Source organism: Caproiciproducens sp. NJN-50 (assembly GCF_004103755.1).
Lineage (GTDB): Bacteria > Bacillota > Clostridia > Oscillospirales > Acutalibacteraceae > Caproicibacter.
Map to the genome: position 1 here is coordinate 2,002,652 of NZ_CP035283.1, position 115,343 is coordinate 2,117,994.

The following is a 115,343-nucleotide window of genomic DNA, read 5'->3' on the forward strand; positions in this document are numbered from 1 at the left end:
GCTGCCGGAAGAAAAGCTGAAGCTCATCTGCGGCATGTACGGCGACGGCGCCGATTTCTTCACCGCGAAAGGTATGGTGGAGGACCTTCTGGAAAAACTTAGTGTAACGGGCTGGGACATTGCCGCCTCATCGGACGAATTCAGCTACCATCCCGGCCGCTGCGCCGTATTATCCATCGGCGGCAGCCTGTTCGGCGTCATTGGGGAGCTTCATCCGAAAGCTGCGGAAAACTACGGCATGGACTGCAGGGTCATCAGCTTTACGCTTGACGTGGACACACTGTATCAATACGCCAAAATGGAAAAGATTTACCGCCCGCTTCCCAGGTTTCCCGCCGTCGAGAGGGACCTCGCCCTGATCTGCGACGACAGGATACCGGTCATGACTCTGGAGCGTGCGATCCGTTCCGGAATCGGTCCCCTGCTTGAGAAAATTGAGCTTTTCGACGTGTACCGCGGGGAACAGATTGAAAAAGGCAAAAAGAGCGCAGCATTCCGCGTCGTGCTCCGTTCCTCAAGCGGTACGCTGACGGAAGACCAGATTACGGCTGCGATGAAACGGGCCGTGAGAGAGCTTGAAAGCATCGGAGCCGTCCTTCGCTCTTAATTTGCATTTACTTCTTGCATTTCATTGCCCATTGTTGTATGATGAAAAATACTGGAGGTGTTTCTATGCTCGATAAAACGGTAACTTTTTCACTGGGAAGCGACCGGGAGGAAGGCATCAAGAAAATCCTCACAACTGTATACGACGCTCTGAAGGAAAAGGGCTACAATCCCATCAACCAGATTGTGGGATATATCCTTTCGGAGGACCCCACTTATATTACAACTCACAACAACGCGCGGAGCCTGATCCGCCGGATTGACCGGGATGAGCTGCTGCAGGTATTGGTAAAATCGTATCTGGGCGAATAATTCGGGTCCGAACGACATAAAAGAAGAGGAGGACGGCGAATGGCAGACAAACAAACAGACGGGGAACCGCAGTTTCCAACCTACAAGGGCAAACCACTGGTGCGCTGCGGCGATGTGATTTATTACGGAAGCATGAAAGACCGTTATGTCGTCAGGCTGGAAATTAAAAGCAAGAAAAAAGTAAAGGACATGGATGTGGCGGACCGGGTCAGCATTCAGCTGATGCTGACGGACCAGACCGTGCGCAATCGGAAACAAATCGTAAAAGCCAGTGAAAAAGACGGGCTTTACCGCGCGATGGATCTGGCGGATGTCTGGCTGAACAGGGCGTTGACTGAATAATTGCCCACAGAATAATTGATTAAAATCCGGGTTGAGTCCCATCCCGGGTATGAAAAAACCTCCGGCTGCAGAATGAACTGCATCCGGAGGTCCTTTTTATTTTTACGGCTTATTCCAAATTCAGTTTTTTGCTGAGCATCCAATTGGTGAAAAAGTAAAAGGCAACACCGAAAACCGCGGTGTAAAGGATCACGATCAGCAACGCAACCTCCGCGGGTTCGGCCGGGAACAGGCCCAGCGAGTAATGAAACGACTCGAAATAGATTTGAATCCGCGGGCCAAATCCTTTGAACAGCAGGGAGGAAATGATTTGCTCGACGATGCCAAAGCCGAGGAACGTGCCCACGCCCGCCAGCAGCTTGTGGCGTCCGGCCAGATTGCCCACTACAATCGACGCATAAATCTCCAGAATGCTGGACAGAAAAGCGACTACGATCAGGACGATGATCTCTATGGCAATCAGATGTGCGGATAATCCGTATTGCCGGTATAATTCTCCCAATTCCGCGCATCCGCGGCTGAACTGCGTCAGGGTCTGTTCGTCCGCCACCATAATGAAGACGGAGATGACCGAAACCAGAATGCTCAGCGCGGACCACAGCAGCGTGATGATCATTTTCGCGTCGATATGGCTGTGCGTTTTCACCGGCAGGGTAAAGGACAGATAGCCCTCGTCGCCCAGCAGGTTTTTATTAAAGCGCTGGACGGTCACCACCAGCGTGATGACGAATGCCGCGACAATCAGCATCACATAAACGCTCATCGAAACCATGCGCGGGATGTCAAAGTTCTGTACGTCGGCATTCCAGATCAGCTTGTTGACGATGGCGAGCAAAAGGATCAATCCGTAAATCGGAAGAAAAGTCCGCGCCGTCGCTTTCATTTCATATTTCAGAAGCTTGCCTAGCATTTGAACACCTCCCTGAAAAGTGCGTCGACACTCTTTCCTTCCCTCTCCCGTATCTCGTCGACGGTGGAAGTCAGGACGATGTTGCCCATATTGATGAAAATCACTTCGTCCAGGACCTTCTCCACATCCGTAATCAGATGCGTCGAAATCAGCACCGTGGCATTTTCACTGTAATTGCTGATAATGGTATCCAAAATGTAGTCCCTTGCGGCGGGATCGACGCCGCCGATCGGCTCGTCGAGGATGTACAGCTCCGCTTCGCGGCTCATCACGAGAATCAGCTGCACCTTCTCCTTGGTCCCCTTTGACATCGTCTTTAAACGGTCTCCGGGATTGATATGCAGCCTCTGCAGCATATCATAGGCTTTGGACTTGTTGAAGTTCGCATAAAAATCGCCGAAGAAATCAATCATCGTCTGGACGCTCATCCAGTCGTTCAGGTAAGTCCTCTCCGGCAAATAGGAAACGATTTTTTTCGTTTCAATGCCCGGTGCCATGCCACCGACCAGAATCTGCCCGGAGCTGGGCGTCAAAAGCCCGTTTGCAAGTTTAATCAATGTGCTTTTTCCGCTTCCGTTCGGTCCGAGCAGACCCACAATACGGCCTTTCGGCACGGAAATACTGACGGAATTGAGCGCAAGGCACCCCGGGAAATACTTCACCAGGCTGCGGCACTCGAGTATGCTGTCATCCATTCTGCCCTTCCTCCTTAATCATACGGTTCAGTAAGCTGACCGTCTGTTCCCTGTCGAATCCAAGCCGGTTCATCTTCTGAATAAAATCCTGTATTAAATCCGCCGCAAGATTGTTTTTCGTCTGCATGATTTTCTGTACATCCTCCGTGACATATCGTCCGCTTGTACGCTGAGAATATAAAAGTCCGTCGCTCTCCAGCCTGGAAAGCGCCCTCTGCATGGTATTCGGGTTGACCGAAGCCTCGGCGGCCATGTCGCGCACGGAGGGAAGCTTGCTTCCGGCTGCGTAGATTCCCGAAACGACCATCAGCTGGATCCGTTCAACCAGCTGGGAATAAATCGGTCTGTCGGATTTTAGATCCCATGCCATTTTCTCACCTCCGAATTGACCATTGTACTAATACATTAATACAGTTATACAATACTTTTCCCTTTCTGTCAAGTACTTCCGAAGCAGTTTCAGCAAATATCTTTTTTTCTGAAGAAAACGGCGCCAATCATGACAAAGAAAACGGCGGTGGCGGCAAAGACCGCGGCCGAAGCCGTCATCTGACCGGGAGTACCGGCGGCAATCAGATTGAACTGCGGCATAAGCAGAAAATATTTGCTCAGGCCCGACAGGTGGAACAGGTTCAGCAGAAGCTGTGGAAGATAGATCACCGCGTAAAAGGCGAATACAAACAGCGAATTTTTCTGAAGCATCATGGCGAGGAACGCGGCAATCGGAATGGCCGCCGCGTAACCGATGCAGCTCACGCCGACTCTGCGGAAAAAATCGGCCGCAAAGGCTCCCGTAAAGGAGGGGTCCTGTTTTAAGAGCAGCAGCGAGCTTCCACAGTAGGCCCCCAGGGCAACGGCGCCGACCAGGATGCCCAGAATGACCGACACCGTGACCTGGGAGCAATAAAGCTTTGTGCGGTTCAGGCCGAAGGAAACCGAGTTTTTGAGCGTATGCTCCTTGAACTCTTCCGCTCCGACCAGATCGACCAGCACCGGCATCAGAAGGACCGGCCAGGAAAGAAAATAGGCGAGCACCACCATCCATGAGTTATAAACGGTGTTTCCGGCCGAAAGCCTTGAAATGGAAAAGTTGACCAGCAGCGCAAGCGCGGACATGCCCGCAAGCAGAAAATAAAAGAACGGGCGGTGAAAGACCTTGTACAGATCGGCTCTAATCATTTTAAGCAATTTTTTTCCCTCCGATCAGATTGATAAAGTAATTTTCCAGGCTTTCGCCGGACCGATAAACCTGTGAAACCATCACGCCGGCTTCCACAAGACATTTCACGGCAAGCTCCGGCCGGTCGATCTCCTCGGAAACCTGAAGCCTGCTTTCGTCCAGAATCCGGACCTGTTGAAGCGACAGACGCTCCCTCAACACAGCGGCGGCTTTGGCGGAATCGTCCACTTCCATCTGCAGGGCGGCGCGGCATTTCTTTTCAAGCTCGTCCGCGGCGATGCATTCGACAAGCCTGCCGCCGCTGATGAAGCCGTAGCGGGTCGCAATTTGCGAGAGCTCCCCAAGAATATGGCTGGAGACCAGGATGGTCGTTCCTTTTTCATGGTTGAGTTTCAATAAGATCTCGCGGAACTCGCGGATTCCCATCGGGTCCAGGCCGTTGATCGGCTCGTCGAGGACCAGAAAGTCCGGATCGTTCAGGATCGCAAGCGCGAGGCCCAGCCGTTGTTTCATTCCCAGGGAAAAGCTTTTGAATTTTTTCTCTCCGGAGGCAAGGCCAACAAAATGCAGCGCTTCTTTCACGAGGTTTTTATCGTCGATTCCTCTCTGAATCCGGTAATACTCAAGATTCTGGCTTGCCGACAGGTACGGATAAAATCCGGGCGTCTCAATAATGCTGCCGATCCGTCCGCGCGCGCGTTCCAGTCCCCTCGCGCCGGAGCTTCCGAACAGCTCCAGCGAGCCGGAGGTCGGCGGAGTCAATCCGCAGATCATTTTCAGAAGGGTCGTCTTGCCTGCGCCGTTTTGGCCGACAAGAGCAAAAATATCGCCCTTTCGCAGATCCATGCTCAGGTCGTCGACCGCAGTAAAAGTTCCAAAACGCCGCACAAGCGACCGCGATTGAAAAACAGTCTCTTCCATCTTTTCTTATCTCCTTGTATTATTGTACTATTCATCTAATACAATAATACAATATATTTATATTTTGTCAATACTTTTTTTACTTTTTATGTTATAATAGAATCGTGAAACAGCATAAAAGTTATTAAAAAAACCGCCGAATCATCGGCGGATACGGAAGTTTTCCACAAAATTTTTTACATACGGCTCAACAGCCAGACAAAAATCAGAAAAAGGATCACCGCGCAGGCAACTGCGGCGGCACGGATTCCGGAAAAAATGTGAACGGTTCTCAGGCGCAGATACAAGTTGAAATCCTCTTTCGAAAAGCCGGAACGTTTCAGTCGATAGAATTCTCCGTTAACATCCCGAAACAAATCATCTTCCAAAGGCTGGCTGGCTTTTTGGCTTTTCCCAAGGGCGCGGTTTTCTTCCGGCGAACAGTAATCCCTGTGAAAAAGTCGAATTTTTCCAGCAGCCGGTTCAGCTTTTTTTCAGCAGCCGTCAATTGTCATCACTCTCCTCAGCGGCGGTGGACCGCAGAGGTTCCCTTTTCGCGGAGATATGTACTTTCCAGGTCCGACAAATGGAGCTTGACGGCGATCGGATACTTTTCGTATGCCTGGCTGATGGCAAAGCTGCCGCCCCTGGCCGAGTCGTCAAAACCTCCCATATGCCAGCGGATGGCAATGGCCTCCGATGTCTTCAGGCGCAGAAAGCGTTCGATCAGGAACACCGACTTTTCCCCGTGGCCATAGGGGTAACTGTCGTCAATGGTGTAATAAGGGCGCTTTTCCCAGGCTCCCGTCTCCTCGTTTTTTACATTCCGGGTCCCCTTTTTGTAAAACTGGGCCTTACATACGTCGTGGAGCAGGGCACAAATGGCAAAGCTCTCCTCACTGTCCGTCTCCGGATCAAAATGTTTTTCCATCATCACATGATATACGCTTACGCTGTGCTGCACAAGCCCGCCCAGACAGGCGCAATGGAATTTCGTGCTTGCGGGCGCCGTGAAAAAATCCGTGGAATTTAGCCAGGCAAGCAGCTCCGCCGCGCCGTTTCTTTTGATTTTCTCCAGATATATCTCTTCGAACTCTTCCTTATAGCCCAATTCAATTCCCTCCCGGAAGTTTCATGATTGATGAATCATGATTTAAGTATAGCATAGTTTCATTTGTTTTCACAGTGCAAACCAGTACCTGTAACCGTTTCTTTACCTTTTGCCCGCCGGCGGGAAAGAAACGAGGAAAAATGAATGGAGTTTGAGGCATGACAGATGAACATTATTTAAAATTACTTGCAAAGAAGTATCCGAATGCGGAGGCGGCCGCCTCCGAGATCATCAATCTCCGGGCGATCATGAGCCTCCCAAAAGGCACCGAATACTTCTTCAGCGATCTGCATGGAGAGCATGAGTCCTTTCTATTTCAGCTGAAAAGCGCATCCGGAGTCGTTCGCAAAAAAGTAGACGAACTGTTTGAGCAGTCCATCTCGGAAGAGGAACGCACAGCGCTCGCCAAGCTGATCTATTATCCGGAGCCGGAGCTTGCGCGGGCCGCGCGCCGCGAATCCGGCTTTGACGACTGGTGCCGCATCACCATCTACCGGCTGGTGGAGGTCTGCAAGGAGGCCGGGTCCAAGTACACGCGTTCCAAAGTCCGCAAAAAACTGCCGGAAAATTTCGCTTACATCATCGACGAGCTCCTGCACGCCGACGGCGGAAAAAACAAGCCGCATTATTACAGTGAAATTATCAAATCGATCGTGCAGACCGGCATGAGCGTCGAATTCATCACCGCCTTATGCCACCTGATCCAGAAACTTCTGATCGACAGGCTGCACATTATCGGCGACATTTACGACCGCGGTCCCAGGCCCGATTCCATTATGGACGCACTCAGCGATTTTCACGATATCGACATCCAGTGGGGAAACCATGACATCTCCTGGATGGGTGCCGCCTCCGGGAACAAGGCTCTGATGGCAAACGTCATCCGCATCGGAATCCGGTACAATACGTTCGACCTCCTGGAAGACGGATACGGAATCAACCTGCGTCCTCTTTCCGCCTTCGCCGAGCGGGTTTATGGGAATGATCCCTGCGAATTTTTCGCTCCGCACATTCTGGACGAAAATCTGTACGATCCGGTCGACCTGCAGCTTGCCTCAAAAATGCACAAGGCAATCGCAATCATCCAGTTCAAGCTGGAGGGGCAGCTGATTGAAAAGCATCCGGAATACAAAATGGACGATCTTGTCCTGCTGCGCCGCATTGATTTTGAAAAAGGCACCGTAACGGTCAGGGGAAAAGTTTATCCCATGCGGGACAAATTATTTCCCACGGTCGACCCAAAAAATCCTCTGGAGCTGAGCAAGGAGGAAAAAGAGCTGATGAAGGCGATCGCCTATTCCTTCCGCCACAGCGAACGGCTTCAGAAGCATATCCGCTTCCTGTATTCGCACGGCAGCATGTATCTCAGCATCAACTCCAATTTGCTGTATCACGGCTGCATTCCGCTGAAGGAGGACGGCGAATTCGACGAGGTGCATCTCGGCGGCCGGGGCCGGAAAGGCCGCGAGCTTCTGGAATATCTCGACTCCGTGGCGAGGGAGGCGTATTTCGCCCCGGAAAGCACCCCGGAGCGCGAAAAGGCGAGGGACATGATGCTGTATCTTTGGTGCGGCGCCAAATCTCCGCTGTTCGGCAAAGACAGGATAACCACTTTTGAGCGGTATTTCATCGAGGCGCCGGAAACCCATAAGGAGAAAATGAATCCGTATTATCATTATATCGAGCAGCGTGAGCCATGCGAAAAAATCCTGCGGGAATTCGGCATGGATCCGTCGAAATCCCATATCATCAACGGCCATGTTCCGGTCAAACTGAAAGAGGGCGAAAGCCCTGTGAAGGGCCGGGGGCTCCTGTTTATGATCGACGGCGGAATTTCGAAGTCCTATCAGAAGCAGACCGGCATCGGGGGCTATACCTTCATCGCAAATTCCCGCTATCTGGCGCTTGCCGAGCATCAGCCCCTCAAACCGGGCAGCCTGTACGGGGAAGACTCCCCGAAAGTTATGGTTGTTGAAGCAATCAAGCAGCGCGTCACGGTAGCGGACACCGACACGGGAAAAGAGCTGGATTCGCAGATTCAGGAGCTTTCCGCTCTGTTGCAGTCCTACCGCAACGGCGCCATCAAGGAAAAATAGAGCAAAAGAAAAACAGGGACAGCGCTTTTGCTGTCCCTGTTTTGGTCCTACTGTTTTTCCTGCCCGTTCCGGCCAGGCACATCCGGCGCGAGAGGGAGGCGCACGGTAAACGTGCTTCCCTTCCCCACCTGGCTTTCCACTCCGACCTCGCCGCCATACAGCGCCGTAAGATGTTTTACAATGGAAAGGCCAAGGCCCGTGCCGCCTATTTCTCTGGACCGGCTGGCGTCGACCCGGTAAAACCGCTCGAAAAGCCTTGCAAAATGTTCCGGGGCAATGCCGATACCGGTGTCCCTGACACGGATCACCGCCGTTTTTCTCTGCCGCACGCCGATAATGTCCACACGGCCGTCCCGTCGATTATATTTAATCGCGTTCTCAATCAGATTTCCGAGCAGCTGTTCCAGCCTGGTCGGCGAGCAGGACACAACCAGGGACGGGTCCACCTGCATCTGAATGGCTATTCCCGATTTTTCAGCAATCGGTTTCAGCCTCGCAACGCAGTTCTCCGCCGCGCGGGCTACCGCGCATGGCCTGGCCGACGGGTCTTCTTTCGCATTTTCAATCTGTGACAGAACCAGCATATCGTCAATCAGATGCTGGAGCCGTTCCGCTTCGATATCCAGAACATCGTAGAAATAGCGTCTGGTCTTCTCGTCCCGGTCCGTGCTTTTCAGCAGCTCGATGCTTCCGCGGATCGAAGTGAGCGGGGTTTTCAGTTCGTGCGTGACGTTCGCCACGAACTCGCTTCTCAAACGTTCCAGTTTGCGGATTCTGGTCTCATCCGTGATGACGGCCAGCGCGGCGGCATCTTTCTGCCTCGGGATCGCCGCCGTATAGAGCGAATACTGTTTGCCGTTCTCCGCTTCAAGATCCAGCTTTTCCGAGCGGTCTCCTCTCAAAGCGGTTTTCATCCACTCTGCAATCCTGTTGATCAGCAGGCTTCCCTCCAGCTTTTGTCCGGCGGAAAGCGACGGGCTGCCCAGCAGACGGCCGGCGCTTTGATTCAGGAACAGGATCGTGCCGTTCCCGGAAACGGCAAGCACGCCGTCGTTCATCCCCTGCAGCACGCCTTCAAGCTGCTTCTGCTGACTGGTCAGCTGAGCGACCGCATTTTCCGTGCTTTCCGCCATGCGATTAAAAGACAGGGCCAGCTCCCCCACCTCATCGCGGAAATTGCCTTCCACCCGGCAGGAATAGTCTCCCCCGGATATCTGTCTCGCCGCAGACGACAGCTTCTGAAGCGGCTCCGTTACGCGGTAAACCACGTAGCCCGTAAGCGCGCAGACGACCGCGATGCCGAACAGCATGCTGAGAAGCGCCGTCGTCCACAGGCGCCTCAGCGCGGCGTCAAGCTCCGCCGTCGGCAGCGCCGCGCGCAGATAGAAATCCCCCGGAAGATAAACCGCCTCATAGTAATACCTCTGCTGGACGCTCGCGCTCATCCGGGTATCGTATCCTTTTCCGCTGCGCAGCGCCTGCTGGATCTCCGGCCGGGTCAGATGATTTTGGTTAATCTCTTCCTTCGCGCTGTCACCAATCACTTTTCCGGACGGATCGACAATACTGATCCGTATTTGCTGCCCTGACCGGGAAAGCTGCTTTCCAACATCCTCCGCGACAGATTTTGGGTCCTGTAAAATGGCTTCCCTGCGGGTTTGAAGAATTGCAAGGGCGGTGTCCAGCCGGTTGGTGAACTCCGTGCGATACTGCTCCTGCATTTTCACCCCCGCAATGGCAAATGCTACCGTAAACCCAATAATGACGATGACCGCGTTGACGGCAATCAATCTTTTTTTCAAAGTGCGGCCTCCCCTTTGTCATTCTTCGGAAAAGCGGTATCCGACTCCCCGGACGGTCTGAATACAGACCGGCGCGTCCGGGTCCTCCTCGATTTTCTGGCGAAGATAGCGCACATGAACGTCGACCGTTCTTGTGTCGCCGAAATATTCCACTCCCCAGACCTTGTCAAGGAGGGTGTCGCGGGTCATGACCCTGCCGCGGTTTTTCATCAGCATGACCAGAAGGTCGAATTCCTTCGCGGTCAGGTCGATCGTTTTTCCGCCGCGGGTAACCTGATGGCGCATCACATCCACCACCAGCGAACCATGGCGGAAAATTTCACCGTCCGGTTCTTCCCGCCGGCCGGAACGCCTTAAGACCGCCTTGACGCGCGCACAGAGCTCCTTGATGCTGAACGGCTTGACAATGTAGTCGTCAGCCCCGATTTCCAGTCCGAGCACGCGGTCGATTTCCTCTCCCCTCGCCGTCAGCATCAGGATCGGGATGGAATGCGTGTCTTCGCTTTCCCTGAGTGAACGGCAGACGGTCAGCCCGTCCGGCTGCGGCATCATCCAGTCCAGAATGATCGCATCCGGGCGCTTCTTCTTCACTTCGCTCAGCAAAGAGGTCCCGTCTGGAAATTCTTCCGTGTCGTATCCGCTGTCCTGCAGACCGATAGACACAATATTCCTGATATTCGGTTCATCGTCCGCAATATAGATCAGAGCCATATTTTCCTCCCGTCACAGATCGCCCTCATTTAAATCGGGATGGACTCCGGTTTCCATGAAGATAACCCACTCGGCGATGTTGGTCGCGTGATCCCCCATGCGCTCCGCATATTTTGAGATAAACAAAAGGTCCACCTCGCGCATGACGCTCTGCGGGTTCTCCGTGATGATTCCGCAAACCTCCAGAATGATTTTGGAAAACATGGAGTCGACCTCGTCGTCGCTTTTGCAGATTGCCCTGGCCTCGTCAACCTCCCGGCTCAAAAAGACATCCATCGAGCGGCGGAACATTTCTCTCGCCGTCTCCAGCATCTGAACAACATGAGCGGCGGCAAGGCTGTTCGTGTTCAGTTCGCCGACGGTGAGAATTTCGCAGATATCCGCGCACTGGTCGGCCTCTCTTTCGATATCAGTCAAAATTTTAAGGCAGGCGGCGATGATGCGAAGATCGCCGGCAATCGGCTGCTGCAGCGCAATCAGATCCATGCAGTTCTTTTCTATGCTGTGTTCCATCCGGTCGATTTCATTGTCTGAGCCGGCCACTTCCGCGGCAAGCTCCAAATCCATTTTCTTCAGCGAAACAATCGTCTGTTCAATTTTCCGGTCAACCGCATTCCCCATTTCCGTCATTTTGGAGATCAGGTTATTCAGTTCCCGGTCAAAAATTTTTCTGGGCATGGTTTTTCCTCCTTACAGTATAGCTGAAACCCGCGCAAAAGCAAGTCAGCCGAAGCGGCCCGTAATGTAGCGTTCCGTCCGCTCATCCTTCGGCTGGTTGAACATCAGGACTGTATCGGTAAATTCCACGACCTCGCCCAGCAGGAAAAATGCGGTTTTATCCGCGATTCTGGCCGCCTGCTGCATGTTGTGAGTGACGATGATCACCGTGTACTGTTTTCTGAGGTCATCCATCAGGTCCTCGATTTTCAAAGTTGAGATCGGGTCCAGCGCGCTGGTCGGCTCATCCATCAGGATGACTTCCGGCTCCACCGCCAGGGCCCTGGCAATACACAGACGCTGCTGCTGCCCTCCGGACAGGCCCAGCGCGGATTTTTTCAGGCGGTCCTTCACCTCGTCCCACAGAGCCGCGCTCCGCAGAGAGCGCTCCACAATCTCATCGAGCTGCTTTTTTGACCGGATGCCGTGAATCCGGGGACCATAGGCGATGTTGTCGTACAATGTCATCGGAAAGGGATTCGGGGTCTGAAAGACCATTCCAACCCTCTTCCTCAGCAATGTCACATCCATGTGCGGACTGTAAATGTCTTCCCCGTCAATCGCAACCAATCCTTCAATCCTGCAGTTCTCCACCAGATCATTCATCCGATTGATTGTTTTCAGGCACGTGGACTTGCCGCACCCGGAAGGGCCGATAAACGCGGTGACCTGATTTTTGGGAATTTCAATCGAAATATTTTTCAGAGCCTGAAATTCCCCATAATACAGATTGAGGTTTTTTAAAACCAATTTTGTTTCCGTTTGCATATTAATGATGTACCCTTTCTCCGGATATTTATTCCGCATCATCTATTTGGGGTAAACCCGGGCATAAAAGTTCATTTTTATTGTATTGGAACGATGTTAAATCCACGTTAAATCCAGATTAGGGTGATTTTAAATCGGCAGGCAAAGAGCCCGGACGCAATGCGTCCGGGCTCTTTTTATCTATTGCTGTTCCGATTCAGCACATTTGTCAAACAGATGACAGGCCACATAATGCCCCGGCGAAATTTCTTTCAGCTCCGGCGTGTCCTTGCGGCAGACATCCATCACCCGGCTGCACCTCGTGCAGAACCGGCAGCCGGAGGGGGGATCGATCGGACTGGGGACTTCACCCTGCAAAATGATCCGTTCCTTTTTCCTGGTCGGGTCGATCAGCGGAATGGCGGACAGCAGCGCCTGCGTATAGGGATGGAGCGCATTGGAATACAGCTCCTTTTCCGGCGCGATTTCCATCATCTTGCCCAGATACATCACGCCGACACGGTCGCTGATATGCTTCACCACGTTAAGCCCGTGCGCGATAAACAAATACGTCAGCCCGAATTCATCCTTCAGATCGTCCAGCAGGTTCAGCACCTGTGCCTGAATGGAAACATCCAACGCGGAAACAGGTTCGTCGCAGACAATCAGCTTTGGATTCGCGGCAAGCGCGCGGGCAATCCCGACGCGCTGACGCTGGCCCCCGGAAAATTCATAGGGGTAGCGGTTGCGCTGATGCTGCGCGAGGCCGACGCAGTTGAGTAATTCAACGACACGGTCTTCCACCTTGTTCTCCGGCAGCAAATGATTGATTCGGATCGGCTCCGCGATGATGTCTCCGATCGTCATTCTCGGATTCAGGGAGGCGTAGGGGTCTTGAAAAATCAACTGAATATCCTTGCAGTACTTTCTTCGCTCTTTTTCACTCAGAGCGGTCAGGTCCGTTCCCTCATAAAATATTTTTCCGGAACTCGGCTGATAGAGGTTCACCAGCATTTTTCCGAGCGTGGTTTTCCCGCAGCCGGACTCCCCGACAAGGCCGAACGCTTCCCCCTTGTTGATGGAGAAGGAAACATCCTCGACCGCTTTCAGAACGGAGACCGGTTTCCCGAAGAAGTTCGTTTCGACTGTAAACCTTTTTGACAAATGCTGAATATCCACCAAAGTTTCACTCATCGGTCATCCGCCTCCCTTGTGTTTTCCCCGTCATAGAGAAAGCATCGGACTTTATGCCCATCCACCGTTTTCAGTTCCGGCATCTCGCGCGTGCACCGTTCCATGCAGCGGTCGCAGCGGTCGGAAAACGGACAGCCCACCGGCATGTGCAGCGGATTCGGCACCATGCCCTTGATCATATACAGGCGTTCCCCGCTCTCGTCGTCAATTTTCGGAATGGAATTGAGAAGCCCAAGCGTATAGGGATGCATCGGCCTTGCAAACAGGCTCTTGACATCCGCCTCCTCCATGATCCGGCCGCAGTACATGACGATGACGCGGTCTGCCGCCTCGGAGACAACGCCGAGGTCGTGCGTAATCAGCAGGACGGCCATATTGAATTTCTCTCTCAATGAATAGAGCAGTTCCAATATCTGCGCCTGGATCGTCACGTCGAGCGCGGTGGTCGGCTCATCCGCAATCAGCAGCTCCGGGTTGCAGGACAGCGCCATGGCGATCATGACACGCTGGCGCATTCCGCCGCTCATCTGATGAGGGTAATCGTTGATCCTTTGTTCCGGCGAAGGGATTCCGACCGTTCTCAGCATTTCAACCGTCCGCGCAAGCGCTTCTTTTTTGGAAAGTTTCAGGTGGGTCATAATGCTTTCCATAATCTGGTCCTTGACCCGGTAAACCGGGTTCAGGGACGTCATCGGTTCCTGAAAGATCATGGAAATCTGATCGCCCCGGATTTTCCGGAGTTCCTTTTCGCTCTTTTTCAGGAGGTCCTCGCCCTTATACAGGATTTCTCCGCCTACCACCCTGCCCGGTTCCTGCAGCAGTCCCATAATGGAAAGAGAGGTCACGCTTTTGCCGGAGCCGGATTCGCCGACGATCGCGAGAATTTCTCCTTTGTCAATTCCAAAGCTGACGTCGTCGACGGCGTGTACGATCCCTTTCTTTAGTTTAAAATCCGTCTTCAGATGTTTTACTTCAAGCAACATGATTTCGCACCGCCTTATCTTATTCTGGACTTTGGATCGAGCGCATCGCGAAGTCCGTCGCCGAACAGGTTAAAAGCCAGAACGGTGATGGTGATCGCCACACCGGGAAAGATCAGCGTGTAAGGAGCGGAAAAGATAAACCCGCGCGCCCTGCCCAGCATATCGCCCCATTCCGCATAGGGCGGCTGGACGCCGAGCCCCAGGAATCCAAGCGCGGCCGTGTCCAGAATGGCGGACGAGATCCCCAGCGTCGCACGAACCACGATGGAGGAGACGATGTTGGGAAGGATATGCTTAAAGATGATCCTGTAATCATTATTTCCGATGACGCGCGCCGCCTGCACATAATCGTTTTCCTTCGCCGAAAGGATGCTCCCGCGGATAATCCGCGCGTATTCAGGAATTGAAACGAGGCCGATCGCGATGATTGCCTTGTCAATCCCTTTGCCGAGAGCGGCCATAAAGGCAATGGCGAGCAGAATGGACGGAATCGCCAGCATCATATCCATGACGCGCATGATGATTGTATCCGTCTTTCCGCCCCGGTATCCGGCGATGGAGCCGAAAACAACCCCGATCGTCATGGAGATCGCCACCGCCGCGATTCCGACAAACAGTGAAATTTTCGTCCCGTCGAGCACCCTGCTGAAAATATCCCTGCCGAGCTGATCGGTTCCGAACCAGTGCTGGCCGTTCGGCGCGATAAAGCTCTGAGACATATCCGAGGAATTGGGATCATACGGAAGGATCTGCATCCCCATCAGCTCGCTGACCCAGACAACCAGCGCGACAATCGAAAGAAGCAGGATCAGATACATTCCGGCGACCGCCGCTTTATTGGCTCTCAAAGCCTCCCACATCGCTTTGACCTGCGATTCCGGCTTATCCGTATCCTTCGCAGCCTGTACTGTGTTTTTGACTTCTTCTACCTGGCTCATACAGGCTAGACCTCCCTTTTCGCGTATTTGATCCGGGGATCAAGGAACGCATAGATAATATCCACCGCAAGGTTGACCAGAACATAGACAACCGCGACCAGCAAAACCACGCCCTGAACGACAGGAAAATCGGATTTCAAGATGCAGTTGACGGTATAAGCCCCGATTCCCGGCCAGGAAAAAACGGTTTCCGTCAGCACGGCGCCGCCCAGAAGGCTGCCGAACTGAAGGCCGATCACGGTCACGATCGGAATCAGCGCATTGCGGAGCGCATGCTTGTGGATCACTTTCCGATTGGAAATTCCCTTCGCCCTGGCGGTCCGGATATAATCCTGATCCAGGCTTTCCAGCATGCTGGAGCGAGTCATCCTCGTGATGATAGCCATGGAGTACATGCCGAGCGCAAGCGCCGGCAAAACCAGATGGCGAAGCGAATCCGCCAACGCCTGCGTATTTCCGGAAGCAATTGAATCGATCAGATAAAAGCCCGTCATCGCGGGCGGCTGATAGAGAGGATTCAGCCTCCCCGTTGAAGGCAGCCAGTGCAGCGTGCCGGAAAACAGAATGATCAACAGGATGCCCAGCCAGAAAATCGGCATGGAAACGCCGATCAGAGCCAGGACTCTTCCTCCGTTGTCAAAAATAGAATTCTTTTTTACCGCGGAGACAACCCCAAGCAGGATTCCGATGACGGAAGCAAAAATAATCGCCGCAATCGCCAGTTCAATCGTTGCGGGGAAACGCGAGAAAATCTCCTGGGTAACCGGGGCCTTTGTATAATAGGAAGTTCCGAGATTCCCCGTCAGCGCATCCTTGATGTAATTGACATACTGCAGCCAAACCGGATCGTTCAGTCCGTTGGCCTGCCTCCAGGCCTGCATGGACTCCTGCGTTGCATGCTCCCCCAGGACAATCGGCGCAGGATCGGGAGAAAACACGCGCATAATCAGAAATACGATGATGGAAACGCCGATCAGAACCGGTATCAGCATCAATATCCTCTTGATGATATATTTGATCATTTGCATCAGCCTTTCCGCCTTAGGCACTCGATTTTAAACAGCAGCCCGCTGTTTAAAATCGAACGCCCTGCGGCTTTTGACAGAATCAATCTTTTTTTGCGCTAATAACAATCTTTGCCGGACACCGCCGCGCGGTGCCCGGCTTTTGACTGAATTGATTAATCTTTGGAGACGCCGGCCAGCGGAACGACACCGGTCACATGATAATAGAAGTCATGGACATCCGGACGGTAAGCGCAAAGATTCTGGGAATGGGAAATCGTCAGCCAGGGATTTTCTTCGGCCGCAATTTTTTCAAGCTGGGTGTAAATGGCATTTCGGGAATCGCCCTCCGGCGCGGCAAGGCCCTGTGCGATCAGTTTGTTGAACTCCGGATTCTTATAACGCGCCACATTCTGACTGGGATCGTCCACGGACAGCAGGCTCATGAAGTTGTCCGGGTCGCCGTTGTCTCCGGTCCAGCCGTAGAAGCAGATATCGTAGTCGCCTTCGGTCGCCTTCGACTTATAGGTGGTCCAGTCATAAGAATCGATCTTGCAGGTGACTCCGACCTTGGTGAGATATCCCTGAATCGCTTCCGCAAGCGCCTGGCCGTTCGCCGTGTTGTACGGTCTCGGGTTCGTATAGGTGATCATATGTACCTGAGTCAGTCCGGCAGCCTGCAGCGCCGCTTTCGCAGCATCCGGATCGTAAGAGGTCTGCGTAACGCTCTTGTCATAGCCATCGATAAAAGTCGGAAGGATCGAAGTGGCCGGGTCGGAATATCCCTGGTACAGGCTCTTGACCAGTTCCGGAACATTGACCGCCTGCGAGATCGCCTTGCGGAGCTTCGCGTCGTTGAACGGCGCCTTGCTGGTGTTGTAAGCCATATAGTTGGTCGTCATGCCTTTGGCCTGAAATAGCTTGTTGCCCGCGCTTTCAATCTGATTGACAACCGTCGCGTCAATCCCGTCGATCATGTCCGCTTCGCCGTTGTTCAGAGCCACGACGCGCGCGGAGTTGTCTGCAATGAATTTAAAGACAACGTTCTTGGTCTTCGCCTTGTCGCCCCAATAGCTGTCATCGCGGACCAAAACGACATCCTCGCCTTTATCCCAGCGGACAAACTTGTAGGGTCCCGTGCCGCAGGGAGCCTGGTTGACGTTATTGTTGTTGTCCTTCAGAGCCTTCGGGCTCACGACGGGGGCACCGAACACCATGGCCAGATTTTTCAGGAGCGGCGTGCAGGCGGCTTTCAGCGTGATTTTAACGGTGTTTTCATCTACCGCCTCGGCGCTTTTCACGGAACCGTAAACAAACGAAGCGTAAGACATGTCGCTTGTCACCTTCGGCGGAAGCTGGCGCTCGATGTTATAGACAACCGCATCCGCGTTAAAGTCGGTGCCGTCCTGGAACTTTACGCCCTCCTGCAGCTTGAAGGTGTAGGTAAGTCCGTCGCCGCTGACCTCCCAGCTTTTTGCAAGGCAAGGCTCTACCTTTGTGGAATCCTTGTCATATTTTAGCAAACCCTCGTAGATATTGCACGTAATTTTCGCCGATTCTCCATCGTCGACAAGCGCCGGGTCCAGGCCTCTCGGCTCAGCGCCCTGAGCATAGGTAAGAGTATCGCTCGCTTCGGATTTCTGACTGGAGGCAGCCCCCGACGCAGAACCGGACGCCGCGGAGCCGGAACCGGACCCATTTCCGGCGCATCCTGCAAGAGACGAGAATGCAATTGCACCGGCAAGCACAATTGGAATCCACTTGTTCATTTTCTTCAATTTCATAACACTCCCAACATTTTTCAAATTTTACTATGAACAGAAGGCGTTTGACCTATTTCCCTGTCAAACGCCTTCTTCCAATGAATTTTATTTTATCATGTTCCATTTATCCATTCAATAGTAAACATTTAAAAATCCTCAAAAATGGAGAAAAAATATTTTCCTCCTTCGTATGCTGCATTACAGAAAATAAATATTGCATCTCATGGTAAAACGGCGAATAAGAATCATATGAAAAAGCCGCAGGAAAAAAAGTTTAAAAATCGCTTGAATTTATCCAGAATAAGTTATAGCATAGTTTTGATGAATAATTGATATAATAAGTGATTATCACAAAAAAAGCATACAGTATTTATTGATTTATATAAAAGAATCTTTATTTTAAAAAGCTTTTTTGTTTTATATTGACAGTTTTGTACAAAACATGTAAAATGACTTCTTGGGAGTTTAAAACGATGACCCCCGATTCACTTTAATATTGATTACAAGAGTAGCATTGGACACATACTTCTTTTCACAAAATGGAAAACGCCTTCAGAAATCTGAAGGCGTTTTCCGTTTTTATTGTTATAAATCAAACGTCCAGAATTTTCAGGAATGATTTATTACTTTGGATTAATACTATTTATGGATGTTAGCACTTGCAAAAAATCCGCGAGACAGATTTTACTTGATAAAGCATTCTATTTAGAACAAATATTCGGTTGACATAATTTCCCTAAAGTGCTAAATTGAAATAGATAATTAGCACTCACCTATTGTTAACTGCTAAAATGCAGTTTATTCTTGTAAGCCATGGGGAGAGAAATAAGGAATTATGAGTAACTTTGAGACAAGGCTGAAAAACAACGACAACACGTACAAGGAGCTGTTTCTGCGCTATCCAAATAATCCGATTTTGACCGCGAAGGACTGGCCGTATGCGGTCAACAGCGTGTTCAACCCCGCGGCAACCGTATTCAACAACAAAATTCTGCTGCTCGCAAGAGTGGAGGACCGCAGGGGATTTTCCCATTTTACCAAAGCCGTCAGTGACGACGGCGTAACAAACTGGCAGATCGACAAATGCCCCACGCTGGAGGCAAATCCGGACTATCCGGAGGAGGCCTGGGGAATTGAGGACCCGCGCATCACCAGAATTGACGAGATGAACCGCTGGGCCGTGGTTTATACTTCCTTTTCGCGCTCCGGCCCGACGGTTTCCCTGGCCCTGACCAAAGATTTCGTCAACTTTGAAAAAACGGGCTCCATCATGCCTCCGGAAGATAAGGACGCCGCATTGTTTCCCAGAAAGTTCAAAAACAAATGGCTGTTGATTCACCGTCCGATCGGGACGCACATCGGAAGCGTCTCCAGGCTTGGGCCGGGCGCGCACATCTGGGTCTCGTGCTCCGGCGACCTGAAATATTGGGGCGACCACAGCATCCTGATCAACGCCCGAAACGGCGGCTGGTGGGATGCGAACAAAGTCGGCCTCTGCGCCCAGCCTCTGGAAACCTCGGAGGGCTGGCTGATCCTTTACCATGGAGTAAGGCGTACCGCCTCCGGTTCCATCTACCGGCTGGGCCTCGCCCTGCTCGACCTTGAAAATCCCTGGAAAGTGCTTCACCGGGGGGACGAATGGATTTTTGGGCCGGAGGAAAGCTACGAGCGCGAGGGCGACGTCCGCGATGTCGTCTTTCCGTGCGGCTGGGTAATGGATAAAGCATCCGGCAAAGTGAAGATGTATTACGGCTGCGCGGATACCTGCATCGCCCTTGCCAGCGCATCCATCAGCGATTTGCTGGAATATATCAGAAGCTGCCCGGAACCGAAAGAACTTGAGTGATCTGCGGCCGGGAAAAATAAAAACCTAACGAAGGAGGAATTTATATGAAAGCACTGTTTTTGGCGGGAGGAAAAGGCACGCGCCTCAGGCCCCTTACGGATCATCTTCCGAAGCCGATGGTGCCTGTCATGGGCCGTCCGCTGCTGGAGCGCAGCCTGGAGGACCTTCGGAAATGCGGAGTCAGCGAGGTTGTGTTCAGCACATGCTACCGTGCCGACGATATCCAAAAATATTTTTCCGCAAACGAGGGGCGCGGCATGACGATTAAATACGTCTGTGAGGATATCCCCTTGGGCACCGGCGGAGCAATCAAGAACTGCGCAGGCTATTTCGACGATACGTTCCTGATTTTCAACTCCGACATTGTAAGCAATCTCGACTTAGGGGCTCTGATCCGTTTCCATAAATCAAAACACGCGGATGTGACAATCGCCGTAACGCGGGTCCCGAACCCGTCCAGTTACGGGGTAATTGAATATGACGAATTCGGTTTTGCAACTTCATTTACGGAAAAACCGAAGCCGGGAGAAGAAAAATCCGATTTTATCAACGCCGGCATCTATGTTTTTGAGCCGAAAGTCCTGGATCTGATCCCTTCCAGGAGAGTCGTTTCCATCGAAAAGGAAATTTTCCCTGCCCTCTTGCAGAACGGCTATAAAATTGCGGTATACCGGGGAGGGACCTATTGGATCGACATTGGAACACCCGAAAAATATATGCAGGTCCATTCCGATATCTTCAGCGGCCTGTGCAGGGTCCCGGAAAATAACTTCAGGGCGAATAAAGTGTTTGGCCGCGGAAAAACTGAGATTCATGGAACCTCAAAAGTGATCGGCCCCGTATGGTTTGGAGAAAATGTGCGGATCGGAGCCAACGTAACCATAGGTCCGAACGTCGTGGTGGGCGACGGCTTTGAAAGCGGAAGGGGATGTGTGATCACCGACAGTATTCTCTGGAACGACGTATCGATCGGCAGCGGAGTCAGCATTTCCAAATCGGTCGTCACGGCCGGGTGTCATATTGGAAGCGGAATCCAGTGCGCGAACACCATCTATTCGCAGGAGAGCAAACGGCATCTGGTGATCTGAGCCGCCGTTACTCACAAAAGAAAGGATTGTACAAATTGAACCAAGAAAAGAAAATCAACATCCTGTTTCTAAGCACCTATCCGCCCAGAGCCTGCGGAATCGCCACTTTCACACAGGATTTGATCTGCGAACTGGAAAAAACCGGCCGCGTCAACGCCGCGGTGGCGGCGGTCAGCGATTCGGAATATTCCTATCCCCCAAAAGTGCGGTTTACAATTGAACAGCAGAATGAAGACGCTTATGCCGAAGCCGCGGAGAAAATCAACAGCTCCGGCTTCGATCTTTTAATGGTGGAACACGAATATGGGATCTTTGGGGGCAAATGGGGCAGTTACCTTCTGAATCTTACCAGCCGCCTGAAAATTCCTTATTTTGTCACGCTGCACACGGTGCTGCCCAGTCCAGGCGAACAGCAGCGGGAAATCATGAGGGATGTGGCTTCGGGAAGCCGGAAAATCATCACCATGGCGGGCAATACCGTAGATATCCTGAAAAGCGTCTATCAGATCGACCGGGCAAAAATCGAAGTGGTTCACCACGGGGTTCCTGAATATCCGGCCGCCGAACGGGATACTTTGAAAAAGGAACTGGGACTGACCGGCCGTTTTATCGTCAGCACCTTCGGTCTGATCAGCCCTGGAAAAGGGCTGGAATACGGGATTGAAGCAATTGCAAGAGTGGCAAAAAAGCACCCTGAGATCCTTTATCTGATTCTCGGCCAGACGCATCCTGTGATCAAGCGGAAGGACGGTGAAAAATACCGCGAGAAGCTGGAACGGACCGTGAAAAATTTCGGACTTGAGGAAAAAGTCCGTTTCGTCAACCGCTATTTGAAAATCGAAGAAATCATCCGGTATCTTCAGCTGTCGGACGTCTATATGACTCCCTACCTGGGCAAAGACCAGGCCGTCAGCGGAACTCTGGCCTACGCGGCCGGATATGGCCGCGTCATCATATCAACGCCTTACCTGTACGCCCAGGAAATGCTTTCCGGCGGCAGAGGGCTTCTGGCTGATTTCCGCAGTCCCGCGGCGCTGGCGGAGCAAATCGAAGAGGTGATGAACCACCCGGAGGAACAGGAGGAAATGGAAAAGCGCACGCTCGAACTCGGAAAAACAATGTATTGGGGGCAGGTTGCCCACAATTATCTCCGCATTTTTCAAACCGAACTGCAAAACGGAAAGGAACCGCAGGAATGAATGGAATGATCGACGACCGGCATGTATTCCGCATGACCGACGACACCGGTATGTTTCAGCACGCCGTATGCGGAGTACCTGACCCAACGGAAGGCTACACTCTGGACGACAACGCGCGCGCGCTGATTATGGCGGCCCTGCTCTATCAGAGATCACCGGAAAAAAAGTACGAAGACCTTCTTTACCGCTACACTTCTTTTCTTCTCTATGCCCAAAAGCGGGGCTGGTTCCGCAACTTCATGGGATATGACCGAAGATTTCTGGAAAAGCGCGGCTCGGAGGATTCCTTCGGCCGCTGCATCTGTTCTCTCGGATACGCCGCGGCCTGCGCGGAACTTCCCGATTCAATCGGCCAGACAGCCAAAAAGCTGCTGCTTAAAACGTACCAAAGCTGTTCCAGCCTGTCTTTTCTGAAGGGAAAAGCGTATGCGCTGACAGGGCTGCTGCTGTGGGGGGACCCCGCGGGGCTGCCGGGAACTGAAATGTTGACAGAATCCATCGTCGATACATATGCGCAGTGCCGCAGAGAGGATTGGCGATGGTTCGAGGAGCAGATGACGTACTGCAGCGGCATCCTCCCCCTTTCCCTGCTGTTTGCCTACCAAAGGACCCGCCGGAAGCAAACCCTCCGCGTCGCGCTGGAAAGTCTGGACTTTCTGCTGTCCGTTACCATCCGGGACGGCATTTTCCGCCCGATCGGATGCAAAGGCTGGTATCCCAAGGGAGGAACTCCCGCCGAATTCGACGGGCAGCCCGTGGAGGCCTGCTGCACGATGATGGCCTGCCTGGCCGCACACAGGTTGACGGGCAGCATAAAATACCGGGATTCCGCAGCCAATTGTTACCGCTGGTACCTGGGTGACAATTCCCTGCGATTGCCGATGATCGACCCCGAAACCGGGGGCTGCCGCGACGGGCTCACGAAGAATGGCGTCAACCGCAACGAAGGGGCGGAAAGTATCGTCTGCTGGCTGATTGCGGCACTGATGGCGGAGCGGGAAAAATTGACGGAAGAATCGTCCGAAGAGCCGTACTCAAAACAGGCGAAACTTATTACGGAATAGAATTTTGAAGAAAGGCCGGAAAAGAATCTTTCAGATCCCCTTCCGGTCTTTCTTTATGCCTTTGCTCCGCGCCGTCCCTTTTCACGGACAAAGATCAGACGGACATGGCCGTCTTTGCTGCGGCTGCATCGGATCTCAAACACTTTTAAAGAGTTGATAAACGGCGTCAGTTTTTTGAACCCGTAATTGCGCACGTCGAAATCCGGATAACGCTTGTTCAGGATATTGCCCACATCCCCAAGCGCGGCCCAGCCGTCATCGTCGGATGTTTCGTCCACGATGGTCCGTATGGTATTCCGTACCTCGTCCAGCGACGTGTGGTCCACTCCGCTGACTTCCGCCGGCACCACCGAAGTCTGGTCATCCGGCAGATTCGGCGCCTGCGCAAGGATCTCAAGATATTTGAATTTGTTGCATGCGGCAATAAAAGCGTTTGGGGTCTTCTTTTCTCCCATTCCGACCACATACATTCCCGATTCCCTTAATCTGGCAGCAAGGCGGGTAAAGTCGCTGTCGCTCGACACGATGCAGAAGCCCTCGATGTTGCCGGCGTATAAAAGATCCATCGCATCGATGATCATCGCCGAATCGGTGGCGTTTTTCCCCGTGGTGTACCCATACTGCTGGATCGGCGTGATGGAATTGTCCAGAAGGACATTTTTCCAGGAACTCATTGTCGGCTTGGTCCAATCCCCGTAAATCCTCTTAATGGTCGCAACTCCGTCGTTCGATATTTCATCCAAAATGAATTTAACATATTTCTCGGAGACATTGTCCGCGTCAATCAAAACCGCGAATCGCTTTTCTTCAGCCATATATTCACCTCAACTATCAGTTCTTTCTATTGTACCAAAATCCACGGGTTCCGTCCAGACCTTTCGCAAACGGGAGACGGGTCATTGGGCAAGAAGATCGGTCTTTTCGGCGTGCCCCGAATAGGTGGGAACCAACTCATGCACCAATTCCATCATTTTCAGATTGTCGGCTCCGGCCACCCGCCGAAGTTCCTCCAGCTGAGATAAAAAGGTATTTTCATCAAATGGAATCGGATTCCCGATATAAATGAGCTCGTGGGAAGTTTTCTGGCAGCCGCCCTCGCTGTCAAGCAACAGTTCCTCATACAATTTTTCCCCGGGCCGCAGACCCGTGTATTGAATTTTGATGTCCTCGTCCGGCCTCAGGCCGGAAAGGCGGATCAGATTCCTTGCGAGGTCGTCAATTTTTACCGGCTGGCCCATGTCCAGGACAAAAATCTCTCCGCCCCTGGCCATGCCCCCGGCCTGAATCACAAGCCGCGCCGCCTCCGGAATCGTCATGAAAAAGCGCACGATTTCTGGGTCCGTCACGGTGACGGGGCCGCCCTCCTCGATCTGGCGCATGAAAAGCGGGATCACGCTTCCGCTGCTGCCCAGAACGTTGCCGAACCGCACGGCGACAAACCCCGTCTTGCTGTGCCGGCTGAAATACTGCATGATCAGCTCGCAGATCCGTTTGGTCGCCCCCATGATGTTGGTCGGATTGACCGCCTTGTCCGTGGAAATCAGAACCATGCGCCTGACCTGGAATTCATCGCAGGTCTGAGCGACATTCAACGTGCCGAACACATTGTTTTTCACCGCTTCGCCCGGGCTCAGCTCCATCAGGGGAACGTGTTTATGGGCGGCCGCGTGGAACACAACATCCGGCCGATACGCGGAAAAGACGCTGCGCACGCGCGCCCTGTCGCGCACCGAACCGATCACCACGTCCATGTCCAGCTTTGGAAACCTGCGGTGCAGTTCATTTTGAAGATCATAAGCATTATTCTCATAAATATCGAATACAATCAGTTTTTTCGGATGAAAGAGTGCAATCTGGCGGCAAAGCTCGCTGCCGATGGAGCCGCCGCCTCCGGTGACGAGGATGGTGCGGTTTTTCAGATATCCGCTGATGCTCTCGACATCAAGCCGGATTTCGTCGCGGCCCAAAAGGTCGACGATATTCACATCGCGGACCTTGTGCGGGTCCGCGTTCCCCTCCAGGATTTCATACAGAGCCGGAACGGTTTTCAGCTTGCAGCCCGTCGCCGCGCAGATGCGCAGAATCTCCTGCTTGTCCCTGTTCGGCGCGGTCGCAATCGCCAGGATGATCTGATCGACGCGGTAACGGTCGACCAGTTTCCGGATGCTCTCCCGGCCGCCGGCGACCTTCACGCCGTTGATGCGGGTCCCGCGCTTCTTTCTGTCGTCGTCCACCGCAACGACGGGAGTTCCCTGCGACTGGGGAGAAGACTTCAGATCCTTGATAATCATGGAGCCCATCTCCCCCGCCCCGATCACCATAACCCTGCTGAACTGGTTGGAATCCCCGCGCAGAACTTTGTTCATCCGCCTGTGTGCCAGCCGGAAGCCAAAGCGTGAAGCGCCGATAAAGAACAGCGTCAAAACCCATCCCATCACATAAACGGTGATCGGAAAGCGCTGGATGGGGTCGCCGAAAGAATCCCTGAGAATGCGGGGAAACACGGTGTACCCCATCATCGTAACGATCAGGCATGCCGTCGTGGTCCCAAAAAAAATCTGCAGCAGCTCATCCAGACTTGCGAACTGCCACATTGTGCTGTAAAAGCGAAAAAGGGCAAAGACGGCAAGGCAGATCAAAGTCATCCAGGGAATGCACAGACGGAAAGAATCAATATAGAAAAACGGAACTCCTCCCTCGTCAAAAAAACGAAGTACAAAGGAAATCCAATAGCTGAAAAAGACGCAGATCGCGTCAATGATAATTTGCGGGATCAGCTTTTTGAACCCGTCCCTTTTACTGATCATCGAATTACTCCAATACTTAAGTTTTTAACCGGTTTAGTATAGCACAAACTCCCTATGAAATAAACAAACAATTTCTAAATTTTGAAGTGAGACATGGAGTATTTGTCCATTTTCAGTCTTTATTCGTTATTTTGTCCAAAATTTTAAGAGGGATTCCACTCAAAATGCAAATAACTTCTGAAAGCCGGTCCGCCTCCTCCCGGTCATGGGTGACGAGTATTTTGAGCTTTCCGGCCGTCGTTTTCTCAATCAAATCGGCGATTTTCCTTCTGCTGCGCGAATCCAGCCGCTGGAAAGGCTCGTCCAGCAGGAACAGGTCGCCGCCGAACGCAAGAGCCCGGGCAATCGCAACGCGGCGCCGCATCCCCCCGCTGAGCTGACAGGGGTATTGATCCTGTGCGCCGTCCAATCCCACGCGGCGCAGCCATTCCAACGCCTGCGGCATCCTGTTCCGTCCGGGCAGGACGGCGGCTATATTCTGTGCCGCGGTGCTCCAGGGCAGCAGCCTGTCCTCCTGAAACAGATACGAAATCCGAAGGTTCTCCGCTCCGGAGATCCATCCGGCGTCAAGTGTTTCCAGTCCGGCGATGCAATTCAGAAGCGTCGATTTGCCGCAGCCGGAAGGCCCGAACAGACAGACGGTGCCGGAGTCGGGAAAAGACAGGGACAGCCCGTCCAGGACTTTAACGCTCTTATACGACTTAAACGCGTTTCGAATTTCAATCCCCATTGCGTTCCTCCCCGGAATAAAATCCGTAGCGCCTCCCCGCATATTTTACCACGCGCAGCAACGCCTGTTCCAGCAATACGCTGAGAACGATGACAACCGCGGTCCACGAGAACAGGTCCGCTGTTTCCAGATAGATCTTTGAATTGTAGATCTCGCCGCCAAGAGACAGGGGAAGCGAGGAAAGGACCTCCGCTGCGACCCCGCCCTTCCAGGCCATCCCCATCCCCGTGGTGCAGGCGGCGGTGAAGTACGGCAGGACGGACGGCAGATAAACCCTGCGCACGGTTCCGATTCTTCCGAAACGATACAGCTCCGCCATCTGTAAAAGTCTTCGGTCCGTCTTCCTTATCCCTTCCGATACATTCGCCCACAGGATCGGAAGCACGATCAGCGCGGATGCAAAGGATGGAACCTGAGATGTTTTCATCCAGACCAGGGCAAGAATAATGAAAGAGGCAACCGGAGTCGCCTTCATGATGCCGATGACCGGCCGGAGCAGCGCATTTCCGACGGAGCTGGTCTCCGTCAGGACAGCGGCTCCGCATCCTAAAATCACTCCAAGAAAAAAGCCTTCCGTAATTCGGCACACGGAAAGAAGGACCGTCAGCCAAAAATTTCGCTGACGGACCAAATCGAGCAGCCGACACAGGACTTCCGCCGGGGAAGCGACCAGAATTTCCTGGCCTGCCGCCAGATAAGCCCATTGCCAAATGCCGATCCAAAATAAAGCGGAAAAGGCTCCGACGGCAACCCGCCGGAACCTTTTCTTATTTCTGATAATAGAAATCATCTGCCGGCAATTTTCCTCCCACCGATTTCGGGTTCTCCTGATACAGGACCTTTAGAAAATCAGGAATTTTTTCCTTCATTTCCGCTCCGTCCAGATAGACGATCGCGCAGTTCGGAATGGCTTTCTTCGCGACGGAACTGTCCATGATCCCGAAATCCTGGGACAGCTTCGCCGCCTGCTCCACATTGGAATTCGCATATTCCGCGGAAGCCTTGTAATCGTCCAGGAAAGCGTCGAACGCCGCCTTGTTTTCCTCCGCAAATTTTTTCCTGACGATGAGGCAGCCCATGGTAAGCACGCTCTTGTCCCCCGCCGCTTTCTTCCACTCCTGCGTCAGATCCAACGCGATTTTCGCGGAGCTGTCCTTTGCCAGTACCTGCGTGACGAAAGGCTCCGGCAGCACGGCGATTTTCGCCTTTCCGGCAATCATCAGGGAAGCCAGCTCCGCATGCTCCGATTTATATTCCACCTGAACATCCTTCCCCGGTTCCAGCCCGTTCTGGCGGAGAATATAGTTCAGCGCGTACTCCGGCGTGGCTCCCTGACCGGAGGCGTAGACCGTCTTTCCTTTCAGATCCGATATTTTGCCTACGGTTTCCCCTCCCTCGGTCAGAACATACAGGACGCCCAGCGTCGTCACGGCAGCAAGACGAACGCCGCCGTTCGTCTTATTGTACAGGGTCGCCGCAAGATTGGTCGGCGCCGCCGCCACATCGACTTCTCCGCTGCTGATCTTCGCCACGATTTCATCCGGGGAAGAAACCAGGGTGAACCGATCGTCCCCGGACGCGGCTCCAGCCTTGCTGTCGCTCATCAGCTTCACCATGCTCAGGCCCGTAGGCCCTTTCAGGCCGGCAATACGGATCACCGTTTTGGCAGCGGACATACTGCTTCCGGCTGAGGAAGCCGCCTCTGAGGAAGACGCGGAACCCGAAGATGCGGTTCCGTTTGCGGAACAGCCCGCCCCTGTCAGCAGCAGCGAGACCGCAAGTGCAAAAGCCGCGATCCGTTTCGATAATTTCATAAAAATACCCCTTTCGCAATTCAGGATTCCTGTCAGAAACCCACGTTTTTTAAACCCTCCGGATTTAAAATCTCAACCAGCCGGCCGGTGCGCCGGATCAGCCTTTTTTGCGTCAGCGCATTCAGGGCCCGGTACAGGGACGCACGGCCGACGCCGAGCGTGTCGGAAAGCTGTGTCAGGGAATATGGAAGTTTCACGGAACTCTTTTTGCCTTCCTCCAAAGTGACCAGGAACTGTGCAAGTCTGGTTTCGGCCGATCCTCCGGTGAAATGGTCAATACAGGTATTCAGATAACGGATCCTGCCGGAAAGAAAGGCGATATAATTTTCCGCGACGCGCGGCTCCCGATCAATCAGGTCCCTGAGCAGACTCTGAGGTAAAAACAAAACCCGGCTGCGGCGCGCGGCCACAATATCCGAAACATACCTGCCGGAGTCTCCGAACATTCCCGCCACCCCGAAAACACCGCCCCTTTCAAAGGTGTTCAGGACAATCCCCTGTCCATCCTCTTCCCCTTTGACCGCCCTGAGCCTGCCGGACAAAACTATGCCGATGCTTTTTCGGAAATCTGTTCTCGTGTAGACAGGTTCTCCCGTTTCAAACTCTGCGCACGTACAGGAAGGAGAGGCAAACGCTGATTCGGACAGCTCCGCACCGACTCCGCGGAACAGAAATATGCCGGAAAGGATTTGCCCGTCTTGTTTTGTTTTTTTCAGCTCTTTCATATTTCCTCCAAACTGTATCATTTGATACAGCCGTCCTTGCATAGTATAAAAGAAAACCCTAAATTAGTCAATGGAAGCCATAAAAATCGGCGCAGAAAGCCGGATAAAAAAAGCACCGCCGATGGCGGTGCCAAAAAATGCGAAAGAAGTAGTAATTTATTCGTCCTTGGTGCAGGATTCGCAGGTGCACTCGGCCTCCTGCGCCTCATCCAAATCAAATTCCAGCGTCTCGCCGCAGTTGGGGCAATCTATTTGCCCGTCGCGGGCCAGATCTTCCGACAGGCAAACCGTCTCATGGCAATTCGGACAGGTGACCTCATAGTAGCATTCGGCATCGCCGATGTCTTCCTCGTCATCATCGGCATCCTCATCGTCCTCAACGCCGTCCTCTTCATCCCCGTCGTCATAAAAATCGTCTTCAAGGGAACCAAGATCCTCATCAACGGCGTCCAGCTGATCCGCCATGTCGTTCATATTGTCTTCCATTTCCGTCATGGTCAGCGTCATGTCGTCCAGAAGATCAATGATCGCATTCAAAACTTTGACTTCCTTTTTGTTTTCATCGAGCTCCAGACCTTCCGCCAAACCCCTGATGTAGGATACCCGTTCTGTGTTTTTCATAACAGCGCCCCCTTCTATTATTTGTTCGGTTTCTTAAAGAATAGTATCAGTTAAGCACGTTCCATATATTCACCGGTTCTGGTGTCAATACGGATTTTTTCGCCTTCGTTGATAAACAGAGGCACTCTGATTTCGGCGCCGGTCTCCACTGTGGCCGGTTTGGTCGCATTGGTCGCAGTGTCCCCTTTAAAGCCCGGATCCGTTTTAACAATATCCAGCTCCACAAAATTCGGCGGTTCAACCCCGAAAACATTCCCTTTATAGGAAAGGATCTTGCAGTCCATATTTTCTTTCACGAATTTAAAGTTGTCGCCAAGGACCGAAGCGCTGATCGGAATCTGTTCGAAGGAATCCGGGTCCATAAAATAGTACAGATCCCCGTCGTTATAAAGGTACTGCATGTCCTTGCGTTCAATAAACGCGGTCGGGAATTTATCGTTCGGATTGAAGGTGCGTTCCGTCACCGCTCCGGAAATGACGTTGCGGATCTTGGTGCGTACAAAAGCCGCGCCCTTGCCGGGCTTAACGTGCTGAAATTCAATAATGGAATAAACGTTGCCGTCCATCTCAAACGTCGCGCCATTCCTGAAATCGCCTGCTGATATCATTGGTTTAATCCTCCGTTTATTTTTTCCTGTAAGATAGTTTATAATATTTAAGACGCTTTTTCAAGCGGATTTTAACAAAATTGCCCGCAAAAAGAAGGAAAAGAATTCGCTAAATCAGATCACAAAGCGCATCGAGCGCCAAAAGATAGCTGGTTTTTCCAAATCCGGCAATCTGCCCCGCGCAAACCGCAGAAATGACGCTTTTGTGACGGAATTCCTCTCTGGAGTAAATATTGCTCATATGAACCTCGACAAAAGGAATCCTGACGCTTGCAATCGCGTCGCGCAGCGCATAACTGTAATGCGTCAGCGCCCCCGCGTTGATGACGACCCCGTCGTACACCCCCCTCGCCGCATGGATCCGGTCAATCAGATCACCCTCATGGTTGGATTGAAAAATGTCGCAGTCAAAGCCCACGCTCTGAGCATGCTCCGTGATCTGACGGCTGACGCTTTCCGCGGTCTCGTCGCCGTAAACACCCTTTTCGCGGATGCCGACCATATTCATATTTGGCCCGAGAAGAACCAGGATTTTTTTACGGCCCAAAATGCGTCACTCCTTTTTCAGGTATTGACTTCCACAGCTTATTTCTCTGATCTTTTTTCTGATGGGCTGCTCCAAAGCGCGGCGCAGACGAAAAGAAAGAGTTTGCTCCGTGCCGACCGGAACCAGCAGAATCGATTTAAGGCCGGCCCAGTTGGCGCCAAAAACGTCCGTAAAAATCTGGTCGCCCACCACTACGGCCTCCTCCGGTTTGACGTTCAGCCGTTTTACGGCGCGGCGGTACGCAGCCGGAAACGGCTTCAGCGACAGGGAAAGGAACGGCAGCCCATATTGGGCCGCAAAGGGTTCCACGCGTTTTTTAAAATTGTTTGAAACCAAAACGAGGCGGATTCCCGCCCCCCGCATGTACTTTGCCCATTCGATCGTACCGGGAAAGGGCGTTTGGGAACCGTGAAGGGCAAGCGTGTTGTCCACATCCAAAAGAATTGCAGTTGCGTGCATCGCGTGGATCAGTTCCGGAGTGATATCCGTCGCTTTCTGAACGGAAACGGTCGGCAAAAGCATCGACAAAAAGACACCCCCCTTGTACGCATACTGTAACTCCGTTTAAAAAAGCGGGCATAAGCCCGCTTTTTCACTATCATTCGGCAACAAGCACTGCTTATTTAAACTTGCGTTTGCGTGCCGCTTCGGATTTTTTCTTCCGCCTGACAGAGGGCTTTTCATAAGCTTCCCTCTTGCGAACTTCCGCGATCACACCGGCTCTGGCGCACTGCTTTTTAAAACGCCTGAGGGCGCTGTCCAGAGACTCATTCTCTTTTACTCGGATTTCAGCCATTTATCTTCCCTCCCATCCGCCGAAAGGCAGGGGTTTTGTAAGTCATATTACATAGAATAATTATATAGGTATTGCCTGAATCTGTCAAGTCAAATATGGCAGATTCGCGGGCTGCCGAGGGATTTAGTCATGAGATTACGAAATAGTATACCTAAAAAATAAAATTTAATGAATTATAAAACACTCGCTTGACCACATTGTCCCCGGACACAGGCCGTCTGTTTTTAAAACGGGACCCGGCATCACTGAAATCTTCTTCTGCTCTTGACACGCACTGTGAAAAATGATAGAATAATTGTCACGCCATATAAAAATGTAAATAGGGGTATAGCTCAGTTGGTAGAGCAGTGGTCTCCAAAACCACGTGCCGAGGGTTCAAATCCTTCTGCCCCTGCCACTACAAAACCCGCATGGATACTGGTTTTCAGCGTTTATGCGGGCCTTTTCTATGTTGAATAAGAAAATATTATTCTAAAAATTAATGAAACGGATTGTTTTATCGCATTTGGGGAGTCATGCAACACAAAAAGCACAGCAAAATTTTTTATAACTCACTGATGAAACGGCGTTATTAACGACAAAAGGGATCGCTTCGCTTGGGAAGCTCTCCCTTTTGTCGTTGAAGCACTGGAAAAAAGCGCATTTCGGACGCATGTTAATCAAGAAATTTATTACTTGAACCGAACGCCCAAACTGTTTTCCATGCGCATTGCTCACGCGTTTTTCGCGCCTGCTCCGGTTTTGCCGCACTTGATCCATTTCAAAAACGAGTGCCTGCCACCTCGGCCATTGTCGGAATAGAATCGAAAGCCCCTTTTTTTGTTATGGACAGGGCGGACGCAGCCGCCGCGATGCGCAGCGCTTCCCGGGTATCGTTGTTCTCCAGCGCGGCAGCCAGGAAGTAACCGGTAAAAGTATCTCCCGCGGCAGTTGTATCCACCGGTTTTACGGACGGAAATGCATCCTGATAGAGGATCTCCCCATTTTGGACACAGTATACGCCATTTTTTCCCATGGTCATTACAACCGTCCCACGGGGGCATATTCTCTGGAGCTGGCCAAGGCAGGCTTTTTCCGTCGCCTCGCGGGCGATCTGTCTTGCTTCCACTTCGTTGACAAACAGCCAGGAGGCTGTCTCCAGCATTTTCTCCGTGATTCCTTCATTCATCGGAGACGGATTCAGCGCGATCCGCAGGCCGGCCCGGTCCGCCTGCCCGATCAGATAGGAAAGATTGCTGATTTCGTTTTGGACAATCAGGACGTCGCCGGGTCCGAAATGGGTCAAAGTCTCGTCGATCATTTTTCGCGATACCGCTTGATTTGCCCCTCCGAACAGCAAAATGCAGTTTTCGCCCCGCCGGTCGATCTGGATGACGGCGCTGCCCGTCGGCACGGAAAGAGTGCGGATATAAGTGGAATCCACTCCGATTTCCGCGCATTTCTCAAGGAATTCAGCTCCGTCGGTGCCGATGCACCCGGCCAGGCAGACTTTGCGCCCGGCCCTGGCCACCGCGACCGCCTGGTTAAAGCCTTTCCCCCCGCAGTGGTTTTCCACCGACAGCGCAGAACAGGTTTCTCCAGGGCTTACAAATCCACTGACATTGTAAATATGATCGAAATTCATCGAGCCAAAGCAAAGAATTTTCATTTTTCTAAATATGGAGTGATCCGGGCGTAAAGCTCTTTTTTCTCCGCCTCATCCAGATCGATCAGCGGCGCGCGCATGTGCCCGCCCGCAAGCCCCCTGAACTGCAGAACCGCTTTAAAGATTCCCATATCCGCTCCGCTCTGCATGATTTCACAGATTTCATTCGCAATCTTTTGCTCCTGTAAGGCTTTTTTCATATCGCCTTCCCGATAGGCCTTATAAATGTTGACAAAGTGTTCCGGCATCGGCCCGGAGCAGCCGGATACCGTGCCCTCGCATCCCATGGTAAGTGCCGGCAAAAACAGGCGGTCCGCCCCAAAAAGGACGGAAAAATTTCCGTTGTTCAGATTCAGGTAATCCTTCAGCCGGATCATATCCGAATAACTGTACTTAATCCCAACGATATTTGGGCAGGTCTCGATCAGTTCAGCCACCAGGCTCGGTTTGAGGTCGTTGGCCGCGCACTGGGGAATGGAATAAAGATATATGGGAAAGTTCTTCGACACGCTGGCCGAAACCTTCTGATAGTACTGCAGCATGGCTTTGTCTTTGACTCCAAAAAAGGCGGGCGTCACGACTCCGATCCCGTCGGCGCCTATTTTTTCGGCATGCCGCGCCAGCCGGACGGTCTCCTTCAGAGTCATCGCTCCCACATGGATAAAGACGGTCGCTCTTCCGGCCGCAGCGCGCAGCACGGTTTCAGCGGCCAGTTCCCGTTCCTCCGGCGTCATGTTGAACATTTCGCCGGTGGTTCCGCATGGGTAAAGGCAGTCCACGCCTTTGGAAATGTCGAATTCGACCTGTTCTTCCAGCGCTTTTACATCGACTTTGTCGTTCGCGTCGAACGGGGTTGTCATAGCCGTAATGACACCAAACATCTTTTTCATCTATTTTATCTTCCTTTCACCGGTTCAGCCAATTCTGTGGGTTTCCGCCGTTCAGGACGTCGATCACGGCCTGCGCGGTCATCATGCTGATCGCCTTGTAAGTCTCGGCGGTCTCCGCTCCCGTGTGCGGGGTGCATAAAATCCCCTCCGTATGCAGGACGGGATCATCCGGCGGCAGGGGTTCCTTTTCATAAACATCCAAAGCCGCCCCCCGCAAAACGCCCTCCTTGACCGCCCTGCACAGAGCTTCGGTGTCCACCAGGACTCCCCGCGCGGTATTGACCAGATAGGCTCCCCTTTTCATTTTAGCGATCAGTTCAGCGTTTACGATATGATAAGTGGAAGGGATGCTCGGCATATGTATGCTCAAAATGTCGCTCTGCAAAAGGATGGTATCCAGATCCGTCATGAGGACGCCGAGTTTCTCTGCCTTCGCAAAATCCGGCAGAGGATCATAGGCCAGAAGGCGCGCCTCAAAGCCGGAAAGCTTTTTCGCCACCTTGCCGCCGATATCGCCAAAGCCGAGAAGTCCGACGGTCTTTCCTTTCAGCTCATGACCGACCCTGCGCGCCCATTCTCCCCCGCTCAGTCTGCGGTTCAGATCAGGAATATTCCGCAGGGCGTTCAGGATCAGCGCGGCGGCCAGCTCCGCAACGGCGTTGGAATTCATCCCCCGCGCATTCACCACCTTAACGCCATGCTTTTTCGCGGCCTGAAGGTCGATGTTGTCTGTCCCAACGCCGAAGCGGGCCAGCACCTTCAGTTTCGGCGCGATGCCGAACACCTTTTCATCCCAGAGATCCATGCCGATAATGGCCGCGTCGATCACGGGCGCCCACTGTTTTAATTGTTCAAAAGAAAAATACGGGATATCGCTGTCGCCTAGAATCACCTCATGGCCGTTCTCTTTTAAAAGGTTCAGGGCATCCGCGCACAGGCTTTGGAAATGCGAAGCGGTAATCAAAACTTTCCCCATTTCTTCGCTCCTTTCTAAGCATCGTTCCGATTTAAACCATTTCTGATTTTTTCAACTTTTTCCTGATATTCACTTTGTTTCAGAAAGACCGGCCTCGGCTCGTCCGTCAGAAACATTTTTCCCCAATCTTTTCCGTCCTTGTATTTTGGAACGATGTGGACGTGCAGGTGTGTGCCGAGATCGCCGAGAATCAGATAATTGATCTTGTCCGGCGCATAAATCCCGTTCAGAACACAGGCGGCCCGATGGACGCTCCGCATAATCGCGCCGAATTCCTCGGGCGGCAGATCGGTCGCCCTTTTGACATGGCGCTCGGCGGCAAAAAGCAGTCTGCCGGGATGCGTCTGGTCCTTGTGAAAATACAGCGTTCCGCCCGGCATGGCGGCGATCCGAATCAAATCCGGACGCAGTTCGTCACCGCCGCAGAATTTACAGATTTCACTCATTTGTTCCGCCCCCGGCTTTGATTGCTTTTTTCCTGGCGGCCCTTTCTTTCACAAGCGGCAGCACGAAAGGATAAAACACGGAAAGGACGGAGAGCACGATGAAGATGCAGGAGATAGGGCGGGTGAAAAATGTGGTCCAGTCGCCGCCCGCAAGAACCAGCGAACGCCTGAAATTTTTCTCAAGAATATTCCCGAGGATCATGCCCAAAATGATCGGAGGCACGGAAAAATCCATTTTGATCAGGAAATAGCCTAAAATGCCGCATATGATCATGAGATAAACGTCGCCGATCGTGTGGTTCACGGCGAATGTGCCGACGAAGCAGAACACAAAAATCAGCGGATCCAAAATAACTTCGGGTACGCTTGAAATCTTGGTAAAGATCTTGATTCCGCCAAAACCGCAGATGGCCATGAAAATGTTCGCCGCGAACATGCCCAGAATAATCAGATAGACCTTCTCGGGATTCTCAGACATCAGCAGCGGGCCCGGCGTGATCCCCAACATCATCAGGCAGCCGAGCATGATGGCGGTGCAGGCGTCCCCCGGAATGCCGAGGGAAAGCAGCGGGATCAGAGCCCCTCCGGAAATGGCGTTGTTGGCGGCTTCCGGCCCGGCCACGCCGTCAATGGCGCCGTGCCCGAACTCCTCCGGGTGCTTTGACCAGCGCTTTGCCTCGTTATAGCCGACCCACGCCGCAATGTCTCCGCCGGTACCCGGGATGGCCCCGATGATCGTGCCGATTACGCTCGAACGGATCAAAGTCGGGAAAATGCGCCGGAGGTCGCTCCCGGAAGGCAGGATCCGCTCGAGCTTTTCCTGTACCTTGACGCGTTTCGTTTTAAAATTCTCTTCGATATTGATCAGTCCCTGAGAAAACGCGAAGAGACCGATCAGAACCGGAATATTGGAAATGCCGCCCGTCAGGTAGACCGTGCCGAACGTGAAACGGTAGACTCCCGTCGTGGAATCCACGCCGATCGTCGCGAGGAGCAGCCCGATCAAAGCTCCCATGATGCCCTTGACGATGTTCTGGCTGGAGATGCCGGCGACAATGCTGATTCCAAACAGAGCCAGCGCAAAGGATTCCTGCGCGCTGAAGGACAGGGCGAATTTGCACAGAACCGGCGAGGTCCATAACAGCATGAACGTGGAGAAGAGCCCGCCGAAAGTCGAAGCCGTGGTGGAAATGGAAATGGCGCGCCCCGCTTGATGTTTCAGCGCCAGAGGGTGACCGTCGAGGCAGGTCGCCGCAGAGTTCGCGGTGCCGGGCGTGTTGATCAGAATCGCGGTGATCGAACCGCCGTAAATGGCTCCGCAAAAGATGCCGAGCATCATCAGGATGCCGTAGTCGCCGCTCATGGTAAGCGCCACCGGCAGCATGATCGCCATGCCCATGACGGAGGACAGTCCCGGCATGACGCCGACAAAAATCCCGCACAGAACGCCACCCAGGATGGAAAGCAATCCGTAGGGCGTGAGGATCAGGGACAGACTTGAAGCAATTGCCAAATTCACAAGCGTAACCTCCTTAGAAAATGATGCCCTGCGGAAGAATGACTCCCATAAGAGTCGCAAACATCAGATAAATAGAGCCTGTAACGCAAACGGTCGTCAGACCGATCTTCAGCACTTTCCGCTCGCCCATGGCCAGCATAGTAGCCACGACAAAAAAGAGCGTCGCAGGAATAAAGCCGAAGAAGTAGAGCGCGACCGCATAGGCGACCATGATAGCGAAAATGATCAGGACGCAGTGTACCCCGGCGGATTTATAATCGATCAGGGGAGCTTCCTGCGAACCGGATTCCGGTTTCGCCAGCGCACTCTGCACAATCAGCCCAAGAGCGCACAAAATCAGGCCCACCAGCAGCATCCTCGGCCAGAACGCACCGCCCGGATCGTTGGCATTACTGGAAACAGTGTGAAACGTTGTGGTAATATAAAGGCCGGCCGAAGCGATAACAATAACGATCACGGACAGAATGTAATTATATTTTTTCACGGGTAAAAACTCCTTTGTGCCGGAAAAGGCGGGATCTGAGCACCGAAGACAGACCCCGCTCCGGTGTTCAAACACCCTGACGTCATAGTCCGTTTTAGGTAAGCCGAATCGCCGTTCTTTTTCCTGTTAGCTTTTCTTGGTCTTCGAGCAAAGCTTGGTGTAAAGCTTTTTCTGCTCGTCCAGGAACTGCTTCATCTCATCGACCGTCATGTTTGTGTCCTGCATATTCAACTTTTTCAAAGTATCGGAAAAGCTGGTGCTGTCAACCGCCGTCCGAAGCTGCTCCGAAAGATATTTCTGGATGTTCTGGTCAACCTTAGACGGGCAGGAGATAATGCAGAAACCCATCATTTCAAAATCGACCTGATCGGGAAACGTTTCTTTGAATGTGGGCGCATCCGGGTAGGTTTTCAGGCGGTCGTTCGCAAGGACCCCGATGATTTTGGCATTGCCGGCTTCGACCTGAGCCGACGCGTTGCAGGCCTGGGCAATGGTCGCGTCGATATGATTGCCCACCACAGCCGTCACGCAGTCCGCGCTTCCGTCGTAGGTGACGCTTTTGAGCTGAATCCCCAGAGCGTTCTGAATGGCCGTGACCGCCAGGGTCGGCGCTGCGCCGGTTCCGGTATCACCGATGCTCACCTCTCCGGGATGGTTTTTCGCATATTCCACAAATCCTTTCAGGTCGGAATATTTATCCGTTTTTCCAACAATCAGGACGAACGGATCCTTTAACGCACAGGCCAGAGGGGAGAAATCATCCAGAGTCAGCTCGGTATTTCCTAAAATACCGTTGATAACGAAGTCTGTGTTGACGACGCCCAGCGTATAGCCGTCCGCTTTGGAGTTGGATACCTGCGTCAGCCCGATCAGGCCGCCGTTACCGGCCACGTTGGAAACGGATAAATTGACGGGAAAATCCTTTACGCCGGACAAAACGCCGCGAACTGAAAGGTCCGTCCCGCCGCCTGCAGAGTACTGCACGATCACATTGACGTTCTGCTTGGGGTAATCCAGGGCCGCGCTGCCGGACCCGCTCGCGGCGGCGCTGCCCTCGCCAGCGGACGACTTGCTGCCGCAAGCACAGAGGGTGGTGACGGACAGGGTTGCTGCCAATAAAACTGCTAAAATCCTTTTCATTAGTTATCCTCCTTATAATTTGTCTATGTTAATTTACTAAGACAAGCTCTTAGAAAGTCGGCCGATTTTTTCATCCCGACGGAAGCGTCCGGAATATCGTCCGGGTGCCACCTTCTTTCGTATTCGAGGGAAAGCCAGCCGTTGTAGCCGAGATTCTTCAACTGCTGAAGGATCTCCGGCCAGGGCACAATCCCCTCGCCTACGATGCGTGTGAAAACATTTCGCTCCGACTCGGCGGGGCGGGACACACTCGAGGACAAGAATCTTGTATCTTCATTCCGAAACACAAAGTCCTTCACATGGACATATCTGATTTTTCCGAACTGAACCGGCAGCGCGATTTCAAACGGCTCATTTCCCGTAAAGGAAAGATTTGCCTGGTCGTATAGAATCCCGACCGAAGGGCAGTCGATCTCTTCCGAGACCGCGATGCTGTCCGCCGCCGAAACCGTCATGGTGTTAAAGTGGTTTTCAATGACAAGACAAACTCCGGCGGACTGCGCTTCAGCCCCCAAACATCTCATGTTTTTGATCAGGCAGTCTCTTTTTCTGCCGCCGTCGTCCTTCTCTTCCTGTGAAAAGTTTCCGCCGTAGATCCGAATATATTTCGCTCCCAAAAAGGCAGCATATTCCATGACGCGGCGGACGCCGTCGATTTCACGCTGACGGATGTCCTCCCGCAGATCGTTAAATCGGGAATAATACGGTGTCAGCGCAATAATTTTTACGCTCTCTGCCTCCGCAGTTCTGCGAAGCTCCTGCAGCTCCGACGCAGCGGCTTTTTCCGGGATCGCACAGCGATACCCATCCTGCACGACGATTTCGGCTCCATCAAGCCCGATTTTTTTAAAAAGCCGAATGGCATCAGGAAGCGAATATTCCGGCGTCCCCATCGTGTGCCCGGCGATCAAGAACAATTTCCCACCTCATTCCAGCCCGGGAAGACCTGCAGCCGTCAGGATCCGGTGCATGAGTTCCTGCGTCTTATATGCGTCGGCCCCGTTGGTCAGAGGCTGCCTGTTGTTTTTCAGGCAATCGAAAAAGTGGCCGTCCTCCTGAGTGAATCCCATTTTATCGGTCACCTTCGCCCAGCCGTATGCCAACGGCGTCATGGATGTCGTATGAAACTGCTCCTGATCCGTTATGGTTACGGTGTCCGGACAGGTGACCTGTATACTTTTGTTTTGGCCGTGCATTTCCAGCGTCTCCATCCATTGACCGGAGGCCCGGTCCGCTACAAGCATCGCCACGGAGCCGTTTTCAAACTGAAGCTGCGCCGTCGTCAGCGTTTCGTACATGGGATCCGTGAATTTCGAATAGGCCTCTACCCGGGTGCACTCACCGCAGAAGTACCGGAGAATGTCCACCATATGCACCGCGTTTTCCAAGGTGGCGCGGTATTCGCTGGCAGGGCGGTTCTTCTGGGCAACAAGGACATCCGGCGCCGACCGGCCCATCGCTTCCTTTGCCTTCCGATAAACCGGAGCGTATCTCCGGTTAAACCCGATCATCAGCTTTTTCCCGCTTTTTTCAGCGGCGTCCGCCATTGCCGCAGCTTCCTTCAGCGTCATCCCCATCGGCTTTTCGCAGAAAACGTCGATTCCCTCCTGAAGCAGGCGGACGACCTGTTCTGCATGGACATCCTTCGGAGACAGCACGAACGCGCAGTCCAAACCAAGATCAATCAGTTCGCCGATATCGTGCGCGGCGTGTTCGATGGCGTAACTTTTTTGGCATTCCTGAACGTCTTCGATCTCCTTCGCAATGGCACCGACCATTTCAACGTCGTCGCGCGCCGCCAAGATGGGCAGATGCGCGATGTGCGCAATGGACCCGACCCCGATCAGACCGACCCTAAACTTTTTTTCCATATAACCAAATCTCCTAAACGTTTGCTTCCCTGTTTCAGGATTTTGCCAAAAAACCTCCGTCCACCGCTATGGTAAAGCCGTTGACGTAGTCCGAGGCTTCGGAAGCCAGAAAAATTGCGGCTCCTGCAAGATCCTCTGGCTTCCCCCAGCGTTCCATCGGAATGCGGGTGTTGGTTTCCGCCATCCTTGCAGGCTCCGAGCGCATGGGGGCCGTCATATTCGTGACCATATATCCCGGAGCAATGCAGTTGATATGAATGCCGTAGCGGGCCCACTCGTTGCACATATGCATCGTGATATTGCGGACGGCCGCTTTGCTGGCCGTGTAAGGTATTACCTTGAAGCCCCCCTGATAGGAGGTCATTGACCCTATGTTGATAATTTTCCCTCCAGTGCCCTGTTTCACGAACTGACGGGCAACTCCCTGACAAATAAAGAAAGTAGCGGTCAGGTTTACATCCAGCACGTCTTGCCAGTCCTTTTTGCTGATATCAAGAGCCATAACCCGGCGGGTTATGCCGGCAGCGTTTACAAGAATATCAATCTTGCCGAACTTTTCCACTGTTTCCCGCACAATCTGGTCAGGGGCGTCTTCGGCGGCGACGTTCAATCTGAGGTTCAAATATTTTCTTCCCAGGCTTTGAACTTTATTTTTGGTTTCGCTGTCATCGCTGCGGCCGACACAGACAATATCCGCTCCCGCTTCCGCAAGACCGACCGCGATGCCTTGACCCAGGCCCCGCGTTGCGCCGGTTACGATGGCGGTCTTACCAGCCAAATTGAACTTTTCAAAAGATGTCAATGCTTACACTCCCTTTTAATAACGTTTTCAAATTTATAATGATTTAATTTACATGTTATGAAAACGTTATTTTTCGACTGTATTTTATCATTGTGGTTAGTAAATGTCAATGGCTTTTGTCGAATTATTGAAGTATTTTTATGAAAATCATAAAGATGCCGCTTCACTCCTCCGCGGGTAAACCTGCCCCGCACTCCTTTATTGGACAAAGTTTTGGGTTTTCCGTTTTCCTCCACGGAGCCAAAAAGTGCGTTTCCGTGATACGGAAACGCACTTTTGCGGCGTTCTATTCAATTCATCAGGGTCCCGATATGAAGCCGGATAAGCACGCCCTGCGGCAGCGTCCGCGCCGAAATCGAAACATGGAAATCCTCTATAAAGTTTCAAGCGATTCCGCAGAAGGAAAAGAAGCATAAACACCAACCGTCTGCATGCATAGGATCGCAGCCTTATGCGCCTTAATGGCCGCCTCCTGAACTGTCTTTCCCTTCACGATTTCGGCGGCCAGCACACCGACAAAAAAATCTATGGCTCCGGAGTAATCGACGATCTTCTGTTCCGGAACCGAATTCATGATAGAATATAAGCCATTGTCCGATACCAGAACGCCATTCGCATCCATTTGAACGATGACATTTTTCCTGACGATACTGGATAAAAGGCTGGCCGCAATCCGCCCGCTTCTAACGGTTTCATCATTCAGGCCGCATATAGAGGAAGCCTGGGAAAGATTCAATACCAGATAATCGACTTTTTCCAGAAATTGCTGCGGAATCTTAATGGACATGGAAGGACAAACCAATACTGGCACATGATATTCATTGGCCATATCAACCACATGATAGGCCACATCTATCATAGCGGGCCCCATATGGATCATCACCAGTTCCGCGGTTTGAATAACATGGCAACAAAGATCGATATCCTCTTTCGTCAGCTTATAATTGGCGCCGAGAAAATCAATAAATATATTCTCCTTTTGATTTTCGACCAATATTGTAGCCAACCCGCTGTGAACGCCCTGCATCTTGCTCAAGAATCTGCAGTCCACCTTTTCTTTTCGCAGCGTGGCCTCAATCTGCTGGCCAAAGGCGTCATCTCCGATTTTGCCGATTACAGCTGTAGAGATTCCGTCCCTGACTGCCGCAATGGCCTGCGAACTGCCGTGCCCGCCGGCATTGATGGAAATTTGCTTCCCGATGCGTTTTTTCCCAATCGTCTCATTGCCAAGCTCCATGACAAAATCTACGTTCAAGACACCGAACGACACAATTTTAGGCGATTCCATCCCCGGCATAGGTTGACCCCCTTATAATCAATCTCGTGTCCACTTCGCCGGGTTTATTGCCATTGCTCCCGCCTTCGCCGCAAATTTTTTCCAACAAATATTTTGTGCCTAAAACGCCCAATTGATAACCGTTCGGTCCGATGATGGTGATCTGCGGCGTTGTAAGCCGTGAAAGGACCGTATTCCCTATGCTCATCAGCGCGACGCTCTCTGGAACCTCTATTCTCTTTTCGCGGAAATAAGACAATGCGCCAATCGCTTGTGTATTGTACTGTGTTAAGACCGCGTTGTAACTGAAATTTTGCTTGACGGAGTAATTTTGCAGTTTTCTGAAAGCATCCTCCAAAGAGCGGCCGGCAACGCAAATTTCGCAGGCGCCGTTTTTTTTCATCAGGGTTTCCTGAAGGCCTGCAAAATAATCCATATCAATGCTCTTTAAACTGTCAATCATATACACTACTCTGTTTTTGCCCTCACGCTGCAGATAATCCGCCGCCTCTGAACCTATTTTTTTCCGGTCGATATCAATTTCAGATACCTGAGAGATACGTTTCGCATTATTTCCGGATAAAAACACCGTCCACGCCTTCTGGTAAAAAGCACCTGAAGTATCCGGTTCAAAACGATTGGGGCTGTAAATCAGAACTCCGGAAATACCTGCCGATTTAACCTTGGACAGCAGATCCAATTCATTGGTTTGTATCCCCTCGGTGCTGTAAGAAATCATAAGATAGCCATTGGAAGATAATACATCCGCGATTCCCTGATGCATTTGAGCGAAAAAAGGATCGGAAAAGTTCGGAAGCAGAACGGCGATGGCATTGAGCTTTTCCTGCCGTAAGCTCTTCGCCATAAGATTTGACGAATATCCCAATCTCTCAACAACTTCCAAAACCTTTTTTCGTGACTTGCTCGCCACTTTATCAGGGTTGTTCAGAACACGTGAGGCAGTTGCAATGCTGACACCAGCCTCTTTCGCAACATCTTTTAATGTCGCCATATCATCTACCTCCCATTTTCATAAAAAGCATATCATACTTTATAATATCAGTCAATAAATCCTTTCGATGCCAACCTCTTTGCATTCTGCGCCCACTCCCCGGCTGCGCAGCGCTCGTCTCCGAAAAAGAAGGAAAGGCTCACAAATGCCCATCGCTGTTCCCCGGCGGACTCCAAAGTTGACTGCTTTTTGGGGACATCCATCGGCACATTCGAAGCGGCTGATACATTCCGGCGGAAGCCGGCCATGGGTGCGCAACGGCAAGCATAAAAATGTTGAAATATAAGGAAAATTGAGTTATAGTAAAAGATATCGCAGCAACGAGGATTTTTCCATAAGGAGAAGGCCTCGTTGTTATCTTACCATGCCGATTGAGACGGGTCTTATCATCATCAAAAAGAAAATACACCGTTGTTCGGAACGGAACGCAGCATGCGCAATTACAATCGGTTTTCCAGCGCACAGACGAAATTTTTTGTTCCGATCGGAAAAGGAGAAACTGCCATGCAATACGATTTTACCTCAATCATGGACCGTCACGGAAAAGATGCGGTCGCGGTGGACGGTCCGGGTTCCTCGGACGGGTCCCCTGGCACGCCAAAAGAGGGATTCGACATTATCCCGATGTGGATTGCAGACATGAATTTCCCCACACTGCCGAATATCTCGGAGTCGATTATTAAGCGCGCCGGACATCCGGCTTTCGGATATTTTCAGCCAACAGACAAATATTACGACTCGATCATCCGGTGGCATGAGACCCGAAACGGCATCACCGGCCTGACAAAAGAATGCATCGGATATGAAAACGGAGTGCTGGGCGGGGTCATTTCCGCCTTGACCGCGTTTTCCGCGCCCGGCGACTCCGTTTTGCTGCATTCGCCGACTTACATCGGGTTTACTAAAAGCGTGGAGAATAATGGCCGAAAAATTGTCCACAGTCCTTTGAAGCTGGATGCAAACAACGTGTGGCGCATGGATTACGAGGATATGGATGCCAAACTGAAGGCCGGCAGGATCCACGTCGCGATTTTTTGCAGCCCCCACAACCCCTGCGGCCGCGTATGGGAAAAATGGGAAATTGAAAGAGCCATGGAAGTCTATCGGGCCAACGACTGTATCGTTATATCGGACGAAATCTGGTCGGATATCCTTCTGAACGGTCACCGGCACACGCCCACCCAGTCGGTCAGCGAGGATGCGCGCCGCCGCACCGTGGCGCTGTACGCGCCGAGCAAAACGTTTAATTTGGCGGGGCTCATCGGTTCCTACCACATCATCTACGACAGCTATCTGCGGGATCGCGTGCGCGCCCAGAGCAGCAAGCCGCACTACAACAGCATGAATGTCCTGAGCATGCACGCCCTGATCGGCGCATACTGCCCGGAAGGCTCCGAATGGGTCGACGAGCTGTGCGAGGTACTGAGCGGCAACATGAATTATGTCTGCGATTATATCGCGAAACATTTTCATGGCGTAAAATTTGCTAAGCCGGAGGGAACCTACATGCTGTTTCTGGACTGCACCGATTGGTGCAAAAAACACGGCAGGACCATCGACGAGCTGGAAAAGAGCGGATGGGACATCGGCGTGACCTGGCAGGACGGCCGCATGTTCCATGGGACCAATTCCATCCGCATGAACCTCGCGCTGCCGCTGAGCCGGGTGAAGGAAGCGATGGAACGTCTGGATCAATATGTATTCACCGCATAACCGCCGGTCTTTTGACGCCGCGCTTCATAGCCGGACATCTCTCACAAGAAAAGGGCGCCGGAAAGGAGAGTGCGGCTGCACAAGCCTATGCAAAATCTTTGCATAGAGCGGCAAAGCCGCACGGGAATTATGGGACTAGAACATCCATTAAAAAACGATATCTGTGAAAAGCCGCGGGGAAAGCGCAATTTAATTACCGACGTGCCTGGAGTGGCGGTGGGTCATGTCACACTGAACCGGGGCAATGAGAAAACCGGGGTAACCGCCATTCTCCCGCAGCCGGATCATCTGTTTTCACAAAAACTTCCCGCCGCCTCACAGGTGATCAACGGGTTCGGCAAAAGCATCGGGCTGGTTCAGATCGATGAACTGGGCACATTGGAAACGCCGATCCTCCTGACCAACACCTTTGCGGTGGGAACAGCCGGCACAGCGCTGGTCCGATATATGCTCGGGCAAAATCCCGACATCGGGGACACGACCGGCACGGTCAATCCGGTTGTGCTGGAGTGCAACGACGGATATCTGAATGATATCCGGGCAATGCCCGTCCTGGAACAGCACGCGCTGGAAGCGCTTCAGAACGCCGGGAGCGGCTTCGAGGAAGGAGCGGTCGGGGCCGGGACCGGCATGCGCTGCTACGGCCTGAAAGGCGGCATCGGTTCCTCTTCCCGGCTGATCGCGCTGAACAACGGAAAAACATACACGCTTGGCTGTCTCGTTCTCTCCAATTTCGGCGTGATGAGGGACCTGACCATCGGGGGGGACGCCGTCGGGCGCAGATTGTCGCGGGAACGGAAGCTCCCAGAGGAAAAGGGATCCATTATCGTTGTCCTGGCGACGGATCTGCCCCTGAGCGACCGGCAGCTCAAACGAATCTGCAGACGCGCCAGCGTGGGCATCACCCGGACAGGCTCTTTTATCGGCAACGGCAGCGGGGAAATCGCCGTGGCTTTCTCCACGGCGAACCGCGTCGCGCACTACGAAAAGCGGGATATCGTTCCCGTAACTCAGCTCAGCGAAAACCGGATCAACGACATTTTCCGCATGACCGCGTCGGTTGTGGAGGAATCCATTCTCAGCTCGCTGGTTCACGCAAAAACCACCGAGGGACGCGGCGGACGCGTTTGCCTGGACTTGAAAACCGCGTTAAAGCAGGCTGGCACAGCCATATTGAAGTAAACACCGCAAATGTCTGAAGAGACGGATCCCTTGGCACTGCTCCGCCCTCGCGATTTCGCGGGGCCTTTTCCGCCGGTCTGAACCAACCTGTAAATATGTGCAAAAAGATGCGCCCCGAAACGGCTTAAAAAGCCGGTCGGAGCGCATCTTCGCTTATTACAGCTTATGCGTAATTTGCCATCGTAAAGCCAGACTGCCTGCGCATCCGGCGGATCAGAAGCTGTGGATCAGGTCCGGCGTCAGCGCCTTTAAAAGACGGCACACAAGCTTCACCGCGTTCTGAAAATCCGAAAAAGCGGCGATCCCGTAATGGGTATGGATATAGCGGACCGGCAGCCCGACTACAATGACCGGCACGCCGCGGCCGGACAAATGGATGGGCGCCCCGTTTGTGGAGCCGCCGGTACGGACCGCTTCCTGGACCGGAATGCCTTCCCGGCGAGCAAGATCCAGCGCAAACCGCTGAAAGCGCGGATTGGTGATCATCTTCTTGTCAATGTGCCGGAGCATGGGCCCGCGGCGAATGGCCGTCTGGATCATAAAGGGTTCCGTGAACGTATCGTCCGCCGGACATCCTTCAAATACGATCGCGAGATCCGGCTTGATCGTATTGGCGGTGACGGCGGCCCCGCGCAGTCCCATTTCCTCCTGGACAGAGTAATCGCAGACGACATCCACGGCAAGCTCCTCGTTCCTCAGTCCGCGCAGGGTCTGAAGACTGGCCGCGCATCCCAGGCGGCAGTCGAACGCTTTGCCGTACATCAGCCCTTTTTCCGGCAGATATTCGAAATTCACATCCGGCACAATAGGCTCGCCGATGCGGACTTTAAAATCCTGAACCGCCTCCTCCAGGGAGGAAGCGCCGATATCAATCGCCATGGAAGAAATCTCCGCAGGGGCGTTTCTTTCCGCGGGCGTCATAAAATGCGGGGGCTTGGTGGCGACGATGCCCGGAATATAGTTTCCTTCCGCGTTGCGCACTCGAACCTTGTGGGCGGGTATATTGTTGGCCACCCACCCTCCCAGGGGAATAAAGCGCAGCATTCCGTTCGGCTGAACAGCCTGCACCATGAATCCCACTTCGTCGCTGTGCGCGTTGATCTGCACAACCGGCTTCCCGCCCCTGTTTTCCTTTCGGCGGAGATACAGATTCCGCATGCAGTCCTCGGAAAATCCCCCCAGTCCCTCTCCATATTGGCGCAGTGTCCTGGTGACCTCGTTTTCAAAGCCGGAAGCGCCGTTCACATTGGAAAGCGCCTCTATCATTTTGATCGCCTGTTGTTCCTCCATGCCGTTTTCTGTCCTTTCCTTTGGTTTTCTTTATTCCATTGAAGCCTTTCGAAATTCTAAATTCCTGCTCCGGTCCGTATTCAGGAAAAAACGGTCCCCGGACTCATCCGCCGCCAGATTCAGGTTGTCACGATTTTCACAAAGATAACAGTTCTCTCCTGTTTTTACAAATACCAGTTCCCCTGCGGAGGGATGAAAAAGCAGCAGCCTGTCCTTTTGGATGGACAATCGGTAAGCGGTCATCAGTTCCCGGCTGTAATACAGGCCGGAAATCCGCCTCGCCGCGAATTCGCCGAGAGGCTGTGAAAATACCCTGCGGTACCCGGTGTGCGTCCCTGCGGACCAAAGGGACAGCGTGCCCGCCGCTTCGCATGACAGAAAATTTCCGTTTTCCGCGGCATAACAGCCGCCCTCCGCCGCCCGTTCATACGTCCATGTCATGCCGTCCTGCTCCAGCAGCAGGTCCTTCCCCGCCTTTTCCAGCCGAAGCGAGTGATAATTTTCAGACACATACCACCCCGCCTGCGCGGGGACCTGCGGCTTTTCACAAACCGGCGTGGAGGAAAGCCCGCTGATTCCGTCCAGCAATTGATATGCCTTGACCATGGGAAATGAAAAGCGGTAGTTGGACAGCACCGCAATATCCAGTTTCAGAGAGGGAACCGTCAGCACTGCCGCGCGGTATCCGGCGTTCGCGCCGCTGTGCTGGTAAACGTCCAGTCCATGGTATTTCACGGCCTGAATCCCGCAGCCGTACGGAATTTCTTCCCCGGAGGCCAGGCTGAATCTTTGCAGCATTGCCTGCATGGTTTCCGGCCTGCATAGTCCGGGCCTGCGCAAATGTTCCAGCCATCTTACGCAGTCTTCGGCGGTTGTATTCAGGCCGGTTGAACCCGTGACGTCAAAAGTCATCGCCATTTCGGAATATCGGCCGCGCCGCCCGTCGTATCCATAGGAGGAAGCCCGCCCGGGCGTCACCTCGGCATGGTCGTCCCGAAAAAAGGTACGGCTCATCCCCAGCGGCTGAAAAATCCGTTCCGCCGCGAACTCACGCAGCGTTTTTCCCGTCACGGCGTGCAGGATCCAGGCTAAAACCGTAAATCCCGAATTGCAGTAAAGATAGCGGGTGCCGGGCTTAAAATTCAGGCCGCGCTGTCCGTATAAAAGATGCATCAGATTCCCCGGCGTGGCGAGGTCTTCCATGCTGTGCCCGGAAAGAGTAAACAGGTCCCACTGCTCCCTGAGGCCTCCGGCATGGTGCAGCAGCTGCCAAAGCGTCACGTCCGCGCCGAGATCCGGAAAATCCGGCAGATAGTCCCGGATGGTATCCTGCAGGGAAATTCTTCCGTCTTCCGCCAACAGCAAAATGCAGAACGCCGTAAACTGCTTGCTGACGGAAGCGGCGTGGAAAAGCGTTTCCGGCGTATTGGGGACGCCATAGGCCAGGCTGGCCATGCCGAACGCTTTGCGGTACCTTGTGCGGCCGTCCTGACGGACCGCGACGGAACACCCCGGCGTAGCACGCCCATATTGTGAAAACAGCGCATCCATTTCCACGCTTGTCACATTTGTCACCTCTTTGCCGTACAGTCGGTTTTATGCTTCAAACGTCCCTTTTTTTAAAATCTGCTTCTCCCGCATCATAAGGGTCCCGCCGGCGATCACCGTGTCGATGTCGTAATTCCGGTCCAGCAGCAAAAGGTCCGCGTCGCTGCCCTCCGCCAGGACGCCCTTTCTCGGATACAGGTCCAGCGCTTTCGCTACATTTTCCGTTACCGGACGAATGGCTTCCGGCACCGACGCCCCGCAATTCAGGATCATAGACTTTACCACTTCATGCATCGTGGTGATTTTTCCCACGCCAAGGCCGATCATTTCCTTGTGCTCATTCCATTTGGGAAGGCTTCCGTTGGAGTCGGTGCTCATGGTGATTCGGTCCTTCGGCGCCAGCTCCGCAGCCTTAACCAGCTTCTGCGCCGTTTGATCCACCTGCGCCCCGGAAGTGAAGTCGATATACCCGCCCATGTTGGCGAAACGTACCGCATCGTCGAAAATCTTCCCGACATGGGTGGGGCGGAACACGGAAATCGGGATGTTCTCGGTTTTCAGGATATCGAAAATCATGTCCAGCTTCTGCCTTCCGCTTCCCACATGCATATGTACAATCCCGGGCTTCCCGGAGAGGACTCCGCCCAGCCGCGCCTCGGACGCCAGCCGGATCATGTCTTCTTTGGAAAGGTTGGAGGAACGGTGGTCTGAAATCGCTATTTTCACACCGATGACTTCCTCAATAAATACGATATCCTTTTTTACGCTTCCGGTGATCGTCGGCGAGGGATACTCGTAGGAGCCGGTCAGGCAATAGGCTGTGAGGCCGTATTGTTTGAGCGCCTTCACCTTGGCGACCAGATTCTCCACGCTGCGGGTCGTTGCGTCCGTTCCCAGCAGGCCGACCAGCGTGGTTACGCCGCCGCGAATACAGTCCGAGGGGACCAGTTCCGGCACGCGGTTGGCATATCCGCCTTCTCCTCCGCCGCCCGTCACATGGACATGCTGGTCGATATAGCCCGGCACCGCGGTTTTGCCGGTCCCGTCCAGCACGCTGAGGTTTTTCCCTTTCACGTCCTGTCCCGGCCCTATTTCTTCCAATTTTCCACCGGCAATCAGCAAGTCGGTGACTTTCGGGGCGTTGTTTTCATAAATGGTGACATTTTTAATTAAAAGCATGGTTTCACTTAATTCCTTTCACATTTTCAGGGAACAAATCTCCCGTTTTTCTCATATCGCAGCATTTGCCTCCGCCGATTTTCTCCGGCCGTCCCCGTTCCACGGACCTCCATTTCAGACTTTTCTTTTCTTTATCGCTCTGCTATAATAACGAAAGAATTGTTCCAAGCGCAAAAACTTAACGCCACAGGAGGCCCTCCAATGGATTCCATTATAAAGATCCGCGACAGCTACGACAGACTGACCCATAAGCAGAAAAAGATCGCAGACTACCTACTGGCAAATCCCGAAGACATATGCTATATCTCCCTGAAGGACCTCAGTGAACAAACCGCCTCCTCAGAAGCAACCATTCTGCGTACGTGCAAACTTCTGGGATTCCGCAATTTTATTGAGCTGAAACAGTCTTTCCGGAAGCATACGCAGCAATTGGTGAAGAACCTGTCTTCTTCCCGTTTTTTCCTTGAGGAGCTTCCTCCCTTCGCGGAGGGCGACCAAAAGCTGCTGCTGCAAAGTATTTGCGACCATGAATCCGAAAAATGCAGCGATTTTTTCAGAAATATTGAAATGGACGAGGTTCTGAAAGCTGCGGGGCTGATTTTAAAGGCTCAAAACATCTTGCTGTTCGGTCAGGGAATTTCAAAAGTCCTCACACAGTTTTTTGAAAAGCGGCTCTCTCTTTTGGGGATTAACGCCTATGCCATCGATCCTGAAGAAATGGATAACGCGCAAACAAGGCTCGCCCGGCTGAAAAAGGGCGATGTTTGCATCGCAATTTCCTTTCCGCGGTACTACACTCCGATTCGGAATATTATCCAATACGTTGAGGAAAAGAAAATATCCGTTATCGTCATTACGGACAGTCCTAAATCCCCCCTTATTTTACAGAACAGTTTAAACTTTATCTGTCAGACTTCCACCACCATGTTTTTCAATTCGCTCTCGGTTCCGTTCGCCCTGATCAATTTGATCGCCTCCGGCGTCGTGTTGGAAATGGGGCCGCAATATGACAAGCTGGTGGCAACAACCCATGAGATCGCCCATTGCATCAACAAAATATCATATGATTAGCCGACCTGATTTTCCCGCCGTTTCCGGCAGAAAAACAGGGCGGCTTTTTCACTGATCTGTTTTCCGGCAAACAAAACAGCCTGCTTAGCCAGAACGGCGGTGGGATCGAAACATGGAATGCGCATCTGCGCCGGCTTCAAAATCAGCGGCAGCTCCGTGCATCCGAGGATGATCCCCTCCGCGCCCCCCGCCTCCAGCTTTTCCACAACAGGCCAAAGCTCGGAAGCGGGGACCTCCTTCCCCGCTTTGACGCGGTAAATCGCCTGCATCACCCGCTCCTGACCGCCTGGTTCCGGCGTCAGCGTCCGAATCCCCGCGGCGGTAAGGGCCTTTTCATAAAGGCCGCTTTTGCAGGTCCCGTCCGTCGCCAACAATCCGGCTGTTTTGATTTGATTCTCTCTCAATTCGTTCGCCGTGAGGGAGATCATGTTCAAAAAAGGAACAGTGACCGACCTTTCTAAGGAGCGAATGAAATAGTGAGCTGTGTTGCAGGGCATGATAATGACGTCCGCCCCCGCCGCTTCCAGCAATTTTGCGGATTTCATCATTTCCGGCAGCGGATCTTTCCCGTGGTGGAGAATCGCCTCCGTCCGGTCCGGAATATTTACGTTACTGTCAATGATAACCCGGATATGGTCGTTATCACTGTCGGCCTGCGTCATCAGGATGATTTTCCGGAAAAGGTCCGCCGTTGCCAGAGGACCCATTCCGCCCAGAACACCAATCGTCTTTCCTTCCATTATTATATTTCACCTTGCTTTGAGTTCCCGTCTTGGTACAGATGACAGCGAACCATGTGAGTTGGGGTAATCTCCACTTGTTTCGGCTCTTCTTTTTTGCAGATTTCCATACACTTCGGGCACCGGGTGTGAAACTTACAGCCGGCGGGCGGGTTCAGCGCGGAGGGAATGCTCCCCTGCAAAATGGCCCTGTCTTTCCGCGCGTGGGGGTCTGGGACCGGCACCGCGGAAAGCAGCGCCTGCGTGTACGGGTGGAGCGGATGGGAATACAGCCCCTCCTTGTCGCCGATCTCCACAAAATTCCCCAAATACATAACTCCCACCCGGTCGCTGATATGCTCCACCACGCTCAGGTCATGGGAAATGAAAAGATAAGTCAGGCCCATCTCTTCTTTGAGGTCGTTCATCAGGTTCAGCACCTGCGACTGGATGGAAACGTCCAGCGCAGAAACCGGTTCATCCGCGATTACCAGCTTAGGCTGCACAGCCAGCGCGCGGGCAATGCCGATTCTCTGCCGCTGCCCGCCGCTGAATTCATGCGGATAGCGGTTTGCATGGTAGTCGTCCAGCCCAACCCTGCGCAGCAGGGAGATCACCTGCCGATCGATCTCCTCTTTTGTATTCGCCAGCCTGTGGATTTTCAGCGGTTCGGCAATGATGTCCCGGACGGACATCCTGGGATTCAGCGAAGCATACGGATCCTGGAAAACCATCTGCATTTTCTTGCGCACCTCGCGCATCTGTCTGGGGGTATAGCCGGTGATGTCGTCCCCGTCAAAGCGGATCCGCCCGCCGGTCGGTTCCAGCAATTTGCTGATGGCTTGGCCAAGGGTGGATTTTCCGCAGCCGGATTCGCCCACGATGCCGAACACTTCCCCCTCTTTCACCTGGAAGCTGACACCGTCCACCGCTTTTACATATCCGACTTTCCCAAACATCCCTTTTCGGGTGGCATAATATTCCTGCAGGTCATTCACTTCAAGCAGTATGTTCTTCATGGCGCTTTTTCCGCCTCCTCATTGCCGTGCAGCCAGCACCTGCACTGATGCCCGACGCCTTCCAAGAGCGGCTCTTTTTCGCGGCATATTTCTTTCGCGTAGGGACACCTGGGTTCGAATTTGCAGCCTTTCGGCATCAGTCTGGGGTTTGGAACATTCCCCGGGATACAGTCCAGCCGGTCAACGCGCTGGCCCAGCTTCGGGATGGAATTCAGCAGCCCCTGGGTGTACGGGTGCATGGGGTTGTCAAAAATGCTTTCCACATCCCCGAACTCCACCACCCGGCCGCAGTACATCACGGCCACTTCGTCGCACAGCTCCGCCACGACTCCCAGGTTGTGCGTGATAAACATGATGGAGGTTCCGATCATATCCTTCAAATGTTCCATCAAATTCAGGATCTGCGCCTGTATCGTTACATCCAGCGCCGTGGTGGGCTCGTCTGCGATCAGTATTTTCGGGTTGCACACCAGCGCCATCGCGATCATCACCCGCTGTCTCTGGCCTCCGGAAAGCTGAAACGGATACTCGTTCATGATCTGTTCCGCGCGCGGAATGTCGGTGTTTTTCAACATCTCCAGCGCTTTTTCACGCGCCTGTTCCTTCGTCACATTCTGGTGGAGGAGGATGGATTCCATAATCTGTCTGCCAATCTTCATGACAGGGTTCAGGCTGGTCATGGGTTCCTGAAAGATCATGGCGACCTGGCTTCCCCGAAGCTTCCGTTTGGTTTCCATGCTGACGTTGACAATATCCTTGCCGTCCAGCAAAATCTTTCCGTCGACAATTTTTCCGCTGGTACCCATCAGCAGCCCCATAATGGAAAGGGCCGTGACGCTTTTTCCGCTGCCGGACTCCCCCACGATGCCGAGGGTCGTCCCTTCCTTCATCGTCAGATCCACACCGTCAACAGATTTTACGACTCCGTCATCGGTAAAGAAGTAGGTACACAGATTCTTCACTTCAAGAATGTTCTTCGATTTTGTTTCCTTCATTGTACTTACCTCTAATCGCTCAATTTGGGATCCAGCGCGTCCCGCAGTCCATCTCCCAGCAGGTTAAAGCTCAGCACCGTCAAAAAGATGGCAAGACCCGGGAACAGCGCAACATGCCACGCCGTCAGCATATAATTCCGGCCGTTGCTCAGCATCAGGCCCCACTCCGGCGTGGGAGGGGACGCACCCATCCCGAGAAAGCTGAGGCTGGACGCCGTCAGAATGGACGTGCCGATGGACATGGTATACTGCACGATGATGTTCGGCACCGAGGCGGGAAAAATATGTCCAAATAATATCCGCGCATCGGAGGCCCCCAGGTTCCTGGCCGCCTGCACATAAAGGCTCTTTTTCTGCTGAAGTGTAGTGCTCCGGACCAGCCGGGCAAAGGTCGGCGTGCCGAATACCGCCACCGCGATGACCACGTTGTACAGGCCCGGCCCCAAAATCGCCACGATCGCAATTGCCAGGATCAGGCCGGGAAATGCGAACAGCGTATCGCCGATCCGCATGATGACACTGTCGATCCACCCGCCGTAATAGCCGCCGACCATTCCTAAAATCGTACCGCAAATAGCGGCGGTGGTCACGGAAATGAACCCAACGGACAGCGATATCCGTGAACCGCACAAAACACGGCTGAAAATATCGCGTCCAAACTCGTCGGTCCCGAACCAGTGTTTCGCGCTCGGCCCTTTCAGAACGGAGCTGTAGTCGTACTGATTAATTCCATAAGGCGCTATTTGGTAGCTGATAATCGCGATAATGACCAGCAGCAAAATAAATGCCGCCGCCGCAATCGCTGTTTTTTGTTTTTTGATTTTTCGGATAAATTCGGAAAACGGCGTCCGGATTATTTCTTGATCAGATCGTTGTTTATTGCTTTTCATTCCGCTGTTTTCCTCCCTAGCTCAATTGGATTTCCGGATTCAGCACCGCATACAAAATGTCCACGATCAAGTTGATCAGGATAAAATGCAGCGAGAAAATCAGAATCAATGACTGAATCGTGGGGTAATCCCGGTAATTAATGGAATCCAACAAAAGGCTGCCAAGCCCCGGATAGGCGAATACGGATTCCACCACTACGGAACCGCCCAGCAGATGGCCGAACTGAAGCCCGGCGACCGTCACAACCGGAATCATGGCATTGCGGAACGCATGGGTCCAAACCACATGCTTTTCTTTCAGGCCCTTAGCCCTCGCAGTCCGAATATAATCTTCCTTCATAACTTCCAGAATAGAGGAACGGGTAAACCGCGCAATAATCGCGGCGATGCCGGTTCCCAATGTAAACGCCGGCAAAACCAGGCTTTTCCAGGAGGATGCTCCTGTCGTCGGAAGAATTTTAAAATTTACAGAAAAAATAATAATGACAATAAAACCAATCCAAAAGGATGGCAGCGAAATTCCGGAAACCGCCAGGGTCATGCCGGTGTAATCCTGCCATTTCGACTTGTTTCTACCTGACCAGATGCCAATCAGAACCCCAACAATACAACTCCAGGCAAGGCTGACTAAAGCAAGTGTCATGGTCTTCCAATACCGCTGTCCCACTTCAAAAGAAACGGGCCTTTTCGTTTTCAGCGAAGTGCCAAGGTCACCGTGCAGCAGCCCGCCCACATAATCCGCATATTGCGTTAAAATCGGCTTATTCAATCCAAGCTGTTCCCGGATTGTTTCAATCTGCTGTGCGGAAGCATCTTCTCCGGCAACCATTCTGGCCGGGTCCCCGGGAATCAGCCTGACAAACAAAAAAACAAAAAGGGTCACCAGAAACAGGGTGGGTATGACTTCCAATACCCGTTTGACGATATAATGCAGCATCCAGCTATTCCCCCAACCTTGCGATAATTTATTTAGTGAGGAATCCGACCCCAAGGTTACCAGGGTCGGATTCCTTGTCGATTGTATCGGTCTGATCATCCAGGTCCGATCGTCGATAGCTGAAGTACGGCCTTTACTTTACATAGACGCCGTCGCGCATGTAAATTCCGCCGTCCGGATACAGACTCAGATTCTGCACATGTTTGCCGCTGGCCCAGGTGTTAAAACTGTTGGCGACCGCAACGGCGGGAACCTTTTCCCAAAGAATTTTCTGCGCCTTTTCGTAAGCCTGCGCACGGACTGTTTTGTCCGCCGACGACAGACCGGCTTCAATTGCAGCTTCATAATCCGGGTCGTCAAAATAGGAATAGTTGGAACCGTTCGGCGGAACCATGGTCTTGCTGAACAGCGCGCGCAAAACCCAGTCGGCGTCGCCGGTGGACGGAGACCAGCCGCGCAGATACATGTCATAAACCGCGCTGGCGGGATCTCCCTTATAATCGTTGATCTCCTGCGACAGCGTGCCCTGTTCCGTCGGCTTCAGGTTGATCTTGATGCCGATCTGCGCCAGCTGCTGCTGAACAAATTCGCCCCATTTTACGGATTCGGAATTGTTCGGGGAATAAGCTGTCAAAGTCAGCCCGTTTGCGTAGCCCGCTTCGGAAAGCAAGGATTTGGCCTTCGTAGTATCGTAAGCAACGTCTCCCTGTGCCTGATAGAACTGCACCGCCGGCGCTTCAAAAGAAGTCGCGGGAGACGCCAATCCATTTTTCACCACTGAGCAGTAAGCGTTCCGGTCGATCGCCATATTGATCGCCTGCCTTACCTTCAGGTCGGAAAGCGCCTTCTTCTTCGTGTTCATATAGATGTAGTTTACGGTGATGCCCTCCGCTTTCTCGGCCTTTACATTGGAATCCGCGCTCAGCACGCTGAACGATTCCGACGGAACCGGAAAGATGAAGTCGGCATCGCCGGACTGGATCATGGAAACCCTTGTCGCCGCTTCCGTCACCGGTTTAAAGGTAATCGTCGAGAAACCGGCGTTTGAGGCAGCCAGAGGAGTTCCGCCGCTCAGGTCCGCATCGTAACCCCACCATTTGTCATTCAGCTTCAATTTTATATACTGGCCGACTTTCCAGTCGACAAATTCATATTGGCCTGTTCCGACCGGATGGGAAGAGCAGGCTTTTTCACCCGCTTTAATTTGCTTCGGGCTCATCATGACCCCCGCCGGATGAGCCAGCGTGTTGATAAAGGCGCCAAACGAATATTTCAGCGTGATCTTTATCGTATAATCGTCCACTGCATCCGTGTGATCAACCATTGCAAACAGGCCATTCCGCTTCAGTCCCAGGCTCTGGTCCGCAAGTTTGTCCAAATTGGCCTTCGCGGCATCCGCATTCCACGGCTCGCCGTCCGTAAAGGAAACGCCTTTTCTCAGCTTAATTGTAAATTCCGTCGCATTGTCGTTGGCCGTATAGTCCGTCGCCAGCATGTTGATGACTTTCATGTCTTTGTCAAAGCCAAACAGGCCGTCCATTACTAACCTTTGAATTCCGCCGTCCAGCGTGTTGGAGGTATCGGCCGGATCCATCGTAACGATATCCGAAGACATTGCCACGGTGATATCGGAGTCTGCCTCACGTTTTGTGGAAGCTGAAACCGAAGAAGCCCCCTGAGAGGAAGCTGAACTGGACGACCCGGCGCCCTGTGAGCCGCACCCGGTGAACAGGACTGCAGTCAACGCGAAAACCGCCAAAATTCTTCCTTTGAATTTTTTCATAATTTTCCTCCTTGCATTTTGGATATGTATTTCAAAAACGACTTACTTTCCCTTCACCTCCCCGATTTCTCTTATGACTGTTTCGTCGGTTGTAATAAAAAAGACAAAGCAACCATCTCTACAAGAACATATTACCTTGTAGCGCAATGACATCTTTGTCTTATAATGGGGGTACTATTTACTTTTTGAAAGGAGCTGATTTGCATAAAGTATAGCATCGATATGCTTGGATGTCAATAAATGCTTTCATTTTATTTAAAAAATAACTCAGTTACTGACATTTATTGATTGATACAGGGATATCGGGGAAATACCTTTTCGCCCCGTCCGGCACAGAGTTGGGGTCCTCGCAGATGCCGGGGCCAGGGCGGCACAGCATCTGCGGCCGATGCATAAGCAGAACCGAATAATTCATGTATTCGCACGGTGAAGCCAAAGGGCCTGCAAAAAATAAGACACGGCAATCATTGCCATGTCTTATAAAAGCGATACCGGCATATGAAGAGGATCCGGCCCCGCTTTATGCTTCGAAATGATCTTCCTTCCCCTCATCCAAGGGGCCGCCTGTCTTTTCCTTCACATTGATGAAATGAACCACTTCCTGTGAACGAAGAACCAGCTCGTCATATGCCGGCCCCATCTCAAGAACAACGCCGGAGGCAATCAGGTTGAGCAGTTCCATCGGAAGGGACAAAGAGTTATAAAACACCTTCGTCTTTGTGTCGCAATAAAAATTAAGGCTGTTTTCGGTGACAATGGGTGATGCTTTGCTGTCTGTAATCGCCGTCACCGTAGCGCCCGCATGCTCCGCATAAGTCACGACATTGCGCACGATCGAGCAGTAACGGGGAAAATCAATAACGATCACATTGTCCCCGCCGCACAGCTTCAGAAGGCTTGACTGTACGATATTCAGGTCTTCCAGCGGAACAATGAGCGCTTTCTCAATCATGGGGTCCAAACGGCGAAACAGGAATTCAGCCAGCACACCGGAAGTTCCCTGTCCGAAGATCAGGACGGTTTTTGCCTCCAGAATACGCCGGGCGGCCAGAAGAATGTTTTCCGAGCGGATCGAACTGTAAAATTTTTCACTTCGGTCGTGGGACTCGCGGCAGATGTCTCCCATGATGGCAACTTTGTTTCCCGGTTCGGAATTGGGAAGGATCATTGGAAAATTACTGGCCTTCAAAACGGTTTCCATCAGGCCTTCCATATGGATGCGGAACGCTTTTTTCAGTTCCGTAAAATTTTCGAACCCCAGGCGTTTGCAGACGCGCAGAATCGTCACCTGCGAGAAATTTGTCCGTCTGCTCAGCTCTTTCAGGGAAACGTAACACACGCTTTCCGGGCTTGCCAGGAACAGATCGACCAGCTCCTTTTGTTTTCGTGTCAAATTATGATAATTTTTTTGTATATTTTGAAAAGAATCACATTCCATTTTATTATCCGCCGTTGCCTTTCACTCTGTTATTTTTCAGTAACCGTTATTATATCAGAAAGCCGGAAAAAAGAAAAGACATCTCTCTTCGGCCGGAAACCTTTGCAAAAGAAGCACCGGCTGTGATAAAATAACTGCGTGAAAAATCATTTCCATCAATTTTGGATTAGGTAAGGAGCGGCACAAATGGATCAAAAGCGAATTGAAAATTATTTCAGCGAACATGAAAAGGAAATGCTCCGCGACATCTGCACGCTGGTTCGAATCCCAAGCGACAAAGGCGAAGCGAAAGAAGGCATGCCCTACGGCGAGGGCCCGGCAAAGGCAATGGAGGCCGCGGCAAAGCTCGCGGAAAGCCATCGTTTTTCCGTCGGCCGTCACGGAAACCGCGTGATCACGATAGACCTGAACGGCAAGCCCCGCCAGCTGGACATTCTCGCACATCTGGACGTCGTCCCGGGCGGGAACGGCTGGACCGTCACGCAGCCCTTCGAGCCTCTTCTGAAGGGCGGAAGGCTTTACGGCCGCGGTGCCGCGGATGACAAGGGCCCGGCTGTCGCGGCTCTTTATGCGATGATGGCCGTGCGCGACCTCGGCGTGCCGCTGACCAAAAACGCGCGTTTGGTGCTCGGTGGGGACGAGGAGTGCGGAAGCTCCGACATGGCCTATTATTATCAGCATGAGCCGGAAGCCCCCATGACTTTTTCTCCGGATGCGGCCTTCCCGGTCATCAATATTGAAAAGGGACGCTTCGGCACCTGGGTAAAAGCAGGTTGGGAAGAAGCCTTCTCCCTGCCGCGCATTGTTTCGGCACACGGCGGCGTCAAAAACAACGTGGTCCCGGACACCGCGGAAGCCGTGCTGGAGGGCATCGCGGCGGCGGAGGCCTCCGCGTGCGCGCGGCGGTCCGAGGAAAAAACCGGCGTGAAGTTCGAGCTTCGTGGACAAGGGGAAACGATCCGCGTTACGGCGCACGGCAGCTGTGCGCACGCTTCCACTCCGGGGGGCGGAAACAACGCGGTCACCGGGCTGATCACTTTTTTGACCGGCCTGCCTCTGCCGAAATCGGAAAGCCTGCGCGCCCTTCGCTCGCTGAACGCTCTGTTCCCGCACGGCGACTGGTCCGGCACAGCCGCGGGAGTTGCCATGCGGGACGAAATCTCAGGGGATCTGACTCTGGCCCTCGACCTGTTTGAATACGGTCCAACCGGATTGAAGGCTTATTTCGACGGCCGCACGCCGGTTTGCGCAACCAACGAAAATTTGCGCGACAAGTTTTTCGCGCGCGCCGCGGAACTCGGCCTGAACGTTGAAAAGACCGAAGTGTCGCCGGCCCATCACGTACCGGCGGATTCGCCGTTCGTCCGCACGCTGCTCCGCTGCTATGAGCAGTATTCCGGCCGGAAGGGAGAATGCGTCGCGATCGGCGGGGGAACCTACTGCCATCACTTGAAAAACGGGGTCGGCTTCGGCTGTTCGATGCCCGGAACAGAGAACCGTATGCACGGAGCGGATGAATTCGCCGTTGTGAAAGAGCTCCTGCTCGGCGCTGAGATTTTCGCACAGGCCATCATCGATCTTTGCTCATAAACAGACACTTCTTCCAAACATTCTTTCCAAACGACAGTTCGAGCCCCCGTTGTTGGATCGCGATAAAACGCCGCCTGGGATTACGCCCAAACGGCGTTTTGTCGCAATCGCGAAGAATTTTTCACGGCGAACAATATCGCTTTAAAACAAAAAGTAGTCTCTTTGATATACTTTTATAAGATTGATTTGCAGGTTTGATTAAAATATGAATCATTTTCACAGCAAAATGCTCTGAATTTAAAAGAAAAAATTAATAAATTAAATAAATCATCTTTTTCTTGTGCATTTCAAAATTATATAGTATAATGTTTGGTAAACTTACGAAAAAAGATTTTGGGTGTCGAAACGGGACATATTCCCACTGTCTTATCTCGTATCAAGGAGGTTATTTTTGTGAAAAAGGGATTGCAAGTATTGTTATCCGCAAGTTTGATCATCGGTCTGCTTGCGGGCTGTGGAAGCGGCGCGCAAACTGCTCCGGCTTCTTCGTCGGCAGGAGGATCGTCCACGGCTTCCGCCGGAACCAAAACCATCCGCATTGCGGCCGTGGATCCGCAGGTACCGCTTGATATGCAGCAGAATACATACAGCATTATCATGCGCCTAACGGATAATGTTGCCGAATCTCTCATTTCCTCTCAAAAAGACGGCTCGCTGGCCCCGCTTCTTCTAGACCAGATGCCTACGCTTTTCGAGGACAAGCTGACCTATTCCTTCACTCTGAAATCCGTGAAATTTCACGACGGAACGACGCTGGCCAGCAGCGATGTCAAGTACTCCCTGGAACGCCTGGTGAAGGAAGAGAAGATGGCCAGCCTGATGGCGTATGTCGCGGGTTACGATGCGATGGAAAGCGGCAAAGCTACCGAGCTTTCCGGCATCAAGGTCGTCGACGACACCCACTTTACCATCACGCTGTCAAAACCGTATTCGCCGTTCCTCTCGGTCCTGTCCACTCCCTACGCGGCGATTTACCCCAAAGCCGCCTGCGAAGCCGCCGGAGATACCTGGGGCCTCAAGACGCTGATCGGAACCGGCCCGTTCAAGCTGGACAGCTACACCGCCGGTTCCGGAGCCGAGTTCTCCAAATTCAGCGACTATCACGGCGGGGCGCCGAAAATCGATAAAATCAGCTACAAGTTTATCGAAGACCCCAACACCCAGGTTCTGGAATATCAGAAGGGCAACGTGGATTTTGTCGACCTTGACAACTCCCTCTACCCGGTGTACTCCAGCAACGCCGCTCTGAAAGATCAGATTCACAGCTTCCAGCAGGCCGGCGGTTATTATTTCAATTTTAATGTTAAGACGATCAAGGACCCGAAGGTCCGCGAGGCAATCTCTCTGGCCATCGACCGCAAATCCATTTGCGACAGCGTCCTTCACGGTACGGCATCGGTTCCCACGTCCTTCATTCCGGCCAGTCTGACCGGCCACGATTCCAGCGCGCAGGCTTTTGCCTACGACCCGGCGAAGGCAAAGTCCCTGCTGGCCAGCGCCGGCTATGCAAGCGGCTATAATCTGCGCGTAACGGTCAACACGAAAAGCAACCTCGGCAAATCCATCGCCACCGCATTCCAGCAGGAAGCCAAGGCGGCCGGCATCAATGTGACGGTCGAACCCGTGGATTCCGCCGCATGGTCCGACATGAAAAAGAACGGCGGCATGGACTGCAGCGTCAGCAACTGGTACGTGGACTATAACGACCCGGACAGCATGCTGTATCCGGTCAGCGACAACCGTGCCGATCTGGTTTCCAGCTTCTGGCACAACGCCCAGTTTAAACAGCTGATGGAAGACGGGGTTAAGACCGACGACAGCGCGGCAAGACAGAAAATTTACGTACAGGCCGAAAATATACTGACCCGCCAGGATTTTGCAATTGCGCCCCTGATTAACGAGACCAAGTTCTATCTGCTGAATCCGAAGGTAACCGGCTTTGAAATCAATTCCGACAACCGCATGGATTTCTCAAAAGCCGACATCGGCTGACAGGGAAAGCCGGTTTCTGAAATAGCAGGCAATTTCAATGGCTATGGCATTCCAATTGCGATGCCATAGCCAAATTCCGTTTGAAGGGGGAATTTCATGGTTTCCTACATATCCAAAAGAATCGTCCAGACCGCCGTGGTCCTGCTCGGAATCAGCCTGGTAACGTTTCTCCTTCTCCAGGTCGTGCCGGGCGATCCCGTTTCGCTGATGCTGGACCGCCGCGCCGACCCCGCGACCATCGCGTCGGTGAGGCATCAGCTCGGCCTGGATGTTTCGCTTCCGCAGCAGTACCTGAATTTTGTCAACGGTGTGATCCACATGGATCTTGGCAATTCCTACTTTACGAAGGAACCCGTCCTTTTCGCTCTGAACCGCGCGTTTCATGTCACGCTGAAGCTGGCGTCCCTTTCCTTTGTGTTTGCCGTCGTGATCGGCATTTCCTGCGGCATGATTGCCGCGCTTTATCGCGGCAAAGCGCTTGATTCCTCCCTGATGACGCTTTCGATCGTCGGCGTTTCGGCGCCCTCGTTCTGGATCGCCATTATTCTTCAGATTATTTTCGGACTGAAGCTGAACCTTCTGCCGATTTCCGGGTTCGACACCCCGGCGGCTTACATCCTGCCGAGCATCGCGCTGGGGACCCGCTACGCCGGGAGCATTGCGCGCATCACGCGCACCAGCATGCTGGACGTCATTAAGCAGGATTACATCCGCACGGCGCGCGCAAAGGGCGCCAAGCGGAAGGCTGTGATCATCCACCATGCGATGAAAAACGCGATGATCCCAATCATCACGCTGGTCGGGACCGAGCTTGGCAACATGCTGACGGGATCGATGCTGATCGAGAAGGTCTTTTCCATTCCCGGCATCGGCAAGCTTGCGGTCGATTCCATGAGCAACCGGGACCTTCCCCTGCTGGAGGGAACCGTCATGTATATTGCTCTGGTCTTTGTCGCGGTCAACCTCCTGGTCGATATTTCCTACGCATTCATCGATCCGAGAATCCGCTACGGGAAGGGGGCCGCGTGATGAAGAAATTCTTTTCCTTTTTCAGCAAACAGAAGAAGTTTGAAGAAGACGTCCTGAGCGGCAAAATGGAATATTCCAGCTATTATAAAGACAGCCTGAGGCGCTTTCGAAAGAATAAAGCGGCCATGCTGTGCCTTGCCGTCATCTTTCTTTTGATTCTGGTCGCGATTTTTGCGCGGGTCGTGGCCCCGTTCGATCCGGATTATCAGGATTACGCATCCGTCCTCGCCCGGCCAAGCTCAAAACACCTGCTCGGCGCCGACGAATACGGGCGCGACATCCTGTCGCGCATCATTTACGGCACAAGGGTCTCGCTCAGCATCGGGATCTTCGCGCAGCTTCTGGCTTCGGTGGTCGGCGTCACGCTCGGTGCCATCGCCGGATATTTCGGCGGAGTCGTGGACTCCATCATTTCCCGCGTGATGGAAATTTTCTCGGCGTTCCCCGACCTCATCTTTGCCATGGCCATCATGACTTTCATGGGCAAAAGCATTCTGAACCTTTACATCGCCCTCGGGCTGCTGACCTGGGTGCGCACGGCGCGCATGATCCGCGGCTCCGTGATTCAGCTGAAGGAAAAGGAATACGTGGAGGCCAGCCGGGCCAGCGGCGGCACCTCCTTCCGGATCATTGTGAAGCACCTGATTCCCAACTGCCTCTCCACCATTATCGTTCTGGTCACGCTGGGAATCCCGAATGCGATCATGTACGAGGCGTCCCTGAGCTTTCTGGGGCTTGGCATTCAGCCTCCCACGCCGAGCTGGGGAAACATGATCAGCGCGGCGCAGGCCGTAATCGGCTTCCTGCCCATTTACAGCATCATGCCGGGCGTCGCGATCATGATCACCGTTATCGCCTTCAACATTTTCGGCGACGGCCTGCGCGATGCGCTGGATCCCAAGCTTCGCACCTGAAAAGAGGGAGAAAAATGAAAAACGAAGCACTGCTGGAAGTGAAAAATCTGAGGACCTATTTCCATACGGACGCGGGGATCGTCAAATCCGTCGACGATGTCTCCTTCCGGGTCGAAAAGGGCAAAACCCTTGGCATCGTTGGGGAATCCGGGTGCGGAAAGAGCATCACTTCCCTCTCCGTCATGAGGCTGATCGAAACGCCTCCGGGGAAAATCGAAGGCGGAGAGATCTTATTTGAGGGAGAAAACCTTCTGGATAAAACGGAAGACGAGATGAGACAGATCCGCGGCAAGAAGATCGCGATGATTTTCCAGGAGCCGATGACTTCCCTCAACCCGGTTTACACCGTTGGCAAACAGATCACGGAGGCCCTGCTGCTGCATGAAAAGATCAGCAAGCGCGAGGCGAAAGCGCGCGCGGTTGAAATGCTGAAGCTAGTGCGGATTCCGCTGCCGGAAAAACGCTTTTACGAATACCCGCACCAGCTTTCGGGCGGCATGAGGCAGCGGGTGATGATTGCCATGGCCCTTTCCTGCAACCCGCAGCTTCTGATCTGCGACGAGCCGACAACCGCGCTGGACGTCACCATTCAGGCACAGATTCTGGAGTTGATCAATGAGCTGAAGGAAAAGACGGGTTCCTCCATCATTATGATCACGCATGACCTTGGGGTCATCTCCGAAGTGGCGGACGACGTCATGGTCATGTACGCCGGCAAGGTGGTGGAACAGGCCACCACGGACGAGATTTTCGAGAGGCCGCTTCATCCGTACACCATCGGGCTCATGGCCTGCATCCCCAAGCTGAACCAGGATGTCGAAACCCTGCGGACGATTCCGGGAATGGTGCCCGGTTTCGACGACATGCCCAGGGGCTGCGCTTTCTGCCCCCGCTGTTCCATGGCAAAAAAAATCTGCGGGGAAAAAATGCCCGGCCTGACCGACGTGGACGGACGGAAGGTCCGATGCTTCCGGTATACGAACGAATGGAAGGAGGAAGCATAATGGACCCGGAAAAAAAGAGTTCGGGCGAACCGATTCTGAAGGTATCCCATCTGAAAAAATGGTTTTCCGGCAAAAGCTCCCCGTTCTCCGGCAAAAAAGAATTCATAAAGGCGGTGGATGACGTCAGTTTCGAACTGAACGCCGGCGAGACGCTCGGCGTCGTCGGGGAATCGGGATGCGGCAAATCCACCATGGGGCGCTCCGCGCTTCGCCTGATTGAGCCTTCCGGCGGAGAAATTATCTTCGAGGGCCGGGACCTGATGCGGCTCAGGGGAAAAGAGCTTCGGAACGTGAGAAGCAAAATGCAGATCATCTTTCAGGACCCCTACGCTTCCCTGAATCCGCGCATGACCATCGGCGAGGTGATTGCGGAACCGCTGGAAATCCAGCTTCATCTGAACAGGGAAGAGACGAGGAACCGCGTCCTGGAGACGATGAAGAGGGTCGGCCTGAACACCAGGTATTACAACCGCTATCCGCACGAGTTTTCCGGCGGTCAGCGGCAGCGAATCGGGATTGCGCGCGCCATCGTCCTTCAGCCGGACGTCATCGTCTGCGACGAGCCGGTTTCGGCCCTGGACGTTTCCATCCAGGCGCAGGTGATCAACCTTTTAAAGGAACTGCAGAAAGAGATGGGGATGGCCTATTTGTTCATCTCCCACGACCTGAGCGTGATCAAGCATATTTCCGACCGGATTATCGTCATGTATTTGGGACACATTGTGGAATCGGCCCGAAAAGAGGATCTTTACGACCGCCCGCTTCACCCCTACACAACCGCGCTGCTTTCCGCCATACCGGTTCCGGACCGCAGGGAGAAACGGAAGAAAATCATCCTTGAAGGGGATCTGCCAAGCCCGGCCGATCCGCCGTCTGGCTGCGTGTTCCACACCCGCTGCTACCGGGCGCAGCCCATCTGCAGTGAAAAGGCGCCGGAATTTAAAGATTACGGCAATGGGCACTGCTGCGCGTGTCATTTCTGCAACCGTGAAAATGAGGAGGAAAAGACAAGATGAAAATTACCAACATAAAAGTACGGACGATGGAGGTTCCTCTGGCTGAACCGTTCCATATTTCACTCGGAGCGATCACTCACACGAAAAGCGCCATTGTTTCGGTGGAGACGGACGAAGGAAATGTCGGATACGGCGAAGGCTCCCCCGGAATCCTGATCACCGGCGAAAATCTGGCCGGCACGGCGCAGGGAATCGAACTCATGAAGGAAGACCTGATCGGGCTCGATCCGACCGATCTGGAAGTAATGCACAGCACGATGAACCGCTCTCAGGCACACGCCCCCAGCGTAAAGGCCGCCATCGACATCGCCTGCTACGATCTGCTGGGCCAGAAGGCGGGGCTTCCGGTGTACCGGCTTTTGGGCGGGTTCGGCAACTCCATCGAGACGGATATCACGATTGGAATCGACCGGCCCGAAACCATGGCGGCCAAGGCGAAAGGATGGGTGGAAAAGGGGTTTCGCACCATCAAAACCAAGGTGGGAACCGGGGCGGACGAAGACATTGCGCGCGTCGGGGCAATTCGCGAAGCAGTGGGTCCCGATGTAAAAATCCGCGTTGACGCAAACCAGGGCTGGTCCGCGAAAGAGGCGGTCCGCATCATTGAGCGTTTGAATCAGTATGATCTTGAGCTGGTGGAACAGCCGGTGCCCTATCACGACATCGCGGGTCTGGAATATGTTACGAAGCATACCGACGTGCTGATCATGGCGGACGAAAGCTGCTTTACGTCAGCCGACGCACTTCGCCTTGTCGAGCGCCGCGCGGTTGACGTAGTCAACATCAAGCTGATGAAATGCGGCGGCATCCGGGAAGCGCTGAAAATCAACGACATCTGCGAAGCCGCCGGAATTCCATGCATGCTCGGCTGCATGGTTGAAGAGACCAATGTCGGCGTGACCGCCGCGGCAAGCCTGGGAGCCGCCTTAAAGAACATCACCCGCGCGGACCTCGACTGCACGTTCAGCCTGAGCAGGCTTCCCCTCCGGGGCGGGATGCAGATCGAAAAAGCAAACCGCCTGGTTCTGCCGGAGAAGCCCGGATTTGGATTTCTGGGTCTTACAGAGGATTGATCTCATGAACCATATGCCAAATGATTTTCAGGACAAATTCGAGCGGCTGACGGCGCGGGTGCTGGACTCCGGCCGCGCCGTCGGGCTTGCGGCCGCGGTTGTCGGCAAGCATGGAGAGCCTCTTTACGAGGGCTTCTTCGGGTATCGCGACCGGGAAAAGATGCTGCCGGTGAACCGAGACACCATCTTCGGCCTGGCCTCGGTTACCAAGTCCTTTACAAGCCTTTCGATGCTTCAGTTGGCGGAAAAGGGAATCGTCCGTCCGGACGACCCCGTCAGCCGCTACATCCCCTCTTTTACCGGAAAAAATCGGACTGAGCCCGTCCGGTTGCGGCACCTCCTCTGCCACAGCGGCGGTTATTTCCCCCTTCCCCGCATCCTGATCGATCGGGTCGCTGAAAAGATCGGTGCCATAGAGGAACGGGACGGGGATTTTGCCTATCTCCGTTCCCTTGCCGACGAGGGGGTCCGGCTGGTGGCGGAACGTTTGGACGCGCAGACCGATTTCATCGGCAGGCCGGGAGAACGGTTCAGCTACTGCAACGACGGCTACGCCCTTCTTTCCGATATCATTCGGACGCAGGGGGACTGCGCATCCTTCGCCGAATACCTTGAGAAGCACATTCTGCAGCCTCTCGGCATGTCGCGGAGCGGCTGCAGTTTTGTCGGACCCGCGCGGGATGAAAACGCAAGCGTCCTTTACAGCTGGCAGGGCGACGGCTCGCTGCGGGCCGACCGCGACTACCATAACAACGCTTTTGTCCTGAACGGCGGCGGAGCGATGAAATCGACGATTGCGGATCTTTCCAAATACATCTGCATGTATCTGAACCACGGTACCGGTTTAAGCGGCGCAAAGATCGCGAGCCGGTACTCGATCCGTGAAATGTGCAAACCGCGTCAGTATGCATCGCCGGAGGCCTACTATTGCTATGGGCTGGAAGAAAGCAGAGTCGGGCCGTTCCTGGCGCATGGGCACGGCGGAAGCCTGCCGGGCGTTTCCTCGCATTTTCTGTGGTCGGACGACGGTGAAGTCGGGGTTGCCGTCCTCTGCAACACGATGGATGTCCCCGTCGGATATCTTGCAAAAGCAGCCCTGAGCATGTATTACGGGGAGGAGCCGGAAGAGCGGAGGATCGAATATCCCGTCCGCCCATGGTCCGGCGAGTGGATCGGAAAGGTCGGCGGGGATTACCGTTCCGGAGAAGGAGACACATTTACCCTTTATGAAAAAGACGGGAGCCTTGGAATGCGCCTGAACGGAAAGGAGCTTTCCGCCGTGCCGGTCAGCCCGGATAAGGCGCTGGTGAGGAAGCCTTTTGGCGATACTTTTCTTCAGATCTTTTCCGACGAAGAGCGCGGGGTCTGGGGCGCCCAATACGGGAGCCGCATTTTCCCCAAACGCGGCTGATCTTTGCCCCGCCGCCGAGAAAAATCGACGGCAAAGGAGGAATAAGCGTGTATTCTGATTTACAGTATCTGACCGTCCCCCTGCCGGAAGACATTCAGAAAATGAAAGGGCACGGGGATTTTGAGCTTTTACAAAAAATAATTGACCGGAGGCTGAAGACGGATCTTCCGCTCGCCCTGAGAAAGAGGCTTGAGTTGGAAAAGGAGATCCTTTTGCGCATCCCGGAGGACTATCCCTATTCCTGGGAGGAAGCGGAGGACATGCTGCGCCGGAACCTGAAAGATTTCCGGAATGGGGAGCTGGAAACCTTTTGGGAGGACAATGCGGCGGAATGGATTTATGTAAACGGCAAAGTCCGTTTCCACAGGCTTTTTCTGGACAATCTGTTTAAGACGCGCCCGGCCTTGGCGGGCCGCAATCTTTTCCCGGAAAGCCAGGCAGGGAGAACAAAAAACTTTCAGCTTCTGGATTCCGTCATCGCAAAAATGAAGAAAAACGGCCGGCTGAATTACTCTTTTCACATTCGAAGCACGATCCGGATCGCGGAAGAGGCACAGAGGATCGGGGAGAAAATCCAGGTTCATCTGCCGATTCCGGTCGAATACGCGCAGGTTGAAAACTTCCATCTCCTCTCCGCCTCTCCGGGCCCTGTGGAAATTGCGCCCAAAGAGTATCCGCAGCGGACCGTCTGCTTTGAAACCGTTCTGAAAAAGGGCATGGAATTTTCCGTCGAATACGAATTTGAAAACCACATGATCTACCGGGAGCTGGATTTCGGAAAAGTGCTGGACGCACAGCCGGCTTTTTACACGGAAGAACTTCTTCCGCACATTCATTTCACCCCTTATCTCCGCTCGCTTGCGGAAGAAATCGTCGGGGAGGAAAAGAATCCGCTGCTCAAAGCGCGTAAAATCTACAATTTTATCACTTCCCGCGTGATGTATTCCTTTGTCCGGAGCTACAGCACCATTGACGACCTTACTTCCTATGCCGCATCCGGGCTCAAGGGGGACTGCGGGATCCAGGCTCTGCTGTTCATCACCCTTTGCCGGATCTCCGGGATCCCGGCCCGTTGGCAGTCAGGCCTGTATGCGACGCCGTACGATGTGGGCAACCATGACTGGGCACAGTTTTATATCGCGCCCTACGGCTGGCTGTTCGCGGATTGCTCGTTCGGCGGGACCGCCTTCCGAAACGGGGCGCCGGAACGCCGTGAATTCTATTTTGGTCATCTGGACCCGTTCCGAATCCCCGCAGCCTCAGAATTTCAGCATGAGTTTTCCATGCCGACCGGACATTTTCGCAGCGACCCATACGATAATCAGGACGGCGAGGTCGCCTATGCCGGCGGGCACCTGCGCAGCGGGCAATTTACAACGGTCCACGAGGCATTGGAAATCAGAGAGATTCTCTAATCGCCGGTCAGATGTCCCGGTGAGCCGGAACATCTCCGCTTGTCGAAGGGCCCATCCGACGCGCAAGCAAAGGATGGGTCCCCTCTGAAACTTACAACTCCGGACTACTATGCCAGGCTGCAAAAAGCTTAAGCTATGGACAGAAAAAATCCTTCCTGTTTTTAAGGCTGCGGTCGACCAACCTCAGCCTTAAAACAGGAAGGATTTTTAGCATATTAGCATAAAAGAAAAAGACATCGAAACAAACATGCGGAATAAAAGCAAAAGCCGGAGCCCATCCGTGCTGGTAAGCATTTATTATGGCGCAGTTCTCCGAAAAATAAATTTATTACCGTAAAGAGGAAATAAGCGACTTTGATTATGGGCAGTAGCCCAGCAGGCAGGAGATTCTTCCCGCTGTTTTCTTGACCTCGGCGATCATCATTTCGCGTTCCTTTTTCATCCGGTAGTTAGGGCCGGCTATGCTGACCGCCGCAATAACCTTCTGGTCCAGGCCATAAACCGGCGCGCCGAAGCACATAAGGCCGGCCTCAATCTCGCCGTTGTCCATGGCATAACCGTCGAGTTTCGCGCGGATCAGCTGTTCGCGCAGCTGATTTGGGTCCGTAATGGTCTTCGGGGTCATAGGTTTGACCGCAGTAATCCAATCATAATATTCGTTGAGATATTCTTCACTCTGCGCGGCCAGCATAACCTTCCCGGAACTGGAAGCGTAAGCGGGCTCCCGGCTGCCGATCTTGGTGGTGCATGCCACGGAACGATGCGTTTCGACGATATCCAGATAGACGATATCATGACCTAAAAGAATGCTCAAGTTAATGGTTTCTTCCACTGTGGCAGAGAGACGCTCCAGTTCGGGGCGGGCAATGCTCCGCAGATCAGACTGTCCCAAAATGGCACTGGAGAGCAGGAGAAGCCTGGGGCCGACATGGTAGCTTTTTCGGACCGGGTCCTGCTCCAGATACTGGCGCTCCATCAGCGTGGAAATCTGGCGGAAAACGGTCGTTGTCGGCATATGCAATGTATCGACCAGAGCCTTGAGCGTCCACTCGGTTTTATTATCCATGAAACATTCCAAAACTTGCAGCGCACGTAAAATGCTGGATACTTTCTCTCTTGCCATAAGCAACAACCCTTCATTAGGATATTACAAAATTCTCAGGATGACGATATTTTACCGTTTGTATATGCTCGCAGTAAAGAACCAGTTCGCCTTTCTCCTTGAACACCTCGTAGCTTGCCCGGTATACACCCATGTCCTTATATTTCGGCGTTTTCTCAAGATCGGTTTTTATCGTATAGATAGTGTCGCCGATAAATACCGGTTTTATAAAACGCAGTTGGTCGTAACCATAGCTGAAAGCGTTCACGCAGTTGGTGGCCACCAGTCCCAGGCCAAGGCTGAACACCATGGCGCCCGCCACAAGCCGGCGGCCGAAGATGCCTTCGTTTTTTGCGAACAGTTCGTCAGCCACATACGGGTGGTAGTCCATGACCATACCATTGAAAAGCATGCATTCGCCTTCGCTGATGGTGCGGCGGATGGAACGGATCCGTCTGCCGATCTTTATGTCCTCAAAAAACCAGTTTTCCGCATTCCAGATCGGAATTTCCTTATGCTTCGACGCGTCCGGGTTTGGATTTTCCATATTCCTGTTTCTCCTTTTATTGTTTTGTCAGCCCGGTTCATTATGGCCATTCTATATGGAAAATTAGAATTCAAACGCTATTAAAGTTATCGTAGGTTTTCATTTCTTCAATAAAGAAATAATATCATATTTTTACATTATTGTTAAGATATCTTTCTCAGAACTTTAATAATTTTACTTTCGGGAATCATACTCATAAAAGCCTTTGCCGGTCTTTCTACCAAGTTCATTCGCATAGACCATCCTCCGCAGAAGGGGGCACGGGCGGTATTTGTCTTCCCCAAGCTCTTTCTGCAATACTTCCATAATAGAGAGACACACGTCCAACCCGATAATATCTCCTAGAGCCAATGGACCGATCGGATAGGAAGCTGCAAGTTTCAGCATGGAATCGATATTCTCACGTGTGGCGACACCCTCCATCAAAAGGTAAGCCGCCTCGTTGATCTGGGGGATCACCAGCCTGTTGAAAACGAACCCGGGCGCCTCCTGGACCTCAATGGCCGTCTTATGGATGGAAGTTACGATATCCTGGACCGTCCGGACCGTTTCCGGTGCTGTCTTTCGCGCCACGGCAATCTCAATGACCGGCATCATGGCCGGCGGATAAAAAAAGTGCATGCCGCACACGCGCTCCGGCGCAGCAATGGACGACGCGATTGCGCTGATGCTGATACTGGATGTGTTGGTGGCAAAAACCGTGTCTTTGCGGCAGATCCCTTCCAGCTTCCGCATCATCTCCTGTTTGACCGAAAGAGTTTCGGCAACGCTTTCCACGATCAGATCAACATCTTTCAGATCTTCGAGGTTTGTCGTGATCCGGATTCTGTCCAGCGTCTCGTTCCTTTTTTCTTCCGTCAGTTTTCCTTTTTTAACGAGGGATGCAAGAATACTGACAATATAGTCGTATCCTTCCCGAACACCGGCTTCCCGCCTTGCGTAAAACACGACGGAAAAACCGTTCTGAGCAAAAGCCTGCGCGATTCCGCGCCCCATTGTTCCGGCGCCCACCACGCCGATGGTTTGAACTGCCATCCTCTCTTCTCCTCTTTCCTTAGCGCATGGCTAAAGTTACGGTGCATTTCGCCGCCAGTTTTTCATCCAGGTAGAGTTCCGCATTACAGGAAACAACCGCTTTTTCAGCGTTCTCCCTTGCGACATTCACCTTGGCCGTCACATGACTGCCGGGGACGATTTTCTGATAAAATCTCGCCCCATCAACACCGGCAAGCAAAGGAGTCTTTCCCTTATATCTCTCCGCGGTCATCAGCATAATATCGGCTGCCTGAGCCATGCATTCCACGGACAGAACGCCCGGAAAGACCGGATTCCCCGGGAAATGGCCTTGAAAAATTTCCCATGCCGGGTCTATATACAGGGTTGCTTCAATGCTTTCCATCGGGGCGAGGGTCAATACTTCATTAATCATCAGCATGGGACTGCGATGAGGCAGCACGCTCATAACAGATTCCTGATTCATTACCGGATCTTTTTCCAGCATTTTTCCATCTTCTTTCCCTGAAACGGTTCGGGAAAACCGGCCCTCCAGTCTCGGCAGGGAGCCGGGTTCCCCTCATCGCCATTTCAATTATTTTTCTTCCGACAGCTTCACATAGGTTTCATAACGTTCTCTCGCGTCCGCCGCCGCTTTTTTGTAAAGTTCCCTTGCTCTTTCCGGGAAAGAATACTCAAGTGCCGCGAACCGTCTCTCTGAACGGAGGAATTCCAGGAAATCACCCGTAGGTGCTTTGGAGTCCATCGTAAACGGATTTTTTCCTTCTTCCTTCAACAGCGGATTGTAACGGTAAAGCTGCCAATATCCCGCTTCCACGGCGCGCTTCATTTCAATCTGGCTGTTAGACATCCCCTTGGGGATTCCATGAATGATGCAGGGGCAGTAACAAATCACCAGAGACGGGCCGGGATACGCCTCCGCTTCCCGAATCGCTTTCAAGGTCTGGGCCGGATCATAGCCCATCGCGACCTGCGCGACGTAGACATAGCCGTAGCTCATGGCGATTCTGCCCAGGTCCTTCTTTTTGACGCGTTTGCCGGAGGCCGCGAACTTCGCGATTGCCGCCGTGCTGGTGGACTTGGAAGACTGTCCGCCCGTATTGGAGTACACTTCCGTATCCATGACCAGCAGATTGATGTCGCGTCCGGAGGCCAGAACATGATCGACTCCTCCGAAACCGATGTCATACGCCCAGCCGTCGCCGCCGAAAGCCCAAACGCTTTTTTTCGTTAAAAATTCCCTATTGTTGAAAATATACTCCAGCGCCTGCTTCTGCGCGCCGTCCTGCGGCCGGCATTTTTCCAATGCCGCAGTCATCACATTGGAAACTTCTCTGGTCTTTGCGGAATCTTCTTTGTTTTCCAGATAATCTCCGCATTCCTTCACGGCAATACCGGCATCCATCAGCTCCGCCGCCTTCAGCGCCAGCTCCTGATGAACAGCTTCGTGTCCGTTCAGATAGCCGAACGCGAATTCCGCGTTATCCTCAAACAGGGACTGTTCCCATGCGGGGCCGCGGCCCTTTTGATCCGTGCAGTACGGCGTTGCCGGAAGGGCGCCGCCGTATGCCGAGGAGCAGCCGGAAGCGTTGGCCACATACATATGGTCGCCGAACAGTTGCGTAACAAGCTTGATGTATGGGGTTTCCGCACAGCCGGAGCAGGCGGCGGAAAACTCGAAGTACGGTTTGGCAAACTGGCTGGATTTTACGGTTCTGTCGTTGAACGCATCTTTTTTCAAAGACACCTTTTCGATGCCGAATTCCCAGTTTTCATGTTCCGGCAATTGGGATTCCGTCAGCTTCATCTCCAAAGCGCCCTTGGCGGGGCAGTTGTTCACACAGCTCGCGCAGCCCATGCAGTCGTAAGGAGAAACCTGCATACGGTACTGATATTGTTCGAGCCCCGCGCCCTTGGCCTGAACCGTGACAAAACCTTTGGGAGCGTTCTCCAGTTCTTCCGCCGTTGCAAGAACAGGCCGGATTGCCGCATGAGGACAAATGAAGGAGCAGCGGTTGCACTGAATGCAGGCCTCCGGATGCCATTCCACAACTTCCACGGCCGCGGCGCGCTTTTCCCATTGCGTCGTCCCATTGGGCCAGGTGCCATCGAAGCAGCCGAATTTTTTAAACGTGGAAAGCGGAAGCGAATCGCCTTCCTGACGGTTCATGGGAACCACGATTTCCCTGATAAAGTCCGGCATTGCGGGCTCCGCTTTCTTTTCTTCCTCCGCATGGAGCCATGCTTCCGGAATCGCAATCTGCTTGATGCGGACAATGCCCGCGTCCACCGCCGCACAGTTCATATCCACGACCTTCTGCCCGGCTTTCGCGTAATAGGTATTATGAATTCCCTTCTTCATATCCCTGACCGCGACATCAATGGGAATGATGTCGGCCAGTTTGAAAAAGGCTGCCTGCAGGACCGTATTGGTCCGGTTGGCCAATCCGATTTCCCTTGCGATTCCGGTCGCGTCAATGGTATAAAACCGGGCGTTTTTTTGGGCGAGTTCCCTCTTCATTTTCGCGGGAATGTGACTCTCCAACTGCTGTTCCTCCCACGGACAGTTCAAAAGGAAAACGCCGTTCGGCTTCAGGTCCTTGACGATTTCATATTTATTCAGATAGGAGGGATCATGCACCGCAACAAAATCCGCATGCCCGACAAGATATGGAGCGCGGATCGGCGTATCGCCGAAGCGCAGATGGGACTGCGTCAGGCCGCCGGACTTTTTGGCGTCATAGGCGAAATACGCCTGACTGTAAAGATCGGTGTTCATGCCGATGATTTTAATGGAGTTCTTGTTCGCTCCCACCGTGCCGTCGCCGCCGATTCCCCACAGCTTGCAGCTGGTCACGCCCTGCTGGTTCAGGTTGATTTCCTCGTAAGGAAGGGAGGTGAACGTAATATCGTCCTCAATGCCGATGGTGAAATTGTTTTTCGGTTCGTCCTTCGTCAGGTTATCGTACACCGCCACAATCTGGCCGGGAGTGGTGTCTTTCGAGGCGAGGCCGTAGCGGCCGCCCACGATTTCGATCCGGCGGTCCGAGTCCGCAAGCACGCCTTTCACGTCGAGGTACAGCGGCTCACCGTTCGCACCCGGTTCCTTTGTGCGGTCCAGAACGGCAATTTTGCGCACCGTAGCAGGCAGCGCTTTCAGAAAATGCTTTGCGGAGAACGGGCGGTACAGATGGACCGCGATCATGCCGGTTTTTCTGCCTTGCGCGTTCAGATAGTCCACCGTGTCCTTGATGGTATCCGTCACGGAACACATCGCGATGACGACTTCCGTCGCCTCCGGGTCGCCGTAATAGTCGAACAGGCCATAGCTGCGTCCGGTCAGGCGATTGATTTCATCCATGTAGCCCTGAACAGTGTCGGGGATCGCGTCATAATGCTCGTTGCAGCCTTCTCTGCACTGGAAAAAGATATCCTGGTTGGCGGAGGTCCCCCTGGTGGACGGATGCTCCGGATTCAGGGAGTTTTTGCGGAAAGCCTGCAGTTGATCGTAATCAACCAGAGGCCGCAGGTCCTCATAATCGAGAGCGTCGATTTTCTGCATTTCATGAGAAGTACGGAATCCGTCGAAGAAATGCAGAAAAGGATGCCGGGCCTTGATGGCGGACAGGTGAGCGACAGCGCCCATGTCCATCGCTTCCTGTGGGTTCGCGGAGGCAAGCATGGCAAACCCGATCATGCGGCAGGCCATTACGTCCGAATGATCGCCGAAGATGGAAAGCGCGTGCATGGAGATTGTTCTTGCGGAAACATGAAAGACGCCGGGAAGAAACTCGCCCGCTATTTTGAACATGGGAGGAATCATCAGCAGCAGACCCTGCGCCGCGGTATAAGTGGTCGTCAGGGCGCCGGACTGGAGAGAGCCGTGCGCCGTACCGGCTGCCCCCGCCTCGGACTGCATCTGGATGACGTTTACCGTGTTGCCAAACAGATTCTTTTTGCCGTTGGCTGCCCATTCATCAACAATTTCAGCCATTTGGGAGGAAGGAGTGATGGGATAAATACTGGCTACTTCCGTAAAAGCATACGAGACATACGCAGCCGCTGTATTTCCGTCCATCACGACAGTTTTTTTACTCATATTTTCACCTCAAATAAATTTCTTTCTCAGTTCACTTGGCGGCTTTAGCGGCGCGGACTGCTTCAATCAGCATCGGCGCGACCTGGAACAGGTCGCCGGAAATCCCGTAATCCGCCACTTCAAAGATAGGCGCGGAGGCATTTTGGTTGACGGCAATGATGCACTCGGAATCCTGCATGCCTGCTTTGTGCTGGATTGCGCCGGAGATGCCCAGCGCAACATAAACCTTCGGATGCACCGTTTTTCCCGTCTGCCCCACCTGATGGTCCTGGGACAGCCATCCGGAATCGACGGCCGCGCGGGACCCTCCTACTACTCCGCCCAGTTCGGCGGCAAGCTCCTCCGCCAGCTTGATTCCGCACGGAACATCTTTTGCGATGCCGCGACCCACGGAAACGACGTAATCCGCGCCGATCAGGTCCACCAGCTTTTTGGCGGCCTTTACAACCTCCAGGACCTCGGTATGAAGATCCTCCCTCTCGAGCTTTACCGCCGGTTTTACAATTTCACAGTGGTCCGCCCCGTTTTGATCGAATGGAGCTTTTTTCATGACTCCGGGACGGACCGTCGCCATGGCGGGACGGAAGCGCGGGCAGATAATGGTTGCCATCAGATGTCCGCCGAAGGCGGGGCGGGTCATCTTCAGGTTCCGGTCTTCGGCGTCCAGCTTCATGCCGTCCACATCCAGCGTGGAAGCAGACCGCAGAAAATCCAGATATTGAGAAACATCGACGTCCAAATGAGTACAGTCGGCGCACAAGCCGGTGTGAAGACGGGCGGAACAGCGCGGTGCCAGGTCGCGCCCGATGGTTGTGGCTCCAAAGAGCATGACCTCCGGCTTAAATTCCATTATCATATCGCAGATCACTTTGGAGTAACCGTCGGTGGTGTATTCTTTCAGGCAGGAAGATTCGCAGACGAACACCCGGTCGGCCCCATAGCCGCCCAGCTCACCGGCAATTCCCTCCACTTGATCCCCAAGCAGCAGTCCGCACAGTTGGACGCCCAATTCATCCGCCAGTTTACGGCCTTCGGAAATCAGCTCAAAATCAGTGGACATCAGCTTCCCCCGGCGCTGTTCGCAGAATACCCATACATCTTTGAAAGCGGCAAGATCGCTGCTTTGAAACGTAGACATGGTTGCTTTTCTCCCTTCCATCAGATGAAATGCCTGCTTGCAAGGATTCCGGCCAGTTTTTCGCAGCTCTTCCTGTCGGCGCCCTCCAACATGACGCCCGCGCTTCTTCGGGGCGGCGTAAAGGATTTAAAGATATTGGTGGGAGAGCCTTTGAGTCCGATGGTAGTCGGATCGATCAGGGGATCATCCTTCAGCGTTTCGTAATCATAAACCGACATCGGTTTACCGTACGCTTCAAAGATGCCGCGCGCGCTCAAATAGCGCGGTTCGTTCAGCTCTTTGATGCAGGTCAGGAGGCAGGGGGTCTGAACCCGGACCGTCATGTAACCGTCCTCCAGCATTCGCCGGCAGGTGACAGTACTGTCTGATTTATGAATTTCAGAGACATAGGTCACCTGAGGCAGATTCAGCTTTTCGGCAACCTGGGGTCCCACCTGCGCGGTATCACCGTCAATCGCCTGCCGGCCGCACAGGACGATATCATCCTTTTCCACCCCGAGGTGCTTTACCGCCGCAGCGAGAATCTGAGCCGTTGCGAAGGTGTCGGACCCCCCGAACTCACGGGATGAAACCAGTACTCCGTCGTCGGCGCCCATGGCCATAAGCTCCCGGAGCATTTCAGCCGCGGGCGGCGGCCCCATCGTGACGGCCGTTACCCGGCAGCCGGTTTCGTCCTTCAGCTTCAGGGCGGCCTCCATCGCGGTTTTGTCGTCCGGATTGATAATAGACTGCATGGAAGCGCGGTTCAGGGTTCCGTCCGGATTGACGGCCACTGCTCCGGAGGTATCCGGGACCTGCTTCACGCATACAATAATTTTCATCGTAGTATCCTTTCTGTCTTCTGCGGATCGGATCATCCTGTCCTGTTTTCGGAACACACGCCGGTTACAAAATAGCCGGCAGATCCCGCCTGTCTTTCTGCCCTTTGCTACGGTCAGGGTTTTTTCACGGCAGACGGCCTTCTTTTTCCTGATTGCCGAAAATCTGATCTTTCAGCAGTTTCTCCGCCTTTGTCAGCAGTTCAGACTCCCCCACACAGGGGCTCCCGTTCAGATAGTATCCTCGGATATGGACGGCCCTCGGGTCCATCGACTCATCCACGCATCCGGTCTCACACCCGTTGACGATCAGGGACGCCTGAGCGGGGGCCTGCCGATAAGGAATGACCTTCACCTGCAAATCCCGGGCAATTTTCCTGACCAGTTCTGAGGATTCAATGACCGGATTGCAGTTGCCGCACATTTTTACTTCCAACAGGAGGAACTGTTCCATTATTGCGCGGTCCAGCCCCCGTCCACCGAGTAAACAGAGCCTGTCACATAAGAAGCTTCGTCGGAAGCCAGGTAGAGCACCGTGCCCGCGACTTCCTTCGCTTCAGCGTATCGTCTCAGCGGAGTTTTGGCAAAAATCTTCTCCCGAATGACGTCCGTGTTCAGCATCTTGCCATTGAGAGCCGTAATCACGTAGCCGGGCGCAACGGCGTTTACCTGGATGTTGTACCTGGCCCATTCCAGCGCGAGACCCTTCGTCATTTGAAGGACTCCGCCTTTACTTGACAGATAGGGCAAAATCCCCTTGTCGCCCACCAGTCCGAACATTGATGCAACATTGATCACTTTGCCGGCCTTTCGCTCGATCATGGTTTTGCCGACCGCCTGACTCAGGAAGAATACGCCCTTTAAATTCGTATTCAGGACCTTATCCCAATCCTCTTCCGTCAGTTCGACCGCAGGCTTTGTTACGGCCACACCGGCATTGTTGACCAAAACGTCGATTCTTCCAAATTCTCTCACGGTGTCGGAAACCAGCGTTTCAATCGAAGAAAGCTTTGTGACGTCGCAGCTGTGAGCATAAGTCCGCACCCCGAACCTTTGGGATAAATCCGCGGAAACAGCTTCGCATTCCGCCTGATTTCTGCTGACAATCACAACATCCGCGCCGTTCTGCGCAAAGGCTTCCGCAATTCCAGCGCCGATCCCCTTGGTGGCGCCGGTCACCAATACGATTTTTCCTTTCGATTCAAACATCTTTTTTCTCCTTCTGTTCTTCCTCAATGCCGGCCAGACGCTGCGCCAGTTTTTTCTTCCGCTCCAAATTCGCCTGGCGGGTCAGCATCACGCGCTGTGCCTGCGGAGAGCCCGCTCCGTGCATGCTCTCGACCAAAGCCGTACCCCCGGTCATGTTTTCCAGCAAGCGAAGCATCCTGTAGCGGTCTTCCACGGAAACATCCTTCGCGGTCTTTAAGTACTTCTTTACGTAGGGTCCGAGTTTCGGATCGTTGAAATCAACCTCGCTGGGCATGGTCGCCAGAATTCCTCCCGCAATGTCGTGGGACAGCCGCGCAATCTCATAAATAAAGCGCGTCACGTTCTGCTTGCTCGTATTTGCCAGCAGCGGATTGACATAGTAGGAGCCGCAGGGCAGTTTGCTGCCGTCCGCCGAACAGGCCAGCGAGCAGGCGTAGAGAGTTTCCGTCAAGTGGATCATTTCCACTTCCTTGTCCCGGATGTGCGCGGCTTTGGCCGTTCCGCTGTAATCGGCCAGACTGGCCGCGGCGCCCACCATGATATCCGCCAGCCCGCCTTTGCAGCCGCCGTAATTCTGGCGATGGTAGGAAGCAAACCTCTCCACAAGGCTGCCTGAGAATTCCGTTTCACCGCACATGAACACGCGCTTCCACGGGACAAACACATCTTCCAGCACCGTCAGGCATTCTCCTCCGACCACACCGTAGTTGACATTTCCCTGGTCCATCACGTCAAATTTTCTGCCGTCGTTGGTCTGCCGCCCGAAAATGTGGAAAACGCCTTTCGCACCCACGGGAACCGCACAGGCGACCGCGTAGTCTTTTTCCTCCGGTTTTAATGAAACCGTGGGCATAATCAGCATTTCAAAGGAATTCACCATTCCGGTCATGTGCATTTTCGCCCCGCGGATGACGATTCCTTTGTCGTTCTTTTCCACAACATGGACATACATATCGGGATCATCCTGCTGGCTGGGCGAACGGCTGCGGTCCCCTTTCGGGTCCGTCATCGCACCGGCAATCATCAGGTCCTCTTTTTGAATGTACTTCAGAAACTCCCTGAAACGGGCATGGTAATCGGTCCCGCATTTCTGGTCAATATCGTATGTAACGGAATACGTCGCGTTCAAAGCGTCCATCCCGACGCAGCGCTGATAGCAGGAACCCGTCCGCTGCGAGATTGCACGCAGCATCTTGACTTTTTTAATCAGATCGTCCGTGCTCTGATGGATATGTGTAAACCGGTTGATTTTTTCGCCGGTCAAATGAGAGGTGGCGGTCAGCAGATCTTCATACTCCATTTCATGGGCCATGTCGTAAGTGGTCGCGGCAGCATTGATATGCGGCTGAACCAAAGGATGCCCTACCACGCAGTCGATTTTTTCTCCCTTAAAGTAGACGGTCGGATGGAGTTTTTTCAGAGCCTCCATATATTCGGCGCCTGTTTTCATAGTGCTTTATTCCTTTCTCTTCATTAGCCTTACCGGACGGTTTTTTTATAAAATATTATTCGAAATCACAATCCGCTGGATTTCGGAAGTTCCTTCGTAAATTTCAGTGATTTTCGCATCCCGCATCATGCGTTCAACGGGATAGTCCCTGGTGTAGCCGTAGCCGCCCAGCATCTGGACCGCCTGAGTCGTGACCTTCATCGCCGTTTCGGAGGCCGACAGTTTTGCCATCGCCGCCTCTTTGACATAGGGCAGGCCCTCCATTTTGTTCGCCGCGGCGTGATACATGAGAAGCCTTGCCGACGAGATGGCGACTTCCATATCGGCCAGCTTGAACTGCGTGTTCTGGAAATTGGAAATCGGCTTGCCGAACTGCGTCCTGACCTTCGTGTAGGCAACAGCTTCCGCCATCGCGGCCTCCGCGATGCCCAACGCCTGGGCGGCAATGCCGATTCGGCCCCCGTTCAGAGCCGTCATGGCAATTTTAAAGCCCTTTCCCAAAGATCCCAGCAGATTTTCCTTTGGAATCACACAGTCTGTAAAAACAATTTCCGCAGTGGGAGAGCCGTGCAGTCCCATCTTTTCTTCATGCTTCCCCACGGAGAAGCCCGGAAAATCTTTTTCGACGAGAAAAGCGGAAATTCCCTTTGTTCCCTTCGAAGGGTCCGTCATGGCGAATACCACAAAAAGATCCGCAACATAGCCGTTGGTAATAAAGACCTTGGAACCGTTCATCACCCAGTGGTCTCCATCCGGGAAACAGGTCGTGGTCCCTTTGGAGGCGTCCGATCCGGCGTTCGGCTCCGTCAGCGCAAACGCACCCAGATGTCCGGACGCCAGCATGGGAAGATATTTGGCTTTCTGCTCCCCGGTGCCAAACTGAATAATCGGTCCGCAGCACAACCCATTATGCGTTGCCATAATGTCGGCGGTGCTTGCACAGGCTTTTGCAACCTCTTCAATCGCCAGCGCGGAAGACAGATCGTCCGCCCCGGCTCCCCCGTACTCCTTCGGGATATTCAGACCCAAATAGCCGTAATGGAACAGCTTTTGAATCGTTTCAGCCGGGTATTCACAGGTTCGGTCCGTTTCGGCGGCGATGGGCTTGATTTCGTTTTCTGAAAATTCCCGAATCGCCTTCCGGAGCAGCGACTGCTCTTTGGTCAAGGTAAAATTCATTTGTAAACCTCCACAGCTTCGATGAGAGGGACCGGGCGCGGCATCACTGGTTTTTCATCTGGCAAAGCAGCAGATGATCCGCGACCAGGCACAGCTCTTTTTTCTGGTTGTAAACCTGAACATTCTCCACGACAAATCCCTTGTCCTGATGCTTGGGACTGGGGTATTTATTCTTTATCACCACTTTTGTTGTAAGGGTGTCGTTAATAAATACCGGACGGATAAAGCGCAGCTTATCATACCCATAAGAAAAAGCGACAGGATTGATGACGGAAGCGGTCAGGCCCACACCGATGCTGAACACAAGGGTTCCGTGCGCGATCCGCTGCCCGAATTCCGTTGTCTTGCACCATTCCGCGTCCATATGGTGCGGAAAAAAGTCTCCCGTCTGGCCCGCGTGAAGGACAATATCCGCCTCCGTGACCGTCCTGCCGGTTGTTTCTCTTTCCGCGCCAATCTTATAATCCTCATAATAGATTTCTTTTGTCATAAAAATCAGCCTCGATTCTTGATTATCTTTATCACCATATTTTTATTGACATCAGATCCAAAACGGATCAGGGTAAATCCGGATCATGTTCATCCAGCCTTGGCGAACCCTTGGAGCATTTGTATTTCTCTCCGTCGATTCGGATCGGGCAGCGCAGCGTTTCGATTTTCGTCCCGTTTGACCGGACTACCTCCTGTGTCATATCCAAAGTCTGAAACTCTTCCGTCTTCATCAAACGGTCCCAGTCCATCACATCGGAACACCAGATATCGGCCGGTTCCAGTACAGCCAACCACTCCTCCGTATTTCCGCTCAGAAGATGTTCGGCCAAAATCATCTTTATCTCGTCCCGTTTGCTGCTCCATTCCCTTTTATCCGTATACCCTTTGAGTTCATCGCACTTTAAAAGCTCTGCCAGGGTGGGAATGGAACCCATCGCCAAAGCCAGGTATCCGTTTTTGGTTCGATAGATTCCATAGGGAGCCGCAATAAACGGACTGGCGTTGTTGATCCCGCTCCGCACCGGCAGCTCATGCCCATCGTTCAGGAAGGTGGTCAGTCCTTCAAATTGAAGATCCAGCGCGGATTCCAGCAGACTGACCTCCACGTAAGCGCCGCGTCCCGTCACTCCCCTGCGGACCAGGCCGGCCATCACCCCCTGAATCAGATGTTCGCCCGCCAGGATATCCGCAACGCTGAGTCCCACCGGCAAAGGCGGCTGGTCCGCGTTCCCGTTCTGATACGCGATCCCGGACACCGCCTGAACCAGCAGATCCTGCCCCGGCCTTCCGACCCAGGGTCCTTTTTTCCCATATCCGGTCACTTCCCCGTATACCAAAGCGGGATTGATCTTTTTTACCGATTCATAATCGACTCCCAGGCGTTCCGCCACTCCGGGGCGAAAATTGATCAGCATGACATCGGCCCGGCTCAAGAGCTCATCCAGCCTGCCCCGGTCCGAGGGATCTTTCAGGTCGATCACCAGACTCTCTTTATTCCTGTTCTCCGTGTGAAACAAAGAATTCTCGCCGTCAAGATACAAATTGGAGAGCGCCATTTTGCGGCTGAGGTCGCCCCCGTTCGGATTTTCGATCTTGACCACCCTCGCGCCGAGATCCGCCAAACGGAGGCCTGCGTAAGGTCCCGCCAAAAGCTGGCTGAAATCCAGAACCAGCATTCCTTCCAGTGGTTTCAAATCCGCCTCTCCTCCTCACCTTTCAAGTGAAAATCCGAGATGATCTTCTCATTGTCCTCGCCCAGTTTCGGGGCCCATTTTTCTGACTTCAGCATCTTCCCGTCAACGCGGATCGGGCACCGGGTCGTCAGGAGTCCGGGCTGGCCGGGGCGGTGCACGTCCTGCACAAAATCAAGGACGCGGAATGCTTCATGACTCGTCATCTGTTCCCAGTTCATGACCTCCGAAGCCCAGTATCCGGCCTTCTCCAGGAGTGACATCCAATGTCCGGTCTCCTCCTGTTTCAGGTGTTCCTGAAGGACTTTTTTAATCTCATCGCGCTTTGTGAACCAGACCTCTGGATCCGTATATTCCGTCAGACGCCTGCAGCCCAGGATCTCCCCCAGGCGGACCACGGACCCCATGGTAAGCGCGAGATATCCGTTCTTTGTCTCATAGATTCCATACGGGGCGCCGAGCGCAGCGTGTGCATTGTTAAAACCGGATCGTTCCGGCATCCGGCGGCCGTTGTTCAAATAAACGGTCACGGCTTCGACCTCAAATGAAAGGATCGATTCCAGCAGGGAAATCTCAACATTTCCGCCCTCCCCCGTTTTTGCGCGGCGGATCAGGCAGGCCAGAATTCCCTGAACCAGATGGGCACCGGACACGGTGTCTACGATCGACACCGCGAACGGCATGGGCGGCTGGTCCGCATTCCCATTCAGATAAGCCAGTCCCGAAAGAGACTGAATGAGCAGATCCTGCCCCGGTTTCTTTTTCCACGGTCCTTCTGTTCCGTATCCCGTGACCGAAGCGTAGACGATCCGCCGATTGATTTTCCTGGCGTTTTCGTAATCCAGGCCGAATTTCTCCATCACGCCGGGACGGAAGTTTTCGATTAAAACATCCGCCTTGGCGATAAGTTTTTTTACCATTTCCCGGTCGCCGGCATCCTTCAGGTTGGCAGCAAAACTTTCTTTATTTCTGTTGATCGTGTAAAAGTTGACGCTGTCTCCATCCGCATACAGATTATTCAAAGAAAGCTGCCGGGCATTGTCCCCCGTTTTGGGGTTCTCCACTTTGATGACGCGGGCGCCAAGATCCGCCAGCCGCAGAGCCGCGCTGGGCCCTGCGAGGTATTGGCTGAAATCCAGCACAACCGTCCCCTCTAATGGTTTCATTCCATCCTCCTTGATTCATTGATGCACGCGGTCGGCATAATACAGTTGATTAAAATGTTCTGCGATTATTCGCGGAGATTTCTTTTCTTTGATTTGACGATGCAGATCGGCGGATTCCTCTTCCTGGAAGTCGTTCCATCGCGCTATTTTCGGCCTTACAAACGATGTTTCAAGCGTTTTGAAGGTATTTTTGAAGAAGCCGCGCGTCATTTGATTGTTTTTTTCATCCAGCCAGGCTGATTTTGCCGCCGGCTGCCCGTCCGCTTCGGTATAAATTCCCTTCTGTACCTCGGCAGAAGCGAGGTACTTGGCAAAAGCGACAGCGCTTTCCGTTTTTTCCGGTGCAATCTGTCCGGAAACAGAGATCCCTACCCCGCCCATCTGCGTGGAAACCTCCGCGTTTTCCCAAAGCAGGGGGGCGTCCCAAAACTCAAGCGGATGCCGCCGGAACCCGTCCCGGGAATAATTCGTATATCCGTAGAGATAGGGAGTGTAAACGATTTTCCCCTCTGACGACATGGCATCCAAAAGCTGAATCGGATTCATCTCAAAAGAATCGGGATGGGAAACGGATGCGAGAAGGTAAAGCAGCTCCGCGGCCTTCTCGCCAGCAGCCGGGTTAATTCCTTTCCGGAGATCAAAATAATTTTCTCCGCGCTGCTGGGCGACAAAGCTCAGGTAGATACTGAAGATATCCGTCGCGGACATTGCCGTGCCGATCCAGAAATCACCCAGCCAATTTTTCAGGTCGAGAACGTCCTGAAACGTGCGCGGCAGCGGCAGACCCTTTTTCCTGAAAAACTCCATATTTGCCGCCGCCACCTGTGTGGCCGCGTCCACCGGAAGCGCCTGGTAAAATCCGTCCACACAGTAACAGCTCAGGCTCTGTCCGATCCTCTCGCGCTCCAGCGTTTCCAGAAAAGCCGGTTCCAGATACTCGTTCAGCACCAGAAGAATTTTCTCCTGCAGTGCCTCGGCCATAAAGGGGTGGTCAACCATGATCAGATCGTACTTCTCCGCCAGCCTGCTCACGGGAAAATCACCGAAGTCCTTCAGACTGCGCCTGGTCCAGGTAATTGCAACCCCGGAATGCGCGCTGCAAAACCGTTCCGTCACCGGGATCAGTGGATTGTAGCCTCTCTCATGGTCCCAAGTGATTCCTCTGAGTTCCATTGTTTTTTTCACCTTGCTCTTTTCCATTTTGGTTTATCCCCCTGTCGGGGGGGGATTTCATCAGTAGATCAGGTCGACCAGTCCTGTCGTCAGAATCGGGATGAAGGTCATGAGCAGCAGTTCTCCCAGCAAAGTGACATAGAACGGGATACTCTCCTTGATAAACGTCTTCAGCGGACATTTTGTTTCGTTGCACACCACAAACATCAGCGTTCCCATCGGGGGAGTCAGGGACCCGATCGCCATATTGAAGATAAAGACCATGGCAAACTGGATCGCGTTGATCCCATAGCTCAGGGCAATCGGATACAGCAGAGGGACCAGAATAATCATGGCCGCGTTGCCTTCGATGAACATTCCGACAAACAGCAGGAAAAGGTTGCACAGAATCAGGAATACATATTTGCTGCTGGTCGCCTGAAGCATCATGTTCGTCAGGGACTGCGGAATCTGCTCCTTGGTCAGGATCCAGGACAGGGCGGACGCCGCACCGATAATCAGCATGATGCTGGTCGTGGAAATGACCGTTTCCTTCACTCCGTCTTTAATGGTTTTCCAATCCAGCTCTTTATAAATCAGACCCAGAATGACGGAATAGATCACCGCGACAGAACCCGCTTCCGTGGCGGTAAAAACTCCGAGCCGGATCCCGCCGATGATAATGACCGGCAGGCATAGCGGAAGGACCGCCTCTTTCAGGACAGGAAGCACTTCCTTGCTCTTTAAACGCTGCTGACGGCTCGGCATATAGCCTCTTCGCCTGGAAATGACCGATACCGTTACCATCTCGCCCAGGCAAAGCATCAGGCCCACGCCAATACCGGAAACAAACAGCTTTCCGATGGAGAGGTCGGCGAGGGATCCGAACAGAATCATCGCGATTCCCGGGGGAATCAGCGGTGTGATCATCGCGGAAGCGGCGGTAACCACGGAGGAAAACTCTTTCGACATTCCCTTCTCTTCCATGGCAGGCACCAAAATCTTGGCTTCCATCGCGGCGTCGGCAAGGCTGGAGCCGGACAGTCCGCCCATCAAAGTGGAGAGCAGGACATTTACCTGCGCAAGACCGCCGTACAGGCGTCCCGTTAGGACGTCACAAAGAGCCATGATGCGCCGCGTCACTCCGGAATAATTCATAAACACGCCCGCGCAGACGAAAAACGGAACCGCCAGAAGCGAAGAGCTTTGCACGCTTGAAACTACGCGCTGCGCCAATATCATCGAGTTGACGCCCGGATTGAGAAAAAAGTAAACCGCGCTTCCCGCGATCACGGAAAGATAGACGGGAACTTTTAAGAACAGCAGCACCAGCATGAGAATCAGTGCGATCGTGATTTGTACGCTCATAGCTTTTCCTCATCCTCTCTCTTGCGTTTTGCAAGACGCCCGCTGATTTCCGTAAAAAGAAGGCTGACAATCATCAGGAAACACCCCAGCGGAACGGCAACATACGCAAAACTGTAAGGAATGCGCAGCAGAGTTGTGAGTTTGCCGGTCGACATCAGCTGCAAATAATAAATGCCGCTTTGGAGAAACAGGTAAATAAGGATCAGAAGTTCAAGAAAAACATCAATGAATTCGACCGCCCGTTTGGCTTTTTTCGGCAGGGAATCCACCACGATTTCAATGGCAATGTGTCCGCCGGTGCGAAACGCGGCACCTGCCGCCAGAAAAATTACCCAGACAAACATGATCATCTGCATCTCTTCCATCCAAGTGATGGGGTCACGGAATACGTATCGCCTGATCACGCCTGCAAACGTCAGAATAATCAGCGCTACGGCCGTAATTCCAGACACCGTGATGTCCAAGTTCCCCAGAATCTTCAACACACGTTTTTTCATTTCGTTAAGCCACCCTCATTTCATACATAATTGCAAACCCTTGCAATCGCCATTTCCTCCAGTCCCAGAATCTCCGACTTCGTCCGCTTGCCGTCCGCCGTTTCCACAACCGTCCGAAGCAGCCGTTCGGCGAATTCGCCCATGCGCTCCGGCTGAGTGAGAAGCACGCTTACATCGCAGTCGATGTTATCCTCCATGCAGTGGTATGTATCCTGATTCGCCGTGATCTTAATCACAGGGACAATAGGATTTCCGGTGGGTGTTCCCCGCCCTGTGGAAAACACCACAAGCTGTGCGCCGCCGGCCGCCATCCCGGCGACGGACGAAGGATCGTTCCCCGGCGTGTCCATAATGACCAGGCCCTTCCGGCTCATCGGTTTTGCATAGTCGTAGACTTCTTCAATCGGCCGGTGGCCGCCTTTATGAATGCAGCCCAGGGATTTTTCCTCCAGCGTGGTCAGCCCGCCCGCCATGTTTCCGGGAGAAGGATTTCCTTCGCGCACATCCTCACCGACCAGCTTCAAAGCGTTTTCATACCGATGCACAATGTCATAAATGCGATCCTTCACCACCGGGGTCCGGGCACGGCGTGCAAGAATGTGTTCCGCGCCGATAAACTCCGTCGTTTCGGAAAGAACCGCCGTCGCTCCCAAATCGACCAGCCGGTCACACATTTCTCCAATCAGCGGATTGGACACCAGACCACTGGTCTGGTCGGATCCTCCGCATTCCGTCGCAACAACCAGTTCCGAAACCGGGATGGGGATTCTCTGCTGCATGGAGGCTTCCGCCACCATTGCTCTGGCGGCTCTGGAGGCCTTTTCCACCGTAGTGATGGTTCCGTGATTTTCCTGTATCACAAAACGCTCCAACGGTTTGTTCGTTCTTTTCCGGATTTCCTCCGTAACCAGGTCCATCTGGCATGTTTCACATCCCAGCGAAATGACGACGGTACCGTAAACATTCGGGTTGGCGGCCATCCCGGCCATCACGTCCATCGTCAGCTGCATATCGCTCGGTACCTGCGAACAGCCGTTTTGATTGTGAAACGTTACGGTCCCCTCAACCTGCTGAGCAACGATTCCGGCTGTGTCTGAAGCGCAAATGCTGGCAGGAAGAATCAGGACTTTGTTTCGGACTCCTGCTTTGCCATCCGGTCTCCGATATCCCAGAAATTCCAATTTTCCTTACCTCCTTCTTACAGCGCTTCCCGCCGACTCTGCACATTTTGAAGATGAACGTGTACTCCCGCTTCGATCTCCTCTGCCGCAACGCCGATGTGTTCGCCGTACTTTACGATCGCGTCGCCTTTTCCGATTTTGCAGACCGATATTTTATGATAACGTGGAACGTCGCTTTTTGCTTTTATGCTTAACTGAATCGCCCCGTTCCTGCAAAACACCTCCTGCCCCTCTTTTACGCTGTCCAATACAACCGCCACATTATCCTTTGGGTCAATTAAAACTGCGACCAATGCAGCCACCTCAAATTCAAAATCCGTATTTCGGAATTAAATTCCGCTGATAATAAAAAATACTTCTCACACAAAATCACAAGAATTGCCCGGTTCCTGGGGTACCATGTATCTTCCGTTCACAACCTGCGCCGGATATTTAAAATATTCACGCAGATGGGGAATGTATTCCAGGAAGAGACTTGGATGGCCTACGCTGATGTGGTTAAAGAGCACCATATGCTGATGAATCTGCCCCATATCGCCCACGTGGGGAATCACCGGAACATGATACTTTCTGGATAACAGGCTGATCAGGATAAATTCGGAGATCCCGCCGACTCTCACCGCGTCCACCTGATTAAAGCTCATCGCATTCGCCTGCAAAAAGTTCTTGAACATCACTTTATTGGGGACATGCTCGCCCAGTGCGATGCGGGTTGGATAAATCGCTCTGGCTAAAGTCTGGTGGCCGAGAACATCATCCGGGTCCGTCGGCTCTTCGACCCAGTAGGGATCGATTTCTTTCAGCCTTCCAATGATCCGGACGGCCTCCGTCAGCGTCCATTGCTGATTCGCATCCAGCATGATCGTGGCCTTCGTTCCCGCAACCCTGCGGATCAGCGCCGCGCGCCGGATGTCCCTTTCCGGGTCTTTGGAACCAACCTTGAGCTTCATGGCGGTGAAGCCTTTTTCAATCGCTTTTTTTGTGTTTTCAACCACGATCTCATCCGAATAGTTAAACCATCCCACCGAGGTATCGTAGCCGGAATACCCTGTCGAAAGAACTTTTTTGCGCTCTTCTTTTCCCTCTTCCGCCGTTTTCAGGATCTGCAGCGCGTCCCCGGCCGTCATCGCGTCTTCCATATAGCGAAAATCCAGAAGCCGGATCACTTCTTCGGGGGTCAGGTCCGTCAGCAGTTTCCAAAGCGGGACACCCTGGGATTTTGCCCAGAGATCAAAGCAGGCATTGGTGATGCTTGCCAAGGCAAGATGAACCACGCCCTTATGGGGTCCCAGCCAGCGATAACAGGGTGAGTCGGCAAGTTCGGCAAACACCTTGCCAAATTCGCTCATCAGTTCATGAATCTCTTTCCCTGCCAGAGATTCCGAGAGATATTGGATCGCCCTGCAGACCAGGTCGTTTCCGTTCCCTAAAGTAAAGGCAATTCCGATCCCTTCCATATTTTTTTCAGTTTTCAGTTTGCATACGGCGTAAGCGTATTGCGGGACGGTATGTACTGCGTCCGACCCGGCGCCGTCTTCCAGCAGAAAGCGCTTATCTTCGACTTCTATGCCCGTTATGACAACATTGCTCATAAATTTCCAACTTTCCTTTTCGATAGGAGGGCTGGAGCAGGACTGGAGTGACAGCGCGGCCTGCTCCACCCTGTGGATATCAAGAAATACTAGAAGAGATAAGCCGAATTATTTAACCAAACCCTGGATGTAACCATAGAGATCGTTGCGCCAGTCTTTCGTAATGGTGGAATCCTTGTACAGCGCTGCGGAAGCTTCCTCAAACTTGGCCCGCTCCGCGTCGCTGAGATCAATGATCGTGACGCCTTTATCCTTCATTTTGTTCATGTAATCCTCTGTGCCGTTGGTCTGCAGGTCATTATTTTTCAGGCCAGCCTGATCGCCCGTCTCAGCCAGAATCTGCTGCTGTTCTTTTGTAAGGCCGTCAAACCATTTTTCGCTGCAGATCCACTGCGCAAACATTTCAACGTGCTTCGTCATGGTGATGTATTTTGCCACTTCATAATAGGCGCCGCCGTACAGGGTGGTAAAAGTATTTTCAAGCCCGTCGATCGTTCCCTGCTGAAGTGCAGTGTAAACGTCTCCGATTGCCATCGCCGTAGGCGCGGCACCCATCAACTGGAACGCTTTCATGTAGGAAGGAGTATTCGGCGTGCGAAGGATCAGGCCTTTCATGTCGCCAATGGTTTTCACCGGCTTCGTCGTCATGATGTTTCTCTCGCCAAAAATCCAGTTGGTGGTGACAATATGAACGCCCTTTTGTGCAAGCAGATCCGCCTGCTGGCTCCACCAGTCCGTCTTAATCAGTTTCCAGCACTGGTCAAAATTCTGGAAAACATAGGGAGCGGAAACAATGGCCAACTCCGGAGCGCCGTATTCCGCCAGAAAGGACCCGTCGCAAATGGTAATGATCGGTTCCCCCATGACGATCTGATCAATCAGGTCTGTTTTGGACCCCAACTGGCTGGAGGGGAACAGTTTAATTTCCATGGTCCCGTTGCTTTTTTCCGCAATCAGCTTCTGCCATTCTTTCGCTGCGGCATCCACCGGCTCACCGGGGTTGTTTTCATAGGCCACCTGAATCACCACTTTGTCTTTGCTGCCGGCAGAATTCGCGGCGGCGTTCGATGCGCCGCTGCTCGACGCACCGGAGGTGCCGGATGGCGAACCGCAGGCCCCCAGCGTCAGAGTCATCGCAGCTGCCAGTACAATCGCAAGTGCTCTTTTCATTTTCCTCTTACTTTTCATTACAAACTCTCCTTTGTACTTATTTCCTCAGAGCGGAAATTAATTCCAGAATAGTTGAAAGTAATTGCCTATTTTGCTGAAACTGATCTCTCCCATTTTAAGGTCACACTCAGGTGATTCAATCCGGGTTTCGCTCTCGCCGCCGGATTCCACGTCGATAGCTTATCAAGTTAATTTTCCGGGTCATGGATTTTACGCTTTTGGTCAGAAGCCATTGCATCCCGGTCTCAGAAGCTCCAATATTTTCGCATCATCTTCCGCCGTAGCATCCGGCATGGGAAAGGTGCTGGTGCTGCTGGTTGCCACGCCCTGCAGCTTCAGTGCCTCTTTCAAAACGGGAAGGAACGGACTGCGTATGGTGTAAAGGCGCATCAAACGGTTAATGATTTTCTGTCCTTTCGCGATTCCCTCAATATCGTTTTTCCTGATCGCTTTGACCCAATCCGCACATACCGCCGGCACAACGTTCGAAAGGGAACCAATGCAGCCATTGCCGCCGGATAAAACATTGTGCGCAAAATTGTCATCATAACCGGAATAAATTTCAAATGAAGGAATTTTGCCCTTGACAAGCTCGATCAGCATTCGGGTGTGGTCCATTCCGGCAATCGTATCCTTTATCCCGATAATATTACCGTGGGCTTCGGCAAGTTCCAGAACGGTTTCCGCCGGAATCGTGCATCCTGTATTCTGTGGGAAATTGTACAGATACATTGGACCGTCGATCATGGATGCCAGTCGGTCATAGTACTGGAACAACGCTTCACTGCCAAACTGAAAATAGTATGGGGGTAAAATCATGACAGCATCAGCGCCGTTTTTCAGACAGAAGTTTGAAAATGACACCGTCTCGTCCGCCACCATGCTGGTTGTTCCAATCACTAATTTTACGCGGCTGCAAATCGCATCAATTGCAAACTTCGCCATCGTTTTTCTTTGTTCCATATTCATTGCGAAGAATTCACTGCTGCTTCCTTCCACCAAAATGCCGTCAATACCGTTTTCAATCAAATTGTCATACAGTTTCTTCTGGCTTACAAGATCCAATCTGCCATCTTCATGAAACAATGTAATGGCAGGCGTGAAGTAAACTGCATCCATACCCATTCCTCCTATTTTCTCAAGAACAATTATGCATCGAGGCTTCTTTTGGCCCTATGTCTTTCACACCCCCTGTTTTTACCACTCATTTTTCCGCTGTGCGGAAACGTTTTTCTATTTTTCAGGCGCATTTTTATCATATACTCCTGAGAAAAACTTGTCAAGCACTGTTTCGTAATTTTCACCGAAAAAGTTGTAAAATCAAAACAAATGTTGGGCTATCTTAAAACGATTTGCTCTTATTCAATCATCACTCCGTCAATCTCCATAGATTTGTTTCTGAAAGTCCTCCGATGATGGCGGATATGTCTTATGGAAACAAAATCAATCAGAAAAAGCAACTCGCTGAATTTTTCCATAAAAATATCCAGGAACCTGCATGGTTCCTGGATATTCTGTTCGCCGGATACGGTCCCGGCTTGACCGCCCGTGATTTGGTTTTGTTCCTCCAACTTCGATTGACCGTCTTGGTCCTCGGCCGTTCCATACAGTTTTCGGAACGAAACGGCAAAGCTTCCTTCGGGAAAGGGAATGGCCCTCCACTATTTTGTATCCGCAAACCGCCGTTTCAGATTCCGTAATATTCATCAACAAGATTGACGGATTTCAGCAGATCAATGTTTCCAATCAGATCGTCAATCCGGGAATCGGCCGCAATTTTATGTTCTTCTGAAAACAGGATTCCGCGATCCGATATTTTTGAAACAAGTTCCAAATTGTGCGTTGAGGTGATGATCGTTTTTCCAGCTTCTCCCAAAGAATTCAAAAGACGGATCAGCCAGACCTGGGTTCTGGGATCCAGACCGTTTGTCGGCTCGTCCAAAATCAGGACTTCGGGATTCATCACAAGCACGGAAGCCAAAGCGACCTTCTTCTTCTCCCCCCCGCTGAGTTTATAGGGAGTCTTTCCCAACAGATTTTCTATGCCGAGCAGCGCGGAAATGTCACTGATTCTGCTTCTGACTGTTTCCGGATCAAGCTTTTGCTGCAGCAGGCCGAACGCTATTTCATCCTCCACCGTGCTGCAAAAAAGCTGTACGTCCGGATTCTGAAAGATAAAACCTACCTGACGGTGATACTTTCCGGAAAAATGATCGTCATTCCAATCTCTCTCCGATACCACATTGTGAAAGGCGCGAAAGATCCCTTTCTGAGGAGAAAGCAAGCCCGACAGCAATTTCAGCAGTGTTGATTTGCCGCATCCGTTCGCGCCGAGAATACATACGCGCTCCCCTTTGCAGATCGTGAACCGGACGTCGTCCAGGACCGGCTGGCAGCCAGGATAGGAAAAAGAGACTCCCTCCAGCTCAAAGATTGGATTTTCTCCGTCTTTCATCACTTGACATGTTCCCCCACAATTAACAGAAATAATATCGCAGCATTGATGACAAGGAAGACACCGTCTCTCCATTCCATCTTAAGATCAAGAAGCCCAGTCGACTCTCCCGTATAGCCGCGGCAGCACATGGCCTCATAGATTTCTTCGCTCATGCCGTGTCCTTTCAAAAACAAATACGCGGCGCTGTGCGCCATAAACCGACGGTTATCCGAAGATTTCAGCTTACCCAGAGTGCGAAGGGATCTGGCTTCCATCATTTCCTGAGCAATTTCGGCCAATAAGAAGAGATAGCGATAAGTCATGTTCAAGATCGAAGTAACAATGGATGGGATATGCATGGCTTCCAACCCGGCGGTGATTTTCGACCATCTGGTTGTCAGAAAGAGCAGGAAAGCGAAGGATAGAGAAATTCCCGTCCGAAACATGAGCCGGAAGGCCGTTTTCAACCCTCCTGAGCTGAAATAGATGCCGTCCCTGATTCCAAAGCAACCGGGTCCGGTCACATAAAAAAGGGGACGGCCTTTTATCAGCAAACTGCTGACTCCCGGCAGCGAGACAAGAAAGACCGCCAGAGGAACAACCAGCCAGATCCGTCTGAAAAAAGTCTTTGCCGGTATTCCCGACAGTCCCGCGTACACAAGCGGAATCACGGAAAGAATTGTCAAAACAGCCATATTGCCCGTCATGCTGCCAAAGGCAATGAAGACAAGAAAAACGCACAGCTTGACTCTGGGATCAACGATCTGAAGAAAATTGTCCTTCGCCGCATATTTTTCACAGTACAGTTCATTCTCAACGACGCCGGATATATTTTTCAACGTTCTACGCAGAAAATGCGTTTTGGAACCGGGATGGTCCCCGAAGGAGCCATCCTCGTTCTTCAAAAGCCATTCCGGAATCCTGTTTCCGCATCCGCTTTGCTGCATTCTATTTTTGCCCGGTGCCTTTCTTGTTTTTTGTAATCAGTCTGGACATCAGGAAAATCAGGAAGGAAATCAGAAGGATGCCGACCAACGCCGAAAGTATGTAACCGGCGATAGAACCAACCTGACCGTCCCCAAGCACAGGCAGCGAATAATCGGGCATGATCGCGTTCCACCTGTCCGACATGGAAGCCAGCCCCTGCGGAATGTAACCGAGGGCGTCTTTGATTTCATCCGTCCCCCATTCGCCCCAGGCGGTCCCCGTGGCGATCAGGCCCAGCGGTGTAAGAACCACCATGACTATGATCGGGATGAGAAGATTGCGGTATTTTTGAAAAAAGGAAACTTTTCCAAGTCCTGTCGGCGACCCATTGCCGGAAAAGATCTGTGGAGTCACCTTGGCGATATAGGCGACCGCCGCTGCCGTAAGAATTCCCTCGATCGGTCCGGCTATCAGTAAATGGGCGGTCATCATCGAAGGAATCGAGACAGAGAGCGGATAAGGGCAATACAGCGGATGGCCGGCTCCACCCTGGAACAGAAGCGGCTGTATTCCAAACTCCAGAGAAGCACAGAAGGCCGCCAGATTCAGTCCCAGATAACTTCCAAAAAAGGAAGCGGCCAGATTCCGTGAACTGCCGATTTTTGAGCTGCCTGCAAACAATTTATAAAGATAATACCCCGTAAAAGGCATAATGACCGCCATATTCAGGCAATTGACGCCGTAAGCGAGGATTCCCCCGTCCCCAAAGACAAGCGCCTGAATCAATAAAGCCGTGGAAACGCACACTGTTGCCGCCCAGGGTCCCAACAGAATGGCAATCAGCACCGCCCCGACGGCATGCGCGGAGCTCCCCCCCACCACCGGAGCATTAAACATCATCGTCAGAAAAGAAAACGCGGAGCAAAGCGCAAGCGTTGGAATATTTTTTTTCTGAAGCTTTGCTTTTACTTTCTTAAAAGCAGCCGCCCAGGTGGGAAGCATGACAACAAATCCGGGGACCGTAGTCTGCGGGCCCAAATAGCCGTCTGGAACATGCATAATGATAGTCTCCTTCAAAAAATTAAGCCCATGCAAGGCTTTCAGGCCCTTCATGGGTTCAATCAACAATTCAATTATTTTTCCAGCCAGACTGATTCGGGTCTTCATGACCTTATTTGTGTTTATTTTAACCCGGTCCGCCGATTTTGTCAATCATAAACATGGGAAGATGGCTGCATGAGAGCAGGAATAAAAGTGATTTTGTAATAAGCAGATGAAATCAGCAGAAAAAAGGAACGATATTTCTTGCCTTTTCTCTATTTACAAAACGGGTGAAATCGTATAGTCTAAAGGAAAAGGAATTTGGCGAATTGGTGATGAGGCTCACCCTAATGCAGTTTCTGCTGATGGCTTCTACTTTAAGAGATTAAGGTGGAAGCCTTCTATTTTTCTCATAAAGGTGGTATAATACTGTGAAATTGAGCAGAATTATCATTGTCGGACTGGGCGGTTTTCTCGGTGCCGCACTCCGTTACATCATTTCTAACGCAACGGCAAAATATTTCGGTGATTTTCCTGTCGGAACTTTAATCGTCAACATCCTCGGCGGATTTTTGATGGGATTTCTCATGGAGGCAAGTACCAGCCTATGGACTGTTTCACCGAATACCAGGATCTTTTTAACGACCGGAATTCTGGGAGGACTCACAACGTTTTCCACCTTCAGTTATGAAACCATCTCTTTTTTAACGGATGGGGACTATCTGGCCGGTGGAGTGAACGCAGGCCTGAACCTGTTTTCCGCTTTGTTTGCCTGCTGGCTTGGAAAGATCGCCGCGCAATTGATATAAGGAGGTTTTTATTATGATAGGTCACGGGAAACTGTTGAAGATTTATATTGGGGAGTCCGCGGGTCATCACGGAGAGCCTCTTTACCATACGATTATTAAAAAAGTCAAAGAACTAGGTCTTGCGGGAGCTACCACGGTCCGCGGCATCGAAGGATTCGGCGCCAACAGCGTCATACATAGCGTGCGGTTTCTGACGCTTTCGGAAGATCTCCCGATTGTGATCGAGGTGGTCGACACGGAAGAAAAGATCAGCCGTTTGGTCGATCTCCTCGACGGAACCATCACGGCAGGCGTTTTAATGACCCTGCAGGACGTTGAAATTATAAAGTATGAGAAAGCTCAGAAGTAAAGAGCTGATCAATGCCGGGGGCCTGTTTTTCGCAGGCCCCCGGCATTTTTTGATTGATTACAGATTCAATTCTTCGTTGAGCCGGTCCAGCACCTCTTCTGCATCAATGCAATGTACGGCGCAGGCATCCGCAAGGGATTCATTCAGGGATGCCGGACAGCCCAGGCAATGCATCCCACAGCTCATTAAAACGGGGACCGCCTCCGGATACCGCTGAACGATATCGCCAATCAGCATGTCTGAAGAGATTACCTCCTTTGGAGTCTCGTTTTCACCGAAGAACAGCTTTATATCATCATCCACCGTACCGATCCCGGCGATGCCGAAATTTTCAGTCAGGACCTTGGCCACATTGGGAGAGAGAAATGCCGGAAGCGTCGGTCCAAGGTGAATGTTTTTTACGCCCAGAGACAGCAGCGCCAGCAGAACGATGACGGCTTTTTGCTCGTACCACGCGATGTTGTAAACGATCGGCAAATCGTTGACGTCACTGAGCTGAAAAATTTCCTTCAGCTTCAGCGCAATCACCGCAAGAGAATAGGAATCGTTGCACTGGCCCGCGTCCAAAACGCGCGGAATTCCGCCGATGTCTCCAAGATCGAGCTTGTTGTACTTATATTTCGCGCAGCCCGCGGTGAGGATGACCGTATCTTTGGGAAGAGCTTTCGCAAAATCGGTATAGTAATTTCTGGATTTGGCTCTTCCGTCGCAGCCCGCCATGACAACAAATTTCCTGATCGCCCCGGATTTCACCGCCGCCACGATGGTGTCGGCCAGCGCAAACAGCTGATTGTGGGCGAAACCGCCCGTAATCTCGCCCTGCTCGATCTGAGTCGGGGGCGCGCACCGCTTTGCGCGCGCGATGATTTCAGAGAAGTCCTTTTCCTCCCCTACCTCACCCGGAATGTGTTTACAGCCCGGGAACCCTGCGGCGCCCGTGGTATACAGGCGGTCTTTGTAGCTGTCTTTCGGCGGGACGATACAGTTGGTCGTCATGAGGACCGGTCCGTTGAAGCTTTCAAATTCTTCCCTTTGCTTCCACCACGCATTGCCGTAGTTGCCTACAAAATGCGGATACTTCTTAAACGCGGGGTAGTAATGCGCGGGGAGCATTTCCGAATGGGTATAAACATCCACTCCGGTGCCCCCGGTCTGCTTCAGCAGCATCTCCAGGTCGCGCAGGTCGTGCCCCGAAATCAGGATGCCGGGCCGGCTGCCGACGCCGATATTCACCTTGGTAATTTCCGGATTGCCGTAGGCGGAAGTATTTGCTTTGTCCAGCAGGGCCATGCCGGCGACCCCGTATTCGCCGGTCTCGATCGTCAGCGCGATCAAATCGTTCACGCTCAGGGAATCGTCCAACGTCCCGGCAAGCGCGGACTGCAGGAAAGCGTCGACCTTTTCGTCATCCTCCAACAGGGCGTTCGCATGCTTGCTGTAAGCGGAAAGCCCCTTGAGGCCGTACGTGATCAGCTCCCTGAGGCTGCGGATATCCTCGTCTTTGGTGGACAATACGCCGACCTCGGCCGCCTTTGCGGCGAACCCTTCGCGGTTTTCGGATTCCCACAGGGCGGCTTCCGGCAGCACCTCCGGATGCGTCACCTGCGGCAGAAGCTCCTTCTTTTTACGGAGTGTTTCCACAATGCGGTCAACAATGGCGCTTTCGTCAAAGTTTGCGTTTGTGATCGTCGTGAACAGGTTCGCTGTAACCAAATGGTTCACGTCCTGTGCGACGGATTTCCCCTCCGCGCGCAGCTGCGTGGTGACGGCGGACAATGCCTTCGACACATAGACCAGCAGATCCTGCATTGCGGCGACTTCCGGTTTCTTTCCGCAGACGCCCGTTTGCGTGCAGCCGGTACAGCCAGCCGTCTCCTGACATTGATAGCAGAACATTTTGTTTTCCATATTGGATTCCTCCTCGATCTTCATTCATATGCCATTGACCGTGTTCATCATAGCAAACGCCATAAAAAAAATCCGTAACATCGGTTACGGATTTTAGAAGTTCCATCAAATATTCTGCAGCTTCTCCAAATTGGTAATATAAATTTTTTTCTTTTCAATTTTTAAAAGCCCGTCTTCCTGCATCCGCATCAGTTCCCTGGATAAAGAGGGCCGGGCCGTATTTAAGAAGTCGGCCAGTTCCTCGCGGTTCATGGAGAGCGTGACTCTGCCGGCGGCCGAACAGTTTTGAAGAAAGATTTTCGCAATCTTCTGGCGAAGCGAGGCGCAGGACAAAATTTGGACCTTTTGATTGAGCTGATACGCCTTCTGCGCCAGGATGGCCATCATGTTGGAAATCATCTTCGAGTGGCAGCCGCAGTTTTCTCCGCAGGTGTGGGAAAGAAATTCCCTCGGGATCTGTAAAACCTTTGCGGGAGTGACCGCCTGCGCATAGTGATCATATCCCTTTTTCTCCAGAAAAAGAAACACCTCGCCAAACAGTTCCCCCGACCGGCTGAAATTTGCCATGATGCTGCGCTTTCCGGAAACGGAATCATGGCATACAGCCACGGTCCCTTCCAGCAGCACGAACAGTTTCTTAGGAATGTCTTTTTGGGAAAAGATGATTTCGTCTTTTTCGTAGGTCACGATTTCCGATTTGCTGCATGACAGGCATTTTTCGACGTCGCTTTCAGACATTCCTGTAAACAGCGGGCTTTTTCTCAATTCATAAAGCATTTTCTCACTGCATCCTTTTTCTAAACCTGAATCTGATTTATGATATTCCGGCGATGAGTTCCCTCTGCCGCAGAGAGCTCCGCTTTGTTTTACTCCCGGATAAGAATATTCCGGCCATGGGTCCGCATATGTTTTGACAGCAATGCCGTTTTTAACAAAATGTGATGCTCAACATCGCGGCCCATCAACGCAAGCGCTGATTATCTGGGTTGCCGATGTCCAATGGGGGAAACATGAAGGGAATTATTCTGGCCGGCGGGAGCGGTACCAGGCTTTACCCGCTGACGATGGTCACATCAAAACAGCTTTTGCCTATCTATGATAAACCTATGATTTATTATCCGCTTTCCACACTGATGCTTGCGGGAATTCAGGAAATTCTGATTATTTCAACGCCGGGCGATCTGCATCATTTTGAATCTCTGCTGGGGGACGGCTCAAGCTACGGGATTCGATTATCCTACCAGGCCCAGCCGTCGCCGGGCGGGCTTGCGCAGGCCTTCTTGCTGGGGGAACAATTTATTCAGGGAAATCCGTGTGCCATGATCCTCGGCGACAACATTTTTTATGGGAGCGGACTGATTCGCCATTTACGCAGGGCCGCCCAGACAGAAAAAGGAGCGACGGTCTTCGGATATTACGTCGACAATCCGCAGCGGTTCGGCATCGTGGAATTCGATCAGACAGGAAAAGCCGTTTCTCTGGAGGAGAAACCGTCCTCCCCCTTGTCTCATTATGCTGTCACAGGACTCTATTTTTATGACGGGAAGGCCAGCAGCTACGCAAAAGAATTAAAACCGTCGGACCGCGGGGAACTTGAAATCACGGATTTGAATAAAATCTACTTGGAAAAAGATCAACTGAATGTTGTTACTTTGGGCAGAGGGTATGCCTGGCTGGACGCCGGAACCGTCGACTCCCTTGCGGACGCAACTGAATTTGTCCGGGTCATCGAGTCAAGACAGGGGATTCAGATCGCCGCGATTGAAGAGATTGCCTTCCAGAACGGCTGGATCACCGGAGAAAAGCTGTTGGCAGCGGCTCAAAAATACGGAGCCACCCCCTACGGGAAGCACCTGCGGCGCGTTGCCGAGAAGAGAATTATTCATTAGAGGAGAACAACTATGACTTTACTGCCTACCGATCTTTTAGACGTCTACCTGCTTGAACCGAAGGTTTTCGGCGACTCCCGGGGCTGGTTTATGGAAACCTGGTCGGCAAGGGAACTGGAACAAGCCGGTCTGCGTTACGTCTTCGTGCAAGACAACCAGTCTTATTCTGCGAAAAAAGGAACTCTGCGCGGCATTCATTTTCAAGAAGGAGAGGTGGCTCAGGCCAAACTGGTTCGCTGCGGCCGCGGCGCTGTCCTTGATGCCGCGGTCGATCTGCGAAAAGGATCTCCCAGCTATAAAAAATGGATCGCAGTGGAGCTTTCGGCGGAAAACAAGCGCCAGCTGTTAATTCCCCGCGGCTTCGGGCACGGATTTCTTACTTTGACCGACGACGTAGAATTTTTGTATAAGGAAGACAATTTTTATTGCCCGGAAGCCGACCGCAATTTTCTTTGGAATGATTCTGAAATCGGCATTGACTGGGGAATTCAGACTCCTGTTTTATCAGAAAAAGATGCGAAGGCGCCAAGATTTTGTGATTGCGGCGCCAATTTCATTTATCAGCCGGAGAGAAGGGATTGACCTGCAACCCCGGCATGTAATCAATCTCAGATCGATTTGTTCGGAGGGATTGCTTTGAAAATCGCAGTAACCGGAGGGGCCGGATTCATCGGCGGGAACTTCATCCGCTATTTGCTGAAAAACCACCCGCAGGATGAAGTCGTCTGTTTTGACGCGCTGACCTACGCGGGAAATCTGGAATCGTTGGGGGACATCCTCGAACGACCCGGTTTTACCTTCCTTCGCGGCGACATCACAAACCGCAGCGAAGTCGATTCGCTGTTTGAGAAAGAGCGGCCTGACATTCTCGTGAACTTTGCCGCTGAAAGCCATGTGGACCGGTCGATCCAAAACCCGGGGCTCTTTTTGCAGACCAATACGGTTGGAACCGGCATACTGCTGGACGCCTGCCGCAAATTCGGCATCGAGCGGTTCCACCAGGTTTCGACCGACGAAGTTTACGGCGATCTGCCGCTAGACCGGCGCGACCTGTTTTTTACAGAGAATACTCCCATCAACACATCAAGTCCTTACTCCGCGTCAAAAGCCTCCGCCGATCTTTTGGCGATGGCTTATCACCGCACGTATCAGGTCCCCGTCACCATTTCCCGCTGCTCCAATAATTACGGGCCCTATCAGTTTCCGGAAAAACTGATTCCGCTCATGATCGCAAACGCGCTTCAGGAGCTGCCTCTTCCGGTCTACGGAAAAGGCGCGAATATCCGTGACTGGCTGTACGTGGAAGATCATTGTTCCGCCATCGACCTTATCCTTCGAAAAGGAAAAGCCGGCGAAATTTACAATATCGGCGGTCATAACGAGCGCGCAAACCTTCAGGTTGTAAAGGCGGTTCTCCGCGAGCTTGACAAACCGGAAAGCCTGATCCGGTTTGTCACAGACCGCCCCGGCCACGACCTGCGGTACGCCATCGACCCAACTAAGATTCACCGGGAACTCGGCTGGCTGCCAACGACAAAATTTGAAGACGGGATCCATACAACCATAGAGTGGTATTTACACCACAAAACATGGCGGGAACACATCGCCACCGGAGAATACCGCGATTACTACGAAAAATGGATCGAAACAGGTGATTGCCGATGAAGATCACAGTGACCGGAGTAAAAGGTCAGCTTGGCTACGACGTTATGAAAGTTCTGCATCAGCGCGGAGACGATGCCGTCGGCGTGGATATCGATGATTTTGATATCACGGATTCTTCCGCCGTATTGTCCTTCCTTGAATCCGGACGCCCGGACGCCGTGATCCACTGTTCCGCTTACACTGCGGTCGACCGCGCGGAAGAAAACGAAAAGCTCTGCAGGGCGGTCAATGTCGACGGCACCTGCAACATTGCCGCTGCGTGCAAAAAGATCGGCGCAAAAATGGTATTTCTCAGCACAGACTATGTGTTTGAAGGGACTGGCACTCAGGCTCATGAGGTTGATGACAAAAAGGCGCCCCCTAACGTCTACGGCCGTTCCAAGTTGGAAGGTGAAGACGCCGTCCGGAAAATCCTGGCCCGGCACTTCATCGTCCGCACTTCGTGGGTGTTCGGCAAGAATGGGAATAATTTTGTAAAGACAATGCTCCGGCTTGGAAAGCAGGGCGGAGAGATCAACGTGGTGAACGACCAGGTTGGTTCCCCCACCTACACTGCCGACCTCGCTCCCCTGCTCCGCGACATGATTGACACTGAAAAATTTGGGACATATCACGCTACAAACCAAGGATACTGCAGCTGGGCGGATTTTGCCATGGAGATTTTCCGACAGGCAGGCTACCCGACAAAGGTGAATTTTGTCCCGTCATCTCTTTATCCCACAAAAGCGAAGCGGCCTTTGAATTCTCGGTTGAGCAAAAAAAGCATTGAGAAAGCAGGATTCCATTTACTTCCCGCCTGGCAGAACGCTCTAGCCCGGTATTTGAAGGAGATAAAAGAACTTCCATAATTTCGATCAAAATCAAATCATTTGGAAATTTATCGCTGGACAGGAATCTTTTTTAGATTTCCTGTCCTTTTATTGTATGAGAGTCTTCTAAAGCTAAACTTACGAAAAGAAAAAATTGTCAAATTCTACTATGTTTCATACTATGGGATAAAGGGCTTATAAAAAGTCATTTTGCCATAATGAGATTCTTATTGTCCTATGAATGTAAAACTTAACCTACTATTACAATAAAGGTGAGCGGTGATTCATATATGTATTCTTCCAGCTACCCATATTCAGCAAACAACTGTGTCCCGGACGACAATAAAAACAGATATCCACAAAGCAATTATAGTACGTATTATTATAATCAATGTCATAATAATGGAATGTCAAATTGCTGTAACCCATGCAACTGCTGCGATCCATGTCGGTTTTTAAGGTCAACGGGACCAACCGGACCAACGGGGCCAACGGGACCCGCCGGCGCCCCCGGAGGCGACACCGGACCGACAGGTTTCACCGGGCCAACGGGAGCTACCGGACCCACGGGCTTTACCGGACCGACAGGTGATCCCGGACCTACGGGAGCTACCGGACCCACGGGCTTTACCGGACCGACGGGTGATCCCGGACCTACGGGAGCTACCGGGCCGACGGGCAATACCGGACCAACAGGTTTCACCGGACCGACGGGAGCTACCGGACCCACGGGCTTTACCGGACCGACGGGTGATCCCGGACCTACGGGAGCTACCGGGCCGACGGGCAATACCGGACCAACAGGTTTCACCGGGCCGACTGGCGACACTGGACCTACTGGTTTCACCGGGCCGACTGGCGACACTGGACCTACTGGCTTTACCGGACCGACTGGTGATCCCGGACCGACGGGAGCTACCGGGCCAACGGGCGACACCGGACCGACTGGTGATCCCGGACCTACGGGAGCTACCGGGCCAACGGGCGACACCGGACCTACTGGCTTTACCGGACCCACCGGCGACACAGGACCTACTGGCTTTACCGGACCCACCGGCGACACAGGACCTACTGGCTTTACCGGACCCACCGGCCTTGCCGGACTACTTGGCGCTACCGGACCCACTGGCTTTACCGGACCGACCGGCGCTACCGGACCCACTGGCTTTACCGGACCGACCGGCGACACCGGACCTACTGGCTTTACCGGGCCGACTGGCTTTACCGGGCCCACCGGTGACACCGGACCTACTGGCTTTACCGGACCCACCGGCCTTGCCGGACTACTTGGCGCTACCGGACCCACTGGCTTTACCGGACCGACCGGCGATACCGGACCTACTGGCTTTACCGGGCCCACCGGTGACACCGGACCTACTGGCTTTACCGGACCCACCGGCCTTGCCGGACTACTTGGCGCTACCGGACCCACTGGCTTTACCGGGCCGACCGGCGCTACCGGGCCCACTGGCTTTACCGGACCCACCGGCGACACCGGACCTACTGGCTTTACCGGACCCACCGGCGACACAGGGCCTACTGGCTTTACCGGACCCACCGGCGACACCGGACCTACTGGCTTTACCGGACCCACCGGTGACACCGGACCTACTGGCTTTACCGGACCCACCGGCCTTGCCGGACTACTTGGCGCTACCGGACCCACTGGCTTTACCGGGCCGACTGGCTTTACCGGACCAACAGGTGATACCGGGCCCGCGGCTGCAGGTGCAATTATTCCTTTCGCCTCAGGTTCAATTGCAACGCTTACTACTGTACTTGGAGGACTGGCGGGCACTCAAGCACTGATTGCTTTCGGTTCAAATGATACCGGAACATTGGCAGGCGGTATTATTGATATTACTGGTCTTTCCAGTATGGCCTTCAGCATGCCCAGGACTGGAACGGTCACTTCAATTGCCGCATATTTCAGTGTAGGGGCTGCCGTTTCGTTGATTGGATCTACAGTTACAATTACAGCACAGTTGTACAGTTCCGCAACGCCGGATGACACCTTTACCGCGGTACCGGGTGCTACCGTCACGCTGGCACCTCCACTTACGGGTCTTGTTGCCATTGGCACTATAACAAACGGCATAACAACAGGATTGTCGATCCCGGTCACGGATCAGACACGCTTGCTCATGGTGTTTTCAGCGGCAGTCACGGCCGGTATTGATATTGCAACAATTATAAGCGGATTCTGCAGTGCAGGACTTACAATTGTTTAAACTCTAGAATTTAAATCAGCCCGTTCCCAAAACGCTTTGTAGCTTTGCTTAACAATGGGAACGGGCTTCCGTTTTACCGATATTTCAACCTGGCAGCCGATGTATCATACTATGTAGAAACATTGGAGGATATAAAATGAGTAATATAGCTTTGCAAATAGAACGTTTAACCGGTGGTTCAGTAGCACCCACCGGAAACGTTATCTTTGATCATACTGTTTTCTCATCTGGAAATATATCATACAACTCACTGACTGGTGTTATCACTTTTAATGAAGCAGGACGATATGCGGTCAATTGGTGGGTGGCAACCCAGGCAAATCAATCCATCAACGGTACTGTTTTTTCACTATCATCCTCACAAGGAGATTTATTGGCGGGTAACTCGCCATTAAAGACAGATGAGGTGTCAGGTATTGGTATCATTGAAGTCAGTACCGCTCCCGCGACGTTATCGCTTATCAACTCAAGCACAAGTACTATTATCTATGCATCTATTGTCCCTGTTATAGCATCCCTCATTATTATTGAAGATGATGTCCCGGAAGCGGGCCCGACCGGTCCAACCGGGGACACCGGGCCAATCGGTGCCACAGGACCCACCGGGTTCACCGGGCCGACCGGAGATGCCGGGGCGACGGGTGACACCGGGCCGATCGGCGCTACAGGGCCCACAGGATTCACCGGGCCGACCGGAGATGCCGGGGTGACAGGTGACACCGGGCCGATCGGTGCCACAGGACCCACAGGATTCACCGGGCCGACCGGAGATGCCGGGGCGACGGGTGACACCGGGCCGATCGGCGCTACAGGGCCCACCGGGTTCACCGGACCGACCGGAGATGCCGGGGCGACAGGTGACACCGGGCCGATCGGTGCCACAGGACCCACCGGGTTCACAGGGCCGACCGGAGATGCCGGGGCGACGGGTGACACCGGACCGATCGGCGCCACAGGACCAACTGGCGACACTGGGCCGACCGGAAATACCGGGCCAACCGGAGATACCGGACCCACCGGGTTCACAGGGCCGACCGGAGATACCGGGCCGACTGGGTTCACCGGACCGACCGGCGACACTGGGCCAACCGGCGACACTGGGCCGACCGGAAATACCGGGCCGACCGGAGATACCGGGCCAACCGGAGATACCGGGCCAACCGGAGATACCGGGCCAACCGGAGATACCGGGCCAACCGGAGATACCGGGCCGACTGGGTTCACCGGACCGACCGGAGATACTGGGCCAACCGGCGACACTGGACCGACCGGAGATACTGGGCCGACCGGGTTCACCGGACCGACCGGAGATACCGGAGCGACGGGTGATACCGGGCCAATCGGCGACACTGGGCCAACTGGCGACACTGGGCCGACCGGGTTCACCGGACCGACCGGAGATACTGGGCCAACCGGCGACACTGGGCCGACTGGGTTCACCGGACCGACCGGCGACACTGGGCCAACTGGCGACACTGGGCCGACCGGAGATACCGGGCCAACCGGAGATACCGGGCCAACCGGAGATACCGGGCCGACTGGGTTCACCGGACCGACCGGAGATACTGGGCCAACCGGCGACACTGGACCGACCGGAGATACTGGGCCGACCGGGTTCACCGGACCGACCGGAGATACCGGAGCGACGGGTGATACCGGGCCAATCGGCGCTACAGGACCCACAGGATTCACCGGACCGACCGGAGATACTGGGCCAACCGGCGACACTGGACCGACCGGAGATACTGGGCCGACCGGAGATACTGGGCCGACCGGGTTCACCGGACCGACCGGAGATGCCGGGGCGACGGGTGACACCGGGCCGACCGGAGATACCGGGGCGACGGGTGACACCGGACCGATCGGCGCCACAGGACCAACTGGCGACACAGGGCCGACCGGAAATACCGGGCCGACCGGAGATACCGGGCCGACCGGAGATACCGGGCCAACCGGAGATACCGGGCCAACCGGAGATACCGGGCCGACTGGGTTCACCGGACCGACCGGAGATACTGGGCCAACCGGCGACACTGGACCGACCGGAGATACTGGGCCGACCGGGTTCACCGGACCGACCGGAGATACTGGGCCAACCGGCGACACTGGGCCGACTGGGTTCACCGGACCGACCGGAGATACTGGACCAACCGGCGACACTGGGCCGACTGGGTTCACCGGACCGACCGGAGATACTGGGCCGACCGGCGATACTGGGCCGACCGGCGACACTGGACCGACTGGGTTCACCGGACCGACCGGAGATACTGGGCCAACCGGCGACACTGGGCCGACTGGGTTCACCGGACCGACCGGAGATACGGGACCAACTGGCGACACTGGGCCGACTGGGTTCACCGGACCGACCGGCGATACTGGGCCGACCGGCGACACTGGGCCGACCGGCGACACTGGACCGACTGGGTTCACTGGGCCGACCGGCGATACTGGGCCAACTGGGTTCACCGGACCGACCGGAGATACCGGAGCAGGCGTCGTAACCTTTGGTTATGTTTACGACCTGGCCACCCTTGCGACTGCCACAATAGCAGGAGGAGACCCCGTTCCATTCAGCGACAACGGCCCCTTGAGCGGCGTTACGCATACCGCCGGTGCAACCACAGTTACAGTTCCTGCCGACGGAAGTTACCAGATTAACTATGGAATCTCCATCACAGCAGGACTCGGATCGTCTATTGTGATTGAAGTCAATGGTACGCCTGACCCATCCACACAGATTTCCGCTTTGGTTACAACCGGGGAACTGAGTGGAACGGCAACTCTTACTCTTGCAACCGGCGACAGTCTGACGCTGGTGAATAACTCCGCCGTCGGTCTGACATTGTCTCTGGCCCCAAACGTCGGCGCACAATTCGATATTATTTTCTTATCCTAAAATAGTCAAATCAATTGGTCTGAAGTTGAAAACAGGAGGGCGGGCCCTCGGGAAATTTCTCAGGCCCGCTTTTCCTTTCTTTTCATCTGTTGTTGGGAAGAGGGATGCTATATTGGGCAGATATAAGATTTGTGTTTACGCAATTGCAAAAAATGAGGAAAAATTCGTTGATCGTTGGATGGATGCGGTCAGTGAAGCCGATCTGGTCGTTGTGCTTGACACCGGCTCAAGCGACGGGACCGTTCAAAAACTCAGAAACAGGGGTGCGGCCGTATATACGGATCAGATTAACCCCTGGCGATTTGACACCGCGAGAAATAAAGCAATGGATCATATTCCGAAAGATTTCGATCTCTGCGTCTCAAATGACCTGGACGAAGTTTTCGAAAAAGGATGGCGGGAAAAGCTGGAAGCCGTATGGAGGCCCTCTTATACACGGGCGAGATATTTGTTCACTTACGCATATCGAAGCGACGGCACTCCGGAGAAGCAGTTTGCAATGGAGAAAATTCACCGAAGAAAAGATTTCCGTTGGGTCCATCCGGTCCACGAAATTCTGGAATACAAGGGGAAAGACCCAGACCGAACGGTTTTTGTACCCGGGCTTGTCCTGAATCATCACCCCGACCCGGCAAAATCAAGAAGCCAGTACCTTCCTCTTCTGGAACTCTCCGTGCAGGAAAATCCAAACGACGACAGAGCCGTTTTCTGGCTCGGCAGAGAATATATGTACAACGAACGCTTCGACGACTGCATCCACACGCTGCAGCGCCATCTGAAAATGCCGTCCGCGACCTGGGACGAAGAGCGGAGTGCTTCCATGCGCTTTATCGCCGAAAGTTACCAGAGGAAAAATGATCTTACACAGGCAAAGGCCTGGCTGTTCCGGGCAATTGCGGAATGTCCTCATGTGCGGGAGCCCTACCTTCAGATGACAAGGCTGGGATATTCCCAAAACGACTGGCCTCTTGTCTATTTCATGACGGATCAGGCGCTGAAAATCACGAAAAAGACAGGAAGCTATCTGCTGGAGCCGCAGGCATGGGGTTTTCTGCTCGACGACTATGCGGCAATCGCCTGCTATTGGCTTGGATTATACCGTAAAGGGCTTGAGCACGCTCAAAAAGCCTGTGATATGAGTCCGAACGATCAAAGGCTGAAAAATAATCTGGAAATTGTCAGGCAGAAAGCGGGGGGACTCCATGAACCAGTATAAAATATGCGTATACGCCATTTGTAAAAATGAAGTTAAATTCGTAGACCGCTGGATGGATTCCATGGGAGAAGCGGATGAAATCATCGTCACCGACACCGGTTCGACGGATGGGACCGCGGAAAAGCTCCGCGCAAGGGGCGCCGTCGTCTACGAGGAAAAAGTTGAGCCGTGGCGGTTTGACACGGCCCGCAACCTTTCGCTTTCCCATGTCCCCGGCGACGCGGATATCTGCGTCTGTACCGACCTGGACGAAGTTCTTGTGCGGGGATGGAGAAAAAGCCTGGAAAAAGCGTGGGTCAAGGGGGCCACAAGGGGGAAGTACATCTATAACTGGAGTCTGAAGCCCGACGGGACCCCGGGCGTTCAATTCGAATACTTTAAAGTCCATGCAAAAAAAGATTATCAATGGGTGTGCCCGGTGCATGAATATCTGACATATGTCGGAAAAGCACCTGAAAAAGTTGTCTTCATCGAAGGTATGGTCTTAAACCATTATCCCGACGACTGCAAATCACGTTCCTCCTATTTGCCTCTTTTGGAAACCGCGGTTCAGGAAGAACCGGAAAACGACCGGATGAATTATTATCTTGGGCGGGAATATATGTACAAAGGCGAGTGGCAGAAATGCATCGACACTCTGAAGCGGTATCTGACCCTCAGGACGGCGTTATGGAATGAGGAAAGGTGTGCCGCCATGCGGTGGATCGCGCGCTCCTATTCCAAACTTTCCGAAAACGCTGAAGCCTACCGGTGGTATTACCGCGCGATCGCGGAAGCTCCCCACATGCGGGACCCATACATTGAATTTGCGCTGCTGGGCTACTTCCGCCAAGACTGGGCCCTGACCTTTTACATGGTCGAAGAAGCTCTGAAAATCAAGCAGCGTTCCAAGACCTACGTGAACATGGATTATTCCTGGGACTATACCCCGGACGATCTCGGAGCAATCAGCTGCTATTGGCTTGGGATGCTGGATCAGTCTCTCAAACACGCGAAGGCGGCGCTTTCCTATTCGCCGAACGATGAACGCCTGAAAAAGAACCTCGCTCTGATTCAAAACCGATTCAACGAGCTGAATACAAAAAAAGCGGAACCGCATGAGTCATTCCAGAATCATTTTTGATATTTTACCGAGTATAAATAGGTGCAATAAAGATAGGATTTTTTTTCGTCCGCTATATCACAAACTTTTTCGATCCATCGTTTCTCCTCCTCTGAGGGCATGGAAAACCAGTGAAAGACATAAGGATTCCGATATCCGCAGCGGTCAAAGAGTTTTTGAATATCATTCAGGGTGTAAAAGGAGCGGTTGGAACGGCTCAGCAGCCCGTTCCCTGCGTACTGCCAGTTTCCCTGTAAAAGGTCGCGAATGACGCTGTAATGCATCACATTCTGGAATTTCGCGATAACGGTTCCCCCTTCCTTCAAAAGTTTCCTGATTTCGGAGAGAAAACGCTCAGGCGCTTCCGACTTTTCCAGATCATTTCCGACCAGGATGTAATCAAAATCAGTTTCCGAAAAAGAGTACGGAAAAGCTTCTATGGGATCGGATGTCACCTGCGCAACACGGCCGGCAATGGAAGCCTTGCTCCGGTCGGGTTCCACGCCGTAAAGCAGAGCGTTGGGGCACGCGTATTTGATTTTCAGCAGGTCCAGTCCGAGCCCGCACCCGATTTCCAGCACCTTGATCCGCTTTTCCCGTTCCGGTTCGCTGAATATTCTCAGCGAAGCATAGTCCACCTCGTCGAAACAGTAAGTCTGGAAACCCCATCTCCGGAAAAAGATCTCCCTGTTTTTTGAGAGAACCGGATAAAATTTAGTCAGGTCCCTCCGGAATTCCGAACCGAGATAATGGTGGATAAAGCAGTCGTGGCACAGCATCAGCTTGTAGCCCGCCGACAAAATCCGAAGGGAAAAGTCGTTATCCTCGACATAGCCCGGCGAATACTCTTCGGCAAGCGGCCCGATCTGATCCAAAACGTCCCGCCGGATCAGAATGCAGAATCCGATCAGAAAAATCTTTTCTTCCCATTTTTCGCAGTCCGAAACATTGTTTTTTTCCGCGAGGCGCTGCATCTCGGCAAGGTCCGCATAGCTGAAATCCACGCCCTGAAGATTTTCATTATGATTGCTCACCGCGCCTGCGGCGCCTATCTTTTCATCGCTGTACAGACAGGTTCTGAGGTTTTCCAGCCAGTTTGCGGTGACCACCGTGTCGTTGTTCAGAAGCAGGATATCGCTGCCGGCGGACGCGAGAGCGATCCCCATGTTGCAGCCCTTCGGGAAGCCGACATTGCTGTCGTTTTGTTTCACCCTGATATCCGGCTGTTCCTGCAGCCACTCTCTGGTTCCGTCCGTGGAGTTGTTGTCGACCACAATGATTTCATAGGTATCCTTTGCGGTATATTTTCGGATGCTTGCCAGGCAGTCTTTATTGTATTGCAGGTTGTTGTAGGTGAGGATGATAATCGCGGTTTTTCCAGCATGGTCCAATGTTCTCATCTCCAGATTAGACTGACGGACCGCGGCCGATTGAACAGCTTTCCTTTCCGAAGCCGCAGGGACAATGATCGGATGCCACAGTCGTCACATATAATATATAAGAAAGAAATTCAATTTATAACGGAAGCGGGGATGATAACAATGAAATATGATTTTCACCTCAATATGGACGTACGGAGGTCACAGACAGTCATTCTGAAAATGGTAAAACCTCAGTCTACCGTGCTGGAATTGGGATGCTATTCAGGCATTATGACCAATTACATGAAAAACCAGTTGGGGTGCAAGGTATATGTATGCGAAATCGACTCCCAGGCGCTTCAGTTCGCCCGGCAGTTCGCTCAGGATTCCTGGGAAGGCGACATCGAAACACTGGAATGGACTCAAAAATTTAAAGATGTAAAATTCGACTGCGCGATTTTTGCCGATGTGTTGGAGCATCTGAAAGATCCGGCAAAAGTGCTGAAAGCCGCAGGAAACCTGCTGAAAGATGACGGCTCGATTCTCATTTCCGTACCTAACGTAGCGCACAATTCAGTCATCTACGGGCTTCTGCACAATCAGTTCCAATATGCAGAGTATGGATTGCTCGATCAGACGCACTTAAGGTTTTATACATATTTTTCCCTGAAAAAAATGTGTGCCGAAGCAGGATTCACCCCCGTGACAGAGGATGCTATCAATGAATACTTCCGGCCTCCCTTTGCAGACCAGCTTCCGGAATCCTATTTAAACCAAGACTTCGGAAACATTTTTCAATTTATTTTTGAACTGAAAAAAACAGAATATGTCGCGGAACATAAACTCCCGACAACAAACAAAATTTCAAACAATGCGGGTTGATTTTACAAGATGCGGCAGGAGATGTCTGAGTTGGCAAAAAGCGATTCAGCTTTACAATTTATCGCATTTTATCTCCCCCAGTTCCATCAGATCAAGGAGAACGATGAATGGTGGGGAAAGGGGTTCACTGAATGGACAAATACAAGAAAGGCGGTCCCTCTTTTTCAGGGCCACAGACAGCCAAGAGAACCCCTGAATCACAATTATTATGATCTTACGGATATAAAAGCCCTGAAATGGCAGGCCGAACTGATGAAAAAATATCATGTTCACGGCCTGTGCTTTTACCATTACTGGTTTGGCGGAAAAATGCTGCTGGAAAAGCCGATGGA

The 115,343-nt window shown here is 52.8% G+C and carries 107 protein-coding genes, 1 tRNA gene, 2 pseudogenes and 1 riboswitch (2 of these 111 running past the window's edge); of the genes and pseudogenes, 34 read left to right on the top strand and 76 right to left on the bottom strand.

The window, feature by feature from the left end; translation table 11 throughout:
* From pheT to EQM14_RS09640, 3 genes are all read left to right on the top strand, one after another.
* Positions 1-607: the end of a phenylalanine--tRNA ligase subunit beta gene (gene pheT / locus EQM14_RS09630; RefSeq protein ID WP_128742729.1), read on the top strand. It extends 1,772 nt beyond the left edge of the window; the window shows 607 of its 2,379 coding nt (coding positions 1,773-2,379); its start codon lies off the left edge, out of view; its stop codon occupies positions 605-607.
* A gap of 65 nt (positions 608-672) precedes the next feature.
* A complete protein-coding gene (locus tag EQM14_RS09635) occupies positions 673-918 on the top strand; it encodes an IreB family regulatory phosphoprotein (RefSeq protein WP_066642453.1) in 246 nt (81 codons plus the stop codon).
* A gap of 39 nt (positions 919-957) precedes the next feature.
* Positions 958-1,260, top strand: a complete 303-nt coding sequence (locus EQM14_RS09640; RefSeq protein ID WP_128742730.1) for a hypothetical protein — start codon at positions 958-960, stop codon at positions 1,258-1,260.
* Between the two features lie 109 nt (positions 1,261-1,369).
* On the opposite strand, the gene EQM14_RS09645 is transcribed toward EQM14_RS09640, so the two are convergent.
* The 6 genes from EQM14_RS09645 to EQM14_RS09670 all read right to left on the bottom strand — a co-directional run bounded on the left by EQM14_RS09645 (position 1,370) and on the right by EQM14_RS09670 (position 6,056).
* Positions 1,370-2,170 (bottom strand): hypothetical protein, encoded by an 801-nt coding sequence (locus EQM14_RS09645; protein WP_128742731.1) that lies wholly within the window; start codon positions 2,168-2,170, stop codon positions 1,370-1,372.
* Positions 2,164-2,865 carry an ABC transporter ATP-binding protein gene (locus EQM14_RS09650; RefSeq protein ID WP_128742732.1) on the bottom strand — a complete coding sequence of 234 codons (702 nt, stop codon included), beginning with the start codon at positions 2,863-2,865 and terminating at the stop codon, positions 2,164-2,166. Before EQM14_RS09650 ends, EQM14_RS09645 begins: the two co-directional genes overlap by 7 nt.
* Positions 2,858-3,235, bottom strand: a complete 378-nt coding sequence (locus EQM14_RS09655) for a GntR family transcriptional regulator (protein WP_128742733.1) — start codon at positions 3,233-3,235, stop codon at positions 2,858-2,860. The genes EQM14_RS09650 and EQM14_RS09655 overlap by 8 nt, the downstream gene beginning before the upstream one ends.
* An 89-nt stretch (positions 3,236-3,324) precedes the next feature.
* A complete protein-coding gene (locus tag EQM14_RS09660) occupies positions 3,325-4,044 on the bottom strand; it encodes an ABC transporter permease (RefSeq protein ID WP_243112809.1) in 720 nt (239 codons plus the stop codon).
* Position 4,045: 1 nt separating this feature from the next.
* A complete protein-coding gene (locus EQM14_RS09665; protein WP_128742735.1) occupies positions 4,046-4,966 on the bottom strand; it encodes an ATP-binding cassette domain-containing protein in 921 nt (306 codons plus the stop codon).
* 502 nt (positions 4,967-5,468) lie between these two features.
* Positions 5,469-6,056 carry a hydrolase gene (locus EQM14_RS09670; protein ID WP_128742736.1) on the bottom strand — a complete coding sequence of 196 codons (588 nt, stop codon included), beginning with the start codon at positions 6,054-6,056 and terminating at the stop codon, positions 5,469-5,471.
* A gap of 158 nt (positions 6,057-6,214) precedes the next feature.
* On the opposite strand from EQM14_RS09670, the gene EQM14_RS09675 reads away from it, so the two are divergent.
* Positions 6,215-8,152, top strand: coding sequence for a fructose-1,6-bisphosphatase (locus tag EQM14_RS09675; protein WP_128742737.1), 1,938 nt, complete (start codon positions 6,215-6,217; stop codon positions 8,150-8,152).
* Positions 8,153-8,199: 47 nt separating this feature from the next.
* On the opposite strand, the gene EQM14_RS09680 is transcribed toward EQM14_RS09675, so the two are convergent.
* The 9 genes from EQM14_RS09680 to EQM14_RS09720 all read right to left on the bottom strand — a co-directional run bounded on the left by EQM14_RS09680 (position 8,200) and on the right by EQM14_RS09720 (position 18,026).
* The gene (locus EQM14_RS09680; RefSeq protein ID WP_243112489.1) at positions 8,200-9,954 is read right to left on the bottom strand and encodes a HAMP domain-containing sensor histidine kinase; all 1,755 of its coding nucleotides are present in this window, start codon (positions 9,952-9,954) and stop codon (positions 8,200-8,202) included.
* A gap of 18 nt (positions 9,955-9,972) precedes the next feature.
* Positions 9,973-10,665 (bottom strand): response regulator transcription factor, encoded by a 693-nt coding sequence (locus EQM14_RS09685; RefSeq protein ID WP_128742738.1) that lies wholly within the window; start codon positions 10,663-10,665, stop codon positions 9,973-9,975.
* Positions 10,666-10,677: 12 nt separating this feature from the next.
* Positions 10,678-11,343, bottom strand: a complete 666-nt coding sequence (gene phoU, locus EQM14_RS09690; protein WP_128742739.1) for a phosphate signaling complex protein PhoU — start codon at positions 11,341-11,343, stop codon at positions 10,678-10,680.
* Positions 11,344-11,388: 45 nt separating this feature from the next.
* Positions 11,389-12,150: a phosphate ABC transporter ATP-binding protein PstB gene (gene pstB / locus EQM14_RS09695; protein WP_128742740.1), complete on the bottom strand. Its 762-nt coding sequence runs from the start codon at positions 12,148-12,150 to the stop codon at positions 11,389-11,391.
* A gap of 180 nt (positions 12,151-12,330) precedes the next feature.
* Positions 12,331-13,323, bottom strand: coding sequence for an ABC transporter ATP-binding protein (locus EQM14_RS09700; RefSeq protein ID WP_128742741.1), 993 nt, complete (start codon positions 13,321-13,323; stop codon positions 12,331-12,333).
* Positions 13,320-14,306 (bottom strand): ABC transporter ATP-binding protein, encoded by a 987-nt coding sequence (locus EQM14_RS09705; RefSeq protein WP_128742742.1) that lies wholly within the window; start codon positions 14,304-14,306, stop codon positions 13,320-13,322. Before EQM14_RS09705 ends, EQM14_RS09700 begins: the two co-directional genes overlap by 4 nt.
* A gap of 14 nt (positions 14,307-14,320) precedes the next feature.
* A complete protein-coding gene (locus EQM14_RS09710; RefSeq protein WP_128742743.1) occupies positions 14,321-15,244 on the bottom strand; it encodes an ABC transporter permease in 924 nt (307 codons plus the stop codon).
* 5 nt (positions 15,245-15,249) lie between these two features.
* Positions 15,250-16,266 (bottom strand): ABC transporter permease, encoded by a 1,017-nt coding sequence (locus tag EQM14_RS09715; RefSeq protein ID WP_128744299.1) that lies wholly within the window; start codon positions 16,264-16,266, stop codon positions 15,250-15,252.
* A gap of 158 nt (positions 16,267-16,424) precedes the next feature.
* Positions 16,425-18,026, bottom strand: coding sequence for an ABC transporter substrate-binding protein (locus EQM14_RS09720; protein WP_442861459.1), 1,602 nt, complete (start codon positions 18,024-18,026; stop codon positions 16,425-16,427).
* Positions 18,027-18,846: 820 nt separating this feature from the next.
* Between EQM14_RS09720 and EQM14_RS09725 the strand changes: the two genes are divergently transcribed.
* The 4 genes from EQM14_RS09725 to EQM14_RS09740 are packed head-to-tail and all read left to right on the top strand — an operon-like array spanning position 18,847 to position 23,208.
* Positions 18,847-19,857 carry a glycosidase gene (locus EQM14_RS09725; protein WP_128742744.1) on the top strand — a complete coding sequence of 337 codons (1,011 nt, stop codon included), beginning with the start codon at positions 18,847-18,849 and terminating at the stop codon, positions 19,855-19,857.
* 44 nt (positions 19,858-19,901) lie between these two features.
* Positions 19,902-20,945, top strand: a complete 1,044-nt coding sequence (locus EQM14_RS09730) for a nucleotidyltransferase family protein (protein ID WP_128742745.1) — start codon at positions 19,902-19,904, stop codon at positions 20,943-20,945.
* Between the two features lie 35 nt (positions 20,946-20,980).
* Positions 20,981-22,144 (top strand): glycosyltransferase family 4 protein, encoded by a 1,164-nt coding sequence (locus EQM14_RS09735; protein WP_128742746.1) that lies wholly within the window; start codon positions 20,981-20,983, stop codon positions 22,142-22,144.
* Positions 22,141-23,208, top strand: a complete 1,068-nt coding sequence (locus EQM14_RS09740) for a glycosyltransferase (protein WP_205703161.1) — start codon at positions 22,141-22,143, stop codon at positions 23,206-23,208. The genes EQM14_RS09735 and EQM14_RS09740 overlap by 4 nt, the downstream gene beginning before the upstream one ends.
* Before the next feature lie 53 nt (positions 23,209-23,261).
* Here EQM14_RS09740 and EQM14_RS09745 read toward each other — a convergent pair whose 3' ends face one another.
* The 11 genes from EQM14_RS09745 to rpsU form a co-directional block, all read right to left on the bottom strand.
* Positions 23,262-24,023 carry an NYN domain-containing protein gene (locus tag EQM14_RS09745; RefSeq protein ID WP_128742747.1) on the bottom strand — a complete coding sequence of 254 codons (762 nt, stop codon included), beginning with the start codon at positions 24,021-24,023 and terminating at the stop codon, positions 23,262-23,264.
* Positions 24,024-24,104: 81 nt separating this feature from the next.
* On the bottom strand, positions 24,105-26,015 hold the full coding sequence (locus EQM14_RS09750; protein WP_128742748.1) for a nucleoside-diphosphate sugar epimerase/dehydratase: 1,911 nt from the start codon (positions 26,013-26,015) through the stop codon (positions 24,105-24,107).
* 112 nt (positions 26,016-26,127) lie between these two features.
* Positions 26,128-26,745: an ABC transporter ATP-binding protein gene (locus EQM14_RS09755; RefSeq protein WP_164919028.1), complete on the bottom strand. Its 618-nt coding sequence runs from the start codon at positions 26,743-26,745 to the stop codon at positions 26,128-26,130.
* Positions 26,735-27,535, bottom strand: a complete 801-nt coding sequence (locus tag EQM14_RS09760; RefSeq protein ID WP_128742750.1) for an ABC transporter permease — start codon at positions 27,533-27,535, stop codon at positions 26,735-26,737. Before EQM14_RS09760 ends, EQM14_RS09755 begins: the two co-directional genes overlap by 11 nt.
* The gene (locus EQM14_RS09765; protein ID WP_128742751.1) at positions 27,513-28,559 is read right to left on the bottom strand and encodes an ABC transporter substrate-binding protein; all 1,047 of its coding nucleotides are present in this window, start codon (positions 28,557-28,559) and stop codon (positions 27,513-27,515) included. The genes EQM14_RS09760 and EQM14_RS09765 overlap by 23 nt, the downstream gene beginning before the upstream one ends.
* Before the next feature lie 32 nt (positions 28,560-28,591).
* Positions 28,592-29,284: a Crp/Fnr family transcriptional regulator gene (locus EQM14_RS09770; protein ID WP_164919029.1), complete on the bottom strand. Its 693-nt coding sequence runs from the start codon at positions 29,282-29,284 to the stop codon at positions 28,592-28,594.
* 156 nt (positions 29,285-29,440) lie between these two features.
* On the bottom strand, positions 29,441-29,905 hold the full coding sequence (locus EQM14_RS09775; protein WP_128742753.1) for a CD1247 N-terminal domain-containing protein: 465 nt from the start codon (positions 29,903-29,905) through the stop codon (positions 29,441-29,443).
* Between the two features lie 50 nt (positions 29,906-29,955).
* A complete protein-coding gene (efp, locus tag EQM14_RS09780) occupies positions 29,956-30,513 on the bottom strand; it encodes an elongation factor P (protein ID WP_128742754.1) in 558 nt (185 codons plus the stop codon).
* Between the two features lie 109 nt (positions 30,514-30,622).
* A complete protein-coding gene (aroQ, locus tag EQM14_RS09785) occupies positions 30,623-31,060 on the bottom strand; it encodes a type II 3-dehydroquinate dehydratase (RefSeq protein WP_128742755.1) in 438 nt (145 codons plus the stop codon).
* Between the two features lie 6 nt (positions 31,061-31,066).
* A complete protein-coding gene (locus EQM14_RS09790) occupies positions 31,067-31,582 on the bottom strand; it encodes a YqeG family HAD IIIA-type phosphatase (protein ID WP_243112811.1) in 516 nt (171 codons plus the stop codon).
* A gap of 97 nt (positions 31,583-31,679) precedes the next feature.
* Positions 31,680-31,856, bottom strand: coding sequence for a 30S ribosomal protein S21 (gene rpsU, locus EQM14_RS09795; protein ID WP_128742757.1), 177 nt, complete (start codon positions 31,854-31,856; stop codon positions 31,680-31,682).
* Between the two features lie 321 nt (positions 31,857-32,177).
* On the opposite strand from rpsU, the gene EQM14_RS09800 reads away from it, so the two are divergent.
* Positions 32,178-32,253: transfer RNA gene (locus EQM14_RS09800), tRNA-Trp, on the top strand.
* 363 nt (positions 32,254-32,616) lie between these two features.
* Here the strand turns inward: EQM14_RS09800 and EQM14_RS09805 are convergent.
* The 12 genes from EQM14_RS09805 to EQM14_RS09860 all read right to left on the bottom strand — a co-directional run bounded on the left by EQM14_RS09805 (position 32,617) and on the right by EQM14_RS09860 (position 43,917).
* Positions 32,617-33,504, bottom strand: a complete 888-nt coding sequence (locus EQM14_RS09805) for a ribokinase (protein ID WP_128742758.1) — start codon at positions 33,502-33,504, stop codon at positions 32,617-32,619.
* Positions 33,501-34,391: a dihydrodipicolinate synthase family protein gene (locus tag EQM14_RS09810; protein ID WP_128742759.1), complete on the bottom strand. Its 891-nt coding sequence runs from the start codon at positions 34,389-34,391 to the stop codon at positions 33,501-33,503. The genes EQM14_RS09805 and EQM14_RS09810 overlap by 4 nt, the downstream gene beginning before the upstream one ends.
* A gap of 16 nt (positions 34,392-34,407) precedes the next feature.
* Positions 34,408-35,367, bottom strand: a complete 960-nt coding sequence (locus EQM14_RS09815; RefSeq protein WP_128742760.1) for a phosphoglycerate dehydrogenase — start codon at positions 35,365-35,367, stop codon at positions 34,408-34,410.
* Between the two features lie 14 nt (positions 35,368-35,381).
* Positions 35,382-35,813 carry an HIT family protein gene (locus EQM14_RS09820; RefSeq protein WP_128742761.1) on the bottom strand — a complete coding sequence of 144 codons (432 nt, stop codon included), beginning with the start codon at positions 35,811-35,813 and terminating at the stop codon, positions 35,382-35,384.
* Entirely contained in the window at positions 35,806-37,332 is a 1,527-nt protein-coding gene (locus tag EQM14_RS09825; protein ID WP_128742762.1) for a tripartite tricarboxylate transporter permease, read from the bottom strand. The genes EQM14_RS09820 and EQM14_RS09825 overlap by 8 nt, the downstream gene beginning before the upstream one ends.
* A gap of 13 nt (positions 37,333-37,345) precedes the next feature.
* The gene (locus EQM14_RS09830; protein WP_164919030.1) at positions 37,346-37,816 is read right to left on the bottom strand and encodes a tripartite tricarboxylate transporter TctB family protein; all 471 of its coding nucleotides are present in this window, start codon (positions 37,814-37,816) and stop codon (positions 37,346-37,348) included.
* A gap of 126 nt (positions 37,817-37,942) precedes the next feature.
* Positions 37,943-38,956, bottom strand: a complete 1,014-nt coding sequence (locus EQM14_RS09835; RefSeq protein WP_128742764.1) for a tripartite tricarboxylate transporter substrate binding protein — start codon at positions 38,954-38,956, stop codon at positions 37,943-37,945.
* Positions 38,957-38,979: 23 nt separating this feature from the next.
* Complete coding sequence (locus tag EQM14_RS09840; protein ID WP_243112490.1) at positions 38,980-39,873, bottom strand: sugar phosphate isomerase/epimerase family protein; 894 nt, start codon at positions 39,871-39,873, stop codon at positions 38,980-38,982.
* Between the two features lie 9 nt (positions 39,874-39,882).
* Positions 39,883-40,827: a Gfo/Idh/MocA family protein gene (locus EQM14_RS09845; protein ID WP_128742765.1), complete on the bottom strand. Its 945-nt coding sequence runs from the start codon at positions 40,825-40,827 to the stop codon at positions 39,883-39,885.
* Positions 40,828-40,861: 34 nt separating this feature from the next.
* Complete coding sequence (gene kduD / locus EQM14_RS09850) at positions 40,862-41,629, bottom strand: 2-dehydro-3-deoxy-D-gluconate 5-dehydrogenase KduD (protein ID WP_128742766.1); 768 nt, start codon at positions 41,627-41,629, stop codon at positions 40,862-40,864.
* A 373-nt stretch (positions 41,630-42,002) separates the two neighbouring features.
* Positions 42,003-42,926, bottom strand: a complete 924-nt coding sequence (locus EQM14_RS09855; protein ID WP_128742767.1) for a PfkB family carbohydrate kinase — start codon at positions 42,924-42,926, stop codon at positions 42,003-42,005.
* The gene (locus EQM14_RS09860) at positions 42,904-43,917 is read right to left on the bottom strand and encodes a LacI family DNA-binding transcriptional regulator (protein ID WP_128742768.1); all 1,014 of its coding nucleotides are present in this window, start codon (positions 43,915-43,917) and stop codon (positions 42,904-42,906) included. Before EQM14_RS09860 ends, EQM14_RS09855 begins: the two co-directional genes overlap by 23 nt.
* 504 nt (positions 43,918-44,421) lie before the next feature.
* On the opposite strand from EQM14_RS09860, the gene EQM14_RS09865 reads away from it, so the two are divergent.
* A complete protein-coding gene (locus tag EQM14_RS09865; protein ID WP_128742769.1) occupies positions 44,422-45,630 on the top strand; it encodes a MalY/PatB family protein in 1,209 nt (402 codons plus the stop codon).
* Between the two features lie 129 nt (positions 45,631-45,759).
* A complete protein-coding gene (locus EQM14_RS09870; RefSeq protein ID WP_128742770.1) occupies positions 45,760-46,812 on the top strand; it encodes a DmpA family aminopeptidase in 1,053 nt (350 codons plus the stop codon).
* Between the two features lie 213 nt (positions 46,813-47,025).
* Here the strand turns inward: EQM14_RS09870 and EQM14_RS09875 are convergent, their stop codons facing one another.
* From EQM14_RS09875 to iadA, 3 genes are read right to left on the bottom strand one after another with little or no spacing between them, the layout of a single operon-like run.
* Complete coding sequence (locus EQM14_RS09875) at positions 47,026-48,102, bottom strand: M42 family metallopeptidase (RefSeq protein WP_128742771.1); 1,077 nt, start codon at positions 48,100-48,102, stop codon at positions 47,026-47,028.
* Positions 48,103-48,132: 30 nt separating this feature from the next.
* Positions 48,133-49,668 (bottom strand): serine hydrolase domain-containing protein, encoded by a 1,536-nt coding sequence (locus EQM14_RS09880; RefSeq protein WP_128742772.1) that lies wholly within the window; start codon positions 49,666-49,668, stop codon positions 48,133-48,135.
* A 30-nt stretch (positions 49,669-49,698) separates the two neighbouring features.
* A complete protein-coding gene (iadA, locus tag EQM14_RS09885; RefSeq protein WP_128742773.1) occupies positions 49,699-50,829 on the bottom strand; it encodes a beta-aspartyl-peptidase in 1,131 nt (376 codons plus the stop codon).
* Between the two features lie 201 nt (positions 50,830-51,030).
* On the opposite strand from iadA, the gene EQM14_RS09890 reads away from it, so the two are divergent.
* Positions 51,031-51,900: a MurR/RpiR family transcriptional regulator gene (locus EQM14_RS09890; RefSeq protein ID WP_128742774.1), complete on the top strand. Its 870-nt coding sequence runs from the start codon at positions 51,031-51,033 to the stop codon at positions 51,898-51,900.
* Here EQM14_RS09890 and EQM14_RS09895 read toward each other — a convergent pair.
* From EQM14_RS09895 to EQM14_RS09925, 7 genes are all read right to left on the bottom strand, one after another.
* Positions 51,897-52,640 (bottom strand): aspartate/glutamate racemase family protein, encoded by a 744-nt coding sequence (locus EQM14_RS09895; RefSeq protein ID WP_128742775.1) that lies wholly within the window; start codon positions 52,638-52,640, stop codon positions 51,897-51,899. The two genes, EQM14_RS09890 and EQM14_RS09895, sit on opposite strands and share 4 nt — an antisense overlap.
* A gap of 2 nt (positions 52,641-52,642) precedes the next feature.
* On the bottom strand, positions 52,643-53,638 hold the full coding sequence (locus tag EQM14_RS09900) for an ABC transporter ATP-binding protein (RefSeq protein ID WP_128742776.1): 996 nt from the start codon (positions 53,636-53,638) through the stop codon (positions 52,643-52,645).
* A complete protein-coding gene (locus EQM14_RS09905; protein ID WP_128742777.1) occupies positions 53,635-54,633 on the bottom strand; it encodes an ABC transporter ATP-binding protein in 999 nt (332 codons plus the stop codon). Before EQM14_RS09905 ends, EQM14_RS09900 begins: the two co-directional genes overlap by 4 nt.
* Positions 54,634-54,644: 11 nt before the next feature.
* Entirely contained in the window at positions 54,645-55,523 is an 879-nt protein-coding gene (nikC, locus tag EQM14_RS09910; RefSeq protein ID WP_128742778.1) for a nickel transporter permease, read from the bottom strand.
* Between the two features lie 16 nt (positions 55,524-55,539).
* Positions 55,540-56,460 (bottom strand): nickel ABC transporter permease, encoded by a 921-nt coding sequence (nikB, locus tag EQM14_RS09915; RefSeq protein WP_128742779.1) that lies wholly within the window; start codon positions 56,458-56,460, stop codon positions 55,540-55,542.
* Positions 56,461-56,593: 133 nt separating this feature from the next.
* Positions 56,594-58,243, bottom strand: a complete 1,650-nt coding sequence (locus tag EQM14_RS09920) for a glutathione ABC transporter substrate-binding protein (RefSeq protein WP_128742780.1) — start codon at positions 58,241-58,243, stop codon at positions 56,594-56,596.
* Between the two features lie 520 nt (positions 58,244-58,763).
* Entirely contained in the window at positions 58,764-59,681 is a 918-nt protein-coding gene (locus EQM14_RS09925) for a MurR/RpiR family transcriptional regulator (protein ID WP_128742781.1), read from the bottom strand.
* Positions 59,682-59,867: 186 nt separating this feature from the next.
* On the opposite strand from EQM14_RS09925, the gene EQM14_RS09930 reads away from it, so the two are divergent.
* From EQM14_RS09930 to EQM14_RS09970, 9 genes are all read left to right on the top strand, one after another.
* On the top strand, positions 59,868-61,271 hold the full coding sequence (locus tag EQM14_RS09930; protein WP_128742782.1) for a Sapep family Mn(2+)-dependent dipeptidase: 1,404 nt from the start codon (positions 59,868-59,870) through the stop codon (positions 61,269-61,271).
* Positions 61,272-61,664: 393 nt separating this feature from the next.
* Entirely contained in the window at positions 61,665-63,263 is a 1,599-nt protein-coding gene (locus tag EQM14_RS09935; protein WP_128742783.1) for an ABC transporter substrate-binding protein, read from the top strand.
* Between the two features lie 96 nt (positions 63,264-63,359).
* Complete coding sequence (locus EQM14_RS09940) at positions 63,360-64,292, top strand: ABC transporter permease (protein WP_128742784.1); 933 nt, start codon at positions 63,360-63,362, stop codon at positions 64,290-64,292.
* Positions 64,292-65,206 carry an ABC transporter permease gene (locus EQM14_RS09945; protein WP_128742785.1) on the top strand — a complete coding sequence of 305 codons (915 nt, stop codon included), beginning with the start codon at positions 64,292-64,294 and terminating at the stop codon, positions 65,204-65,206. The genes EQM14_RS09940 and EQM14_RS09945 overlap by 1 nt, the downstream gene beginning before the upstream one ends.
* Positions 65,207-65,220: 14 nt before the next feature.
* Positions 65,221-66,210 (top strand): ABC transporter ATP-binding protein, encoded by a 990-nt coding sequence (locus tag EQM14_RS09950; protein ID WP_128742786.1) that lies wholly within the window; start codon positions 65,221-65,223, stop codon positions 66,208-66,210.
* Positions 66,210-67,226, top strand: a complete 1,017-nt coding sequence (locus tag EQM14_RS09955; RefSeq protein ID WP_128742787.1) for an ABC transporter ATP-binding protein — start codon at positions 66,210-66,212, stop codon at positions 67,224-67,226. The genes EQM14_RS09950 and EQM14_RS09955 overlap by 1 nt, the downstream gene beginning before the upstream one ends.
* Positions 67,223-68,299: a mandelate racemase/muconate lactonizing enzyme family protein gene (locus EQM14_RS09960; RefSeq protein WP_128742788.1), complete on the top strand. Its 1,077-nt coding sequence runs from the start codon at positions 67,223-67,225 to the stop codon at positions 68,297-68,299. The genes EQM14_RS09955 and EQM14_RS09960 overlap by 4 nt, the downstream gene beginning before the upstream one ends.
* A 4-nt stretch (positions 68,300-68,303) precedes the next feature.
* Positions 68,304-69,710, top strand: a complete 1,407-nt coding sequence (locus EQM14_RS09965) for a serine hydrolase domain-containing protein (protein ID WP_128742789.1) — start codon at positions 68,304-68,306, stop codon at positions 69,708-69,710.
* A gap of 47 nt (positions 69,711-69,757) precedes the next feature.
* Positions 69,758-71,125, top strand: coding sequence for a transglutaminase-like domain-containing protein (locus EQM14_RS09970; RefSeq protein ID WP_128742790.1), 1,368 nt, complete (start codon positions 69,758-69,760; stop codon positions 71,123-71,125).
* A gap of 358 nt (positions 71,126-71,483) precedes the next feature.
* On the opposite strand, the gene EQM14_RS09975 is transcribed toward EQM14_RS09970, so the two are convergent.
* The 22 genes from EQM14_RS09975 to EQM14_RS10080 form a co-directional block, all read right to left on the bottom strand.
* Positions 71,484-72,248, bottom strand: coding sequence for an IclR family transcriptional regulator (locus EQM14_RS09975; protein WP_128742791.1), 765 nt, complete (start codon positions 72,246-72,248; stop codon positions 71,484-71,486).
* A gap of 16 nt (positions 72,249-72,264) precedes the next feature.
* On the bottom strand, positions 72,265-72,774 hold the full coding sequence (locus EQM14_RS09980) for a MaoC family dehydratase (protein ID WP_128742792.1): 510 nt from the start codon (positions 72,772-72,774) through the stop codon (positions 72,265-72,267).
* 174 nt (positions 72,775-72,948) lie between these two features.
* Positions 72,949-73,809 (bottom strand): 3-hydroxyacyl-CoA dehydrogenase family protein, encoded by an 861-nt coding sequence (locus EQM14_RS09985; RefSeq protein ID WP_128742793.1) that lies wholly within the window; start codon positions 73,807-73,809, stop codon positions 72,949-72,951.
* Positions 73,810-73,828: 19 nt separating this feature from the next.
* Positions 73,829-74,275: a 3-hydroxyacyl-ACP dehydratase FabZ gene (fabZ, locus tag EQM14_RS09990; RefSeq protein WP_128742794.1), complete on the bottom strand. Its 447-nt coding sequence runs from the start codon at positions 74,273-74,275 to the stop codon at positions 73,829-73,831.
* An 87-nt stretch (positions 74,276-74,362) separates the two neighbouring features.
* Positions 74,363-77,887: a pyruvate:ferredoxin (flavodoxin) oxidoreductase gene (nifJ, locus tag EQM14_RS09995; protein WP_128742795.1), complete on the bottom strand. Its 3,525-nt coding sequence runs from the start codon at positions 77,885-77,887 to the stop codon at positions 74,363-74,365.
* A 31-nt stretch (positions 77,888-77,918) separates the two neighbouring features.
* A complete protein-coding gene (acrA, locus tag EQM14_RS10000) occupies positions 77,919-79,025 on the bottom strand; it encodes an acryloyl-CoA reductase electron transfer subunit beta (RefSeq protein WP_128742796.1) in 1,107 nt (368 codons plus the stop codon).
* Between the two features lie 20 nt (positions 79,026-79,045).
* Positions 79,046-79,846, bottom strand: coding sequence for an acryloyl-CoA reductase electron transfer subunit gamma (gene acrB, locus EQM14_RS10005; RefSeq protein ID WP_128742797.1), 801 nt, complete (start codon positions 79,844-79,846; stop codon positions 79,046-79,048).
* 124 nt (positions 79,847-79,970) lie between these two features.
* On the bottom strand, positions 79,971-80,297 hold the full coding sequence (locus tag EQM14_RS10010) for a hypothetical protein (protein WP_128742798.1): 327 nt from the start codon (positions 80,295-80,297) through the stop codon (positions 79,971-79,973).
* Positions 80,297-81,052 (bottom strand): SDR family NAD(P)-dependent oxidoreductase, encoded by a 756-nt coding sequence (locus tag EQM14_RS10015; protein ID WP_128742799.1) that lies wholly within the window; start codon positions 81,050-81,052, stop codon positions 80,297-80,299. The genes EQM14_RS10010 and EQM14_RS10015 overlap by 1 nt, the downstream gene beginning before the upstream one ends.
* Positions 81,045-82,502 carry a 4-hydroxyphenylacetate 3-hydroxylase family protein gene (locus EQM14_RS10020; protein ID WP_128742800.1) on the bottom strand — a complete coding sequence of 486 codons (1,458 nt, stop codon included), beginning with the start codon at positions 82,500-82,502 and terminating at the stop codon, positions 81,045-81,047. The genes EQM14_RS10015 and EQM14_RS10020 overlap by 8 nt, the downstream gene beginning before the upstream one ends.
* Before the next feature lie 45 nt (positions 82,503-82,547).
* The gene (locus EQM14_RS10025; protein WP_128742801.1) at positions 82,548-83,681 is read right to left on the bottom strand and encodes an acyl-CoA dehydrogenase; all 1,134 of its coding nucleotides are present in this window, start codon (positions 83,679-83,681) and stop codon (positions 82,548-82,550) included.
* 43 nt (positions 83,682-83,724) lie between these two features.
* Entirely contained in the window at positions 83,725-84,171 is a 447-nt protein-coding gene (locus EQM14_RS10030) for a MaoC family dehydratase (RefSeq protein ID WP_128742802.1), read from the bottom strand.
* A 67-nt stretch (positions 84,172-84,238) separates the two neighbouring features.
* Positions 84,239-85,366, bottom strand: coding sequence for a CaiB/BaiF CoA transferase family protein (locus EQM14_RS10035; RefSeq protein ID WP_128742803.1), 1,128 nt, complete (start codon positions 85,364-85,366; stop codon positions 84,239-84,241).
* Positions 85,363-86,529: a CaiB/BaiF CoA transferase family protein gene (locus EQM14_RS10040; RefSeq protein ID WP_128742804.1), complete on the bottom strand. Its 1,167-nt coding sequence runs from the start codon at positions 86,527-86,529 to the stop codon at positions 85,363-85,365. Before EQM14_RS10040 ends, EQM14_RS10035 begins: the two co-directional genes overlap by 4 nt.
* A gap of 15 nt (positions 86,530-86,544) precedes the next feature.
* Positions 86,545-87,729, bottom strand: a complete 1,185-nt coding sequence (locus EQM14_RS10045; RefSeq protein WP_128742805.1) for an ABC transporter substrate-binding protein — start codon at positions 87,727-87,729, stop codon at positions 86,545-86,547.
* A 33-nt stretch (positions 87,730-87,762) separates the two neighbouring features.
* Positions 87,763-89,049, bottom strand: coding sequence for a TRAP transporter large permease (locus EQM14_RS10050; RefSeq protein WP_128742806.1), 1,287 nt, complete (start codon positions 89,047-89,049; stop codon positions 87,763-87,765).
* Positions 89,046-89,546, bottom strand: a complete 501-nt coding sequence (locus EQM14_RS10055) for a TRAP transporter small permease (RefSeq protein WP_128742807.1) — start codon at positions 89,544-89,546, stop codon at positions 89,046-89,048. The genes EQM14_RS10050 and EQM14_RS10055 overlap by 4 nt, the downstream gene beginning before the upstream one ends.
* A gap of 20 nt (positions 89,547-89,566) precedes the next feature.
* Positions 89,567-90,727 carry a UxaA family hydrolase gene (locus tag EQM14_RS10060; RefSeq protein WP_128742808.1) on the bottom strand — a complete coding sequence of 387 codons (1,161 nt, stop codon included), beginning with the start codon at positions 90,725-90,727 and terminating at the stop codon, positions 89,567-89,569.
* Positions 90,728-90,744: 17 nt separating this feature from the next.
* Positions 90,745-91,020 (bottom strand): UxaA family hydrolase, encoded by a 276-nt coding sequence (locus EQM14_RS10065; RefSeq protein WP_164919032.1) that lies wholly within the window; start codon positions 91,018-91,020, stop codon positions 90,745-90,747.
* A gap of 66 nt (positions 91,021-91,086) precedes the next feature.
* Complete coding sequence (locus tag EQM14_RS10070) at positions 91,087-92,319, bottom strand: enolase C-terminal domain-like protein (protein WP_128742815.1); 1,233 nt, start codon at positions 92,317-92,319, stop codon at positions 91,087-91,089.
* A gap of 108 nt (positions 92,320-92,427) precedes the next feature.
* Positions 92,428-93,507 (bottom strand): C4-dicarboxylate TRAP transporter substrate-binding protein, encoded by a 1,080-nt coding sequence (locus EQM14_RS10075; protein ID WP_128742816.1) that lies wholly within the window; start codon positions 93,505-93,507, stop codon positions 92,428-92,430.
* 204 nt (positions 93,508-93,711) lie between these two features.
* Positions 93,712-94,608 carry a dihydrodipicolinate synthase family protein gene (locus EQM14_RS10080; RefSeq protein ID WP_164919033.1) on the bottom strand — a complete coding sequence of 299 codons (897 nt, stop codon included), beginning with the start codon at positions 94,606-94,608 and terminating at the stop codon, positions 93,712-93,714.
* Positions 94,609-94,901: 293 nt separating this feature from the next.
* On the opposite strand from EQM14_RS10080, the gene EQM14_RS10085 reads away from it, so the two are divergent.
* On the top strand, positions 94,902-95,189 hold the full coding sequence (locus tag EQM14_RS10085; RefSeq protein ID WP_128742820.1) for a hypothetical protein: 288 nt from the start codon (positions 94,902-94,904) through the stop codon (positions 95,187-95,189).
* Here EQM14_RS10085 and EQM14_RS10090 read toward each other — a convergent pair.
* The 3 genes from EQM14_RS10090 to cbiM are packed head-to-tail and all read right to left on the bottom strand — an operon-like array spanning position 95,177 to position 97,912.
* A complete protein-coding gene (locus tag EQM14_RS10090) occupies positions 95,177-95,944 on the bottom strand; it encodes an energy-coupling factor ABC transporter ATP-binding protein (RefSeq protein WP_205703254.1) in 768 nt (255 codons plus the stop codon). The genes EQM14_RS10085 and EQM14_RS10090 overlap by 13 nt on opposite strands.
* The gene (gene cbiQ / locus EQM14_RS10095) at positions 95,944-96,873 is read right to left on the bottom strand and encodes a cobalt ECF transporter T component CbiQ (protein ID WP_128742822.1); all 930 of its coding nucleotides are present in this window, start codon (positions 96,871-96,873) and stop codon (positions 95,944-95,946) included. Before cbiQ ends, EQM14_RS10090 begins: the two co-directional genes overlap by 1 nt.
* A 1-nt stretch (position 96,874) precedes the next feature.
* A complete protein-coding gene (gene cbiM / locus EQM14_RS10100; RefSeq protein WP_128742823.1) occupies positions 96,875-97,912 on the bottom strand; it encodes a cobalt transporter CbiM in 1,038 nt (345 codons plus the stop codon).
* 304 nt (positions 97,913-98,216) lie between these two features.
* Positions 98,217-98,276, top strand: a riboswitch (Fluoride riboswitch).
* 49 nt (positions 98,277-98,325) lie between these two features.
* Between cbiM and crcB the strand changes: the two genes are divergently transcribed.
* Both crcB and EQM14_RS10110 read left to right on the top strand, forming a co-directional pair.
* Positions 98,326-98,703: a fluoride efflux transporter CrcB gene (crcB, locus tag EQM14_RS10105; protein WP_442861460.1), complete on the top strand. Its 378-nt coding sequence runs from the start codon at positions 98,326-98,328 to the stop codon at positions 98,701-98,703.
* A gap of 13 nt (positions 98,704-98,716) precedes the next feature.
* The gene (locus tag EQM14_RS10110) at positions 98,717-99,052 is read left to right on the top strand and encodes a DUF190 domain-containing protein (protein WP_128742825.1); all 336 of its coding nucleotides are present in this window, start codon (positions 98,717-98,719) and stop codon (positions 99,050-99,052) included.
* 57 nt (positions 99,053-99,109) lie between these two features.
* On the opposite strand, the gene hcp is transcribed toward EQM14_RS10110, so the two are convergent.
* Together hcp and EQM14_RS10120 are read right to left on the bottom strand one after the other, a co-directional pair.
* Positions 99,110-100,960, bottom strand: coding sequence for a hydroxylamine reductase (gene hcp / locus EQM14_RS10115; protein ID WP_128742827.1), 1,851 nt, complete (start codon positions 100,958-100,960; stop codon positions 99,110-99,112).
* A gap of 105 nt (positions 100,961-101,065) precedes the next feature.
* Positions 101,066-101,737, bottom strand: a complete 672-nt coding sequence (locus EQM14_RS10120; protein WP_128742829.1) for a Crp/Fnr family transcriptional regulator — start codon at positions 101,735-101,737, stop codon at positions 101,066-101,068.
* A gap of 233 nt (positions 101,738-101,970) precedes the next feature.
* Here EQM14_RS10120 and rfbA point away from each other — a divergent pair, with 233 nt between their 5' ends.
* The 8 genes and pseudogenes from rfbA to EQM14_RS10160 all read left to right on the top strand — a co-directional run bounded on the left by rfbA (position 101,971) and on the right by EQM14_RS10160 (position 112,789).
* Positions 101,971-102,849: a glucose-1-phosphate thymidylyltransferase RfbA gene (rfbA, locus tag EQM14_RS10125; protein WP_128742830.1), complete on the top strand. Its 879-nt coding sequence runs from the start codon at positions 101,971-101,973 to the stop codon at positions 102,847-102,849.
* 12 nt (positions 102,850-102,861) lie between these two features.
* On the top strand, positions 102,862-103,431 hold the full coding sequence (rfbC, locus tag EQM14_RS10130; RefSeq protein ID WP_128742832.1) for a dTDP-4-dehydrorhamnose 3,5-epimerase: 570 nt from the start codon (positions 102,862-102,864) through the stop codon (positions 103,429-103,431).
* 54 nt (positions 103,432-103,485) lie between these two features.
* Positions 103,486-104,514, top strand: a complete 1,029-nt coding sequence (gene rfbB / locus EQM14_RS10135) for a dTDP-glucose 4,6-dehydratase (RefSeq protein ID WP_128742834.1) — start codon at positions 103,486-103,488, stop codon at positions 104,512-104,514.
* The gene (gene rfbD, locus EQM14_RS10140) at positions 104,511-105,362 is read left to right on the top strand and encodes a dTDP-4-dehydrorhamnose reductase (protein WP_128742836.1); all 852 of its coding nucleotides are present in this window, start codon (positions 104,511-104,513) and stop codon (positions 105,360-105,362) included. Before rfbB ends, rfbD begins: the two co-directional genes overlap by 4 nt.
* Before the next feature lie 593 nt (positions 105,363-105,955).
* Positions 105,956-107,554 (top strand): annotated as a pseudogene (locus EQM14_RS10145) (exosporium glycoprotein BclB-related protein); the annotation flags it as partial.
* Positions 107,555-108,104: 550 nt separating this feature from the next.
* Positions 108,105-110,450, top strand: a pseudogene (locus EQM14_RS17005) (BclA C-terminal domain-containing protein); the annotation flags it as partial.
* 112 nt (positions 110,451-110,562) lie between these two features.
* A complete protein-coding gene (locus tag EQM14_RS10155; protein WP_128742838.1) occupies positions 110,563-111,666 on the top strand; it encodes a glycosyltransferase in 1,104 nt (367 codons plus the stop codon).
* The gene (locus tag EQM14_RS10160; RefSeq protein ID WP_128742840.1) at positions 111,653-112,789 is read left to right on the top strand and encodes a tetratricopeptide repeat-containing glycosyltransferase; all 1,137 of its coding nucleotides are present in this window, start codon (positions 111,653-111,655) and stop codon (positions 112,787-112,789) included. The genes EQM14_RS10155 and EQM14_RS10160 overlap by 14 nt, the downstream gene beginning before the upstream one ends.
* Here EQM14_RS10160 and EQM14_RS10165 read toward each other — a convergent pair.
* On the bottom strand, positions 112,780-114,159 hold the full coding sequence (locus tag EQM14_RS10165; protein ID WP_164919035.1) for a glycosyltransferase: 1,380 nt from the start codon (positions 114,157-114,159) through the stop codon (positions 112,780-112,782). The two genes, EQM14_RS10160 and EQM14_RS10165, sit on opposite strands and share 10 nt — an antisense overlap.
* A gap of 39 nt (positions 114,160-114,198) precedes the next feature.
* Between EQM14_RS10165 and EQM14_RS10170 the strand changes: the two genes are divergently transcribed.
* Both EQM14_RS10170 and EQM14_RS10175 read left to right on the top strand, forming a co-directional pair.
* Positions 114,199-115,011 (top strand): class I SAM-dependent methyltransferase, encoded by an 813-nt coding sequence (locus EQM14_RS10170; RefSeq protein WP_164919036.1) that lies wholly within the window; start codon positions 114,199-114,201, stop codon positions 115,009-115,011.
* Between the two features lie 21 nt (positions 115,012-115,032).
* A protein-coding gene (locus tag EQM14_RS10175; RefSeq protein ID WP_128742845.1) for a glycosyltransferase WbsX family protein crosses the window boundary here: on the top strand, positions 115,033-115,343 show its 5' portion. It continues 790 nt past the right edge of the window; 311 of the gene's 1,101 nt are visible here — the first part of the coding sequence; its start codon is at positions 115,033-115,035; the stop codon falls past the right edge of the window.

Bases quoted from the DNA above. Each gene is read 5' to 3' on its own strand.
- EQM14_RS10090 (WP_205703254.1), bottom strand. From the start codon at position 95,944: ATGAAAGACGGAGAAAATCCAATCTTTGAGCTGGAGGGAGTCTCTTTT.
- nikC (WP_128742778.1), bottom strand. From the start codon at position 55,523: ATGAAAAGCAATAAACAACGATCTGATCAAGAAATAATCCGGACGCCG.
- EQM14_RS10085 (WP_128742820.1), top strand. From the start codon at position 94,902: ATGATGGCGGATATGTCTTATGGAAACAAAATCAATCAGAAAAAGCAA.
- acrB (WP_128742797.1), bottom strand. From the start codon at position 79,846: ATGAAAATTATTGTATGCGTGAAGCAGGTCCCGGATACCTCCGGAGCA.
- EQM14_RS09820 (WP_128742761.1), bottom strand. From the start codon at position 35,813: ATGAGTGAAATCTGTAAATTCTGCGGCGGTGACGAACTGCGTCCGGAT.
- EQM14_RS09750 (WP_128742748.1), bottom strand. From the start codon at position 26,015: ATGATCAGTAAAAGGGACGGGTTCAAAAAGCTGATCCCGCAAATTATC.
- cbiM (WP_128742823.1), bottom strand. From the start codon at position 97,912: ATGCATGTTCCAGACGGCTATTTGGGCCCGCAGACTACGGTCCCCGGA.
- EQM14_RS10075 (WP_128742816.1), bottom strand. From the start codon at position 93,507: ATGAAAAGTAAGAGGAAAATGAAAAGAGCACTTGCGATTGTACTGGCA.
- EQM14_RS09835 (WP_128742764.1), bottom strand. From the start codon at position 38,956: ATGAAAAGGATTTTAGCAGTTTTATTGGCAGCAACCCTGTCCGTCACC.
- pstB (WP_128742740.1), bottom strand. From the start codon at position 12,150: ATGCAAACGGAAACAAAATTGGTTTTAAAAAACCTCAATCTGTATTAT.
- EQM14_RS09940 (WP_128742784.1), top strand. From the start codon at position 63,360: ATGGTTTCCTACATATCCAAAAGAATCGTCCAGACCGCCGTGGTCCTG.
- EQM14_RS09855 (WP_128742767.1), bottom strand. From the start codon at position 42,926: ATGCCGGGGATGGAATCGCCTAAAATTGTGTCGTTCGGTGTCTTGAAC.
- EQM14_RS09925 (WP_128742781.1), bottom strand. From the start codon at position 59,681: ATGGAATGTGATTCTTTTCAAAATATACAAAAAAATTATCATAATTTG.
- EQM14_RS09890 (WP_128742774.1), top strand. From the start codon at position 51,031: ATGGATTCCATTATAAAGATCCGCGACAGCTACGACAGACTGACCCAT.
- EQM14_RS10050 (WP_128742806.1), bottom strand. From the start codon at position 89,049: ATGAGCGTACAAATCACGATCGCACTGATTCTCATGCTGGTGCTGCTG.
- rfbD (WP_128742836.1), top strand. From the start codon at position 104,511: ATGAAGATCACAGTGACCGGAGTAAAAGGTCAGCTTGGCTACGACGTT.
- iadA (WP_128742773.1), bottom strand. From the start codon at position 50,829: ATGCTTTTAATTAAAAATGTCACCATTTATGAAAACAACGCCCCGAAA.
- EQM14_RS09770 (WP_164919029.1), bottom strand. From the start codon at position 29,284: ATGAAAGAGCTGAAAAAAACAAAACAAGACGGGCAAATCCTTTCCGGC.
- EQM14_RS09650 (WP_128742732.1), bottom strand. From the start codon at position 2,865: ATGGATGACAGCATACTCGAGTGCCGCAGCCTGGTGAAGTATTTCCCG.
- EQM14_RS10025 (WP_128742801.1), bottom strand. From the start codon at position 83,681: ATGAATTTTACCTTGACCAAAGAGCAGTCGCTGCTCCGGAAGGCGATT.
- EQM14_RS09760 (WP_128742750.1), bottom strand. From the start codon at position 27,535: ATGATTTCTATTATCAGAAATAAGAAAAGGTTCCGGCGGGTTGCCGTC.
- EQM14_RS09975 (WP_128742791.1), bottom strand. From the start codon at position 72,248: ATGGCAAGAGAGAAAGTATCCAGCATTTTACGTGCGCTGCAAGTTTTG.
- EQM14_RS09955 (WP_128742787.1), top strand. From the start codon at position 66,210: ATGGACCCGGAAAAAAAGAGTTCGGGCGAACCGATTCTGAAGGTATCC.
- EQM14_RS10120 (WP_128742829.1), bottom strand. From the start codon at position 101,737: ATGCTTTATGAATTGAGAAAAAGCCCGCTGTTTACAGGAATGTCTGAA.
- EQM14_RS09895 (WP_128742775.1), bottom strand. From the start codon at position 52,640: ATGGAAGGAAAGACGATTGGTGTTCTGGGCGGAATGGGTCCTCTGGCA.
- nikB (WP_128742779.1), bottom strand. From the start codon at position 56,460: ATGCTGCATTATATCGTCAAACGGGTATTGGAAGTCATACCCACCCTG.
- EQM14_RS09815 (WP_128742760.1), bottom strand. From the start codon at position 35,367: ATGGGGAAAGTTTTGATTACCGCTTCGCATTTCCAAAGCCTGTGCGCG.
- EQM14_RS09700 (WP_128742741.1), bottom strand. From the start codon at position 13,323: ATGAGTGAAACTTTGGTGGATATTCAGCATTTGTCAAAAAGGTTTACA.
- efp (WP_128742754.1), bottom strand. From the start codon at position 30,513: ATGATATCAGCAGGCGATTTCAGGAATGGCGCGACGTTTGAGATGGAC.
- EQM14_RS09705 (WP_128742742.1), bottom strand. From the start codon at position 14,306: ATGTTGCTTGAAGTAAAACATCTGAAGACGGATTTTAAACTAAAGAAA.
- EQM14_RS09965 (WP_128742789.1), top strand. From the start codon at position 68,304: ATGAACCATATGCCAAATGATTTTCAGGACAAATTCGAGCGGCTGACG.
- EQM14_RS09810 (WP_128742759.1), bottom strand. From the start codon at position 34,391: ATGAAAAAGATGTTTGGTGTCATTACGGCTATGACAACCCCGTTCGAC.
- EQM14_RS09845 (WP_128742765.1), bottom strand. From the start codon at position 40,827: ATGGAAAAAAAGTTTAGGGTCGGTCTGATCGGGGTCGGGTCCATTGCG.
- EQM14_RS09805 (WP_128742758.1), bottom strand. From the start codon at position 33,504: ATGAAAATTCTTTGCTTTGGCTCGATGAATTTCGATCATATTTACAAT.
- EQM14_RS10160 (WP_128742840.1), top strand. From the start codon at position 111,653: ATGAACCAGTATAAAATATGCGTATACGCCATTTGTAAAAATGAAGTT.
- EQM14_RS09645 (WP_128742731.1), bottom strand. From the start codon at position 2,170: ATGCTAGGCAAGCTTCTGAAATATGAAATGAAAGCGACGGCGCGGACT.
- EQM14_RS09945 (WP_128742785.1), top strand. From the start codon at position 64,292: ATGAAGAAATTCTTTTCCTTTTTCAGCAAACAGAAGAAGTTTGAAGAA.
- rfbA (WP_128742830.1), top strand. From the start codon at position 101,971: ATGAAGGGAATTATTCTGGCCGGCGGGAGCGGTACCAGGCTTTACCCG.
- EQM14_RS09950 (WP_128742786.1), top strand. From the start codon at position 65,221: ATGAAAAACGAAGCACTGCTGGAAGTGAAAAATCTGAGGACCTATTTC.
- EQM14_RS09765 (WP_128742751.1), bottom strand. From the start codon at position 28,559: ATGAAATTATCGAAACGGATCGCGGCTTTTGCACTTGCGGTCTCGCTG.
- phoU (WP_128742739.1), bottom strand. From the start codon at position 11,343: ATGCCCAGAAAAATTTTTGACCGGGAACTGAATAACCTGATCTCCAAA.
- cbiQ (WP_128742822.1), bottom strand. From the start codon at position 96,873: ATGCAGCAAAGCGGATGCGGAAACAGGATTCCGGAATGGCTTTTGAAG.
- EQM14_RS09730 (WP_128742745.1), top strand. From the start codon at position 19,902: ATGAAAGCACTGTTTTTGGCGGGAGGAAAAGGCACGCGCCTCAGGCCC.
- EQM14_RS09905 (WP_128742777.1), bottom strand. From the start codon at position 54,633: ATGAAGGAAACAAAATCGAAGAACATTCTTGAAGTGAAGAATCTGTGT.
- EQM14_RS10020 (WP_128742800.1), bottom strand. From the start codon at position 82,502: ATGAAAACAGGCGCCGAATATATGGAGGCTCTGAAAAAACTCCATCCG.
- EQM14_RS09920 (WP_128742780.1), bottom strand. From the start codon at position 58,243: ATGAAAAAATTCAAAGGAAGAATTTTGGCGGTTTTCGCGTTGACTGCA.
- fabZ (WP_128742794.1), bottom strand. From the start codon at position 74,275: ATGCTGGAAAAAGATCCGGTAATGAATCAGGAATCTGTTATGAGCGTG.
- EQM14_RS09860 (WP_128742768.1), bottom strand. From the start codon at position 43,917: ATGGCGACATTAAAAGATGTTGCGAAAGAGGCTGGTGTCAGCATTGCA.
- EQM14_RS09655 (WP_128742733.1), bottom strand. From the start codon at position 3,235: ATGGCATGGGATCTAAAATCCGACAGACCGATTTATTCCCAGCTGGTT.
- EQM14_RS09980 (WP_128742792.1), bottom strand. From the start codon at position 72,774: ATGGAAAATCCAAACCCGGACGCGTCGAAGCATAAGGAAATTCCGATC.
- rpsU (WP_128742757.1), bottom strand. From the start codon at position 31,856: ATGGCTGAAATCCGAGTAAAAGAGAATGAGTCTCTGGACAGCGCCCTC.
- EQM14_RS09740 (WP_205703161.1), top strand. From the start codon at position 22,141: ATGAATGGAATGATCGACGACCGGCATGTATTCCGCATGACCGACGAC.
- acrA (WP_128742796.1), bottom strand. From the start codon at position 79,025: ATGTCTACGTTTCAAAGCAGCGATCTTGCCGCTTTCAAAGATGTATGG.
- EQM14_RS09985 (WP_128742793.1), bottom strand. From the start codon at position 73,809: ATGGCAGTTCAAACCATCGGCGTGGTGGGCGCCGGAACAATGGGGCGC.
- rfbC (WP_128742832.1), top strand. From the start codon at position 102,862: ATGACTTTACTGCCTACCGATCTTTTAGACGTCTACCTGCTTGAACCG.
- EQM14_RS09660 (WP_243112809.1), bottom strand. From the start codon at position 4,044: ATGATTAGAGCCGATCTGTACAAGGTCTTTCACCGCCCGTTCTTTTAT.
- EQM14_RS10030 (WP_128742802.1), bottom strand. From the start codon at position 84,171: ATGACAAAAGAAATCTATTATGAGGATTATAAGATTGGCGCGGAAAGA.
- EQM14_RS10070 (WP_128742815.1), bottom strand. From the start codon at position 92,319: ATGAGCAATGTTGTCATAACGGGCATAGAAGTCGAAGATAAGCGCTTT.
- EQM14_RS09870 (WP_128742770.1), top strand. From the start codon at position 45,760: ATGGGACTAGAACATCCATTAAAAAACGATATCTGTGAAAAGCCGCGG.
- EQM14_RS09635 (WP_066642453.1), top strand. From the start codon at position 673: ATGCTCGATAAAACGGTAACTTTTTCACTGGGAAGCGACCGGGAGGAA.
- EQM14_RS09675 (WP_128742737.1), top strand. From the start codon at position 6,215: ATGACAGATGAACATTATTTAAAATTACTTGCAAAGAAGTATCCGAAT.
- EQM14_RS10010 (WP_128742798.1), bottom strand. From the start codon at position 80,297: ATGGAACAGTTCCTCCTGTTGGAAGTAAAAATGTGCGGCAACTGCAAT.
- EQM14_RS09640 (WP_128742730.1), top strand. From the start codon at position 958: ATGGCAGACAAACAAACAGACGGGGAACCGCAGTTTCCAACCTACAAG.
- EQM14_RS10080 (WP_164919033.1), bottom strand. From the start codon at position 94,608: ATGGATGCAGTTTACTTCACGCCTGCCATTACATTGTTTCATGAAGAT.
- EQM14_RS09865 (WP_128742769.1), top strand. From the start codon at position 44,422: ATGCAATACGATTTTACCTCAATCATGGACCGTCACGGAAAAGATGCG.
- nifJ (WP_128742795.1), bottom strand. From the start codon at position 77,887: ATGAGTAAAAAAACTGTCGTGATGGACGGAAATACAGCGGCTGCGTAT.
- EQM14_RS09775 (WP_128742753.1), bottom strand. From the start codon at position 29,905: ATGAAAAACACAGAACGGGTATCCTACATCAGGGGTTTGGCGGAAGGT.
- EQM14_RS09710 (WP_128742743.1), bottom strand. From the start codon at position 15,244: ATGAGCCAGGTAGAAGAAGTCAAAAACACAGTACAGGCTGCGAAGGAT.
- EQM14_RS09685 (WP_128742738.1), bottom strand. From the start codon at position 10,665: ATGGCTCTGATCTATATTGCGGACGATGAACCGAATATCAGGAATATT.
- EQM14_RS09665 (WP_128742735.1), bottom strand. From the start codon at position 4,966: ATGGAAGAGACTGTTTTTCAATCGCGGTCGCTTGTGCGGCGTTTTGGA.
- EQM14_RS09715 (WP_128744299.1), bottom strand. From the start codon at position 16,266: ATGATCAAATATATCATCAAGAGGATATTGATGCTGATACCGGTTCTG.
- EQM14_RS09875 (WP_128742771.1), bottom strand. From the start codon at position 48,102: ATGGAGGAACAACAGGCGATCAAAATGATAGAGGCGCTTTCCAATGTG.
- EQM14_RS09790 (WP_243112811.1), bottom strand. From the start codon at position 31,582: ATGCTTTTGCCGACCGTTTCCGTTCAGAAAGCGACGGATATCACTCCG.
- EQM14_RS09960 (WP_128742788.1), top strand. From the start codon at position 67,223: ATGAAAATTACCAACATAAAAGTACGGACGATGGAGGTTCCTCTGGCT.
- EQM14_RS09900 (WP_128742776.1), bottom strand. From the start codon at position 53,638: ATGAAGAACATACTGCTTGAAGTGAATGACCTGCAGGAATATTATGCC.
- EQM14_RS09745 (WP_128742747.1), bottom strand. From the start codon at position 24,023: ATGGCTGAAGAAAAGCGATTCGCGGTTTTGATTGACGCGGACAATGTC.
- EQM14_RS10040 (WP_128742804.1), bottom strand. From the start codon at position 86,529: ATGAAACCATTAGAGGGGACGGTTGTGCTGGATTTCAGCCAATACCTC.
- hcp (WP_128742827.1), bottom strand. From the start codon at position 100,960: ATGGAAAACAAAATGTTCTGCTATCAATGTCAGGAGACGGCTGGCTGT.
- EQM14_RS10110 (WP_128742825.1), top strand. From the start codon at position 98,717: ATGATAGGTCACGGGAAACTGTTGAAGATTTATATTGGGGAGTCCGCG.
- EQM14_RS09725 (WP_128742744.1), top strand. From the start codon at position 18,847: ATGAGTAACTTTGAGACAAGGCTGAAAAACAACGACAACACGTACAAG.
- EQM14_RS10045 (WP_128742805.1), bottom strand. From the start codon at position 87,729: ATGGAAAAGAGCAAGGTGAAAAAAACAATGGAACTCAGAGGAATCACT.
- EQM14_RS10055 (WP_128742807.1), bottom strand. From the start codon at position 89,546: ATGAAAAAACGTGTGTTGAAGATTCTGGGGAACTTGGACATCACGGTG.
- EQM14_RS09755 (WP_164919028.1), bottom strand. From the start codon at position 26,745: ATGGGGATTGAAATTCGAAACGCGTTTAAGTCGTATAAGAGCGTTAAA.
- EQM14_RS09930 (WP_128742782.1), top strand. From the start codon at position 59,868: ATGGATCAAAAGCGAATTGAAAATTATTTCAGCGAACATGAAAAGGAA.
- EQM14_RS10015 (WP_128742799.1), bottom strand. From the start codon at position 81,052: ATGTTTGAATCGAAAGGAAAAATCGTATTGGTGACCGGCGCCACCAAG.